General features: G+C 65.9%; 95 protein-coding genes and 1 pseudogene (2 of these 96 running past the window's edge). 24 read left to right on the top strand and 72 right to left on the bottom strand.

Translation table 11 applies throughout. From position 1 onward, the window contains the following. The 6 genes from SR870_RS02010 to SR870_RS01985 all read right to left on the bottom strand — a co-directional run. Positions 1-275, bottom strand: partial view of an endonuclease domain-containing protein gene (locus SR870_RS02010; protein WP_322516383.1) — the 5' portion only. Its footprint begins 733 nt before the window's first position; 275 of the gene's 1,008 nt are visible here — the first part of the coding sequence; the start codon lies at positions 273-275; its stop codon lies off the left edge, out of view. Positions 276-490: 215 nt separating this feature from the next. Continuing rightward, entirely contained in the window at positions 491-2,560 is a 2,070-nt protein-coding gene (locus SR870_RS02005) for a methyl-accepting chemotaxis protein (RefSeq protein ID WP_322516382.1), read from the bottom strand. Positions 2,561-3,227: 667 nt separating this feature from the next. Further along, positions 3,228-3,773 carry a TIGR03809 family protein gene (locus SR870_RS02000; RefSeq protein WP_322516381.1) on the bottom strand — a complete coding sequence of 182 codons (546 nt, stop codon included), beginning with the start codon at positions 3,771-3,773 and terminating at the stop codon, positions 3,228-3,230. A 412-nt stretch (positions 3,774-4,185) separates the two neighbouring features. Beyond that, positions 4,186-5,868, bottom strand: a complete 1,683-nt coding sequence (locus SR870_RS01995) for a S8 family serine peptidase (protein WP_322516380.1) — start codon at positions 5,866-5,868, stop codon at positions 4,186-4,188. Between the two features lie 24 nt (positions 5,869-5,892). Further along, positions 5,893-6,693, bottom strand: a complete 801-nt coding sequence (locus SR870_RS01990) for a hypothetical protein (protein WP_322516379.1) — start codon at positions 6,691-6,693, stop codon at positions 5,893-5,895. After that, complete coding sequence (locus tag SR870_RS01985; RefSeq protein WP_322516378.1) at positions 6,690-7,259, bottom strand: sigma-70 family RNA polymerase sigma factor; 570 nt, start codon at positions 7,257-7,259, stop codon at positions 6,690-6,692. The genes SR870_RS01990 and SR870_RS01985 overlap by 4 nt, the downstream gene beginning before the upstream one ends. A 364-nt stretch (positions 7,260-7,623) precedes the next feature. Between SR870_RS01985 and SR870_RS01980 the strand changes: the two genes are divergently transcribed. Next, on the top strand, positions 7,624-8,769 hold the full coding sequence (locus tag SR870_RS01980; RefSeq protein ID WP_416221116.1) for a GGDEF domain-containing protein: 1,146 nt from the start codon (positions 7,624-7,626) through the stop codon (positions 8,767-8,769). Between the two features lie 37 nt (positions 8,770-8,806). Continuing rightward, positions 8,807-9,922 (top strand): DUF2336 domain-containing protein, encoded by a 1,116-nt coding sequence (locus SR870_RS01975; RefSeq protein WP_322516376.1) that lies wholly within the window; start codon positions 8,807-8,809, stop codon positions 9,920-9,922. A 166-nt stretch (positions 9,923-10,088) separates the two neighbouring features. Here the strand turns inward: SR870_RS01975 and SR870_RS01970 are convergent, their stop codons facing one another. From SR870_RS01970 to SR870_RS01950, 5 genes are all read right to left on the bottom strand, one after another. Next, a complete protein-coding gene (locus SR870_RS01970; RefSeq protein WP_322516375.1) occupies positions 10,089-12,302 on the bottom strand; it encodes a TonB-dependent receptor in 2,214 nt (737 codons plus the stop codon). Positions 12,303-12,340: 38 nt separating this feature from the next. After that, positions 12,341-14,560 carry a TonB-dependent receptor family protein gene (locus SR870_RS01965; protein WP_322516374.1) on the bottom strand — a complete coding sequence of 740 codons (2,220 nt, stop codon included), beginning with the start codon at positions 14,558-14,560 and terminating at the stop codon, positions 12,341-12,343. 58 nt (positions 14,561-14,618) lie between these two features. Next, entirely contained in the window at positions 14,619-14,999 is a 381-nt protein-coding gene (locus tag SR870_RS01960) for a DUF2946 family protein (protein ID WP_322516373.1), read from the bottom strand. An 89-nt stretch (positions 15,000-15,088) separates the two neighbouring features. Then, complete coding sequence (locus tag SR870_RS01955; RefSeq protein WP_322516372.1) at positions 15,089-15,727, bottom strand: DUF1109 domain-containing protein; 639 nt, start codon at positions 15,725-15,727, stop codon at positions 15,089-15,091. 2 nt (positions 15,728-15,729) lie between these two features. Next, complete coding sequence (locus tag SR870_RS01950) at positions 15,730-16,275, bottom strand: sigma-70 family RNA polymerase sigma factor (RefSeq protein ID WP_322516371.1); 546 nt, start codon at positions 16,273-16,275, stop codon at positions 15,730-15,732. Here SR870_RS01950 and SR870_RS01945 point away from each other — a divergent pair. The 3 genes from SR870_RS01945 (at position 16,229) to SR870_RS01935 (ending at position 19,755) form a co-directional block, all read left to right on the top strand. Further along, complete coding sequence (locus tag SR870_RS01945) at positions 16,229-17,272, top strand: hypothetical protein (protein WP_322518399.1); 1,044 nt, start codon at positions 16,229-16,231, stop codon at positions 17,270-17,272. The two genes, SR870_RS01950 and SR870_RS01945, sit on opposite strands and share 47 nt — an antisense overlap. A gap of 84 nt (positions 17,273-17,356) precedes the next feature. Continuing rightward, positions 17,357-18,136: an enoyl-CoA hydratase gene (locus SR870_RS01940; protein ID WP_322516370.1), complete on the top strand. Its 780-nt coding sequence runs from the start codon at positions 17,357-17,359 to the stop codon at positions 18,134-18,136. Positions 18,137-18,336: 200 nt separating this feature from the next. Further along, positions 18,337-19,755 carry a TolC family outer membrane protein gene (locus SR870_RS01935; protein ID WP_322516369.1) on the top strand — a complete coding sequence of 473 codons (1,419 nt, stop codon included), beginning with the start codon at positions 18,337-18,339 and terminating at the stop codon, positions 19,753-19,755. Between the two features lie 97 nt (positions 19,756-19,852). Here SR870_RS01935 and SR870_RS01930 read toward each other — a convergent pair whose 3' ends face one another. The 7 genes from SR870_RS01930 to SR870_RS01900 all read right to left on the bottom strand — a co-directional run bounded on the left by SR870_RS01930 (position 19,853) and on the right by SR870_RS01900 (position 32,837). Beyond that, positions 19,853-20,128, bottom strand: a complete 276-nt coding sequence (locus tag SR870_RS01930; RefSeq protein ID WP_322516368.1) for a hypothetical protein — start codon at positions 20,126-20,128, stop codon at positions 19,853-19,855. A 221-nt stretch (positions 20,129-20,349) separates the two neighbouring features. Further along, positions 20,350-23,472, bottom strand: a complete 3,123-nt coding sequence (locus SR870_RS01925; RefSeq protein WP_322516367.1) for a CusA/CzcA family heavy metal efflux RND transporter — start codon at positions 23,470-23,472, stop codon at positions 20,350-20,352. A gap of 216 nt (positions 23,473-23,688) precedes the next feature. Beyond that, positions 23,689-24,930: an efflux RND transporter periplasmic adaptor subunit gene (locus SR870_RS01920; RefSeq protein ID WP_322516366.1), complete on the bottom strand. Its 1,242-nt coding sequence runs from the start codon at positions 24,928-24,930 to the stop codon at positions 23,689-23,691. A 285-nt stretch (positions 24,931-25,215) separates the two neighbouring features. Further along, positions 25,216-26,613, bottom strand: a complete 1,398-nt coding sequence (locus SR870_RS01915) for a CoA transferase (protein WP_322516365.1) — start codon at positions 26,611-26,613, stop codon at positions 25,216-25,218. A 295-nt stretch (positions 26,614-26,908) separates the two neighbouring features. Beyond that, complete coding sequence (locus SR870_RS01910; protein ID WP_322516364.1) at positions 26,909-30,415, bottom strand: error-prone DNA polymerase; 3,507 nt, start codon at positions 30,413-30,415, stop codon at positions 26,909-26,911. Between the two features lie 153 nt (positions 30,416-30,568). Beyond that, entirely contained in the window at positions 30,569-32,164 is a 1,596-nt protein-coding gene (locus SR870_RS01905; RefSeq protein WP_322516363.1) for a DNA polymerase Y family protein, read from the bottom strand. Continuing rightward, entirely contained in the window at positions 32,055-32,837 is a 783-nt protein-coding gene (locus SR870_RS01900) for a DNA repair protein (protein WP_322516362.1), read from the bottom strand. The genes SR870_RS01905 and SR870_RS01900 overlap by 110 nt, the downstream gene beginning before the upstream one ends. A 166-nt stretch (positions 32,838-33,003) precedes the next feature. On the opposite strand from SR870_RS01900, the gene SR870_RS01895 reads away from it, so the two are divergent. From SR870_RS01895 to SR870_RS01880, 4 genes are all read left to right on the top strand, one after another. Next, positions 33,004-34,254 carry a putative DNA modification/repair radical SAM protein gene (locus SR870_RS01895; RefSeq protein WP_322516361.1) on the top strand — a complete coding sequence of 417 codons (1,251 nt, stop codon included), beginning with the start codon at positions 33,004-33,006 and terminating at the stop codon, positions 34,252-34,254. Between the two features lie 169 nt (positions 34,255-34,423). After that, complete coding sequence (locus SR870_RS01890) at positions 34,424-35,896, top strand: UdgX family uracil-DNA binding protein (RefSeq protein WP_322516360.1); 1,473 nt, start codon at positions 34,424-34,426, stop codon at positions 35,894-35,896. Positions 35,897-36,166: 270 nt separating this feature from the next. Then, a complete protein-coding gene (locus SR870_RS01885; protein WP_322516359.1) occupies positions 36,167-37,402 on the top strand; it encodes an ABC transporter substrate-binding protein in 1,236 nt (411 codons plus the stop codon). 171 nt (positions 37,403-37,573) lie between these two features. Beyond that, complete coding sequence (locus SR870_RS01880) at positions 37,574-38,854, top strand: glycerate kinase type-2 family protein (protein WP_322516358.1); 1,281 nt, start codon at positions 37,574-37,576, stop codon at positions 38,852-38,854. A 129-nt stretch (positions 38,855-38,983) separates the two neighbouring features. Here SR870_RS01880 and SR870_RS01875 read toward each other — a convergent pair whose 3' ends face one another. Next, positions 38,984-40,570: an adenylate/guanylate cyclase domain-containing protein gene (locus SR870_RS01875; protein WP_322516357.1), complete on the bottom strand. Its 1,587-nt coding sequence runs from the start codon at positions 40,568-40,570 to the stop codon at positions 38,984-38,986. 135 nt (positions 40,571-40,705) lie between these two features. Then, positions 40,706-41,284, bottom strand: a complete 579-nt coding sequence (locus SR870_RS01870; protein ID WP_322516356.1) for a DUF3124 domain-containing protein — start codon at positions 41,282-41,284, stop codon at positions 40,706-40,708. 48 nt (positions 41,285-41,332) lie between these two features. Here SR870_RS01870 and SR870_RS01865 point away from each other — a divergent pair, with 48 nt between their 5' ends. After that, entirely contained in the window at positions 41,333-43,057 is a 1,725-nt protein-coding gene (locus SR870_RS01865; protein ID WP_322516355.1) for a cation:proton antiporter, read from the top strand. A gap of 10 nt (positions 43,058-43,067) precedes the next feature. Here the strand turns inward: SR870_RS01865 and SR870_RS01860 are convergent. Further along, positions 43,068-43,582 (bottom strand): annotated as a pseudogene (locus SR870_RS01860) (MarR family winged helix-turn-helix transcriptional regulator). A gap of 165 nt (positions 43,583-43,747) precedes the next feature. Here SR870_RS01860 and SR870_RS01855 point away from each other — a divergent pair. Genes SR870_RS01855 through SR870_RS01845 form a run of 3 tightly spaced genes read left to right on the top strand, consistent with a single transcriptional unit; the run spans position 43,748 to position 47,279 of the window. Then, positions 43,748-44,788, top strand: a complete 1,041-nt coding sequence (locus SR870_RS01855) for a branched-chain amino acid ABC transporter permease (RefSeq protein WP_322516354.1) — start codon at positions 43,748-43,750, stop codon at positions 44,786-44,788. Positions 44,789-44,793: 5 nt separating this feature from the next. After that, the gene (locus tag SR870_RS01850) at positions 44,794-46,563 is read left to right on the top strand and encodes a branched-chain amino acid ABC transporter ATP-binding protein/permease (RefSeq protein WP_322516353.1); all 1,770 of its coding nucleotides are present in this window, start codon (positions 44,794-44,796) and stop codon (positions 46,561-46,563) included. Beyond that, a complete protein-coding gene (locus SR870_RS01845; protein ID WP_322516352.1) occupies positions 46,560-47,279 on the top strand; it encodes an ABC transporter ATP-binding protein in 720 nt (239 codons plus the stop codon). Before SR870_RS01850 ends, SR870_RS01845 begins: the two co-directional genes overlap by 4 nt. 16 nt (positions 47,280-47,295) lie before the next feature. Here SR870_RS01845 and SR870_RS01840 read toward each other — a convergent pair whose 3' ends face one another. The 9 genes from SR870_RS01840 to SR870_RS01800 form a co-directional block, all read right to left on the bottom strand. Then, positions 47,296-48,081 (bottom strand): GGDEF domain-containing protein, encoded by a 786-nt coding sequence (locus SR870_RS01840; RefSeq protein WP_322516351.1) that lies wholly within the window; start codon positions 48,079-48,081, stop codon positions 47,296-47,298. Positions 48,082-48,395: 314 nt separating this feature from the next. Beyond that, positions 48,396-49,553, bottom strand: coding sequence for an ABC transporter substrate-binding protein (locus SR870_RS01835; RefSeq protein WP_322516350.1), 1,158 nt, complete (start codon positions 49,551-49,553; stop codon positions 48,396-48,398). An 82-nt stretch (positions 49,554-49,635) separates the two neighbouring features. Then, positions 49,636-50,055 (bottom strand): thioesterase family protein, encoded by a 420-nt coding sequence (locus tag SR870_RS01830; protein ID WP_322516349.1) that lies wholly within the window; start codon positions 50,053-50,055, stop codon positions 49,636-49,638. Positions 50,056-50,213: 158 nt separating this feature from the next. Next, entirely contained in the window at positions 50,214-52,097 is a 1,884-nt protein-coding gene (locus tag SR870_RS01825; RefSeq protein ID WP_322516348.1) for a feruloyl-CoA synthase, read from the bottom strand. Positions 52,098-52,122: 25 nt separating this feature from the next. Beyond that, positions 52,123-52,929 carry a crotonase/enoyl-CoA hydratase family protein gene (locus SR870_RS01820; RefSeq protein ID WP_322516347.1) on the bottom strand — a complete coding sequence of 269 codons (807 nt, stop codon included), beginning with the start codon at positions 52,927-52,929 and terminating at the stop codon, positions 52,123-52,125. A gap of 382 nt (positions 52,930-53,311) precedes the next feature. Then, positions 53,312-53,773 (bottom strand): DUF3237 domain-containing protein, encoded by a 462-nt coding sequence (locus SR870_RS01815; protein WP_322516346.1) that lies wholly within the window; start codon positions 53,771-53,773, stop codon positions 53,312-53,314. A gap of 4 nt (positions 53,774-53,777) precedes the next feature. Further along, on the bottom strand, positions 53,778-55,082 hold the full coding sequence (locus SR870_RS01810) for a TRAP transporter permease (RefSeq protein ID WP_322516345.1): 1,305 nt from the start codon (positions 55,080-55,082) through the stop codon (positions 53,778-53,780). Positions 55,083-55,084: 2 nt separating this feature from the next. Then, positions 55,085-55,579 (bottom strand): TRAP transporter small permease, encoded by a 495-nt coding sequence (locus SR870_RS01805; RefSeq protein ID WP_322518382.1) that lies wholly within the window; start codon positions 55,577-55,579, stop codon positions 55,085-55,087. A 227-nt stretch (positions 55,580-55,806) separates the two neighbouring features. After that, complete coding sequence (locus tag SR870_RS01800; RefSeq protein ID WP_322516344.1) at positions 55,807-56,832, bottom strand: TRAP transporter substrate-binding protein; 1,026 nt, start codon at positions 56,830-56,832, stop codon at positions 55,807-55,809. Between the two features lie 168 nt (positions 56,833-57,000). On the opposite strand from SR870_RS01800, the gene pobA reads away from it, so the two are divergent. Next, positions 57,001-58,170, top strand: a complete 1,170-nt coding sequence (gene pobA, locus SR870_RS01795; RefSeq protein WP_322516343.1) for a 4-hydroxybenzoate 3-monooxygenase — start codon at positions 57,001-57,003, stop codon at positions 58,168-58,170. A gap of 258 nt (positions 58,171-58,428) precedes the next feature. Continuing rightward, positions 58,429-58,866: a PaaI family thioesterase gene (locus tag SR870_RS01790; RefSeq protein WP_322516342.1), complete on the top strand. Its 438-nt coding sequence runs from the start codon at positions 58,429-58,431 to the stop codon at positions 58,864-58,866. Positions 58,867-59,028: 162 nt separating this feature from the next. Here the strand turns inward: SR870_RS01790 and SR870_RS01785 are convergent, their stop codons facing one another. Together SR870_RS01785 and SR870_RS01780 are read right to left on the bottom strand one after the other, a co-directional pair. Then, positions 59,029-59,715 carry a DUF2848 domain-containing protein gene (locus SR870_RS01785; protein WP_322516341.1) on the bottom strand — a complete coding sequence of 229 codons (687 nt, stop codon included), beginning with the start codon at positions 59,713-59,715 and terminating at the stop codon, positions 59,029-59,031. Beyond that, positions 59,708-61,057 (bottom strand): amidase, encoded by a 1,350-nt coding sequence (locus tag SR870_RS01780; protein WP_322516340.1) that lies wholly within the window; start codon positions 61,055-61,057, stop codon positions 59,708-59,710. Before SR870_RS01780 ends, SR870_RS01785 begins: the two co-directional genes overlap by 8 nt. Before the next feature lie 263 nt (positions 61,058-61,320). On the opposite strand from SR870_RS01780, the gene SR870_RS01775 reads away from it, so the two are divergent. From SR870_RS01775 to SR870_RS01765, 3 genes are all read left to right on the top strand, one after another. Next, complete coding sequence (locus tag SR870_RS01775) at positions 61,321-61,734, top strand: Zn-ribbon domain-containing OB-fold protein (RefSeq protein ID WP_322516339.1); 414 nt, start codon at positions 61,321-61,323, stop codon at positions 61,732-61,734. Positions 61,735-61,739: 5 nt separating this feature from the next. Then, positions 61,740-62,879, top strand: a complete 1,140-nt coding sequence (locus SR870_RS01770; protein WP_322516338.1) for a thiolase C-terminal domain-containing protein — start codon at positions 61,740-61,742, stop codon at positions 62,877-62,879. Positions 62,880-63,133: 254 nt separating this feature from the next. Next, on the top strand, positions 63,134-64,048 hold the full coding sequence (locus tag SR870_RS01765) for an SDR family NAD(P)-dependent oxidoreductase (protein ID WP_322516337.1): 915 nt from the start codon (positions 63,134-63,136) through the stop codon (positions 64,046-64,048). Positions 64,049-64,395: 347 nt separating this feature from the next. Here SR870_RS01765 and SR870_RS01760 read toward each other — a convergent pair whose 3' ends face one another. The 4 genes from SR870_RS01760 to SR870_RS01745 form a co-directional block, all read right to left on the bottom strand. Continuing rightward, positions 64,396-65,718, bottom strand: a complete 1,323-nt coding sequence (locus tag SR870_RS01760; RefSeq protein ID WP_322516336.1) for an OmpA family protein — start codon at positions 65,716-65,718, stop codon at positions 64,396-64,398. Positions 65,719-66,240: 522 nt separating this feature from the next. Beyond that, a complete protein-coding gene (locus SR870_RS01755) occupies positions 66,241-67,107 on the bottom strand; it encodes a hypothetical protein (RefSeq protein ID WP_322516335.1) in 867 nt (288 codons plus the stop codon). A gap of 115 nt (positions 67,108-67,222) precedes the next feature. Further along, positions 67,223-70,024 (bottom strand): phosphoenolpyruvate carboxylase, encoded by a 2,802-nt coding sequence (gene ppc / locus SR870_RS01750; protein WP_322516334.1) that lies wholly within the window; start codon positions 70,022-70,024, stop codon positions 67,223-67,225. A 113-nt stretch (positions 70,025-70,137) separates the two neighbouring features. After that, entirely contained in the window at positions 70,138-71,001 is an 864-nt protein-coding gene (locus tag SR870_RS01745; protein ID WP_322516333.1) for a hypothetical protein, read from the bottom strand. Between the two features lie 226 nt (positions 71,002-71,227). On the opposite strand from SR870_RS01745, the gene SR870_RS01740 reads away from it, so the two are divergent. From SR870_RS01740 to SR870_RS01730, 3 genes are read left to right on the top strand one after another with little or no spacing between them, the layout of a single operon-like run. Further along, positions 71,228-72,304 carry a YeiH family protein gene (locus tag SR870_RS01740; protein ID WP_416221115.1) on the top strand — a complete coding sequence of 359 codons (1,077 nt, stop codon included), beginning with the start codon at positions 71,228-71,230 and terminating at the stop codon, positions 72,302-72,304. Further along, positions 72,301-73,176, top strand: a complete 876-nt coding sequence (locus SR870_RS01735; protein WP_322516332.1) for a LysR family transcriptional regulator — start codon at positions 72,301-72,303, stop codon at positions 73,174-73,176. Before SR870_RS01740 ends, SR870_RS01735 begins: the two co-directional genes overlap by 4 nt. Before the next feature lie 49 nt (positions 73,177-73,225). Further along, positions 73,226-76,126 carry an ATP-binding protein gene (locus SR870_RS01730; protein WP_322516331.1) on the top strand — a complete coding sequence of 967 codons (2,901 nt, stop codon included), beginning with the start codon at positions 73,226-73,228 and terminating at the stop codon, positions 76,124-76,126. Here the strand turns inward: SR870_RS01730 and SR870_RS01725 are convergent. Both SR870_RS01725 and SR870_RS01720 read right to left on the bottom strand, forming a co-directional pair. Next, complete coding sequence (locus tag SR870_RS01725; protein ID WP_322516330.1) at positions 76,123-77,667, bottom strand: acyl-CoA synthetase; 1,545 nt, start codon at positions 77,665-77,667, stop codon at positions 76,123-76,125. The genes SR870_RS01730 and SR870_RS01725 overlap by 4 nt on opposite strands. Positions 77,668-77,845: 178 nt before the next feature. Continuing rightward, positions 77,846-78,658: a crotonase/enoyl-CoA hydratase family protein gene (locus tag SR870_RS01720; RefSeq protein ID WP_322516329.1), complete on the bottom strand. Its 813-nt coding sequence runs from the start codon at positions 78,656-78,658 to the stop codon at positions 77,846-77,848. A gap of 116 nt (positions 78,659-78,774) precedes the next feature. Between SR870_RS01720 and SR870_RS01715 the strand changes: the two genes are divergently transcribed. After that, entirely contained in the window at positions 78,775-79,647 is an 873-nt protein-coding gene (locus SR870_RS01715; RefSeq protein WP_322516328.1) for an SDR family oxidoreductase, read from the top strand. 417 nt (positions 79,648-80,064) lie between these two features. Beyond that, entirely contained in the window at positions 80,065-81,642 is a 1,578-nt protein-coding gene (locus tag SR870_RS01710) for a fatty acid--CoA ligase (protein WP_322516327.1), read from the top strand. Between the two features lie 256 nt (positions 81,643-81,898). On the opposite strand, the gene SR870_RS01705 is transcribed toward SR870_RS01710, so the two are convergent. After that, the gene (locus tag SR870_RS01705; RefSeq protein WP_322516326.1) at positions 81,899-82,828 is read right to left on the bottom strand and encodes a TorF family putative porin; all 930 of its coding nucleotides are present in this window, start codon (positions 82,826-82,828) and stop codon (positions 81,899-81,901) included. Positions 82,829-83,108: 280 nt separating this feature from the next. On the opposite strand from SR870_RS01705, the gene SR870_RS01700 reads away from it, so the two are divergent. Further along, positions 83,109-83,282 (top strand): hypothetical protein, encoded by a 174-nt coding sequence (locus SR870_RS01700; protein ID WP_322516325.1) that lies wholly within the window; start codon positions 83,109-83,111, stop codon positions 83,280-83,282. On the opposite strand, the gene SR870_RS01695 is transcribed toward SR870_RS01700, so the two are convergent. The 33 genes from SR870_RS01695 to urtD all read right to left on the bottom strand — a co-directional run. Further along, positions 83,258-84,196: a hypothetical protein gene (locus SR870_RS01695; protein WP_322516324.1), complete on the bottom strand. Its 939-nt coding sequence runs from the start codon at positions 84,194-84,196 to the stop codon at positions 83,258-83,260. The two genes, SR870_RS01700 and SR870_RS01695, sit on opposite strands and share 25 nt — an antisense overlap. Positions 84,197-84,268: 72 nt before the next feature. Further along, a complete protein-coding gene (gene glcF, locus SR870_RS01690) occupies positions 84,269-85,582 on the bottom strand; it encodes a glycolate oxidase subunit GlcF (RefSeq protein WP_322516323.1) in 1,314 nt (437 codons plus the stop codon). Continuing rightward, entirely contained in the window at positions 85,579-86,820 is a 1,242-nt protein-coding gene (locus tag SR870_RS01685) for an FAD-binding protein (protein ID WP_322516322.1), read from the bottom strand. Before SR870_RS01685 ends, glcF begins: the two co-directional genes overlap by 4 nt. Before the next feature lie 172 nt (positions 86,821-86,992). Continuing rightward, positions 86,993-88,486: an FAD-linked oxidase C-terminal domain-containing protein gene (locus SR870_RS01680; RefSeq protein WP_322516321.1), complete on the bottom strand. Its 1,494-nt coding sequence runs from the start codon at positions 88,484-88,486 to the stop codon at positions 86,993-86,995. Positions 88,487-88,635: 149 nt separating this feature from the next. Then, positions 88,636-89,310 carry a helix-turn-helix domain-containing protein gene (locus SR870_RS01675; RefSeq protein ID WP_322518380.1) on the bottom strand — a complete coding sequence of 225 codons (675 nt, stop codon included), beginning with the start codon at positions 89,308-89,310 and terminating at the stop codon, positions 88,636-88,638. Positions 89,311-89,505: 195 nt separating this feature from the next. Beyond that, positions 89,506-89,823, bottom strand: a complete 318-nt coding sequence (locus SR870_RS01670) for an AzlD domain-containing protein (RefSeq protein WP_322516320.1) — start codon at positions 89,821-89,823, stop codon at positions 89,506-89,508. Beyond that, on the bottom strand, positions 89,820-90,560 hold the full coding sequence (locus SR870_RS01665) for an AzlC family ABC transporter permease (RefSeq protein WP_322516319.1): 741 nt from the start codon (positions 90,558-90,560) through the stop codon (positions 89,820-89,822). Before SR870_RS01665 ends, SR870_RS01670 begins: the two co-directional genes overlap by 4 nt. A gap of 107 nt (positions 90,561-90,667) precedes the next feature. Beyond that, entirely contained in the window at positions 90,668-91,765 is a 1,098-nt protein-coding gene (locus SR870_RS01660) for an Acg family FMN-binding oxidoreductase (protein WP_322516318.1), read from the bottom strand. 127 nt (positions 91,766-91,892) lie between these two features. Next, a complete protein-coding gene (ftsH, locus tag SR870_RS01655; protein WP_322516317.1) occupies positions 91,893-93,809 on the bottom strand; it encodes an ATP-dependent zinc metalloprotease FtsH in 1,917 nt (638 codons plus the stop codon). A 210-nt stretch (positions 93,810-94,019) separates the two neighbouring features. Next, on the bottom strand, positions 94,020-95,060 hold the full coding sequence (gene tilS, locus SR870_RS01650; RefSeq protein ID WP_322516316.1) for a tRNA lysidine(34) synthetase TilS: 1,041 nt from the start codon (positions 95,058-95,060) through the stop codon (positions 94,020-94,022). Positions 95,061-95,113: 53 nt separating this feature from the next. Beyond that, on the bottom strand, positions 95,114-96,106 hold the full coding sequence (gene ybgF, locus SR870_RS01645; RefSeq protein WP_322516315.1) for a tol-pal system protein YbgF: 993 nt from the start codon (positions 96,104-96,106) through the stop codon (positions 95,114-95,116). A gap of 168 nt (positions 96,107-96,274) precedes the next feature. Next, positions 96,275-96,772 (bottom strand): peptidoglycan-associated lipoprotein Pal, encoded by a 498-nt coding sequence (pal, locus tag SR870_RS01640; RefSeq protein WP_322516314.1) that lies wholly within the window; start codon positions 96,770-96,772, stop codon positions 96,275-96,277. 518 nt (positions 96,773-97,290) lie between these two features. Beyond that, positions 97,291-98,031 carry an N-acyl amino acid synthase FeeM domain-containing protein gene (locus tag SR870_RS01635; RefSeq protein ID WP_322516313.1) on the bottom strand — a complete coding sequence of 247 codons (741 nt, stop codon included), beginning with the start codon at positions 98,029-98,031 and terminating at the stop codon, positions 97,291-97,293. Positions 98,032-98,181: 150 nt separating this feature from the next. Beyond that, positions 98,182-100,515: a putative bifunctional diguanylate cyclase/phosphodiesterase gene (locus tag SR870_RS01630; RefSeq protein ID WP_322516312.1), complete on the bottom strand. Its 2,334-nt coding sequence runs from the start codon at positions 100,513-100,515 to the stop codon at positions 98,182-98,184. Between the two features lie 187 nt (positions 100,516-100,702). Next, positions 100,703-102,052 (bottom strand): Tol-Pal system beta propeller repeat protein TolB, encoded by a 1,350-nt coding sequence (tolB, locus tag SR870_RS01625; protein WP_322516311.1) that lies wholly within the window; start codon positions 102,050-102,052, stop codon positions 100,703-100,705. A 56-nt stretch (positions 102,053-102,108) separates the two neighbouring features. Beyond that, positions 102,109-103,086 (bottom strand): protein TolA, encoded by a 978-nt coding sequence (locus SR870_RS01620; RefSeq protein WP_322516310.1) that lies wholly within the window; start codon positions 103,084-103,086, stop codon positions 102,109-102,111. Positions 103,087-103,135: 49 nt separating this feature from the next. Further along, a complete protein-coding gene (locus SR870_RS01615; protein WP_322516309.1) occupies positions 103,136-103,609 on the bottom strand; it encodes an ExbD/TolR family protein in 474 nt (157 codons plus the stop codon). Positions 103,610-103,645: 36 nt separating this feature from the next. After that, entirely contained in the window at positions 103,646-104,359 is a 714-nt protein-coding gene (tolQ, locus tag SR870_RS01610; protein WP_322516308.1) for a protein TolQ, read from the bottom strand. Between the two features lie 300 nt (positions 104,360-104,659). Further along, a complete protein-coding gene (locus SR870_RS01605; protein WP_322516307.1) occupies positions 104,660-105,565 on the bottom strand; it encodes a sigma-70 family RNA polymerase sigma factor in 906 nt (301 codons plus the stop codon). Continuing rightward, positions 105,549-106,016 carry a carboxymuconolactone decarboxylase family protein gene (locus SR870_RS01600; protein WP_322516306.1) on the bottom strand — a complete coding sequence of 156 codons (468 nt, stop codon included), beginning with the start codon at positions 106,014-106,016 and terminating at the stop codon, positions 105,549-105,551. Before SR870_RS01600 ends, SR870_RS01605 begins: the two co-directional genes overlap by 17 nt. 153 nt (positions 106,017-106,169) lie before the next feature. Next, the gene (locus tag SR870_RS01595; protein WP_322516305.1) at positions 106,170-106,640 is read right to left on the bottom strand and encodes a DUF2852 domain-containing protein; all 471 of its coding nucleotides are present in this window, start codon (positions 106,638-106,640) and stop codon (positions 106,170-106,172) included. Positions 106,641-106,785: 145 nt separating this feature from the next. Further along, a complete protein-coding gene (locus SR870_RS01590; protein WP_322516304.1) occupies positions 106,786-107,490 on the bottom strand; it encodes a TetR/AcrR family transcriptional regulator in 705 nt (234 codons plus the stop codon). A 291-nt stretch (positions 107,491-107,781) separates the two neighbouring features. Next, positions 107,782-108,192 carry a YciI family protein gene (locus SR870_RS01585; RefSeq protein ID WP_322516303.1) on the bottom strand — a complete coding sequence of 137 codons (411 nt, stop codon included), beginning with the start codon at positions 108,190-108,192 and terminating at the stop codon, positions 107,782-107,784. Between the two features lie 133 nt (positions 108,193-108,325). Beyond that, positions 108,326-110,038 carry an urease subunit alpha gene (gene ureC / locus SR870_RS01580; RefSeq protein ID WP_322516302.1) on the bottom strand — a complete coding sequence of 571 codons (1,713 nt, stop codon included), beginning with the start codon at positions 110,036-110,038 and terminating at the stop codon, positions 108,326-108,328. Further along, on the bottom strand, positions 110,035-110,571 hold the full coding sequence (locus tag SR870_RS01575) for an HD domain-containing protein (RefSeq protein WP_322516301.1): 537 nt from the start codon (positions 110,569-110,571) through the stop codon (positions 110,035-110,037). Before SR870_RS01575 ends, ureC begins: the two co-directional genes overlap by 4 nt. A gap of 57 nt (positions 110,572-110,628) precedes the next feature. Next, positions 110,629-111,021, bottom strand: coding sequence for a type II toxin-antitoxin system VapC family toxin (locus tag SR870_RS01570; RefSeq protein ID WP_322516300.1), 393 nt, complete (start codon positions 111,019-111,021; stop codon positions 110,629-110,631). Continuing rightward, the gene (locus SR870_RS01565; protein ID WP_322516299.1) at positions 111,018-111,302 is read right to left on the bottom strand and encodes an AbrB/MazE/SpoVT family DNA-binding domain-containing protein; all 285 of its coding nucleotides are present in this window, start codon (positions 111,300-111,302) and stop codon (positions 111,018-111,020) included. The genes SR870_RS01570 and SR870_RS01565 overlap by 4 nt, the downstream gene beginning before the upstream one ends. 45 nt (positions 111,303-111,347) lie before the next feature. After that, entirely contained in the window at positions 111,348-111,662 is a 315-nt protein-coding gene (locus SR870_RS01560) for an urease subunit beta (RefSeq protein WP_322516298.1), read from the bottom strand. After that, positions 111,649-112,134: a DMP19 family protein gene (locus SR870_RS01555; protein ID WP_322516297.1), complete on the bottom strand. Its 486-nt coding sequence runs from the start codon at positions 112,132-112,134 to the stop codon at positions 111,649-111,651. Before SR870_RS01555 ends, SR870_RS01560 begins: the two co-directional genes overlap by 14 nt. A gap of 6 nt (positions 112,135-112,140) precedes the next feature. After that, complete coding sequence (locus SR870_RS01550) at positions 112,141-112,443, bottom strand: urease subunit gamma (RefSeq protein ID WP_322516296.1); 303 nt, start codon at positions 112,441-112,443, stop codon at positions 112,141-112,143. 48 nt (positions 112,444-112,491) lie between these two features. Beyond that, positions 112,492-113,331: an urease accessory protein UreD gene (locus tag SR870_RS01545; RefSeq protein ID WP_322516295.1), complete on the bottom strand. Its 840-nt coding sequence runs from the start codon at positions 113,329-113,331 to the stop codon at positions 112,492-112,494. A gap of 453 nt (positions 113,332-113,784) precedes the next feature. Beyond that, positions 113,785-114,480: an urea ABC transporter ATP-binding subunit UrtE gene (gene urtE / locus SR870_RS01540; RefSeq protein WP_322516294.1), complete on the bottom strand. Its 696-nt coding sequence runs from the start codon at positions 114,478-114,480 to the stop codon at positions 113,785-113,787. A gap of 145 nt (positions 114,481-114,625) precedes the next feature. Next, on the bottom strand, positions 114,626-115,343 hold the 3' portion of the coding sequence (urtD, locus tag SR870_RS01535; RefSeq protein WP_322516293.1) for an urea ABC transporter ATP-binding protein UrtD. 47 nt of this gene lie beyond the right edge of the window; 718 of the gene's 765 nt are visible here — the last part of the coding sequence; its start codon lies beyond the right edge, outside the window; it ends in the stop codon at positions 114,626-114,628.

Here is a 115,343-nt window from a genome sequence, read left to right as displayed (position 1 = left end):
GCGCAGTCGCCGCCATACCAGCGCGGCCAACAGGCGAGAGCCAGTTCGGCCAGATCGTCGATAATTTGCTGCAGGATGGATTCGGTGGTGAGGCCACCAGGGGGCAGAATCAGCGCCGGGCGTTCCGCTTCGGCCGTCGTGAGCGCTTGTCGAACCTCGTCGATACCGATGCCCGTGACGGTCAGCCGCTCTCCGCGAGCGAGCCGGACCACTCGCTCGCCCAGCTCCTTCACACCAGTGAGGGTCGATGACCGCGATTGCACCCCTGTCTTCATGCAACTGCGAGAATGCCAAAGTCTCCCGCGGCGCGCAACAGAGACCTGCCGTAAGCGTTTCCAATTCCGGCGTTCGAGGGCGCTGCCGCGCGAGGGGCGGAAGCAACTCTCAAACGACAAGAAACGAACGGCCGGGCTTGCTCAGTTAGTCTAGCAAAACGCCAGGGCAGAGGCAGCTCGCCCTGGCGCTTCTTCACTCCTGCCCGATGCAGATACTACGCCGCCCGCACGGTTTCGACGAAGCGGCTGACTTCCTCGCGCAGGCGATTGCTGTCGCGCGACAGCGATCGCGCGGCGGCCAGCACCTCCGACGATGCCGAGCCGGTTTCGGTGGCGCCGCGCTGCACGTCGGTGATGTTGGCCGAGACCTGCTGCGTGCCCTGCGCCGCCTGCTGCACGTTGCGAGCGATCTCCTGGGTCGCAGCACCCTGCTCTTCCACCGCGGAGGCGATGGTCGAAGCGATTTCCGACATCCGCTCGATGGTGCCACCGATCTCGCGGATGGCGCCCACCGACTCCTGCGTCGCCGTCTGCATGCCGCTGATCTGCTGGCTGATCTCGCCGGTCGCCTTCGAGGTCTGTTCAGCCAGCGCCTTGACCTCCTGCGCCACCACGGCGAAGCCGCGGCCGGCGTCGCCGGCCCGGGCCGCCTCGATGGTCGCGTTCAGCGCCAGCAGATTGGTCTGCCCGGCGATGGTGTTGATCAGATCGACGACGGCGCCGATCCGGCTCGCCGCATCCGCGAGCTCGCCGATCCGGCCGTTGGTCTTGCGCGCCTGATCGACGGCATCGCCAGCGATCCGCGCCGACTGCTGCACCTGACGGCTGATTTCGGAGATCGACGACGACATCTGTTCGGTCGCGGACGCCACCGATTGCACATTCGCCGAAGCCTGTTCGGACGCAGCCGCGACCGAGGTCGCAAGCTCTTGCGAGCGATCGGCGGTCGAAGTCAGCGAGCCGGCGGAAGCTTCGAGTTCGGTCGAGGCCGAGGTCACGGTCTGGATGATCTGGCCGACCGCGCCTTCGAAATCGTCGGCCAGCCGCCGCATCTCGGCCTTGTGCTCCTCGGCCACGCGGCGCTCGGCTTCCTCCTGCTCCTGCTGCAGCCGCTGCACGTCGATCGCATGCGACCTGAACACTTCGACGGTGCAAGCCATCAGACCGATCTCGTCCATGCGGCCCGAGCCGGCTACGGCCACGTCCAGATTGCCGGAGGCGAGTTCCCGCATCGTCTCGGAGATCGCGATGATCGGGCGCGACACCGCGCGGCCGATCAGCCAGGCCAGCACGACGCCGATCAGTTGCGCCGTGATGGTGATGATCAGGGTCTGGCTCCTGGTATCGGAAACCAGTGCCTGGGTCTCCTGGCCGATCTGCTTCTGCTCTGCGGCGCCGATCTGATTGATCCGCGCGGCCGCTGCAGCCAGAGCATCCGCCACCTTGGCCATCTCGCCGATCTTGGTCTCGACCGCATTGACGTCGGCTGACGCCCTGCGGAAGGCCTCGGTGTAGCTGGCGAGGTCGGCGTCGATCGCGACGAGCTGGCTCTTCTCGCCGGCTGTGTCGAGCGAAATCTTCAGGGCCGACAACGTGGTCTTGAGTTCAGCAATCGCCTTTTCGGCCGCCACCGAGGCTTCACGCTCCAGGCGCATCCCCAAAACCTTGCTGGCCGCGAGCCGCAGCGTCAGAAGTTGCTTCACGGCCTGTCCGACCAGCAGCGCGTCGCCGCTACGGCCGTCGCCGGTCATCGCCGAGTTCTGCAACTGCTCCAGTCGGCTCATCATGCGCTGCCCGATCGGGCCGAGCACCTCGAGCGTCAGTCGATTCTGCTCCTGACGCAGCTTGACGACATCCGCAAACCCCTTGCCGTAGACGGTAACCTGGCGGTCGATGTCGGCCATCACGTCCCTTGTCTCGGGATTCTGGAGCTGCCGCGAGCCCTGCGCGATGTTGTCCGCGAGTTTCTGCCTGCGCTGATCCGCTTCGCCGAGCAACGCGTCTTCGCCGGTCATGCCGTATTCGCGCACGACGCCGCGAAAGGCGGTGAAGCTGCTGTCGATCTCCTGTGCGATTCCGACCACCTCGACGCGTTGACCGAACGAGGTGAATGCCGAGCCGATCGTACCAAAGCTGGAGTAATTCATCACAGCGAGCACGGCCATCAGAACCTGGATAGCGGCGAAGCCGATGACTATCTTGGTACCTATCTTTCGATTGGTGAAGACTGCGAAAAGACCGGAGGATTTCGATGCGGCAGCATTCGACGGAGCGGTGCGGGTCATGATCTGACTTTCGTTTCGAGCGCGAAGTCGGCAGCTCGGCTGCAACCTATTCGGGGCCACATCAGGCTTGGATCCGCGGCAACGCTACGCCAGGCGTAGCGGCGGATCTCCCTGGCGTGATTATGGTTTGAAGCGGACGACGGCGTCCGCATGCGAGCAGTGCGCCGAAATCATTTGAAAAGTATAAAGAGGAAAATTGCACAGCCGCTCAAATACAACGATCAGTTAGCTGCGCTTTGAAACAAACGCACCGGTCGACGGATTGATCGAAATCAAAAGGACGGCGCAAAGCCCTATTACTAATATGAAGAATGCACGACACGCTTGCCCCTCATCGGTGCGATTCTGTTGTTCGACTCCGTTGCCGGGGATGTTCCTTTCACCGAAGGTCTAGAGAGAATTCCGGTTCGACAGAATCGGAGGCGGAGCGCTCTGGGGTCCTGATCTGCCCGTTGTCTTCGAGCGGCCGGTATCCACGTCGCTCGAAAACAATCGAGCGACGGTAAAGCACTCGCAACCGAATGGGCCGTGGCGCAGTGCCCGCAAGCCGAATGTCTCGCGGGCATATGCGGATGATTCCCGGACGCCGGCGATCTGGTGTTTTCGAGGCGCCCGCGCACAGCAAACGAACAGGTGCTGGATTTACCCGCGGACCGAGCCGCCTCGCTTAGCCAGCTTTTCGCAGCAGCGGGTAGCGCTGCGCAAGTTGGCCGAGATCGAGCGCATGCTGCCAGGCGGGGCGCTCCGCACTCCCGATCGGTTCGAACACGTCAGGCTCGGCGGCTTCTTCCGGCTCGACGGACGGCACGATGCTCAGTCTCGGGACGCTCGACAGTTCATCATCGATCGCGGCCGGCGCGTATTCGTGAGCCGGCGAGACCGACGTCGATGCGAAGTGGAGCGTCTGGACCGAATCAGTCGCCGTCTCGTCGCTGAGATAGAAGATCTGACGCGGCGGCAGACTCTTGTTGTGCCCCAGCCAGGACAGATCGATCGGCTGGTTATCGATGGTGGCTTCGCGGTAAAGCAGATCGCGCCAGGTTTCGACCGCCGCCTTGGCTTCCTGAATATTTTCGAGAAACGCGGTTTCGCTGAAGAAACGCCGCCAGCGGCCGCTTTCGAACAGTTCCGTGAGATATTCCAGCCGCTGTTCAGCGACCACACACCAGCGCTCGATGACTGCGCGGCCACGCGCTGCGTCGGTTAGTTCCATGATCAATCCGCCGGAATTGGGGAAAACGGACGCGACGCAACTTACGAATCAACGCAAGCATAAGAGTCAGTTTGTTAACAAAAATTTACCATGTCCAGCCGCAGTGGTGCCCCCGTAATGACACGAAGTCCAAAATGGCCCCGCGGGGACCCCTCAGCAAACGGCCGGTGTCGATGATGAGGTCCCTGGGGCGTGAGGGCTCAACGCCAGGACGAGGTGGGGCCGAAACGAAATGACCCGCCCGGGGGGACAACCGGGCGGGTCAAGCCATATTGGCGCTGGGGTGGATGGGCGCTCGCGCCGAATACAGCCTTTTGGGGAGGGGCTTTCCGCTCCCACAAAGATTGGTCATCGAGACACCGCCGAACGTTCAAAGCGGCTGCCGCTTTTTTTCGAACGTGAGCCGGCCGATCTATCGGCCCGGCAGCTCGGCCTGCGCCGGAGCGACGACCTTCTCGTCGACTTTGGAGGGCATCTCGATCGCATCGCCGGGTACGGCCGGCTGCGCTGTCGCGACGGCGGGCGGCTCTCCTGCAGGTTCGGCCACGGGCGGAACAGCAAGGCGCTCCACCCGCGACACGGCAGCGAACGCATCCGCCTCGCCGGCTCCGAACAGATCGTCGCGGCCAGGCGGACCGCGATCATGCGCGGTCTGCGTCAGAATGGCGCGCACCTGATCGGGCGCAAGCGTGGGGTTTCGCTCCATCATCAAAGCGGCGATGCCACTGACGAACGCCGCAGAGAACGATGTCCCCGTCATCATCTCGTATTTGCCGCCCGGCGCCGGCAGCAGGATGTCTACGCCCGGTGCAGCCAAGGCGATCTGCGGGCCGCGGTTCGAAGCCGCAAACAGCGTATCGCCCGGGCTCGTCGCGCTGACGGCGATCACTCCCGGCAACGCCGCAGGATAGAGCGGCGGCGACTTCGGCCCGGCGTTGCCGGCGGCCGCAATCATCACAATTCCCCGCGCTGCAGCAGACGCAACGCCGCGGGCGATCAGCGGGTCCCGCGGCCCGGCAAAGCTCATATTGACGATTCGCGCGCCGTGGCCGGCCGCGTAATCAAGGCTCTTGAGGATCAGATATGACGTACTGCTCTGGCTTCCGGCCTTGCTCTCACTGAACGCCCGGATCGCCAGGATTTGCGCCGCCGGGGCGCCGCCAGTGAGTTTGGCGCGCGCAACGATCGCCCCGGCGATACCGGTGCCGTGCTGATGCGGCGTTTCCTTGCGGCCGAGCGGGTCGAACGAATCCGCGATTGCACCTGAAAGCTCGGGGTGGCCGATATCGATACCGGAATCGATCACCGCGACGACGATGCCGCGACCGCGCGCCAGCGCGTGCGCTTCGGGCAACCGAAGCCGGGCTTGCGGATACAGCATCGCATTGTCTGCGGCAGCCGGCGCAGCATCGTTCTGCAGCGTGTAGATGAAATTGGCCTGCGCCGCGCGCACGCGGTTGTCGGTTGCGACCGCGCGCGCGACCGCTTGCGGCGAGCGGCGGTCGTTGATCCGGAACAGGCCGATGCGAGTGCCGACCAGCGAGATGTTGTCGATACTGATGCGGGTGAGCCGGTGCCGGCGCGCCAGCGCACGGAGCTGTGAATCGGACAGCCCGCCGCCGAATTCGATCAGCACTTCGTCCGGAACATGATCACGATCGGCGATCGCGAGGCGCGGATTGCGCTGGACGGCAGCGCGCGCCGGCACGCGGCGGAGCGACTCCCGCTGCGCCTTGCCGCGCTTGTGCCGGCTTACGGTCCGCCAATCGTCGATCACCCATAGCTTGGCGCAGGTCCGGCCATTGCCGAGATAATTGCAGTTCGACGGCGGCAGCCGGGCATCGCGCAGGCGCCGGTATTCGCGCTCGACCGACGGCAGCACATCCGGCGCCGGGGGGCGCATCGCAGGAATGGTCGCGCCGACCGAAGGCACGACGAGCGGCGGCGCATTCACCGGGGCCGTGACGACCGGCGGAAGGTTGGTCAATGGCGGAGGAGCCAGCGATTGCGCGGATGCTGCCCCGGCCAGCGCCGCCAGCGCCGCAACCGTCCCGATCGCGGTACATAACCGTCGATGCAACGTTGCGGCGCTCATCTCAGCCTCACATCTTGAAATCCGCTATGGCGCGGGGAGCACCATCGCGACGATCGCCTCGTTCTGCAGGCGCGCGACCAGCCTGTCCTGATCCTGTTTCGACATTGCACTAGCCCCGACTTTCAGCCGAAACACGCCGCCCTTGCTGCTGTCGATCACCGAGGCTTGATACGCGTCGAGCAGCGCCGTGATCTCGGACGCGCGGGCGTCCGGCGCGAAACGCACAAACAGGCGTAGGCCGCTGTCGGCACCCAGGCTGCGGGTCAGCGGCGCCGCGCGTTGCGCGGTCGCGGCAGGCGGCGCAGCAGGCGCGGCCGGACGCGCCATCTCGGCACGCGGCGCGGGAGCAATATCGGCCTGAGGCTGGTAGGACGCCGTCTCGAACACACCCTCCGGGGTCCACGCCACCATCGCTCCGATCAGCCCGGCCTGCAGCACCAGCGCGATACCCGCGACCGATGCCGACCAGGCCAGCGCCTTCGGCGACAGGCTGGCGATGTATCCGGCGAAACGCGCGCCGAGTCCCTGCCCGGTCTGCGGCGATGCGCTGGCAGCCGAACGCGCCGGCTCGGCGGCGATCGCAGCGAACAATTTCTGCATCGCCTTGGCTGACGGAGCACCGAGACTTTCGTTCAGTTCGATGGTCGAAGCATATTCCTCGAGCACCGCAGCATATTGCTTCGCAAGCTCGGGATCGCGCTCCAGCGCTTCGGCGACGCGCCGGCTGTCGTGGGCATTCAGCGTCCCCGCGGCATACCACGGCAGCAACGCCTCGATGTCGCCCGGCTCCTGATGCTCCAGCATCGATTTGCTCATCGCCATCATGGCCAGCCTCGCTGCACGCCGGCTGCCTGCAGCAGATCGGCAAGTTTCTTGCGCGCATAAAACAGCCGGGTCTTCACGGTATTCTCCGGAATTCCGACAATATGAGCGACCTCTTCCACCGATTTCTCATGGTAGTAGACGAGATCGACGATTTCCCGATGGTCCGACGAAAGCCCTTCGAGGCACTTTCGCAGCACATCGCTGGTGTCCTTTTTCTGGACCGCCATTTCCGGATCGTCGGACGGATCCTCGATCGCCGCGGCAGCCTCGTCGTCCAGTTCGGCATCCTTGCGGCGTCGCAGCGCGGACAGCGCCTTGAACCGCGTGATCGCCAACAGCCAAGTGGAAACAGATGATCGACCTTCGAACTTCCCCGCTTGGCGCCAGACGTCGAGAAAGACCTCGCTGATAAGATCCTCGGCGACCTGCTCGTTCCGCACCAGCCTCAACCCGAAGCGAAACACCCGCACATGATGCCTGCCATACAGGACCTGCATCGCAGAACGGTCGCCTTGAGCAATCCGGGCGATCAAAATCTCGTCCGCAGTCGCCTGCTTGTCACTCACTGGCCGTCTCGCACAATAGGTCGGCTGAAACCCGTGGAAGGTTCGACAGTCAAAGGCAAATTTATCACCGTAGCTAGGTGCCACACCACGTCTGTGAGGTCGAGCACAGAAGTATGAGGCCTGCGCCATCCTGCCGGACCGACCAATCCGGCTCGTTCTGGTCTCGATCCGGCGGGCCGAAACCCGCCCGAAACGCGTCACCGAGCCGCCGGCCGAATTTGCGCGGCTGGCGCGCCCGATTCCATCCTAAAGAATAACTGTACCTCAAACACTTAATCGGATCGATCGGCGAGTTCCCCGCAGATACGAAACCTAAAGGCTTTGCCCGTAGATTCCAGAAATTCACACGCGTTGAAGCAGGCGAATGGGATCAACTGCCGTCATTTCGGGCATGCCAGCGGGCATTGCGGACGGGGCCGAACGGGCCCGGACGGTCGCTGTCCGTGCGCGGCGAATGAAGCAACGCCGGCAGATGCTCGATCTGATTGCGGCGAGCTATCTCACCGACGCCACCCTGCTGCTGATCTACAGCTTCACCGGAACAATCCCCGACATCGTCGTTCCGGCCTATATCGCCTGCGGCTTCGGCATCATCGTCGGCAGCATCGCATTGTCGGAATCCGGCTTCCACGATCGCTTCAAGGACCACTATCTCGTTCTGCCGACCGCTGCGCTGAATGTCGCGCTGGCGATGGGCTTCTGCTTCTGGGTGCCGCAAGTCGCATTCCTGTTTCTGTGCTCGCTGTTCATCATCTTCAGCTTCACGTCGCTGCGCGCAAACACCAGTCAGAGCCTGATTTGCTGGGCGGGGATGACGGGTGCGCTGATCGTCCTGTTCGTGTTCACCGACACGCCGGTCGCGATGCCGAACGGGACGCTGCTCGAGCGGACCGCGACCATGCTGGTGCTGGTGCTGACCATCGGCCGCTGCATGTTTGTCGGGATGTACTCCAGCGCAATGCGGCAGTCGCTCTACAAGCGCGGCGTCCAGTTGCGCGAGGCGTATCGACGGATCGAGGAACTCGCGGAGCTCGACGAACTCACCGGCGCGTTCAATCGCCGCTGCATCATGCGAATGCTCGACGACGAGATCGCCCGGGCCGAACGCAGCGGAGCGCCGCTGTCGCTCGCTTTGATCGACCTCGACTGGTTCAAGCGCATCAACGACAGCTTCGGCCATCCCACCGGGGACGAGGTGCTGCGGACCTTCGCGATCACCATCTTCGCCAACATCCGAAGCTTCGACCGGTTCGGCCGCTACGGCGGCGAGGAATTTCTGTTGCTGTTGCCGAACACTCCGCGGGAGGAAGCCCACGCCCTGCTGGACCGCCTGCGTGAAATCGTCGGTGAACTGGACTGGTCGGCATTCTCCTCCGGGATGCGGGTGACGCTGTCCGCCGGCGTCACGACGATGTCCGCGGACGAAACCGCCGAAGCCGTGCTGGCCCGCGCCGACAGTGCGCTCTATGCCGCCAAGGAAGAGGGACGCGACAGAATTGCCACGACCTGAGGAACTCAGGTTCTTCCCGTGACTCCAGGACAGAGTAATGAGCTCGAAAACGGCCCTTTCCGCCGCCACCCTTCTCGATGAACTGCAATCCACGCTGGCGCACGGCACTGTTGCGCGCCGCGTCGAGACGTTGCGTCGCGTCACCGACCTCTATCTCGACAGCGAGGTCGACTACAACGACAACCAGATTGCGGTGTTCGACGACGTCTTCAACTGTCTGGTCAAGAGCATCGAGACCAATGCCAAGGTGCTGCTGGCCAAGCGCCTGGCGCCCGTCAAAGCGCCACCGCGGATCATTCATCATCTCGCCTTCGAGGACATGATCGAAGTCGCGGCGCCGGTGCTGTCCCAGTCCGACCAGCTCGACGACGCCACGCTGATCGCCAATGCCCGCACCAAAGGGCAGAGTCACATGATGGCGATCTCGACCCGCAGATCGCTCAGCGGTGCGGTGACCGACGTCCTGGTCGAACTCGGCAACCAGCAAGTGGTGCAGAGCACCGTCAAAAACCCCGGCGCCGAATTCTCGGACAACGGCTATTCGGTGCTGGCCAAGCGCGCCGAGCTGGACGACGACCTCGCCACCGAACTCGGCCGGCGGGCGATGCCGCGCGCGCAATTTCTGAAGCTGACCGCGATCGCGTCGGCATCGGTGCGGGCGAAGCTCAAGGCCGCAAATCCGAACGCAGCCTCCGAGGTCGCGACCGCCGTGAAGCAGGCGACGCGGCTGGCGCGCTCCGCACCGGCGGCCATCAGCCTCCAGACCAGCATCGCCCACGGGCTGGTGAGGTCTCTGTTCGAAGACGGCCGCATCACCGAAGAGCAGGTCCTAACTTTCGCGAACGAGCGCAAGTTCGACGAGATCAACCAGGCCCTCGCCTGCCTCGCCGGCACATCGGTCGAAACCGCCGAGGCGATGATGATCGAATCCCGTGACGAGGGTCTTCTGATCCTCGCCAAGGTCTGCAAATTGTCGTGGTCGACGGTCAAGGCGATCATCACGATGCGCGACGAGGCGACGGGCACCATGTCCACCGACCTCGACGAATGCCGTTTCACCTACGAGCGGCTGCGCATCGCGACCGCACAGCAGGTGCTCCGCTTCCACCGCATGCAGCAGTCCAGCGCCGCAACGAAGTCGCCGGCCGCCTGAGCGAGCGCTTCCAAGCCCGTCATTGCGCCGGCGATCGCATGCCCGCCGGAGACGACCACCGGCGCGACCTCGAGGGTCACGCCGGGCCTATCGAACATCGCATGCAGCCTCGCGGCGATCGGCAGCAGCGCTGCCGCAACCAGCGACCATCGCAGCCGGCGGCGCATCACCACCGCGTCCTCATGCCGACATAGACCGCGCGGCCAATGCCGGGATTGAACAGCGCCGAAGCCGCCGTCGCCGTCTCGACGGCGATCGCGGTCGAGACGTAGCGTTTGTCGAGCAGGTTGCGCCCTTCGATATAGCCGGACCAACCGGTTCCGCGGTCGTAGCCGAGCTTGAAGTTCAGCAGCGCGTAAGAGTCGACCGTCAGCGTGTTGGCGTTGTCGGCGAAGAACGCCTGCGGCATCCATTCGACGTTCGGTCCAGCATAGAACCCGCTGAGATGTTTGTAGAGCACTTCGGCGCGAAGATAGTGCGCCGGCACCGCCGGCAGGCGATTGTTGCCCCAGGTCGGGTCGCCGTCGAAGCGAAAGTCACTGTAGGTGTAGGCGACGTTGAACCAGAAACGATCGTCCTGCGCGAAACTCGACGTCAGGAACGCGACGCCGAGCCCGGCCTCGACGCCCTGATGCACGGTGCGGTCGGCGTTGCGGATCGTGCAGGCGCCGGGGGTCGCAGGACTTGTCAAGCATTGCAGCTCGTTGCGGATGTCGGCGCGGTACAGCGCGACGTCCCAGGTGAGATCGGGCCGACGGCCGCGGGTGCCGATCTCGTAGGTGGTCGCGGTCTGGGCATTGATGTTGGTGCTCGCCGGCGACGCGAACGTCGTGACGTCGTAGGTCGGCACCTCGGCGCTACGCGAGATGTTGCCGAACACCTGCCAGGTCGAATCGACGTCCCACAGCAGCCCGATCTTCGGGCTGAACGGATCGTAGCTGCGGCGGCCCGATTGGTCCCCATTGGCGAAATAGCGGTCCTGCTGGTCGCGGACCGCGTGCAGGAAGGTCGCGCCCGTCACCAGCGCGACGTTCGGCAGGACGAACAACGAGTTCTCGCCATAGGCGGAGACGTTCTGCGACTTCCACAGATACGACGCGGCCAGTGGTCCCTTCACGGCCGCGCCGACGTTCCAGTACTGATTGATGTCGATGGTGCCGCTCTGGATGTTGACGCCGGTGACCAGGCGGTTGCGGAAACCGCCGATGAGCCGGTCGTCGGTGGCGCGGGCGAAGCCACCGTAGTCGTGGACGTGGAAATCGAGCCACTGATAGATCGGATGCATGACGTGGCGTTCGAGCACGAAGGCGCCGAAATCCACCGTCGTCTCGCCGAACCGCAACGTCGTCTTGTTGGCGACGCGAACGGAATCGATATTGCGCTGCTGGTCCTGCTGCACCCAGACCGGGTTCGCGGCGCGCGGCGAAGTCAGCGCCGCGTCCTTGGTGACCTCGCCGGGAATTTCCGAGCGCCATCGGCCGACATTGAGGTAGAACCGCGTCTCGGCATCGGGCGAGAACTGATAGCCGAAATTGGCGTTGAGGCGTTCAGATTCCGTCTTGCTGTGCTCGCGATAGCCGTCCTCGCGCTGCGCCGACATCGTCATGTACCAGTCGAACGGGCCGACGGCGCCGCCGGTGCTGGTCGCAGATTTCAGATAGCGGAAGCTGCCGCCATCGACGCGTGCCTCGAATTCGGGCGAATCGCGCCCGGTCGGCATCACGAAGTTGATCGCGCCGCCGAGCGAATTGGCGCCGAAGCGTAGCGCGTTGGCACCTTTGTAGACTTCAATATAGCGATATGCGGTCGGGTCGATCTCGAACAGATCGAACAGGCCGTCCGCGGTATTGATCGGGATGCCGTCCATATACGGATTGATGCCGCGATTGCCGTAGGCGCGCGACAGTCCGGAGCCGCGGATCGATACCCGGCCGTCCGGGCCCCAACGCGTCTGGATCAACACGCCCGGCACCCAGCCGAGCGCGTCCTTGATGGTGTTCGCCGGCGAGTTCTTGAACTCGGTATCGGGAACGAGTGCGACGGCGCCGGGCGTGCGCTGGATCTCCTGCCGCGCCTGCGCGGTGGTCGGCACGGTGAGGCTCGGAGGACCACTCGCCCCTTGGGGCGTCGCCGGCCCGCCGGCGACCGACGTTGCCGCCGCAACGCCGCGCATTGATGCGCGAACCACGCGGGTCCCGCTCCCCGCGCGCCGCGGCCTGGGCCGCGCCGCGGAACGCGCCGCCTGATCGGGCGCCTGCACCGTCACCGGAGGCAACGGTGCGTCGGGGCCGCGCTGAGCGATCGCGGGCGGCGTGGACAAAACCAGCGCGGCGGCGGACGCCATCAGGATGCTCCGCGACCCCGGGAACACCCGAGACATCACGTACTCGATCGAACAAGAGCATGAAGGACCGCGCATCACCAGCGCGCCTTGAAGCCGGCATAGACGGCGCGACCGGCGCCCGGCTCGAACAGCGGCGAATTGGCGTTGGCCTTGTCGATGATGCTGGCCGAGGCGATGTAGGCCTTGTTGGTGAGGTTGCGGCCCTCGATGTAGATCGAGTACGGCCCGCCATTGTCGATGCCCGCTTTCAAGCCGAGCAGCGCATAGGGCTCGGTCATCAGCGTGTTGGCGCTGTCGACGTAATAGGCCTGCGGCACCCACTCGACATTCGGCCCGAGATAGAAGCCGTTCGGGTTCTTGTAGAGCAGCTCGGCGCGAAGATAGTGCCGCGGCGCGCCGGGCAGCAGATTGCTCCCGAACCTGGCGTCGTTGTCGAAACGGAAGTCGTTCAGCGTGTAGGCCATGTTCAGCCACAGCCGGTCGGGCGCCGGCCCCCGCTCGAACAGATTCTTGAACAGCGCGACGCCGAGTCCGGCCTCGATGCCTTGATGCACGCTGCGATCGGCGTTGGTGACGTTGCAATTACCGAAGGCGCTGTAGATGCAGAGCAGCTCGTCCTTGATCTCGGCGCGATAGCCAGTCAGTTCCCAGACCAGATCAGGCCGGCGGCCGCGGGTGCCGATCTCGTAGGTCGTTGCGCGCTGCGGCCGGATGCTGGTGAACGGGATAGTCGGAATCCCCATGCCCGACGCGCTTTCGCCAAAGCTCGGCACCTCGGCGCTGCGCGAGATGTTGCCGAACGCCTGCCAGGTCGGATCGATGTCCCACAACAGCCCCGCCTTCGGACTCCACAGATCGAACTTGGTCGATCCGGAGCCGTCGCCGTCGCTCAGAAATCGATCTTTCCGGTCGCGGGTCGCATGCAAAAACTGCGTGCCGGCGACCAGCGCGACGTTGCGCAGGAAGTAGAACGAATTCTCGATGTAGAACGTGGTGTTGGTGGACTTGTCGAGCGAGGACGACGCCAACGCGCCCTTCTGCCCGCCGAGGTTGACGTACTGCTTGTTGTCGAGCCGGCCGTTGAGCAGATTGACGCCGGCGACCAGACGGTTGCGATAGCCACCGATGAAGCGATCGTCGGTGACCTTGGCGAAGCCGCCGTAGTCCTGGTAGCGATAGTCGAGCCACTGGAAGATCGGATGCATCAGGTGGCGATCGACGCCGAAGGCGCCGAAATCGACCACCGTGTTCTCGAACCGGATCGTGGTCTTGTTGGCGAGCCGCACCGTGTCGATGTTGCGCTGCTGATCGAGCGCGACGTTGTTGGCTGCGGCTGTTTCCGGCGAGGTCAGCGCCGAGGTCTTGGTGACGCTGCCGGGGATCCGCTGCCGGACGTGATTGGCGTTGAGATAGAACCGGGTCTCGATGTCCGGCGTGATCTGGTAGCCGATATTGGCGCTGAGCCGGTGCGCCTCGCCGTCGCTGTGGTTGCGGAAGCCTTCCGCCGCCTGCGTCGAGGCGGTGACATAGCCGTCCCAAGGGCCGTTGACGCCGCCGGCATTGGCCTGCAGCCGGCGATAGCCGAACGCCCCGGCATCGACGCTGACGCCGTTCGGGAACGGATCACGGCCGGTCGCGGTGACGAAATTGATCGCGCCGCCGAGCGAATTGGCGCCGAATTGCAGCGCATTGGCGCCCTTGTAGACCGCGACGTATTTGTACGCGGTCGGATCGATCTCCTGAAAGTCGCCGTAGCCATCGGCGGTGTTGATCGGAATACCGTCCATATAGAGCTGCACGCCGCGCAGGTGGAAATTGCGCGACAGGCCGGAGCCGCGGATCGACAGCCTGGTGTCGTCGCCCCATTTCGGCTGCGCGAACACGCCGGGCACGTAGTCGAGAATGTCCTTGATAGTGTTGGACACGGTCGAATTGCGATAGGCGTTGGCCGGCACCAAAGCGACGCCGCCGGGCGTCTGCTGGATATCCTTCAAAGCCTGCTGGACGGTGAGCACGGTCAGCGCCGGTCCCCGCGCCGCCCGAGCGCTGCCGACCGGCTCGACGGCCGGCAGCGGCGCCGGGGTGTTGCTACGCACCGCACGCGTCGCACGCGATGCGCTGCGCTGCGGTCTGCGGGACGCGGTCGGACGCGCCTGATCGGGCGCCTGCACGGTCACCGGCGGCAATGTGCCGTCGCGAGGGCTTTGCGCCGTCGCCGGCAATGAAACGAGACAAGTGAAGACGAGCGCGGTGGCCGGCATGAGGCGGCGCGACCGCAGACGAGCGGACGACATGGAATGAACTCCGGAACCTGAGATGACGAGACAAGAGCGCGCCGAAAGGCGCAGGTCGTCAGGTCAGGGCCGGGGGGCCGCGCGGCTGGTGATCGCGGCTCTGCGTCAGCGCGACGAATGGCGTGACGCGCGGCGGGTCATAGGCAATGCCGAATGCCAGCCGAATGGCGAGCGCCGGCGCAGTCGGCGGCGGCGCGGCGCTGACATGCTGGCCGACACATAGCGGACAATGGATGGCGGCGGGCTTCGCCTTGCCGGGCTCGACCGGCAACGCGTCCGCATCAGCGCTGGCGAGACAGAACTGATGCCCGGCCAGTAGCTGGAGCGGCGATTGCGCCGCCAGCAGTGTGCTGGCCAGGATGACGTTGAGCACGAGCGCGTAAACGGCGGCCAAACTGGCCGCCAACGCAATTGCTCGTACTTTCGAAAGTTTGCCCAACAGCCGCTCCCCGGCTGTTTGCTAGCACACCCGAAAAGCGAGTCACACTCGCTCGCAACTAGAAACTTCCGCAGTGTGGCTGATTTACCTCAGTACCGCAGCACTCGGCTGCCCGCGACCGCGCCGATCGCGGCGACGATCGCTGTCGCCAGCGTGTACCAGGTCGCCACGAACAGCGGCGAATCGTCGACGCAATGCGCCGCGTACAAGGTCGCGGCGAGGCCCGCCGCGATCATGCCGGCCAGCGCACCGGCCAGCGTCGGATTGGAAGGCGCACCGCGGCGCAAGCCGATCAGCGCCGCGATCAGCAATGGCAGCGACACCAAGGGAATAGCGGTCAGGCACTGCATCGAATTGTGGCCGACCAGCCGCGTCATCATCGACGTGCGGTGCGGCAACATCGCCTCTCCGCCGATCGCAAGACCGAGGATCGCGAGCGGCGCCAGCAGCAACAAACGCCAGCGTCGTGCCGTTGCCTCCGGCCGCGACAGATGCAACGCAACCGTGATCGCCGACAGCACCAGCGCCAGCGTCACCACGAATTTCAGATTGAAGAACGGACTGCCGAACGCGGTCGCGATATCCGAGCGCAGGCCGAGCGTCGACAGCAACATCGCGGCCGACACCGGCAGCGCCACCAGCAGCGCGGCGGCGAGTACCTGTCCCACCGGCCGCTCGCGCCGGGCGGAATCGGCGGCGAGCGTGTTGATGAAATGATCCGTATCCATCGTCAGACCGATCTCATTTTGGCGGCGAGCGCCGACAAACCCCGGTGCAGCGCGACCCGCACCGCGCCCTCGCTCATCGACAACTTCTTCGCGGTGTCCTTGATCGAGGCGCTGTCGACCGCGATCGACTGCAGCACCTCGCGCTGGCGCTGCGGCAGCGCCTCGAGATGACGCGCCACCTCGCCGGCCGGCAGCGTCTCCGGCGCCGCTTCGCTGGGGATCGTCTCGGCGAAATCGTCGATATTGACGAAGACCCTCCGGCCGCGGCGGCGCAGGGTGTCGATCAGCTTGTTGCGCGCAATCGCGAACAACCAAGGGGCGAACGGCGCGTCCGGGTCCCAGGTGTGTCGCTTCAGATGCACGGCCAACAGAATATCCTGCACAATGTCCTCGGATTGATCGATCGGCTGCCCTGCCCGTGCCAGACCCCGGCGCGCGCCGGCCCGCAACACCGGCGCGACGGCCTTGAGCAGCCGCTGATACGCGACGCTATCGCCGGCATTGGCCGACCGCATCAGGTCGGTCCATTCGTCGTCACGTCCGCGCACACGCGCTCCCAACAGACAATTCGATTCCAAACTCAGTTTGTTACGGGCGAGGACACATTTTTACGACGGCGAGGACACCCGGCAGATTCCGCATCTGGATCGCGAGCCTTCCTTATCACTGTTGTCAGGGATGATGCCATTGAGGCGGGCCGCCATAAATATTGCCAAATTATTGCCGCGGGTCCGCACCGATTTCCCATGGTTTGGCCCCGGTGACGCCATTGCCGCAGGGTCATTGTGCCGCTCGGGGCTGGCAACTGGGGAGATTGCCGTGAAAAGCAAGGCCATCGGGCGTTTGGGATTGATCATCGCAGCCGGCTTGTGTGCGTGTCTTTGGGGACCACTACAACCCCTGTCTGCCGCCGCGGCGCCGGCCGCCGCGCAAGATGGTGCGACGCAACAAAGTGCGCCGGCCGCCACGAAGAAATCCACCCGCCCTTCCAGCCGACGCGTTAACAAGAAGTCCGCCCCCACCAAGGCCGCGAAGCCTATCGCCGAAAAGGCTCTGGACAAGGACGGCCCCGCCAGCGCCGTCGCGTCGAGCGACGCGAAGCCGGCAGGCGCCGCGCAGACCGGCGCGCTGGTCGGAGACGGACCACCGTCGGCCGCGTTGCCTCCTTCGGTCGCCAATGCCAACGCACAGTTCCCAACCATCGCAGGCGCCGCCGGCGAGACGCCGGGCCCCGCCGCCGCGCAGCCGACGACGGCGCCCGATGGCTCGACGGACTCTCAGGTCGTTCCCCCCGACGAGGTCAACGAGCTCGACCGTGCCGCCGCGGACGCCCCACCGGCCGTGATGGCGGCGACGATTCCGGCTTCGACTGCCACGACTCCGGCAGCGACCAGCTCGGATCCAGCGACGGTTGGCACGGCGCAGATGTCTTCGGCGACCAGCAACGACGGCGCCTGGGACAAGGCGTCGCTGATCGGCAAGATTTTCATCGCTGCAGGTGGTCTCCTGACGCTCGCCTCGGCCGCACGGATGTTCATGGCCTGAACGATCCGCCCCTCCCCTTGAAGCCGGACCCGCCAGCGGGCAGATTGCCCGCGGCCGCGACCGGCCCTCGAGCGGGAATGCATCATGAGCACTTTTGAATTCATCATCGTCGAACGCCAGAATGCCGTCGGCATCATCAAGCTCAACCGTCCCAAGCTTTTGAACGCGCTGTCGTTCGGCGTGTTCGGCGAGATCGGTGCGGCGGTCGAGGACCTCGAAGCCGATGACGCGATCGGGTGCATCCTGGTCACCGGCAGCGAGAAGGCGTTCGCCGCCGGCGCCGACATCAAGGAGATGCAGCCGAAGGGCTTCATCGACATGTTCAACGAGGACTTCACCTCGATCGGCGGCGACCGCCTCGCGCGCTGCCGCAAGCCGACCATTGCGGCGGTCGCCGGATACGCGCTCGGCGGCGGGTGCGAGTTGGCGATGATGTGCGATATCATCATCGCCGCCGATAATGCGAAGTTCGGCCAGCCGGAGATCACCCTGGGCACGATTCCGGGCATTGGCGGTACGCAGCGTCTCACACGCGCCATCGGCAAATCGAAGGCAATGGATCTGTGCCTTACCGGACGGATGATGGACGCGCAGGAAGCGGAACGCGCCGGCCTCGTCAGCCGCCTCGTGCCTGCCGACAAGCTGATGGAAGAAGCTCTCGCGGCCGCCGAGAAAATCGCGTCGATGTCCCGCCCTGCCGCCGCGATGGCGAAAAGCGCAGTGAATCGTGCGCTGGAAACCACACTGGCCGAAGGACTCGCCGTCGAGCGCGATCTGTTCCGCTCGAGTTTCGCGCTGGAGGACCGTTCCGAGGGAATGGCCGCCTTCATCGAAAAGCGCAAACCGAACAACAGGAATCGCTGACAGCGAGCTGACGGGCGCGCGCCGGAGCGGCTGGACGCCGCATCATGCCGCGCGCCCGATCGCCGCAGCGTTGCCCCATGACCACAGTGGCGGCGGCAACCGCCGTCCGTGCGCCCCGATGATTTGCGTCACGCTGCAGCGCGTTCTAAACATGCAGTGGCGTCGGCGGGGGCGGATGTCGCAGAGTTGCTGCGGGACAGATGGTTTGGTGGACAGGATTGATTAGCAGCGTCGCAAAGACTGCACGTCGTTCTCTCGCGGGCGCTTGCGCGGCTGCGATCAGTATCGCGCTGACCTTTCCGGCATCCGCCGAGGGACTGCCCGAAGCGCTCGCGAAAGCCTATCAGACTAATCCGCAGTTGAACGCCGAACGCGCCCGGCAACGCGCGACCGACGAGAATGTGCCGGCGGCGCTGGCCGGTTATCGTCCGCAGATCATCGCCAGTCTCGGCGTCGGCATGCAGGCGGTCCGGAACCTGCTGCCCGACAACACCATCCAGACCGCAACGCTGAAGCCTTGGACGATCGGCGTCACCGTCACGCAGAACCTGTTCAACGGTTTCAGGACCGCCAACAGTGTGCGCGTCGCCGAGTTTCAGGTGAAGTCCGGCCGCGAAGCGTTGCGCAATGTCGGACAGGGCGTGCTGCTCGACGCCGTCACCGCCTACACCAACGTGCTCGCCAATCAGGCGCTGGTCGCAGCCCAGAGGACCAACGTCGACTTTCTCAGCCAGACGCTGGACATCACCAACAAACGCTTGAACGCCGGCGACGTGACGCCGACGGATACCGCGCAGGCGGAAGCGCGGCTCAGCCGAGGCCGCGCCGACCTCAACGCCGCCGAAGTCAACCTTGCCGTCAGCGAAGCGACCTACGCGCAGGTGATCGGCAATCCGCCGTCGCGACTGAGCCCCGCCGCGCCGGTCGACCGGCTGCTGCCACGCAGCCGCGAGGATGCGATTTCGCTGGCGCTGCAAGGCAACCCGGCGGTGCTCGCCGCGAGCTACGACGTCGACGTCGCCACCACGACGATCAAGGTGGCCGAAGGCGGCCTGCTGCCGAGCGTGACGCTGCAGGGCAACGCCAGTCGCAGCCGCGACACCGATTCGACCCTCGGCACCAAAGGCACCGACCAGGCCTCGATCCTCGGCCAGATCTCCGCGCCGATCTACGACGGCGGGCTCGCCGCCGCGGAGACCCGGCAGTCCAAGGAAATCGCCGCGCAGAGCCGGCTGGTGCTCGATCAGATCCGCAATCAGTCGCGCACTGCGGCGATCGGCGCCTGGGTCAGCAACGAGGGCGCCAAGATCGCGGTCAGCGCGTCGGAAGCCGAAGTGCGGGCCGCCGAGATCGCGCTGAAAGGCGTCGGCCGCGAAGCGCAAGGCGGCCAGCGCACTACGGTGGACGTGCTGAATTCGCAGCAAGATCTCACGCTCGCCCGCGCGCGCCTGATCGGCGCGCAACGCGATCGGGTGATCGCGTCCTACACGCTGCTCAGCGCCATCGGCCGGCTCGACGTCAAGACGCTGAAGCTCAACACACCGGACTATCTGCCGGACGTTCACTATCATCAGGTGCGCGACGCCTGGCACGGCCTGCGCACGCCGTCCGGTCAGTAATCTCGTATTTGATCGTTGCAAATGGTCGGAGTCGCCGAATGGCAGCACTCCCCGCTGTTCGCTGCCACCTCGTTCAGATATCGCTCAATGCACTTTCTCAGTGCGCCTTGGCGTGGTTGGCTGCCTGCGCGACGACGGGCCGCGGGCTGAAACCATCGAGGGTTTCACGCTGGCTGCCGACGGCACGTGCGTTGATCTGATCTGGCGGGAACGTCGGGCTGTGGGTCGCGGTCACCGCCTCGACACGGTCGCCGAGCGCCCGGCCGGTCTCGACGCAGATGAAATGCTGCTGCGAGCAGGCGAGACAAAAGACCGGCTCGTAGGTCAGCCGCTCTCTGCCCGCCACTTCATCGGCGAGCCAGGTCTGAGTCATCAGACCGTTTTGCGGACATCGGTATACCAATAATCGAGCCATGGTTGCATCGTGCCACGACCTTCACGCGACCGGCTTGACGCAAGTCAATCGGCGGATGCGTTCAAATGACGCGACAGGCGCGTCATCGCAATGCAACAAAGCAGTTCCCTCTGATTTTGCTGCTGTTCCGAAAACAGGGAACCGCGGCCGCTCGCGCAACTACGAGGCCGGCTAAGTAATCATCCGAGCCGGCGACGCGAGAAATAGGAGATCAGCACCGGCAATGTGACGAGAATCACGACGGGGGCGAGCACCATCCCGGTGACGACCACGACCGCCAGCGGCTTCTGGACCTGCGAGCCGATGCCGCTCGACACCGCGGCCGGCAACAACCCGACACCCGCCACGACACAAGTCATCAACACCGGCCGCATCTGCAATTCACCGGTTCGGAGGATCGCACGGACCCGGTCGAGGCCCTGATCAATCAGTTGGTTGTACTGGGACAGAATGATGATGCCGTCCATCACGGCGATGCCGAACAACGCAATGAAGCCGATCGCGGCCGACACGCTGAACGGGATCCCGGTCACCAGCAGGCCGAGCACGCCGCCGAAGATCGCCATCGGAATCACGCTCATCGCCAGCAGCGTGTCGGTGAACGATCCGAAATTGAAGAACAGCAGCACGCCGATCAAAACCAGACTGATCGGCACCACGATCGACAGCCGCTTGATCGCATCCTGCAGATTGCCGAACTCGCCGACCCATTCGGCACGCGCCCCCGGGGGCAACTGGACCTGCGCCGCGACCTTGTCCTGCGCCTCCTTGATGGCGCTGCCGAGATCGCGCTCGCGCACCGAGAACTTGATCGGCAGATAGCGCTCCTGGTTCTCGCGATAGATGTAGGCAGCGCCCGAGACGAGCTGGATCGAGGCGACTTCGCTGAGCGGAATCTGCGTGATACCGTTCGGCCCCTGCACGCCGATCCGCAGATTGTGGATCGCCTCGGCGCTCTTGCGATATTCCGGCGCGAGACGAACGATGATCGGAAAATGCCGGTCGCTGCCGGGTTCGTAGAGATCGCCAGCACTGTCGCCGCCGATCGCGACCCGGATGGTGGCGTTGATGTCGCCGGGCGTCAGCCCGTAGCGCGCGGCGCGGGCGCGGTCGACGTCGATCTGGATGGTCGGCTGGCCGAGCGAGGTGAACACCGCCAGATCGGTCACGCCTTGCACCGTCGACAGCACCGCCTTGATCTTGTTGGCGGTGTCGGTCAGCGCCTGAAGATCGTTGCCGTACAGCTTGATCGAGTTTTCGCCCTTCACGCCGGACACCGCTTCCGAGACGTTGTCCTGCAGATATTGCGAGAAGTTGAACTCGACGCCGGGGAATCTGTCCTGGAGCTGCTTCAGCATCCGCGCGGTGAGATCGTCCTTGTCCTTCGACCCCGGCCATTGCGACACCGGCTTCAGCGGCGCGAAGAACTCGGCGTTGAACAGGCCGGCGGCGTCGGTACCGTCATCGGGCCTGCCATGCTGCGACACCACCGACTCGACTTCAGGAAAGGTCGCGATCAGCTTGCGCATCTGGTTGACGTAGCCGTTGCCCTCGGCGAGCGAGATCGTCGGCGGCAGCGTCGCCCGCACCCACAGATTGCCCTCCTCCAGCTTGGGCAGGAATTCGAGGCCGAGAAAGCGCGTCGCGATCACCGTCATCACCACCAGCCCGACCGCGCCGGCCATCACCAGCCGCCGGTTCGCCACCGCCCAGGCGAGCAGAGGCGTGTAGACGCGATGCAGCCAGCGCATCAGCAACGTCTCGGTCTCCTTCACATGCGCCGGCAGGATGATCGCAGACAGCGCCGGCGTCACGGTGAAGGTGGCGAGCAGGCCGCCGGCCAGCGCGTAGGCATAGGTCTTCGCCATCGGGCTGAAGATGTTGCCCTCGACGCCGGACAGCGTGAACAGCGGCAGGAACGCCGCAATGATGATGGCGGCGGCGAAGAAGATCGAACGCGACACGTCAGCGGCGGCCGACAGGATGGCGTGGCTCTTCATCCCCATGACGGTCTCGGCCGAGATCTGGCTGAGTTCCTCCGTCGACAATTCGGTCGTATGCGACAGTCGGCGGAAGATCGCCTCGACCATGATCACCGTCGCGTCGACGATCAGGCCGAAATCGATCGCGCCGACCGACAGCAGATTGGCCGACTCGCCGCGCAGCACCAGGATGATCACCGCGAAGAACAGCGCGAACGGAATCGTCGCGCCGACGATCAGCGCGCTGCGCAGGTCGCCGAGAAACACCCATTGCAGGAACACGATCAGCAGGATGCCGACCACCATGTTGTGCAGCACCGTGTGGGTCGTTGTGTCGATCAGGTCCTTGCGGTCGTAGATCCGTTCGATTCGCACGCCCGGCGGCAGCACGCCGGAGGCGTTGATCGCCTTCACCGTCTGCTCGACACGCGCGATCGTCGGCGAACTCTTTTCGCCACGCCGCATCAGCACGATGCCCTGGACGATGTCGTCGTCCTGGTTCATGCCGGCGATGCCGAGCCGCGGCTTCTCGCCGACGCTGACCTTGGCGATGTCCCGGATCAGCACCGGATTGCCGCCGCTCGACGCCACCATGGTGCTGCCGAGATCGTCGATCGAGCGGATCAGCCCGACGCCGCGCACCACCGCGGACTGCGCGCCGATATCGACGGTGTTGCCGCCGACATTGATGTTGGAATTGGACACCGCCTGCAGCACCTGCGGCAGCGTCAGGCCGTTGGCGACCAGCTTGTTGAAATCGACCTGGACCTCATAGGTCTTGGTCTTGCCGCCCCAGCCGGTGACGTCGATCACCCCGGGCACCGCACGGAAGCGGCGCTGCAGCACCCAGTCTTGCAGCGTCTTGAGATCGAGCACGCTGTAACCGGGCGGGCCGACCAGCCGGTAGCGGAAAATCTCGCCGATCGGGCTGAGCGGCGAGATTCCCGGCTGCGCGTTGCCAGGCAGCGGCGCCAGTTGCGACAGCCGGTTCAGCACCTGCTGCAGCGCCTCGTCATAGGTGTAGTCGAACGAGAATTGCAGTTTGACGTCGGACAGGCCGTACAGCGAGATGGTGCGGATCGTCTTGAGGTTCTTGATGCCGGCGACCTGGGCCTCGATCGGAATGGTGATGTAGCGCTCGACCTCCTCGGCCGACAGCCCGGCGCTCTGCGTGACGATGTCGACCATCGGCGGGGTCGGATCGGGATAGGCCTCGATGTTCAGCTGCTTGAAGGCTACCGTCCCGCCGGCGATCACCAGCAGGAACATCGCGACCATCAGAAAACGGCGGTTGACGGCGAGGGCAACGAGGCGACCCATCCGGATCGGACCTTTCAGGCAGGCAGGCGGGCGCGAAGCGCGGCGGGTGGTGCGACCTTCCTCTCCCCCATCGCCACGCGCCGTTCAAATGAACTCTGCGACAGGCGACCAAGAAATTGCATTCTTCTCGGCTGAGAAGACGAAGGATCGGTCCAGGAAGGGAAGGGAAACGAAGAGAAGCAGTCGTCGTATCTTCGCGGGCAGCGCCCGCAAACCTCAACCGGTCGCAGCGCGGTCGATGAACAAGGCGCCCTTGGTCACGATCTTATCGCCCGGCTGCAGATTGCCGATCACTTCGACCAGATTGCCCGCGGTGAGTCCCGGCTTGATGGTGCGCAGTTCGATCGAGCGGTCGTCGCGCGCGACCCAGACCCTGACCTGATCGCCTTCGTAGATCAGCGCGGTGCGCGGCACGCCGACCGCGGGATGGTCGGAGGCCGAATAGATCGTGACGTTGGCGAACATTTCCGGCTTCAGCGCGCCGTCCGGGTTGTCGATGGTGGCGCGGACCATCAGCCGGCGGGTGGCGGGGTCGATCGCGGCGGCGACGTAGTTGACACGCCCGGTAAGGGTGCGGCCCGGCAAAGCCAGCACCTGGAAGCTGACGTCCTGACCGACCTCGACGTCTGCGGCCTCGGATTCGCGGACGAAAGCGGTGAGCCACACCGTCGACAGGTCGCCGATCACGAACACCGGGTCGCTGGCGCCGGCGTTGACGTATTGTCCGGGTCCGATCTTGCGTTGCACCACGGTGCCGGCGATCGGCGCGTAGATCGTGGTCTCCGGATTGATCTTGCCCTTGTCCTGAAACGCCGTGATCGCGCTCTCAGTGAGGCCGAGGATCCGCAGCCGGTTGCGAGCGGCCTCGAGCGCCGTGGTCGCCGACTGCATGTCGTTCTGCGTACTGGTCAGCGTCGCCTGCGCCTGCTGATAATCCTTCAGCGGCACCGCCTTGCCGTCGAACAAGTCGCGCGCGCGCTTGTCCTGAAACTGCGCCAGTTCGAGCTGCGACTTCGCCTTGTTCAGCGCGGTGGCGGCGACGATGAAATCGTTCTGCGCCTGCACCGTGTCCGGCGCCTCGATCGTGAACAACGGCTGGCCCTGCGCGACATGGTCGCCGGGGCGCGCCAGCAGCTTCGTCACGCGGCCGGCATAGGGCGAGAATACCGGGGTCGAGCGATCCTCGTCGATTGCGATCTTGCCTTCGGTGACATGCTCGGCGCGAAAGCTGAAATCGCTCACCTTTTCGATGGTGAGGCTCGCCCATTCCGCCGCGCTCGGCGTGTAGCGATCGGCGCTGCGACGCGACTGGCTGGAGATCTCCGAATGAACCTCGGTAGCCGCGAAGCGATCCGCGACGATGGAACCGGCCACAGCGACACCGACGGCCAAGCAGCCTGACAGCACCAGCCACTTCCGCGACACACGTCCCAGTCTTCGCGCTACGTGTTTCAACATGGGCCTGATCACCGCGTTGCCTCCCGGCGACTGGTAGTGCCGAACTATGACACGCTAACCACAAAAGCGGACCGACGTCAGCCCAGATGAATTCTGCGGCGCAACATCCCGTTCGCGACGGACGGCCAGGATATCGTTTCGTAGAGGCCGGAATCTGAACGCAGCATTAATGCTCGCTTTGTCTGCTGACAATCTCCGTCATTAGTGAACAGCAGCCGAGGGTCGGTTGATCGATTACTCCTGCGCAACCCTCGAGACGCACACCTCGACCGCTCACCCTCGTCGTCAGCCCCGGGCGGGCCAGCCTGGTGGATCGGTGCCGAGCGGCACCGCGGGTCGCGCCCAATGCGCCGGCGTCCCGGACAGGATCGCGGCGTGACGCACAGCCGTCAGCGTCCCGAATCCGGAGGGCACATCGTCGAGAAAGCCGGCCGCCAGATCGGGCGTAATGTCCGGTGCAGCGAGGCCTTGCACCAGTCGCCCCATCTCCCACAGCCATTTGCCGGTGCGGGCGAGCGACACCTGGACGTGCCAGCTCCCGCCTTCGCGGGCCTGCCGGGCCTTGGCGATCATCGCGCCGAGCGCCATCAGATAGCCGGTGGCGTGATCGAGAATCTGCATCGGCAATTCCTTCGGCCCCTCGACCCCGGCCGCCTGCCCTTCGGCATGGTTGAAGCCGGTCGTGCATTGCACCAGCGAGTCGAAGCCGCGCCGCGTCGCCCAGGGTCCGTTGCGACCATAGGCAGAGAGCGAGACGTAGACGATGCCCGGATTGATCGCAGCGGCGTCCTCCGGCGAGAAGCCGAGCGCCGCCAGCGATTGCGGGCGATAGCCCTGAGAGAAGACGTCCGCTTCGGCGAGCAGATCGCGCAACGCAGCGTGGCCCTGCTGGGTCGTCAGGTCGGCGCAGCTCGACAGCTTGCCGCGGCCGGTGTCGATCACCAGCCAGGGGATCGACGGCAGCTCGGGACTCGACACCAGCATCACGTCTGCGCCATGCGCCGCCAGTGTGCGGCCGGCGACCGGGCCGGCGATCACCCGCGACAGATCGAGCACGCGCAGGCCCGCGAGCGGCCGCTCGCCCGCCGGCCATGGTTTTGGCGCGGCGTCCCCGATCCTGGTGATTTCCACGAGCGGCAACGCATCCAGCGCGGCGGCCTGCGGCAGCGCCTGCCATTCGTCGCGCGAACGCATCAGCGCCACGACGCCGCCGGCCTGGTAGGACGCAGTCTCGAACGCCTCTCCGTCCCATTCCGACAGCGCCGCCTGCACCGCGGCGCGCTCCGGCGCGCAGGCGAGCACCTTGCAGACGGCATCGCGATGATGCGGAAAATTGGTGTGCAGCCGGACGAAACGGCCGTTCTTCACCTGGTACACGCCGGCGATCGGATCCCACATCGGCGGCGGCGGTTCGCCGTCGCGGCGCAGATAGCGTTCGGAGCGGCACTCGATCGCGGCGTGGCGCATATCGACGCTGACGCTCTGTGATTGTCCGCTGCGCATCCGCCAGATCTCCGCCGCAGCGAGCCCGCTCGCGGCGATCGACACTTGCGCCGCCGCATCGACCCGAAACGACGACGGCAATTGCGGCTCGTCGCCGGTGAGCGTGACGGCATCGAGCGCGGCAGCATCGCCGCCGACGGAGGTCCACAGTTCAGCGAGCAGATCGCGGGGAGATGGCATCGTGTGATTTCCTCCGGCTGACTGAGGGCGACGCTGAGACGATCGCTCTCCACACTGTCAGCGTCATACGCGGGCTTGACCCGCGTATCCATCGTCTTCGGAATGATGGATTGCCGGGTCAAGCCCGGCAATGACGAAGGACAGCCAAGCAACACATAGCCCCGTCTCGCAGCGTCATCCTGAGGCGCCGCCGCGCAGCGGCGGCCTCGAAGGATGGGTCGCTTGGTGGTCGTCAGCATCCTTCGAGGCTCGCTGCGCTCGCACCTCGGGATGACGATCGTTGCGTTGCGAGTCCTCAATGGAAATCCCGCGACGGCGGCAGGATGCGGACGTCGCGGGGGTGGCGCAGGCGCTGGGCGGGCGCGTCGGGGTTGTCGCGGCGGTCGCCGTTCAGCGGCTCATACAACTCGGCGGCGGGCGACAGCGGCGGCCGCGCCGCGAGATCGTCCGATAGCCGCGCCATGTCGTGAGAGCGGTCGATCAGTCGCTCGGCGACCAGATGCACCACGCCTTCGGGGCTCGCCTGAATCTTGCCTTCGACCAGGATCAGCCGCGCGCCCATCACTTCCTTGCGGAATTTCTCCATCACCGCCGGCCACACCACGATGTTGGCGATGCCGGTCTCGTCCTCGATCGTCATGAAGATCACGCCGTTGGCGCTGCCCGGCCGCTGCCGCACCAGCACCACGCCGGCGCAGCGCAGCCGCCGGCCGCTGCTGCGCATTCCCGAGACATTGCGGCAGGTGACGACGCGCTCCGCCGCGAACAAGGCTCGCAAAAATTCCATCGGATGGCCCTTCAGCGACAGCCGCACGGTCTGATAGTCGGCGACCACGTGCTCGGCCATCGGCATCTGCGGCAACGGCGCAGTATGTTCATCCTGCTGTTCCTGCGCGCGCGCGGCTTCGAACAGCGGCAACGGCACGTCGTCGGGCAGCCGCCGCACCGCCCATAGCGCCGCGCGCCGATCGAGCCCGAGCGAGCGGAACGCGTCGGCATCCGCCAGCAGGATCAGCGCCCGCTTCGACAGCGCGGTCGATCGCGCGAACTGTTCGAGCGAACCGAACGGCGCCCTCGCCCGCGCCGCGACGATCCGCGCCGCCCAGTCGTCGCTCGGCGCCTCGCCGGCTTCGCGCCGCACCCGCTCCTCGTCCGGATCGGCCCAGCGGAAGCCGTCGATCATCCGGAAGCCGAGCCGCACCGCGTGATGTTCGCCGCAGCGCTCCTCCAGCGTGCACTGGCCGTCGCTGAACGAGACGTCGACCGGCCGCACCTCGACTTTGTTGGCACGCGCATCGCCGACGATCTGCGCCGGCGCGTAGAAACCCATCGGCTGCGAATTCAGCAGCGCACAACAGAACGCGTCTGGATGCTCGCATTTCATCCACGCCGAGACATAGACCAGCTTGGCGAAGCTGGCGGCATGGCTTTCCGGAAAGCCGTAAGAGCCGAAGCCCTTGATCTGTTCGAAGCAGTTCTTGGCGAAGGTGGCGTCGTAGCCGCGCGCCATCAGATTGCCGACCATCTTGGCCTCGAACTTGCCGATGGTGCCGACATTGCGAAACGTCGCCATCGCGCGGCGGAGCTGATTGGCCTCGTCCGGCGTGAAATGCGCGGCCTCGATCGCGATCCGCATTGCCTGCTCCTGGAACAGCGGCACGCCGAGCGTCTTGCCGAGGATCTGCCGCAGCTCGTTCTTGTCGCCGGCCTCGCCCGACGGCGACGGATACACCACCGGCTCCTGGCCGTTCCGCCGCCGCAAATACGGATGCACCATGTCTCCCTGGATCGGGCCGGGCCGCACGATCGCGACTTCGATGACGAGGTCGTAGAAGCAGCGCGGCTTCAGCCGCGGCAGCATGTTCATCTGCGCCCGGCTCTCGACCTGGAACACGCCGATCGATTCGCCGCGCTGGAGCATCCGGTAGACGTTATTGTCGTCCACAGACTTGATATCGGAGAGTTGGAAGCGCACGCCCTTGTGCTGCGCGATCAGATCAAAACCCTTGCGGATGCAGGTCAGCATGCCGAGCGCCAGCACGTCGACCTTCATCATTTTCACCGCGTCGATGTCGTCCTTGTCCCATTCGATGAAGGTGCGATCCTCCATCGCGGCGTTGCCGATCGGCACGTAGCTGTCGAGCCGATCCTGGGTCAGCACATAGCCGCCGACATGCTGCGACAGATGCCGCGGAAAGCCGATCAGCTCGGTGGCGAGCTCGACCGCGCGCACGATCATCGGATTGGCGGGATCGAGCCCGGCCTGGCGCACCTGCATCTCGTTGAGGCCCTTGCCCCAGCTTCCCCACACCGTGTCGGCGAGCGCCGCGGTGACGTCTTCGGACAGCCCCAGCGCCTTGCCGACGTCGCGGATCGCCGAGCGTGGCCGATAATGGATCACGGTGGAGACGATCGCGGCGCGGTGGCGGCCGTAGCGGCGATAGATGTACTGCATCACCTCTTCGCGGCGCGAATGTTCGAAATCGACGTCGATGTCCGGCGGCTCGTCGCGCTCCTCGGAGACGAAGCGCTCGAACAGCAGGTCGATCTCGGTCGGATCGACGCAAGTGATGCCGAGCACGTAGCACACCGCGGAATTCGCCGCCGAGCCGCGGCCCTGGCACAGGATGTTCTGCGACCGCGCATAGCGGACGATGTCGTGCACGGTAAGGAAGTAATGCGCGTAGTCGCGCCGCGCGATGAGGGTCAATTCCTTGTCGATGGTGGCGCGCAGTCTGTCGCTGATGCCGTTCGGAAAATATTCGGCGATGCCCTGCTCGGTCAGGTCGCGCAGATGCTGTTGCGCGGTCTTGCCGGGCGGCACCGGCTCGTCGGGATAGTGATATTGGAGTTCGTCCAGCGTGAACGAGATGCGGTCCGCGAAGCGCAGCGTCTCGGCGATCGCATCGGGATCGGTGCGAAACAGCCGCATCATCTCGGCGGCGGGCTTGAGATGCCGCTCGGCATTGCCTTCCAGGCGCCGGCCGACCTTGTCGATCGTGGTTTTCTCGCGCACGCAGGTCAGCACGTCCTGCAACGCGCGCCGCGACGGATGGTGATACAGCACGTCGTTGGTGGCGATGCCCGGCACTTTGGCCGCCGCCGCGATCCGCCGTAGCCGGGCGAGCCGCCGCCTGTCGTCACCGCGATAATACGGCGCGAGGCCGAGCCAGACGCTGCCGCTGCCGCTGCCGCTGTTCAGCGCCGTCAACCGCTCCAACGCTTCGGCAATTCTTTTTGATTGAAACCGATATGACGGCATCAGGACTAACAGGATCTGCGATGGATCACTCTTGCGCCTCCCCTCGTCATGCCCGGGCTTGACCCGGGCATCCACGGACACCAGCACGGCCTCGCTTGAGGACGTGGATGGCCGGGACGAGCCCGGCCATGACGAAAGCGATGGCTGATGGATAGCGATCGGAGGTTGGTGGATAAAAGCCTCCAGATCCGCAACCGTCAGATGGCACTCGCCCTTCCCGGCGCGCAGCTTGCCGGTGCTGAGCAGGCGACAGAGACGGCCATAGGCGGCGCGGTCGGTCGGATAGGCCAGCAGGTCGGGGGTGCCGTCGGTGAAGCACAGCCGTGCGCCGATCAGCAGTTTCGGCTTATAAGCGAGGTCCTCATTGTCGAGTTCGCTGTAGGCGCGGACCACGCCGGCCAGGGTGTTGCGATCGGCGATGCCGATCGCGTACAGCCCGAGCCGGCTCGCTTCATGGACATAGTCCTGCGGATGCGAGCCGCCCTCGAGGAACGAGAAATTGGTGGTGACGCCGATCTCGGCGTAGCGCGGCGCGCTCATTGGCGTCTCGTCTCAGAAATTAAGTGACAACTCCGTCATTGCGAGCGAAGCGAAGCAATCCAGAAGCCCCGTACACGGAGCTTCTGGATTGCTTCGTCGGCTTCGCCTCCTCGCAATGACGGGGAGAGGCTGTGCAACACATTCGCCTGTCCCTCATGCGAACAGGCCGTGCATGTACCAGCGCGGCTGGCCGCTGCCGTCCGGCTGCGGCAGTACTTCGACGCCGTAGAGGCCGTCGCGATACAGCCAGAATCGTGACCCGGCCTCGTCCTCGATCCGGAAGTAATCGCGGGTGAGCCCAGGCTGCGCCGCGCGCCACCACTCCATCGCGATCCGCTCCGGCCCCTCGGCGCGCGCGACGCGATGGGTGACGCGCCGCCAGGTGAATTGCGCCGGCGGGCCGTCCGGCACGCCCGCCAGCACCTCGATCGGCTCCGGCGGCTGCAGCAGGCGCAGCGGCCGCAGCGGCGGCTCGTCGGAACGCGCCGGCCACGGCGCATCGCCAGCGTCCGGCGGGCAATGCTGCACCGGCACGGCGAGCGCCGCGCGCTCCGGAATATGGGTGTCCCGCGGCAGATAACGCACCACCCGCTTTGCTCCGAGCCGCGCCGACAAGGTATCGGCCAGCGCAACCACGTCCTCGGCCTGATGCGCATGGGTGTCGAAACCACGCTGCGCCTCGGCGATGGCAACGCACTGGTTCGCGGCGAGGCGGATCAGGTCGAAGCCGAAGCCGGGATCCAGCGGGTCCGCCAGCACGTCGAGCCGTTCCGCAAACAGCCGCTGGACGACCTCGACCCGCGTCACCGGCTGTCCGGCCTCGACCACAATGCTGCGCACGGCGCCATCGCTGCGGAAGAACGAGGCGGTGAGCTGCCGCGCGCCCTTGCCGCCACGCTCCATCGCCGCGATCAGCAGCCGCGCCAGCGCCAGCAGTGTCGGCAGGATCACGTCGGTGGTCGCGACCGGCTCGGGGAAGCGCTTGTCGACCACGTAGTCCGGCGCCGGCTTGCGCGGCGAAATCGGCGCGTCGTCGTCGCCGGTGGCCTGTCGCAGCACCGCGACGAAGGCTTCGCCGAACCGCGCCGCGAGTTCGGACGGCTGCCGCGCCAGCACATCGCCGATCGTCGTCAGCCCGGCGCGGCGCAGCCCGCGGACGATCGCCTCGCTGACGCCCAGCGCCGCCACCGGCAGCGGCGCGACCGCGGCGGCTTCCTCGCCCGGCGCCACGATCCTGCCCGGCGCGCCGCGGGTCAGCGCCCGCGCCGCCACGGCCGTGCCGGCGATCGCTGCGCTGACCGCAAAGCCCTGCCGTGTCAGCGCAATGGTCAGCAGGCGCATCAGTTCGGCCTCGTCGCCGAACAGATGCGCGCAGCCGGTGATGTCGAGCAGCAAGCCATCGGCGCCGTCGAACGCCACCAGCGGCGTGAAGCGGTCGCACCAGTCGGCGACGGCCGCGAGCAGCGCGGCGTCGGCATGCGGATCGTGATCGATCACGTCGAGCAAGGGATGCATCGCCCGTGCGGTGGCGAGCGGCATCCCCGGCATCAGCCCGCCCTGCGTCGCGCACGCATCGCAGGCGATCACCGCCATCGCATTGTCGCGCTTGGCGGCGACCACCCGCGGCGCGCGCGACGCTTCACCCGGCGAGCCGCCGCCCGGCGGCGATTTCCGTTCGATACGATCGGTCGGCAACCGCGGCAACCAGAGGCCGAGGATGCGTCTGCGGTTCACGGAAGCGGCACGCATCACAATTCCATTCCATGATCCAGCGGCCGGTCTGGCCGTGACGATTGCGAATGAGCGAGGTCTCGAGCACCGGCGCGCCCCACCCCTCGATCTGCGGCGAATGCGCCGCGCGCACCACCCAGCGCGTCTCCGCAGTGGAGGCTTGCGGCGTCGCAGCGATCCGCAGCATCAGCGCGGTGACGCCGGACTGCTGCGCCGCCAGCGTCAGCTTGCGCGAGGCGACCAAATCGAAGGCGCGGGTCTCGCCCCACAGTTCGGTCACCACCGCACCGAGCCCGTTGCAGGCGAGCGCATCGGCCGACGCGCGCAGCGCGCTCTCGGCGTCGTGCGCGCGCACCATCACGATGCGGCGCGGATCGAGCCCGAGTTCGGCGAAGCCCTCCATCGCCAGTTCGCCGTTTTCACGCGCGGAAAAATCCGATCGGATCCACAGCAGGAAACGCTGCTCGGCCAGCCGCCGCGCCAGCCCCGCGACGAATCCCGTCGCCGCCGCGCCGTGGCGGCCTTCCGCGAACACTTCGTGCAGCACGCCGAGCGCGAGACCGCCTTGCAGGGCGGCGTCGGCATCCGCGTGGCCAAGCGGGCCGCGCCGGACGATCTCGGCCGTCCCGCTTTCGAGCCGGTCGATGGCGCCCTGCAGGCGCGCAAGCGTGTCGAGGCGCGCGCTGGTCATGCGCCGCTCCTTCTTGGTTGCCGTTTCGAGATTCAGTGAACCCGTTGCCGGCTCATTTGTTCATGATATGTTCTAATAAAGCCCTAGCGTGGCAGGGAGTCAATCGGGATCGCTCCGAGGTCCCGCGCCAAATTTTTTCGCGAATTGAATCAAGGAGATTCGAAGTATGGACGTGCAGCGCAAGCTGGCCATTCTGGCGGATGCGGCGAAATACGACGCCTCCTGCGCCTCGAGCGGGACGGAGCAACGCGACAGCCGCGACGGCCGTGGGCTGGGCTCGACCGCGCCCGGCATGGGGATCTGCCACTCTTATGCGCCGGACGGCCGCTGCATCTCGCTCTTGAAGGTGCTGCTCACCAATGCCTGCGCCTACGACTGCCTGTACTGTGTCAACCGCGCCTCGTCGAACGTGCCGCGTGCCCGCTTCACCGTCGACGAGGTGGTGCAGCTCACGCTCGATTTCTATCGCCGCAACTACATCGAGGGGTTGTTCCTGTCGTCCGGCATCATCCGCAGCGCCGACTACACGATGGAGCAGATCGTGCACGTGGCGCAGACGCTGCGCGAACAGCATCACTTCCGCGGCTATATCCACCTCAAGACCATCCCCGAGGCCGACGACGCGCTGATCGCCAAGGCCGGCCGCTATGCCGACCGGCTCAGCATCAACATCGAGGTGCCGGAGGAGACAAGCCTCGCGGCGCTGGCGCCGGAGAAGAACGTCCGCGCCATCCGCCGTACTATGGGCCGGCTGCGGCTGAAGCTCGACGAAGCGACCGAGGCCAAGGTGGAGGCGCGTAAGGCACCCAGTCGTGCCAAGCCGCCGCGCTTCGCGCCGGCCGGCCAGAGCACGCAGATGATCGTCGGCGCGGATGCTGCGACCGATCAGACTATCCTGAACACCAGCGCCAATCTCTACGGTTCCTACAATCTCAAGCGGGTGTACTACTCGGCGTTCAGCCCGATCCCGGATTCCAGCCGCGCGCTGCCGCTGGCAGCGCCGCCGCTGATCCGCGAGCATCGGCTGTATCAGGCCGATTGGCTGATGCGGTTCTACGGCTTCGATGCGCAGGAGATCATCGATCCCGCCGCCGGCATGCTGTCGCTTGAGATGGATCCGAAGCTCGCTTGGGCGCTCCGCAACCGCGAGCGCTTCCCGCTCGACGTCAACCGCGCCAGCCGCGAAGACCTGCTGCGGGTGCCGGGCTTCGGCCGCAAGGCGGTCGACCGCATCATCGACACCCGCCGACACAGCGCGATCCGCGCCGCCGACCTGGCAAAGCTGCACATCCCAAGGAACAAGGCGTTGCCATTCATCGTTCTCCCCGACCACCGTCCGCCGCCGCATTTGCTCGACGGCGCGCAGCTGGTGGAACGGTTTCGACCGAAGGCGCAGCAACTGGGATTTGGGTTTTGAGTTCAGCAACGAAATAACAGCTTCCGTCATGCCCGGCCTTGTGCCGGGCATCCACGTTCTCGAGCGCGCCCCGCGAGGAAGACGTGGATGGCCGGGACGAGCCCGGCCATGATGCGTTGAGAGGCTATCGCCGAACTAATCAATTCAAGGGGACGAAGCCATCACCACCATGCACCGCATCCGGCTCGACAGCGACACCGACTTCGACGGCTGGCGCAAGGCGGCGCGGGAGCTGGTGCTGGCGGACGTCGCGCCGGCGGACGTGACGTGGACGGTGGCCGGCGACGAGCCGGAGCTGTTCGATGCGGCCGAGTTCGCGCCATCGGCGCCCACGCCCGCTGCGCCCGACCGCGAGAGTCCGACCTCCCCGTTCCCCACCTTCAACGTCCCCGCCCGCTTCGTCGAACTGGCGCAGACCGCGATCCTGCACCGCGATCCGCAGCGCTTCGCGTACTTGTATCAACTGCTGTGGCGGCTGCGCGCCAATCCCGAGCTGATGCAGGTGGCGACCGATCCGGATGTCGCGCGGCTGCAGACGATGGCGAAAGCGGTGCGGCGCGACGAGCACAAGATGCACGCCTTCGTCCGCTTCAGGGAGATAGGCCGCGAACCGAAGTCGCGCTACGTCGCCTGGTTCGAGCCGGAGCATCACATCGTCGCGGCCGCCGCGCCGTTCTTCGCCCGTCGTTTCGCCGACATGGAATGGTCGATTCTCACGCCCGACGCTTGCGCGCATTGGGACGGCCACAAGATCGCGATCACGCCCGGCGTGGCGAAAGCGATGGCGCCGTCGGAGGACCGGCTGGAGGAAACCTGGCTGACTTACTACGCCAGCATCTTCAATCCGGCGCGGCTGAAGACCAAAGCGATGCGGGCCGAGATGCCGAAGAAATACTGGCGCAACCTGCCCGAAGCGGCGCTGATCAGGCCGCTGATCGAACACGCCGAACGCAAGGCGCACGCGATGGTCGCGGCCGAAGCCACCGCACCGAAGAAACCGCAGCGACAGGAGCTGCCGATGATCCGAACCGAGCACACCGGCGATACGCTTGAAGCCTTGCGCGACGAGGCGCGCGACTGCCGCGCCTGCGATCTGTGGAAAGACGCCACCCAGACCGTGTTCGGCGAAGGCCCGCAGCGTGCGCGGGTAATGCTGGTCGGCGAGCAGCCCGGCGACAAGGAAGACCTCGCCGGCCACCCGTTCGTCGGCCCCGCCGGGCAGATGCTCGATCGCGCGCTGGCGGAAGCCGGGATCGATCGCGCCGAGACCTACGTCACCAACGCGGTGAAGCATTTCAAATTCGTGCCGCGCGGCAAGATTCGGCTGCATCAGAAACCGAGCACGTCGGAGATCAAGGCCTGCCGCCCTTGGTACGAGCGCGAACTCGCGACGATCAAACCGCTGCTGGTGGTGGCGATGGGCGCCACGGCGGCGCAGAGCGTGCTCGGCAAGATCACCCCGATCAACAAGAACCGCGGCCATCTGATCGACCGCGACGACGGCCCACCGGTGCTGGTGACGGTGCATCCCTCCTACCTGCTCCGCCTCCCGGACGCCGACGCCAGGCAACGCGAATACGCCCGCTTCGTCGACGATATCAAGCTGGTCGCAACGCATCTGAAGAAGGCGCATGCGGCATAGCTGCACGGCGCGCTCCCTCGCCCAGCGCTCGCGGGGAGAGGTGAACGCCACTGCACCGTCGCGCCCGCCGCGCATATCCTGCTCAATTGCTCAGGACGTATGCAACACGCCGGTGACACTTTCCATTCGACGGAACGGGCGAGAATTTCGGTAACCGTCGCAACCTCTGCGGGTTGAGCAACGCTCGCGAACCGGCTAACCCATTCCCGCACTGCTGCACTGCAGAGCAGCGCCTGCAGCAAGACCAACAACAACCAACGAGGAATCCAGATGTCGGCCCTCTCCCGTTCGATCGCCACCCTGGCGGCCGCCGCCCTGCTGTCCGCCGCGAGCGGCCAGGCCATGGCGCAGAAGAAATACGGCCCCGGCGCCAGCGACACCGAAGTCAAGATCGGCAACATCGTGCCTTACTCGGGCCCGGCGTCGGCCTATGGCAGCGTCGGCAAGGCGCAAGAAGCCTATTTCAAGATGATCAACGACAAGGGCGGCATCAACGGCCGCAAGATCGTCTACATCTCCTATGACGACGCCTATTCGCCGCCGAAATCGGTCGAGCAGACCCGCAAGCTGGTCGAGAGCGACGAGGTGCTGTTCATGTTCAGCCCGCTGGGTACGCCGTCCAACACCGCGATCCAGAAATATCTCAACGCCAAGAAGACACCGCATCTGTTCCTGGCGTCGGGCGCGACCAAGTGGAACGATCCGAAGCACTTCCCGTGGACGATGGGCTGGCTGCCGAGCTACCAGAGCGAGGGCCGGATCTACGCCAAGTATCTCCTGAAGGAGAAGCCGGACGCCAAGATCGCCGTGCTTTATCAGGGCGACGATTTCGGCAAGGACTATCTCAAGGGCCTCAAGGACGGCCTCGGCGACAAGGCCTCGCAGGTCGTGATCGAGGACAGCTACGAGCTGACCGAGCCGACCGTCGATTCCCACATCGTCAACATCAAGGCCAAGGCGCCCGACGTGCTGGTGATCTTCGCCACGCCGAAATTCGCGGCGCAGACCATCAAGAAGGTCGCCGAACTGGCGTGGAAGCCGATGATGATCGTGCCGAACGTCTCGGCCTCGACCGGGAGCGTGATGAAGCCCGCCGGCTTCGAAAACGCCCAGGGCATCATCTCGGCCTCCTACGCCAAGGACGCCACCGACAAGCAGTGGGAAAACGACCCCGGCATGAAGGCGTATTACGAGTTCATGGCGAAATACGCGCCGCAGGCCAGCCGCGCCGACAGCTCCTTCACCACCGGCTACAACATCGCCGAGACGGTCGCGGTGCTGATCAAGCAATGCGGCGACGACCTCACCCGCGCCAACGTCATGAAGCAGGCGGCCAACCTCAAGGACGTCCAGCTCGGCGTGCTGCTTCCCGGCATCAAGCTCAACACCAGCGCGACCGATTTCGCGCCGATCGAGCAATTGCAGCTGATGAAGTTCGAAGGCGAGAACTGGAAGCTGTTCGGCGACGTGATCGAAGGCGAAGTCGCCGCGCCCGCCGGCGGCTAGTTGCTCCTCCCTCGTCATTCCGGGGCACGCGCGCAAGCGCGTGAACCCGGAATCTCGAGCTGATCTGCGACAGAGATTCCGGGGTGCGCCCCTCGCGGGGCGCACCCCGGAATGACTGCCTCCGGCGCCCAGCCACTTGCCGCCCCGAGGCACGCCTGCCACAACGGGCGCATGAGCGACAAACGCGCACTCCTCCGCGCCATCTTCGACGCCGCCGTCGCGGCCGCGCATCCGGACAGCATTCTCGCCGCGCATCTGCCGTCGCTGCCGCGCGGCCGGATCATCTGCCTCGCCGCCGGCAAGGGCGCTGCCGCGATGGCCGCCGCCGCCGAACGGCACTATCTCGACACGTTGGGCCTCGCACCCTCACGCCTGACCGGCATCGCCACCACCCGCCATGGTCATCGCGTGCCGACCCGCGCCATTGACGTGATCGAGGCCGGCCATCCGATGCCCGACGCCGAAGGCCTGCGCGGCGCCGAAGCCAGCCTGAAGCGGGCGGCGACTGCCACCGCCGACGACCTGCTGCTGGTGCTGCTGTCGGGCGGCGGCTCGGCGAACTGGATCCTGCCGGCCGAGGGCGTCACGCTCGCGCAGAAGCAGCGGACCACGCGCGCGCTGCTGCGCTCCGGCGCGCCGATCGGCGAGGTCAACACCGTCCGCAAGCATCTATCGCGGATCAAGGGTGGCCGCCTCGCTGGCGCCGGCAGCAACGCCGCCGAGATCGTGACGCTGGCGATCTCCGACGTCCCCCGCGACGAGCCGTCCGCGATTGCTTCCGGGCCGACGGTGCCCGATCCGACCACGCTGGCCGACGCCCGCGCCTTGGTCGCGCGCTATCAACTCGACATCGACGACGCCGTGCGCACGGCGCTCGACGATCCGCACAACGAAAGCTGCAAGCCTGGCGACACGGCGTTCACGCGCGCGCGCTTCGCGATCATCGCACGGCCGCGGCAGTCGCTCGACGCGGCGATCAAGGTCGCGCGGGATGCCGGCTACGCAATTGCCGATCTCGGCGCCGATCTCGAAGGCGAAGCCCGCGACGTCGCCGCCGCCCACGCTCGGCTCGCGCGCGAGGCGCGCGCGGCCGGCAAGCGGCTGGCGATCCTGTCCGGCGGCGAACTCACCGTCACCGTACGCGGCAACGGCCGCGGCGGCCCCAATCAGGAATACGCGCTGGCGCTGGCGCAGCACCTGCGCGATCTGCCGGACATCGCAGCACTCGCCGCCGATACCGACGGCGCCGACGGCGGCGCCGGCAACGCCGACGATCCGGCCGGCGCGCTGATCGACGCGACCACATTCGCGAAGATCGCCCCGCTGCAACTCGACCCCGCCGCCGCTCTGGCCAACAACGACGCCACCACATTCTTCGAAAAGACCGGCGACCTGCTCGTCACCGGCCCGACGCTGACCAACGTCAACGATATTCGGGTGATTCTGGTGTGAGGCGTGCGTCGACGTCTCGACATATCCAGCCGTCATGCGCGGGCCTGACCCGCGCATCCATCCTTTTCAAAGAAGATGGATCGCCGGATCAAGTCCGGCGATGACGGCCTTTGTTGTGGATCCATCCTGCTACTCCGCCGCCTTCTCCTCCCGCCGCTCCAGCGACGACAGCGCCTGCAGCAGCACCGCGCGGACCTTGTCGCTGTCGGCGGGCGTCACCGCCGCGGCGTCGAGATAGAACTCCAGGCCCGGCATCTTCTCGATCACCACGTTCGACGCCTCGCTGCCGTCGCGCAGATGGTCGACCGCGTAGGGCACGACCTCGCGGCTGATGCCCTTCATGGTAATCGACGGCAGCGTATGTGCGGCGATGATGTCGCTGACCAGCGCGTAGGTCTCGTAGCTGATGACGATGCCGCCCGGTTCGGCGATCGCCTGCAACCGCGCGGCGAGGTTCGCTTCCGCGCCGATGATGGTGTAGTCCATCCGGTCCGCGCTGCCGAAATTGCCGACATTGCAATAGCCGGAATTGATCCCGATCCGCGCCCGGAACGGCTGCTCGATTCCGGCGGCGCGCCATTTGGCGTTGAGCTCGGCCAGGCGCCGCTGCATCGCCCAGGCCATCCGCAGACAGGCCTGCGCGTCGGCGCGGTCGCCTTTGCTCTCCGGATCGCCGAAGAAGATCAGCATCGCGTCGCCGATGAACTTGTCGATCGTGCCGCCGTGGCGATGCGCGATCTCCGACATCTCGGTGAAGTACTCGTTGAGCAATTGCGTGATCAGCTCGGGCTGCAGCCGCTCGGTGGTCGCCGTGAAGTTCTGGATGTCCGAGAAGAAGATCGTCAGCTTCTTGCGCTCGGTGTGGATCACGACGTCCTTCTGGCCGGAGAAGATGCTCTTGTAGATCTGCGGCGGGATGTAGCGCGAGATCTTCATCGACAGCGTGGCGAGGAAGTCGTTGTTGGTCTCCAGCTCCTTGTTCATCGCCACGATCTTCAGCGCCTGCCGGCGCTGCATCGCGACGAACGACACGCCCGAAACCGCGGCGAGCACCAGATAGGCCAGCAGGAACTTGAACGAGAACAGGTTGGCGGCGATCGGCTGGGTGATCGAGACTTCCTGAATGCCGCGGACGTCGCCGACCTTCCAGTCGCGCTTCGGACTCTCGGGATGCACGTTGTGGCAGGCGACGCAGGCCGGCGCCATCACCACCGGCGACACCAGCCGGACGCTGTCGTTGAACAGGTCGGCCTTGCCGGAGACGATGTTGTTGCTGGCGTCGTTGCGCAGCGCTTCGAGCGCATCCTGTTCGAAGGCATCGAGCTGATGCGGCGCACGGTTCTTGAAGGGGTAGTCGGAGACGAACCGATAGGTGATGTTGCTCTGCTGCTCGCCGATCACCTTGCCGAGTTCGAGCGACAGCGTCGCCGGAATCGGGATCGCACCCGGCACATTCTCATAATCGTGGATGACCTGAACCTGGCCGGGATGCGCCAGAATGCGGCCGACGACATTGGCCGAATAATAGTGCCGGACGCTCTTGATCACCGAATTGAGATCGGACGCCTGCCGCCGCAGTGCCGCATCGGACAGGCTGGTGAGATCGAGCCACACCGCAACCGGCAGCGCCGCCAGCAAGAGCGCAATCAGGCAGCCGGTCAGCAAGGCGCGCGACCGCAAATTCTCGTTGTCGTTCTGGTCCTTTTGCACGCTCATCCCACCCTCGCACCAGCCGGCGCAAACTAGAGGGCGCGGCGGCGGATGAGAAGCATCAACGGTGCAACGCTACCAGTATTTCTTCGCCCCTGCATGCGCAGCGGATAGGCAGCCGCAGGCGGCCTGCGCCACGAATCAATCTTTGCCGATGACCCGGATCGGCCGTCCCTGGGAAATGAAAGCATAGTGCCCGCTGGCAAAGCTCCCGAGCATCAGCGCTTCGGTCACCGGCTCGGCGATCTCGCCGACCGCCGCCCAGTCGACGACGAAATTGGCCCCGGTGCCGGCGCGGACATCGATATTGGGAACGAACGCCTCGATCGTGGCGAACGGCTTCAGCGCCACCGGCGTCTTGAGATAACTCTCCACCATCTTGCCCGAGCCGTCGAAATAGGCGACCCGGCGGATCACCAGCGGCCTGCTCTCGGACGCGTTGTGGATGCTGAGCGTGACCGAGAAATCGGCGCGCACCTTGCCCCGGCTCATCGACACGCTCGAATAGGCCGGCACATAGATCGATCCGCTGGCATTCCAGGGCTCCGGCGGCACTGCCGTCAGCGACGCCGCAAAGGTCTGTTCGATGCCCGGCCCGGCCACCTGCCCCAGTCCAGGATCGGCCCACAGCAGAATCGTGACAAAGGCCACCGCGACCCGTCGCCCGGCCCAAACCCGGTCGATCAGCCGGAGGTTCGGACTTATGTCTTTCGGACACATGACATTACCTTTAGAATGCGGCCCTGCAATTCAACGGCGGCCGAGGGTATGCACGAACTGATTCGCGACATCACGCTGTGCATCCTGTTCGCCTGGATGCTCGGACTTTCGGCGCATTTCTTCCGTCAGCCGCTGATCCTCGCCTACCTTATCGCCGGCTTCGCGATCGGTCCATTCGGCCTCGGTCTGGTGCAGTCGCAGGACTCGATCTCGGTGATTTCCGAGCTCGGCCTGATCTTCATGCTGTTCATGATCGGGCTGGAGATCGACCTGAAGAAGGTGGTGCGTGCCGGCAGTGTGATTCTGGTTGCGGCCGGTGGGCAGTTGATCGGCGGCTGTCTGCTCGGCTTCGCCTTCTTCGTCGGCATCGGCCTGTCGTTCGGCGGCGGCCAGTTCGACGCGGTGTATCTCACCGTCGCCTGCGCGCTGTCCTCCACCGTCATCATCGTCAAGGTGCTCTACGAAAAGCGCGAACTCGACACCCTGCCCGGCCGCCTCACGCTCGGCGTGCTGGTGCTGCAGGACATCTTCGCGATCCTGTTCCTCGCGGTGCAGCCCAGTCTCGCCGATCTGCAGATCGGCGTGCTGCTGCTGTCGATCGGCCGCGTCGGCGCCCTGGTCGCGACCGCCCTGGTGCTCAGCCGCTACGTGCTGCCATGGCTGTTCCACCGCATCGCGCGCACGCCGGAGCTGGTGCTGCTCGGCGCCCTGGCGTGGTGCTTCCTGATCGGCGAGATCGCCGAGCGGCTGCATCTGTCGCGCGAGATGGGTTCGCTGGTCGCCGGCGTGTCGCTGTCGACCTTCCCCTATGCGCTCGACGTCACCGCCAAGGTGACGACGCTGCGGGACTTCTTCATCACGCTGTTCTTCGTCGCCGTCGGCATGACGATCCCGATCCCGAACGGCTCGGTGATCATGCTGGCGCTGGCGATCGCCGCCTTCACCGTGGTCAGCCGTATCGTCACCACCTTCGTGCCGCTGTATCTGATGCGGCAGGGCCTGCGGGCCAGCCTGCTGCCGGCGCTGAATCTGGCGCAGATCAGCGAGTTCTCGCTGGTTGTGATCCAGACCGGCATCGTCGCCGGCCATATCCGCACCGAAACCGCGAGCGCCGCGTCGTTCGCCTTCGTGCTGCTCGCGGTGCTGTCGACCTTCGTGATGGTGCGCAGCGATCCGATCACACGCCGCGCCATTCGTTTGCTCAAAGGCCTCGGCCTGCGCGATCTCGACCATCAGGCCGAAGAGGCCGATGACGGTGCCGGCCACGGCGCGGCGCGGCGCATCGTGATCCTCGGCTTCTTCCGCGCCGCCAGCGCGCTGATCAGCGAGATCGAGCGGCAGACCCCGGAGCTGCTGAAGCAGATCAGCGTGATCGACTTCAACCCGATGGTGTATCGCACCCTCTCCGATCGCGGCATGCACGTGGTCTACGGCGATATCAGCAATGTCGACACGCTGCTGCATGCCGGCGTCGGCAAGGCCGAGATGATCATCCTCAGCGTGCCGGACTCGCTGCTGAAAGGCGCCAACAACGAGCGCCTGGTGCGCCACGTGCGCGCGCTCAATCCGACGGCGAAGATCGTCGCCACTGCGGATCTGCTGGCTGATGTTCAGGCACTGTACGCGGCCGGCGCCGACTACGTCACGGTGACGCGGATCAGCGACGCCCAGGAGCTGTTCGGCGTGATCGAGGCGGTCGAATGCGGCCTGCTGGATGACAAGCGCACCGAACTCGACGCCCGGCTCGCCGAGCGTCGCGAGGTGCTGCCGTAATCGCGCCCAGTCAGAACTCGTGCGCGATCTTGCCGAGCATCGCCAGCAGCGCGACGCGATTGTCCTCGCCGAGCAGTTCGCTGAGCCGCGCCTCGTGGCGGGTCGCGACCAGCTTCTTGGCACGCGCCAGCGTGGCGCGCCCCTTGTCGGTCAGGATCAGAATGTGCGAGCGGCGATCGCTCGGCGACCGCGTCCGCTGGCACAGCCCGCGCCCCTCCAGCGCGTCCAGCATCGCCACGAAATTCGGCCGCAGAATGCCGAGCGTGTTGGCGATCTCGGTCTGGTTGCGGCCGGGATTGTTGTCGAGCAGCAGCAGCACCGAGAACTGCGCCGGGGTGAGCTGCACCGGGGCGACGCAACGCAGGAAGTCCTCGAACACCTGAGCTGGGCCCGCTTCAGCGCGTAGCCGAGCAGCTCCGACAGTTCGCCCATCATCAGTTCGCCGGGATCGGCAGCCGGCACAGCGGGCGCTTCCTTGCGCGCGGCGCGGGGCGGCTTGGCGACGGCGGATTTCGGAGCGGTCATCGCCTGGCTCGCGGTTCTTTCGATTTCACGGCACCCGCTCAGCCGCGGGCCTTGAGCTTATAATCGATAATTGTTATGAACTATATCAAATAGCCCGTGCAGAATTCAACTGCCGGCTGGCGAGCGCGGCGGAGACCGCCGCTCGCACGTGAGGGGAGCGTCCGCTTGAACACTACAATACTGCTGTTCCTGCTGCAGGACGGCATCACCAACGGTGCGATCTACGCGTTGCTAGGGCTGGCGCTGGTGCTGGTCTTCGCGGTGACGCGGGTGATCCTGATCCCGCAGGGCGAGTTCATCACCTTCGGCGCGCTGACCTACGCGACGCTGTCGACGGGCGGCGTGCCGGGCACCGCCGGCCTTGCGATGGTGATGGGCATCGTCGCCTTCGGCTTCGAACTGTTCAGCACGCGGAAGTCACTCCGCGCCGCCAGAGTGCTGCGCGCCGCGCTGATCTATCTGGTGTTTCCGGCGATCGTGCTCGCTCTGGCGGCGCTGCTGCCCGGCTATAGGCCCGGCGTCGCAGTCAATATCGCGCTGTCGCTGGCGATCGTCGCCGCGATCGGCCTGTTCCTGTATCGCATCGCGTTCCAGCCGCTGGCCCACACCTCCGTGCTGGTACTGCTGATCGCCTCGGTCGGCGCCCACCTTGCCTTGCAGGGCTTCGGCCTGGTGTTCTTCGGCGCCGAGGGCCTGCGCGGTCCGCCTCTGTCCGACGCCGCGGTGACGATCGGACCGCTGCGCTTCACCGGCCAGAGCATCGCCGTCTACGTCATCACCATCGCACTGATGGTGGCGCTGTGGCTGTTCTTCGGCTTCACCCGTTATGGCAAAGCCCTGCGCGCCACCGCGGTGAACCGGCTCGGCGCACGCCTGGTCGGCATCCGCACCTCCCTGTCCGGCCAGCTCGCCTTCCTGCTCGCTTCGGTGATCGGCGCGATCTCCGGCATCCTGATCGTGCCGATCACCACGCTCTATTACGACACCGGGTTCCTGATCGGCCTCAAAGGCTTCGTCGCCGCGATCATCGGCGGCCTGATCAGCTATCCGCTCACCGCCTTCGCGGCGATCGTGGTCGGCGTGGTCGAGGCATTCTCCTCGTTCTACGCCTCGAACTACAAGGAGGTCATCGTCTTCACGCTGATCCTGCCGGTGTTGGTGCTGCGCTCGCTCGCGGCCCCCGCGGTCGAAGAAGAGAAGGATTGAGCGCGATGCCGAGATGGCTTCCGATTCTCCTGTTCGCCGCAGTGATGGCGGCGCTGCCGCTGATCCCGGGCATGCCGCCGTTCTGGATCGTGCTGCTCGACAATATCGGCCTCGCCGCGCTGGTGGCGATGGGCCTCGTGTTGCTCACCGGCGTCGGCGGCCTCACCTCGTTCGGCCAGGCCGCGTTCTGCGGCTTCGGCGCCTACACCACCGCCTATCTCACCACGGTCTACGGCGTGTCGCCATGGTTGACGCTGCCGCTGTCGCTGCTTGTCGCCGGCGCGGCCGCGGTGCTGCTCGGCCTGATGACGGTGCGGCTCAGCGGGCACTATCTGCCGCTCGGGACCATCGCCTGGGGCATCTCGCTGTTCTATCTGTTCAGCAAGCTGGACTTCCTCGGCCGCAATGACGGCATCTCGCAGGTGCCGCCGCTGTCGATCGGATCGTTGCAGATGTTCGATCCGGAGACGATCTACTTCGTGATCTGGGGCATGGTGCTGATCAGCGCATTGCTGACGATGAACCTGCTCGACAGCCGCACCGGCCGCGCCATCCGGGCCCTGCGGCGCGGCCATATCGCCGCCGAAGCGTTCGGCGTGCAGACCGCGCGGGCGAAGCTGCTGGTGTTCATCTACGCCGCGGTGCTGGCGGGCCTGTCCGGCTGGCTCTACGCGCACTTCCAGCGCAACGTGAATCCGACCCCGTTCGGCCCGCAGGCCGGCATCGAATATCTGTTCATCGCCGTGGTTGGCGGCGCCGGCTATGTCTGGGGCGGCGTGCTGGGTGCGGCGATCGTGATCGTGCTCAAGGAAGTGCTGCAGAGCTATCTGCCGATGCTGTTCGGCGGCCAGGGCCAGCTCGAGATCATCGTGTTCGGCATCCTGCTGGTGCTACTGCTGCAGCTCGCGCCCGGCGGCGTGTGGCCGTGGCTGCGCAATCTGGTTCCGATCAAAATCCGCCGTCCGCGCGTCGACACGAGCGCCGCGCTCGCGCCGCGCGAGCGGACGACCGGCACAGCCGGCCCTCTACTGAAAGTCGAGCGCGCGCGAAAACAGTTCGGCGGCGTGGTCGCGGTCAACGACGTGTCGTTCGAGGTGGGTGCCCGCGAGATCGTCGCGCTGATCGGGCCGAACGGCGCCGGCAAGTCGACCACCTTCAACCTGATCACCGGCATCCTCACCACGACCGGCGGCAGGATCGAGCTCCACGGCAAGCCGATCGACAACGCGCCGCCGCAGGACGTGGTGCAGCTCGGGATCGCCCGCACCTTCCAGCACGTCAAGCTGGTGCCGGACATGACCGTGCTGGAGAACGTCGCGATCGGCGCTCATCTGCGCGGCAATGCCGGCGCACTGACCAGCATGCTGCGGCTCGATCGCGCCGACGAGGCGAAGCTGCTCGCCGAAGCGACCCGGCAGATCGAGCGCGTCGGCCTCGGCGCCGAGATCGATCAGCTCGCAGGCAGTCTGTCGCTCGGCCAGCAGCGCATCGTCGAAATCGCGCGTGCGCTGTGCGCCGATCCGATGCTGCTGCTGCTCGACGAGCCCGCCGCCGGCCTCCGCCACATGGAGAAGCAGCGCCTCGCCGCCCTCCTTCGACAATTGCGCGACGGCGGCATGTCGGTGTTGCTGGTCGAGCACGACATGGGCTTCGTGATGGATCTCGCCGACCGTATCGTCGTGCTGGATTTCGGCACGCGGATCGCCGAGGGCACGCCCGACGCGATCAAGACCAATCCCGAAGTCATCAAGGCCTATCTCGGAGCCCTGGCATGAGCGCGTTGCTGCAGGTGTCCGACGTCTCCGTGTCTTATGGCAAAGTCGAGGCAGTGCGGTCGGTGACGCTCGAGGTGCGGGCCCGCGAGATCGTCACCGTGATCGGGGCCAACGGCGCCGGCAAGACCACGCTGCTCAACGCCACCATGGGGATTTTTCCGCTGAAGGGCGGCGTCTCCTTCGACGGCGTCGACATCGCCCGCCTCGACATCGAGGACCGCGTCGCCGCCGGCCTGTCGCTGGTGCCGGAGCATCGCGAGCTGTTCGCCACCATGACGGTCGAGGACAATCTCGAACTCGGCGCCTTCCGCATCGACAAGGCGACCGCCGCCCGATCGCAGGAGCGCGTCTACGGCCTGTTTCCGCGGCTGAAGGAGCGGCGCAAGCAGCTCGCCGGCACGCTCTCCGGCGGTGAGCAGCAGATGCTGGCGATGGGCCGCGCGCTGATGGGCGCGCCGAAGCTCTTGATGCTCGACGAGCCGAGCCTCGGCCTCGCCCCGATCATCGTCGCCGACATCTTCCGCATCGTCGGCGAATTGCGCGAGGCCGGCGTCTCGGTGCTGCTGGTCGAACAGAACGCCAAGGCGGCGCTGCGGATCGCCGATCGCGCCTATGTCATGGAGCTCGGCGAGTTCGTGCTCGATGGCCCGGCGTCGGAGATCGCGCAGAACGAGCAGGTGGTCGCGAGCTATCTGGGCTTTTCGCATTCCGCCTGAGCGGTCGGCGCCGAATTCAGCAGGCCGCCACCGCTTCCATCCGGTCGATCTGGACGACGCAATTGCGCCCGAGATCCTTGGCGCGGTACAATGCCTGGTCCGCCCGGCGCATCAGCGCGGCGAGATCGCCGCCCGGCAGATGCGCGGCGAGGCCGAAGCTCATCGTCACCGGCACCGCGACGTCGGCTCCCGCCACCTCGGTGGAACACAGCTTGCACAGGGCCAATGCACAGCGCGTCGCCTCCTCGTCGCTGACGCCGATCATCAGGCCGGCGAATTCCTCGCCGCCGTGGCGGGCGATCAGCATGTCGTTGGCCTCGGCAAAATCGCGCAGGATGTCGCCGATCCGGGAGAGCACGCGGTCGCCGGTGTCGTGACCGTAGCGGTCGTTGATCGCCTTGAACCGATCGATGTCGCACATCAGCGCGACCACGCGCTGGCCGGCCGCCGCGGCCTGCGCCAGCAGCGGCGCTGCCGCGTCGTCGAAGCCGCGCCGGTTGAGCAGCCCGGTCAGCGGATCGGTGCGCGAGATCCGCGCCAGTTCGGCGCGCGTCAGCGTCAACTGCCGCATCAGGATCGCCGAACGATAGCTCAGCGCACCCGACACCAGGGTCGATACGCCGACCGCAATCAGCAGCGATGAATGCGCCACCGTGCCGACCGGCACCAATGCGTTCGGGTCGGTGCCGAGATCGGAGAGAAGGAAGAGCAGCGTCACGAACGCGGTCAGCCCACCTGCGAGCGTCATTCGCCCAACGGTGTAGCTGATCGCATCCCGGTGCGTGACGATCTGCTTCGGCATGTCTTCACCGCAACCGGGGACGCCGCAGACCGCACGATGCGCGCCGGTCCGCGTCCCCGCCCTGTCAAACGGCGCGGTCTTTTCCGCGCGCACTCTGTCGTGCCCCGTAAACTTACCAGACCCGCGTTGCGGCTCGGGTTAAATTCCGGCAATTCGAACTGTCAGGCTTAACGCACCGCTAACGTATTCTCGCAGCGGCGCGCACCCGAGCACCGCCCGCCCCATTGCATCGCGCATTCATCCACGAAAAAGCCGGCCTCTGCGGGAGGCCGGCTCTGCTTCAGGGCATGGCGGCAGCGCCGCCTGCCTGCTGCTTACTTGACGATGACGTACTTGCCGTTCTTAACCGTCAGCAGGATGCGCGAACGGTCGTCGAGACCATAGCGATCCGTTTCGGTGAAGTTGTAGACGCCCTGGCTCGCCGCGATGTCCTTCTCGGTGATCAGCGCCTTGCGGATCGCCTCGCGGAATTCCTGCGTGCCGGGCTTGGCGGTCTTCAGCGCCACCGGGATCACACGCTCGAGCACCTTGAAGGCGTCGAAGGAATGGCCGGCGAACTGGCTGCGGCTGCTCGGGCCGTATTTGCCTTCATAGGCCGTGTTGAGCTCGACGCCGGGCTTCTTGGTCAGCGCGCTGTCGTCCTGGCCTTCCGGATCCATCACCGGACCCGACGCCATCAGCACGCCCTCGGCGGATTTGCCGGCGATGCGGATGAAGTCCATCGAGGCGGCGCCGTGGGTCTGATAGATCAGCCCGTTGTAGCCGCGCTCGCGCAGCGCCGTCTGCGGCAGCGCCGCGGCGGTGCCCGACGCGCCGACCAGGATGGCGTCGGGATTGGCGGCGACGAGCTTCAGCACCTGGCCCGCGACCGACGTATCAGGTCGTGCGAAGCGCTCCTCGGCTACGACCTTGAGGCCCATCGCCTCGCCCTGCTTCTTCAGGTCGTTGAACCACAGATCGCCGTAGCTGTCGGAATAGCCGATGTAGCCGACGGTCTTGATGTTGTTCTTCTTCATGTGCTCATAGAGCACCTTGCCCATGATCGGGATCGGCTGCGGCATCACCACCGACCACTTCGCCCGCTCCGGCGTGACCGGCAGCGGCGCGAGCGCGATATGCGGCACCTGCGCCTCGTTGGCGACGTTCGACACCGCCACCGTCGGCGGCGTCACCGACGAGCCCATGATCACGTCGGCCTTCGATTCCGTGACGAAACGCCGCGCGTTGGTGGTCGCCGCGGTCGGATCGCCGCCGTCGTCGAGCACGATCATCTTGATCGGGTGGCCGCCGATTTCCTTCGCCACGAATTCCAGCGCGTTGCGCTCCGGAATGCCGAGCGCGGCGGCGGGGCCTGTCGTGGTGACGGTGATGCCCACGGTGATTTCATTGGTCTCGGCGAGCGCGGCGCCGGACATCGCCGGCAGAGCGATCACCACGGCGAACGCAGCAGCGGATAGCTTGAACCTGTTCATGTGCTTCTCCTCCCTCTTGTTGTGTAGCCGGCCTTTCGGCCTGATCTTATCGCGTCTTCTTTACGGCATACCGGGCCGCGAGTCAGCCCCGCGTGAATTTCTCGATGATCTCCGCCGGCACCGCCACGGACTGCAGCCTGGCCGGATCGGCCGGATCGCGGCCGACCAGCACCCGCGTTTCGAACGCCTCGATCGCCAGTGCCTCGCCCTTGAAAACCTTGTGTGTCACCTCGAAGCTCGAGCGATTGAACTTCTCGATCCGGCTCTGGATCGTGATCCAGTCGCCATGGGTCGACGGGATGTAGAATTTGGCGCCGGTGTCGACCATCGGAATGCCGACCAACCCGTAGACGCCGACGAGATCCTGCTTGGAACAGCCTGCGGCTTCGAACAGGATCGACGTCGAATCGTCGAACATCGCGAAGTAGCGCGGATAGTAAACGATGTTCGCCGGGTCGCAATCGCCCCACTGGATCTGCACGTCGCGGCGGTTGGTGAACATCGGGTCGCCTTCGCAGTCAATTCGAAACGCTAATTCAATTCGTCATTCCGGGGCGCCGCGCAGCGGCGAACCCGGAATCTCGCGCGGAACAGCTCGGGATTCCGGGTTCGCGGACTGCGTCCGCGCCCCGGAATGACGGCCGTTGGTGTCGCATGCCCCTACGCCACCGCGATCACATGCGCCGGCGGCGGCTCGGTGTAGAGGTCGGCGATCAGCGCGGCGCGATGCTCCAGCACCGCGCGCTGGTTGACCGAGCCCTTGTCGGTGACTTCACCCTTGTCGATCGACAGCGGCTCGCCGAGCAGCACGGCGCGCGTGATCCGGGTCGAAGAGCCGGTCGCCTGCGTCAGCAACCGGGCGAACCGCTCGCGAAACGCATCGCGGATCAGCGGGTCCGCCGCCATGCCGGCGAGGTCGTCGAGCGCGAGCGTCGGGTTGATCAGCTTGCAGCCGTCGGCATCGAGGATCACCACTGCCGACACCGTGTCATGGTCGAGTCCGGCGATCACCACGTCGCGCACCAGCGGCGCGCAGGCAGCGATGAACTTCGCGCGCAGCGGACCGACGCTGACCCAGGTGCCCGAGGCGAGCTTGAAATCCTCGGAGATCCGGCCGTCGAAATCGAAGCCTGCGGTGAGATCGTTCGGATCCACCGGCTTCAGCGCGTCGTTGAGCTTGTAGAAGCCTTCCTCGTCGAACGCCTTGGCGGTCAGTTCGGGCGCGCGCCAGTAGCCCGGCGTGATGTTCGGCCCGCGGGCGCGGACTTCCAGCTTGCCGTTGTTCGGCACCAGCTTGGCCTCGTTGCCGGGCACCGGCAGCCCGACGTGACCCGAACGAGAGGTCTGCGGCGTCACCGACATGAAGAACGGCGCGGTCTCGGTGGCGCCGAGGCCGGTCAGCATTGGCACGCGCGCGCCGGTCTCCTGCGCCCCCACCTCGTCGAGCCCCTTCCAGACATGGGCGGCCAGACTCGCGCCGGAGAAGAACATCGCGTGCAGCCGGCTGAAGAACATCTTCCGCAGCTGCGCGTCCTCGCGTAGCACCGGCAGCAGCGACTCGTAGCCTTTGGGGACGTTGAAATACACCGTCGGGGCGATCTCGCGCAGGTTGCGGATCGTCGCTGCGATGCCGGCCGGCGTCGGCTTGCCGTCGTCGATATACATCGAGCCGCCGTTGAACAGCGTCAGCCCGATATTGTGATTACCGCCGAAGGTGTGATTCCACGGCAGCCAGTCGACGATCACCGGCGGTTCGTCTTTCAGAAACGCCATCGCCTCGCGGATCATCACCTGGTTGGCGCAGATCATCCGCTGGGTGTTGATCACCGCCTTGGGATTGCCGGTCGAGCCCGAGGTGAGCAGGAATTTAGCGATGGTGTCGTGGCCGATCGCCTCGTGCGCGGCGGCAAGCCCCGGATGTTCGGGCGTACTCAGCAATTCGTCGAGCGACGTGACCTTGCGCCCCGCGACCTCGCCGCGCGTCGCGGCGATCTCGACATCGTCGGGCACGGTCGCGAGGATCGCCGGCGCGAACGGCGTGACGTCGTCGGCGAAGATCAGACCGGGCGTGAGCAATCCCACGATGTAGCGCAGCTTGCCGAAGTCCTTCGACACCAGCGAATAAGGCGGCGACACCGGGCACACAGCGACGCCGGCATATAGCGCGCCGAACATGATCTGGGCGTGGTCGATCGAATTGCCCGACAGAATCATCACCGGCCGCTCGGCCGACAGCCCGCGCGCCAGCAACGCCGAGGCGATGGTCTGCGCCGCGCTCAGCATGCCGGCGTAAGTGATCTTGCGCCAGCCACCGTTGCCGTCGCGCTCGGCCATGAAAACCCGATCCGGCGCCGTTTCGGCGAAATGATGCAGCCGGTCGGTGATCCGCACCGGATAGTCCGACAGCGTCGTCGTCGAGCGGACGTAGATGGTGCCGTCGGGACGGCGTTCGGTGGCGATCCCGATGTCGCCGAACGAAATGTCGCGCAGCGGATGGGACTCGAGGTGCCCCACCTCGCCGGCGCCGGCAGTCGGGTTTGTCATGGCCGAATTGTTCATGGCGCCCATCTCAGGTCGGTTTAACCTTTGCGGTCTTGTGATCGAGAAAGTCGCGAATCCGGTTCTTCGCTTCCTGGTCGCTCTGCGCCACCGTCGCCATCAGCGATTCCATCAGCAGGCCGGTCTGCGGATTGGCCTCGGCGATCATCGGCAGCGCCTGCAGCACCGCGAAATTGGTCAGCGGCGCGTTCTTTGCGACGCGGTTGCCGAGCTCCATCGCCTTGTCGAAGGCGGAGCCGCCATCGGTGAGATATTGCGAGAAGCCGTGCACGACGCCTTCGGCGGCGGAATACACCCGGCCGGTCAGCATCATGTCGGCCATCCGCGCCACGCCGATCAGCCGCGGCAGCCGCACCGAGCCGCCGCCGCCGACGAAGATGCCACGGCTGCCTTCCGGCAGCGCGTAGTAGGCCGACGGCTCGGCGACGCGGATATGCGCAGCGCAGGCCAGTTCGAGCCCGCCACCAATCACCGCGCCCTTCAGCGCCGCGATCACCGGCACGCGGCAATACTGGATCCTGTCGAATACCCGGTGCCAGGTCTGCGAATGCACCAGCCCCTCGGTGGCGTCGCGCTCGCGCAGTTCGGACAGATCGAGGCCCGCGGAGAAGTGATCGCCGATGCCGTGGATCACCACCGCGCGGATGTCGGCCGGCAGATCGTCGAAGCAATCCTTCAGCGCGGCCATCAAGCCGTCGTTCAGCGCATTGCGTTTCTTGGCACGGTTGAGGCCGACCGTCAGCACCGAGCCGACGGTATCGACGACAAGCGTCGAGGAGTCCGCAAGCGTCGCGGCAGAGGCGTTTCCTGTGAGCACTTATTACGTCCTGTGCAGAATAGTTATAGACTATAACGAATTCGGCGGGAGTCAATGCGGTCGGACGCAATCGCAAATGAAACTTGCAGCGACCGAGCTGATCGCCCTCCCCTGGAGGGGGAGGGTCGGAGAACGCAGTTCGCCGGGGTGGAGTGCGGCCACAGGCGCGGCGTCTTCCTTCTCCCCTCGTGGGAGACGGTTGGTTGGCGCAACGAGTGGCCGCGATCGTCCTCTACCTTCTCCCCTCGTGGGAGAAGGTGGCGCGGACGCAGTCCGCGCCGGATGAGGGGGCGCCGCGAACGCTGTGCCCGCGGCCCCCTCACCCGGCTTCGCTGCGCGAAGCCACCCTCTCCCACGAGGGGAGAGGGTTATTTGTAGAATTTCACAGCACCTGATGCACGTCGACCACGACGCGGTCGGCGTGGCGGGCGGCGGAGCCGATGAACAGATGCGTGGTCAGCCACTGATAGTTCGGATGCCCGGTCTCGAATCGCGGCCGGGTCCGGAAATAGATCAGCTTCGGGTCGACCGGCTCGCCGCGCTTCAGCTTCTGCAAGAGCTGGATCGGCCCGAACCGGATCCCGACATTCTCGACATAGACCACCGCGCCGTCGTCGGTTTCGAACGCGTATTTGGCCTCGAGCTCGATCAGTTCGTTCGGCCGGATGATCTGGAAGTCCGCGCCGGAGGCGAGCACGCGGCCGCTGATGCCCTCGCCTTTGACCTCGCCGCCGATCACCGGAATGATACGGCGCACGCCGGCGCCGGTGTCGCCGGCCGAGATCACCCCGCCGATCCGCGCCGTGATGGTGAAGACGTAACGGGTCTCGAGCACGGGTTTCATCGGGTCATCCTACCATGCGTTGCGGCAGCCAGGTGGCCAGCAGCGGAAACATGATCAGAATGATCAGCCGGATCACGTCGGTGACCACGAACGGCGCCACGCCCTTGAACACGGTGCCCATGCTGACGTCCTTGATCACGCTCTTGATCACGAACACATTCATCCCGACCGGCGGCGAGATCAGTCCGAGCTCGACCGTCACCACCACGATCACGCCGAACCAGATCGGATCAAAGCCGAGCGCGGTGATCACCGGAAACACGATCGGCACGGTCAGGATCACCATCGCCATCGCGTCCATCACGCAGCCGAGCACCAGATACATCACCAGGATCAGCGCCAGCACGCCGTAGGGCCCCAGCCCGAGCCCGGTGAGGAATTCGGTGATCGCCTGCGGGGTCTGGGTGATGGTGAGGAAATAGCCGAAGCACAGCGCGCCGATCAGCACGGTGAACACCGCGGCCGCGGTCCGCGTCGCCTGCAGCAGCGATTGCAGGATGCCGTCGCGGGTCAGCTTGCCGCGCGCGATGCCGATCAGGAAGGCGCCCACCGCCCCGACCGCGCCCGCTTCTGTCGGGATGAAGAACCCGCCATACAGCCCGCCGATCACGAAGATGAACAGCAGCAGCGGCGACCAGACGTCGCGGAACGCCAGCATCCGGTCGCGCCACGAGCTGCGCGGGGCGGTCGGCAGATAGCCCGGCCGCGCCACGCCGATCACCGCGATGGTGATCATGTGCATCATGATCGCCAGCAGGCCGGGGACGATGCCGGCCATGAACAATTTGCCGATGTCCTGCTGGGTGATGATTCCGTAGACCGCGAGCACCGTCGAGGGCGGCAGCATCGCGCCGAGCGTGCCGCCGACCGCGATCACCCCGGTGGAGAACGATTGCGGATAGTTGTAGCGGCGCATCTCCGGATAGGCCACCGAGGAGAACGTCGCCGCCGTCGCCACCGACGAGCCGGAGATCGCCGCGAAGCCGCCGCAGGCGGCGATGGTGGCGATGCCGAGCCCGCCGCGCCAATGGCCGACGAAGGTGTAGCCGGCGCGGAACAGCTCGCGGCTGATGCCGGACACCGAGACGAAGGCCCCCATCAGCAGGAACATCGGGATCACGCCGAAGGAATAATCCGTGACCGTGCGCATCGTGGTCTGGCCGATCAGCTTCAGCGCCGGCTCGAAGCCGGTGAGATAGCCGAAGCCGGTGATGCCGACGAGCCCCATCGCCATGCCGATCGGCACGCGCAGCAGCATCAGGGCGAACAGGCTGACGAAACCGATCAGCGTCACCGCGTCGTTGTCCATGGTCATTCCACCGGCTTGAATTTGGGATCGTGCAGTTCGTCCGGATGGAAGATCAGTCGCCAGGTGCGGATCGCGATCAGTACCACCGCCGCGACGTCGCCGAGCCAGGCGACGAGGAAGAACGGCCAGATCGGCAATTGCAGGTCCATGGTGACGATGCCGTCGGCCCTGGTCGTCACCACCTTGTCGAACAGCGTGTAGGTCTGCACCGTGACCACGAACAGCAGCACCAGCGTCGCGAACACGTCGATCCAGCGCTGCGCCCGGGCGCCGACATTGCTCCACAGCAGGTCCACGGTGATGTGGGTGCCGCGATAGCTGGTGGCCGCGATGCCCCAGAAGATCAGAATGCCGAGCAGGAACTGGCCGACATTGTAGTAATCCGGGATCGTCACCGAGAAGAATTTGCGCATGAACACCGCGAGGAAGGTGTTCAAGGCGACGACGCCGACGAAGAACGCCGCGATCCATTCGATCACGTCGATGAAGCGATCCATCCCGTTCTTCGGAAACCGCCGCGTCGGCAGCGCGCCGGGCAGACGATTGGTCAGTCTGTCGAAATCGGAGGTCATGGGGCGTTCATGGCCAGCTTGGTAGTCACAGAGGAGACGTCATTCCGGGGCGCGCCGTCGGGCGCGAACCCGGAATCTCGATGTGCTCTGAACGTCTGGATTCCGGGTTCGCGAGCTGCGCCCGCGCCCCGGAATGACGACAGTTCGGCGTATCACAGCCCGGCGTCGTATTTCTTCAGCGCCGCCTTGAGCTCTCCGTCGATCGCGGCTGCGTCGCCGCCGGCCTTCTTCACCGCCTCGGCCCAACTCGCGTGCAAGGGCTCGGTCGCCTTCTTCCATTCGGCCAGTTGCTCGGGCGTCAGCGGATAGACCTCGTGGCCCTCGAGCGCCTTCATCTTGGTGCGGCCATTGGCCTCGAAGTCGACCCAGGGGTCGGTGACCTTGGACGCCCATTCGGGCGTGCAATGATCGTCGATGATCTTCTTCTGGTTGGGCGACAGCGCGTTATAGGCCTTCAGGCCGATGTTGTAGGTGAACACCGTCGAGTACAGCGGCACGTCCATGTGATACTTGACGACTTTGTCGATACCGAACAGGAACACCGAGCCCCACGGGAAGGTGATCTCGTCGGCGACGCCGCGCTCCAGCGCGTCGCGCGATTCCGGCGCCGAGGCCTGGACGTTGGTGCCGCCGAACAGCTTCACCATTTCGCCGATGGTCGACTGCGCCGGGCGCACCTTGAGGCCCTTCATGTCGGCCGGCAGCACCACCTTCTTCTTGCCGTGCAGCGCGCCCGGATCGTGAATGAAGGCGAAGCACAGCTTGGTGTCCTTCATCTCGGTCGGCGCGTACTTCTTGTACCATTCGTTGAACGCTAGCGTGCCCTTCTTGCCGTCCTTGAACACGAACGGAAGCTGGCCCGCGGAGACGATCGGAAAACGGCCGGGCTGATAGCCGGGATTGACGTAGGTGACGTCGGCGATGCCGTCACGCGCCATGTCGTAATGGTCGAACGCCTTGCCGAGCTGCTCGGACGGAAAGACCGCCATCTTGATGGTGCCACCGGAAGCCTTCTCGATGTCCTCGGCCCAGAGCTTGGTCGCCGGAACCAGCGGATGCGCCGGCGGCACCCACAACGAGACCTTCCAATTCACGGTCTTGTCCTGCGCCGAGGCGGGCTGGGCGACGACAGGCGTCACACCCGCCGCGAGCAGCAGCGCGAGCAGAGTCTTTCTCATCGGTTCTCTCCCTTGGACGGCTCTATTGGCCACTTCCTTGCATTGTTATCGGTTACAACCCCCAATGCAAGTGACGGCCTTGTAATAGCTGGTAGACACAGGACGACAACTGGACGCGGCCCCCCCGGTCCCGTAACGAGGCGGCAAACCAACCTGCGGGGAACGCGCATGCGCACGCAAGTCGCCATCATCGGCGCCGGACCATCGGGTCTGCTGCTCGGCCAGTTGCTGCACACCTACGGCATCGACGCCGTCATTCTCGAACGCAAGGACCCCGACTACGTGCTGTCGCGGATCCGCGCCGGGGTGCTGGAACAGGGCCTGGTCGGCCTTCTCGACGAAGCCGGCGTCGGCGCGCGGCTGCATCAGGAAGGGCTGGTGCACGACGGTTTCGAGATCGCATTCTCCGGCCAGCGCCACCGCATCGATCTCGCCGGCACCACCGGTGGCAAGCACGTCACCGTCTACGGCCAGACCGAGGTGACGCGCGACCTGATGGAGGCGCGCACGGCCGCAGGCCTCACCAACATCTACGACGCCGCCGACGTCAGCCTACACGATTTCGACGGCGACACGCCGAAGGTGCGCTGGACCAAGGACGGCGTCAGCCACGAACTCGCCTGCGATTTCATCGCCGGCTGCGACGGCTTCCACGGCGTGTCGCGGCAGAGCGCGGCGGGCGCGGTGCAGACCTTCGAGCGGGTGTATCCGTTCGGCTGGCTCGGCGTGCTGTCGGACACGCCGCCGGTGTCGCACGAACTGATCTACGTCAACCACGACCGCGGCTTCGCGCTGTGCTCGATGCGCTCGGCGCAGCGCAGTCGCTATTACGTGCAGTGCCCGCTGTCCGACGACGTCGCGCAGTGGAGCGACGAGCGGTTCTGGGACGAGCTGAAGCGCCGGCTCGATCCGGAAGCCGCCGGCAAGCTGGTCACCGGGGCGTCGATCGAGAAGAGCATTGCGCCGCTGCGCTCCTTCGTCGCCGAGCCGATGCGGTTCGGCCGGCTGTTCCTCGCCGGCGACGCCGCCCACATCGTGCCGCCGACCGGCGCCAAGGGCCTCAACCTCGCGGCCAGCGATGTGTACTATCTGTCGCGCGCCTTCCGCGAATTTTATGGAGACAAGTCCAGGGCCGGCATCGACGCATACTCCGTCAACGCATTGCGCCGGGTATGGAAGGCGGAACGGTTCTCGTGGTGGATGACCTCGATGTTGCATCGCTTCCCCGACAGCGACGCCTTCTCCCAGCGCATCCAGACCGCCGAGCTCGACTATCTGATCAGCTCGCAGGCCGCGATCACATCACTTGCGGAGAACTACGTCGGGCTGCCGTACTGATCAGGTATCACGTAAGCACACACCCACACCCACGTCATTCCGGGGCGCTCACGAAGTGAGCGAACCCGGAATCCCGAGGTGCCCTGAATCTCTGGATTCCGGGTTCACGCGCCGAGGCGCGTGCCCCGGAATGACGTGGCGGATGTTTGCCAGCGCTCGCCGTTTCAAACACCCTTTCAAAGCACGCTTCAAACTTTGTCGGCGTTGCGGCGACAATGCGCCTGCGGTCAAATGCACATGTTCAACGCGAGCGCTTGCATGACTGAAACCGACCAAACCAAAACGCCCGACATTCCCGCGGGCTTCATCCGCCACACCCGGCCGAGTCCCCTCACCGCGCCGTGGGAGCCGCTTTATGCGAGGACCACGGCGGACGCGGTTATGCTCGGCCTGCGCATCCGCGACGCCCACACCAATTCGCGCGGGCTCGCCCATGGCGGACTGATCGCCGCGCTGGCCGATGCCGCGATGGGCTACAGTTGCGCGCTCAAGCTCGGCGGCGGCGAGCGGCTGTTGACCGCGTCGCTGGCGATCGACTTCCTCGGTTCGGCGCGGATCGGCCAATGGCTGCAATTCGAGCCCGAAGTGGTCAAGCTCGGCGCGTCGCTGTGCGTGGTGCAGTGTTTCGTCACCGCCGACGGCGCCCGCTGCGCCCGCGCCAACGCGACGTTCAGCGTGGCGAAGGCGAAGGCATAGTTCGCACGTCGACGAACATAAGGTTCGTCATTCCGGGGCGCTCACGAAGTGAGCGAGCCCGGAATCCCGAGGTGCCCTGAACGTCTGGATTCCGGGTTCACGCGCTGCGCGCGTGCCCCGGAATGACGTGCGAGGCGGCGAGGACGCGCGATAGCGCCTCTCTCACCCCAAGATCGGCAGCTCGATCACATCGTAGCCGTGACGAATGACACGCCCCAGTACCGGATCGTCGATCTCGAAATCGAACCGGCTCGCCGGGCGGATGCCGCCTTTGGCCGCGAAAGTGCCGCCGAACAGCGCGCAGCCGTCAGGCAAGCCCGCTTCGCCGAAGCCGCGCGAAACCAGGTCGCGCGCCGGCAGCATGTGGTCGAGCGTGCCTTCCTGATAGAGCACGCGCGCGCCGCCGATGGTCGCGAAGGCGCGCAGCACGATCCGGTCCCAGTGCGCTTCGACGTCGGCGAAGTCCCAGAGTTCGGCGGCGACCGGCTTGTCGCACATCTGTTTCGACACCGTCACGCCATAGGCCTCGACCTTGCGGTCGGTGTGGTCGGAGCCGACGCCGACCAGAATGCAGGAGTTGTACCCGATCAGCACGAACTCGACTTCACCGGACGAGTCTCCGCCAGAGACTTCGATCGCGCCCGCTGTGGTGAGGCGCGCCGCAGCCACGCGATAATAGATCGGCGTCGAAGCCGGCCGCGCGATGCCCAGCGCTTCGAGTTCGACGATGTGCTTGTCGCGCGCCACCGGATCGCGGCCGGTCCAGCCGGCGATCACCGCCTGCCGGATCGGCATCGTCAGCGGCGTTCGCGTCCCGGCAGCGTCGAGGGTGAACGCAAGTTCAGCCACGGACCGCCGCCTCGACCCCCGCGGCGACTTCGAACACGTCGCGATCGGCGCCGTTGACACCGGCGAGCATCAGCCCGACCGGCGCCTCGCCGTCGTGGTGGCACGGCAGCGAGATCGCGCAGCCATCGATCATGTTGATCAGCGTGCAGTTGCGCAACGCCAGCAGATTGGCCTTGGTGAACGCCTTGTCGTCGGCGAGCTCGGCGATGCTCGGCGCGAGATTGGCCGTGGTCGGCATCACCACCGCGTCGTAAGGCGCGAGCCGCGCGGTCGCGCGAGCGATCAGCGATTTGCGCGCGAGGATCGTGTCGACGTACTCCGCCGCCGACTGCGTTTCGCCGCGCAAAATGCGTTCGCGCACCCGCGGGTCGTAGACGTCGCCTTGCGCGACGATCAGATAGCGATGCCAGGCGTAGCTCTCCGCCGCGGTGAGGCCGCCCTTGGCGCTGAGCGGCGCCACGTCGTTGAATTCCGGCACCTCGACCTTCTCGATGATCGCGCCGTGGCCACCGAGCGTCTTCAGCGCGCGCTCGAACGCGGTACGCACCGCATCGTCGAGTTCGTCCAGCGCCACCGTGGTCGGCACCGCGAGCCGCAGGCCCTTCAGCGGCCGCGGCACCAGCGGCACCACCGGCTCGTCGGCGAGCACGGCGTCGAGCACCGCGCAGCAGGCGACGCTGCGCGCCAGCGGCCCGATACTATCCAGCGAGAACGACAGCGGCACCGCGCCGTCGCGCGGCACGCGGCTCTGCGACGGCTTGTAGCCGACGATGCCGTTGAACGCCGCCGGGATCCGGCACGAGCCGCCGGTGTCGGTGCCGAGGCCCGCATGCGCCATGCCGTCGGCGACCGAGACCGCCGCGCCCGACGACGAGCCGCCGGGCACATAGCCGACATCGCGGCCATAGGCGGCTTTCGGCGTGCCGTAATGCGGATTGATGCCGATGCCGGAATAGGCGAACTCGGTCATGTTGGTGCGGCCGATCACAACGAAGCCGGCGCGCCGCAGCCGCGCCACCGCGGGGGCGTCGGCCTCCGCCGGCGGGTTGTCGTCGAGCGCGCGCGAGCCGGCGCGGGTGACCTGGCCCCTGATATCGAACAGATCCTTGATCGAGATCGGAATGCCGGCATAGGGCGACGGCGCGGCCTTGATCGCGCGCAGCTTGTCCATCGCCTCGGCGGCCTCGCGCGCCGCAGCGCGATCGACATGGATGAAGGCGCGCGCGCCCTCCCCGGTTTCGTCGGCGATGCGAGCGAGACAATCGTCGACCAGCTTGCGCGCGGTGGTGCGCCCGGCGTCGAGATCGGCCGCGAGCGCGGCGAGCGTGGGGTGTTTCGTCATGGCATCTGTTCCGCTGGAAGGTCGACCGACCGTGCCTGTCGGCACGCGCCGGCTTTCGCCGAATTGAGGGTGGATTTCCATCTCCTGTAGCGCGGAGTGCGGCGTTTGGCCATGCGCAACCGAGCTGATTGTTCGCCTGCCGGAATACGTTTTGCGCACGCTGACCCGCGCCGGGCGCGTGTTGACGCTGGCCGGTCGATGTCGCATCAAGGCCCGGAACCAATGGGCCCACAACCCCAATGCTCAGGGAGCAAACAACGACGATGGCCGAACCAGCGCGCGCACGCCCGAAGATCACCCCGGAAACCCAGCATTATTGGGACGGCGCCAAAGCGGGCGAGTTGCGGCTGCAGCGCTGCGATTCTTGTTCGCACGCGTATTTCCCGCCGCGGCCGTTCTGCCCGAAATGCGGCTCGCGCGGCGTCAGCGTGTTCAAGGCCTCCGGCAAGGGCACGCTGTACAGCTACGTCATCAATCACCGCCCGCTCGCGCCCGGCTTCACCGCGCCCTACGCGATCGCCGTGGTCGAGCTGGAAGAAGGCCCGCGGATGATGAGCAACATCCTCGACTGTCCGCAGACCCCGGAGGCGCTCGAGCTCGACATGAAGCTCGAAGTCGCGTTCGAAAAGATCGACGACAATCTCACCCTTCCGCAATTCCGTCCGGCGAAGGGGTGAGCACCATGCGTCGCAATCAGGTCGCCGTCGTCGGCGCCGCCGAGACCACCAAGCTCGGCGTCATTCCCGACATGTCGCAGATCCAGCTCCACGCCGACGCCGCGCTCAACGCGATGGCTGATTGCGGGCTGAAGCCGTCCGACATCGACGGCATCGCCACCGCGGTCGAGAGCCCGCAGCAGATCGCGCACTACCTCGGCATCACGCCCAGTTGGGTCGACGGCACTTCGGTCGGCGGCTGCTCCTTCATGCTGCACGTCCGCCACGCGGCGGCGGCGATCGAGGCCGGGCTGTGCAAGACCGTGCTGATCACCCACGCCGAGAGCGGCAAGTCGATGATCGGCAAATTGCCGCGCTCGATTCCCGCCGACAGCCTGCAGGGCCAGTTCGAAGCGCCCTACGGCATCTACGGGCCGCCGAGCCAGTTTCCGATTCCGGTGCTGCGCTTCATGAAGACCCATGGCATCACCCACGAGCAGATCGCGATGGTCGCCGTGGTGCAGCGCGAATGGGCCGCGAAGAATCCGCGCGCGACGATGAAGGACCCGATCACCGTCGCCGACGTGCTCAACTCGCGGATGATCGCCTACCCGTTCCGGCTGCTGCAATGCTGCCTCGTCACCGACGGCGGCGGCGCGCTGATCATGACCTCGGCCGACCGCGCCAAGGATTTTCCGCACAAGCCGGTCTATGTGCTCGGCACCGGCGAGAGCGTCGAGACGCCGATGGTCAGCCAGATGGAGAGCTTCAACTCCTCGCGCGCCTTCAAGGTGGCGGGCCCGACCGCGTTCCGCGAGGCGGGTATCAGCCACAGCGACGTCGATCATCTGATGATCTACGACGCCTTCGCGCACCTGCCGCTGTTCGGCCTCGGCGACCTCGGCTTGATGCCGTATGAGGAGACCGGAAAGTTCATCGCCGACGGCAACACCCGCCCCGGCGGCAAGCTGCCGCTCAACACCAATGGCGGCGGGCTGAGCTACATGCACTCCGGCATGTACGGCATGTACGCGCTGCAGGAAAGCGTCCGCCAGATGCGCGGCATCGCGCCGGCGCAGGTGCCGAACGCGAAGATCTCGGTCTGCCACGGCGTCGGCGGCATGTTCGCTGCGTCGGGGACGATCATCTTTACGAACGAGAAGTAGTTCGGCGCAAACCGCACCAAACCACGTCATCGCCGGGCTCGACCCGGCGATCCATCTCACGAAGAAGATGGATGCGCGGGTCAAGCCCGCGCATGACGACGGAACTAAAATAACGAACCGTCATTCCGGGGCGCTCACGCAGTGAGCGAACCCGGAATTTCTTCCGCAGAACATCTCGGGATTCCGGGTTCGCGCTGCGCGCGCCCCGGAATGACCGGCAAGTCGCAACCAACAAACAAAAAGGAGACACACACATGGCCAAGGCACTCGACGGCAAAGTCATCATCGTCACCGGCGCAGGGCGCGGCATTGGGCGCGAGATTGCGCTGCTCGCGGCGCGCGAAGGCGCCAAGGTCGTGGTCAACGATCCCGGCGTCGCCTCCGACGGCTCGGGCACCGACGCCGCTCCGGCCGAGCAGGTGGTCGAGGAGATCAAGAAGGAAGGCGGCATCGCGGTCGCGAATTTCGAGAGCGTCGCGGAAGCCGTGCCGGCCAGCAAGATCGTCAAGCAGGCGGTCGACACCTGGGGCAAGCTCGACGGCGTCGTCAACAACGCCGGCATCCTGCGCGACGCGATCTTCCACCGCATGAGCATCGACGCCTTCGAGCAGGTCATCAAGGTGCATCTGATGGGCTCGTTCTACGTGTCGCACGCAGCCGCCCGGCTGTTCCGCGAGCAGGAGAGCGGCTCGTTCGTGCACTTCACCTCGACCTCGGGGTTGATCGGCAATTTCGGCCAGGCCAACTACGCGGCCGCCAAGCTCGGCATCGTCGGCCTGTCGAAGTCGATCGCGCTCGACATGCAGCGCTTCAACGTCCGCTCCAATTGCGTCTCGCCGTTCGCCTGGTCGCGGCTGATCGGCACGATCCCGACCGAGACCGAGGCCGAGAAGGCCCGCGTCGCGCGGATGCAGCAGATGGGCCCGGAGAAGATCGCGCCGCTGTCGGTGTTCCTGCTCGGCGACGCCGCCAAGGACGTCACCGGCCAGATCTTCGCGGTGCGGATGAACGAGATCTTCCTGATGGGCCAGTCGCGCCCGATCCGCTCGGTGCACCGCGACGGCGGCTGGACCTGCGAGACGCTGGCCGAGCACGGCATGCCGGCGCTGAAAGGCTCGTTCTACAAGCTCGACCGCTCCGCCGACATCTTCAACTGGGACGCGATCTGAGCGAAGCGCCCCCGCACGCCTCTGCCTTAGTCCCTCATGGTGAGGAGCCCGGCGCCGCCGACAGGCGACGTCGGGCGTCTCGAACCACGAGGCCGAGGCCGTGCCACCTCATCCTTCGAGACGCCCGGCTACGCTCTTCGAGCTACGCCGGGCTCCTCAGGATGAGGCAACTAAGCACGCTGGGGTGCTGACAACCCGCGGCATACTCGGGCGCCGCCCGTATATCTTCGCCCTCTCCGCCGTCATGCCCGGGCTCTTCCCGGGCATCCACGTTTCAGCCTCGCGCGTGGCGAGACGTGGATGGCCGGGACGAGCCCGGCCATGACGTGGGAATATGCAGTGCGGGCTTACTTCACCACGAACTCGATCCGCCGATTGGTCGCGCGGCCCTCTGCGGAGTCGTTGCCGGCGAGCGGCTTCGACGCGCCGTAGCCGACTGCGGTGAGCTTGGCCGAGCCGATCCCGGCCTTGGCGAGATTGTCGGCGACCGCTTCGGCGCGACGCTTCGACAGCGCGTCGTTGGCCGCCTTCTTGCCGGCGGAATCGGTGTGGCCGGCGACCTCGATCGTCGCCGCCGGGCACTGCGCGATCACCGCCGCGAGCTGCTTCAGCACCGGCAGCGAGGCCCGCGCGATCTCGGCGCTGCCGCGCTCGAAGTTGATCTTCTGCGCCGCGGCCAGCGTCGACAATTGACTCTGGCAGGCTTCCAGCGACGGCATCGATGCGGTGCCGGCGGCATCGGCGGTCTTGATCGGCGCCGGTGCCGCAGCAGCGGCCGGCGGCGCAGCGGCGGCCGGCTTGGTGGACTCCTCGACCGCAGCCTTGGCGGCTGCTTCCTTCGCCGCAGCTTCCTTCGCAGCGACCTCTGCGGCGGCCTTCGCCGCGGCTTCCTTCGCGTCGGCCTCGGCCTTCGCCTCGGCGTCTGCCTTGGCCTTGGCGGCAGCCTGTTTCGCCGTGGCATCCCGGGCGGCGATCGCCTTGGCGGCGGCCTCCCGCGCGGCCCCCTCGGCGGCCGCCTTCTCCACCGCCTCGCGCGCCTCGGCTTCCGCCCTGGCCTTGGCTTCAGCCTGCGCGGCGGCTTCGATCTGCAGCTTCGCCACCGTTTTTGCGGCCAGCGCCGCGCCGCTCAGTTCCTCGATCTCGGACACCAACCGCACGCCCTTGACCTGCCCGATCTGTTCGCTCAGCACCGCGCGCTTCGCGCCGAGATCGTCCGGCAGCAACACGTCGCGGCCGCTGACGTCGAAATTCAGCGGATCGGCGCCCGCGCTCTTCACCACCTCGGCGACGCGCTCGCGCAGATCCGGCTCGATCTTCGACATCGTGGTGATGCCGAACAGCAGCAGAATCAGCCCGGTCGCGAACAGCCCGACCCACCAGCCCTCGAACCGCGCCGGCAGCAGGCCCGGCGCAATGCCGCCGGCAATGCCACCGACGATATAGGCCGCGACCAGACCGACGCCCGCCTCCAGCATCAATTCGGGCCTGCCCGATACCAGCCGCGCCACGATCAGCACCACGGCGATCACGAACACCACACCGATCCGCTGCAGCCAGTAGTTTTCCAGATCGGCCGACCAGCCGAGTTTCTCGGCCAGCAGCGGCGTGACGACGCCGACCGCGAATGCGGCTGCAAGCCAGATCCAGTAATGAGTCAGGAGATACAACATCGGGGCGCATCCTTCTCCGCCGCGATCGACGCCACCTCGGTGCCCCACTGATCGGCAGGGTCGCTCCGGCAACTGCCGGGCGAGCGCGCGCGCTTGAATTGAAGCCGCTGCTGCGACCGCTCGCACGGTCGCCAGGATCGGCACTCGTTCAATAGCGCCGTCGGCGCGCTCGCCACCATCCTGACTAAAGTTTGATCGCCCCCAGGACTTGATTAGTTAGTAGCCACCCGGCTGAAACTCACAGCAAATGCCAACTACCCACCTACCAATTCGCAGCAATAATTGTGTTCACGGTATCTGAGTGTAAGTCGGCCGGGCTGCAGGCGGAGTGGCAATCGCTGCATCGCTGAAACGACCGGCCGTTGCGAACCTGCTTGGACGGCGTGGGTCCAGCGCACGAAAAAGGGCGGCCCGAAGGCCGCCCAGTTCCCGTTCCCCATTCTCAGGTCAACAGAATGATGAGGATGATCAGCGGAATCGGAATTCCGACGAGCCACAAGAGAATTGGCATGATTACACTCCTTAGGTTGCAGTCGAACGACGACGAAACAAAGGCTGTTTGCCCCACGTGCCGTCGCGTGTTCCGCCGCCTTCCATCGCGGCGAGGCAGGCGCTCAACGCGCCGATGAAGAGAGACAATGTCAGCCAGATCGAGATCTGCTGGCCGGCCTGGCGTGCGGACTCGAGGCTCGATTTCAGACTGGCGACCACCTGATCGACGCGCTGCTCGGCGTCGGCCTGGCTGAGGCCGGTTCTGTTTGCGATCAATTTCGCGACATAGCTGCGATCGCCGGCGGACAGCCCGTCGCCGTTCTCGACCGACGAGGTCAGCAGTCGCGCCAGTTCGGAACGCGAATCTGCAGGATTGACCTGCGCCTGGCCCGAAGACTCGGTCCGCAGCAACTGATCGACATAACCGTCCATCGCTCCGGAAGATTGCGCGGCCGAAGCGACGCTCGATGTCGCCGCCGATGTCGCAGCGCCGACCCCGCCGATCAGCGCGCTGGCTGGAGCGGCGAGAAGCGCCGCGCCCACCACGGTCGCCAGCGCCCACGCCAGCAGCCCATGAGCGGTGTCGCGGAAGGTGATCTCGGTCGAAGCGACCCCGACCCATGTCGCACGCAACCGGCCCGCCAGATAGCCGCCAACCGCCGAAGAGATCATCGCGATCACGATGAAATACAGGCCGGTGCCGATCTTGAAAGTCGTCGCGGACACGCCGGACGAGCCCCACGGTGAAACCACCGAGAACCCCACGCCGGCACCAAATGCCAGCAGCACCAGCGTCAGCGCGCAGGACACGACTGCCCCTGCGATCACCGCGCCCCACGACACACCGGGCGTTACTGACACGTCGCCGCGCGCGCCGGTCGCCAAAGTTTGTTCCATCGAATTCTCCACGTGCCAAAAAGCGATCGTCGGGAGAATGTGGAAGCGTAGTGTTGGTTCCTGGAAGAAGCAGATGATGATCTCGAAAGCGCAGCCGACCGTGATCGCCCGCGCCTCACCCGCTGTTCCGCAGCCCCGCCGAGATCCCGTTGATCGTCAGTTGAATCCCGCGCAGAATTTGCTCGTCGGGATCATGCGTGCGGTGCTCGCGCAGGAGCTGCACCTGGACGTGATTCAGCGGGTCGAGATAGGGGAAGCGATGGCGGATCGAGCGGTCGAGCAGCGGGTTGCCTTGCAGCAGCTTGTCGTGGCCCATGATCGCCAGCAGGCTGTCGACCGAGGCGTGCCATTCGGCGCGGATCCGGCCGAAGATCTCGTGGCGCAGCTTTTCATCCGGCACCAGTTCGGCGTAGCGCGAGGCGATGCCGAGCGAACTCTTCGACAGCACCATGTCCATGTTCGACAATAGCGTGCGGAAGAACGGCCACTCCTGATACATCGTGCGCAGGAACGCGATGCCCTTGTCGGGATGCTGCGCGACCCAGGCCTCGACCGCACTGCCGAAGCCGTACCAGCCGGGCAGCATCAGCCGGCACTGCGCCCATGAGAACACCCAGGGGATCGCGCGCAGATCCTCGATCGCGCGGGTCTTCTTGCGCGACGCCGGGCGGCTGCCGATGTTCAGCGTCGAGATCTCGGTGATCACCGTCGAGGCCCAGAAGTACTCGACGAAGCCGTCGGTCTCGTAGACCAGGCCGCGATACGCCTTGAAGGCGAGCGCCGAGAGGTGCTCCATCGCCTCGAGATAGTCGTGATGCGGCGCAACGCGCTTGGGCTGCAGCAGGCTCGCCTCCAGCGTCGCCGCGGTGAGGATCTCCAGATTGTTGCGGCCGACCTCGCGGTTGGAATATTTGCTGGTGATGATCTCGCCCTGCTCGGTGATCCGGATCTGGCCGTTCACCGCGCCGCCGGGCTGCGCCACGATCGCGTCGTAGCTCGGCCCGCCGCCGCGGCCGACCGAGCCGCCGCGGCCGTGAAACAGCCGCAGCCTTATGCCGTGATGTTCGAAGATTTCGATCAGCCCGATCTCGGCCTTGTACAGCTCCCATCCCGAGGTGACGAAGCCGCCGTCCTTGTTGCTGTCGGAATAGCCGAGCATCACCTCCTGGACGCCACCGCGGCTGTCGACCAGCCGGCGATATTCCGGGATCGCCAGCAGCCGGTCCATGATCGCGGAGGAAGCCTGCAGATCCTCGATGGTCTCGAACAGCGGCACGATGTTGATTGCGCTGCGGCCCGCCGGATCGATCAGTCCGACCTCCTTCAGCAGCACCGCAACTTCGAGCAGGTCGGAGACGCCCTTGGTCATCGAGATGATGCATTGCGGGATCGCGGCTGCGCCATAAGTCGCGTGGGCGCGCGCCGCCTCGTGCAGCACCGCGAGTTCGCCGACGGTCTCGTCGCTGTATTTGACGAAGATCGAGGTCAGCGGCCGGGCGCTGCGCAGCTCGGCGGTCAGCAGCGCGATCCGCGCGTCCTCGCCGATCTCCAGATACGCGCTGGCCGGCCGCGCCGCGTTCATCAGCTCGGCGATGGTGCGCTCGTGCACCGCCGAATTCTGCCGCATGTCGAGGCTGGCGAGATGGAAGCCGAAGCAATCGGCGGCGCGGCGCAACTGCCGCAGCCGGCCGCGCGCGATCACGCCGGCATTGTGCGCAGCGAGTGAGCGATGGATGGCGTCGAGATCGGCCTTGAAATCCTGCACGCTCGCGTAAGCCTCGGCCTCGCCGACCGGGGCGCGGACGCTGTCGATCTTCAGCTTCGCCGCGGTCGCGGCCAGCCGCGCATAGATCCCCGACACCGCCAGCCGATACGGCTCGTGGCGGCGATGCGGCGAGTGATCGGGAGAGCGTTCGGCCAGCGCCCGCACCTCGTCACTGATCGACACCAGATGCGAGGCCAGCGACAATTCGGAGCCGAGCTCGTGCAGTTCGTCGAGATAGAACCGCAGCACCCGCGCGCTCTGCAATTGCAGCGTGCCGTGCAGCACCTCCGCGGTCACGAACGGATTGCCGTCGCGGTCGCCGCCGATCCAGCTTCCCATCCGCAGGAAGCTCGCCAGTTCGTCCTCCGGCCCGCCGCTCTCGCCGCCGCCGAGTTGATCCTCCACCGAGCAATGCAGCCGTGGCACCTCGCGCAGAAACGAATAGTCGTAGAACGACAGCCCGTTGGTGACTTCGTCGAGCACCGTCAGCTTGGTCCGGCGCAGCAGATTGGTCTTCCACAGCGTCACCACTGCGCGGCGCAACTGCTCCTCGTTCTGCTCCCATTCCTCGGGCGTGAGCTGGACGCGCTCGCGCTGATCGAGCAGCGCCGCGATCTGCATTTCGCGGTCCATCGTGCTCTTGCGGCGCACCTCGGTCGGATGCGCGGTCAGCACCGGGCTCACCAGAGCGGTCCTGAAGAAGTCGCGCAGCTCGGCCGCGCCGATCCCCTCCTCGCGCGCATGCGCCAGCGTCTTGGCCAGCATGCCGGCGCGCGGCGCCGAGCCCGCGGTCGAGCCGGCGCGCATCTGGCGGATGTTGTTCTGGTCTTCGGCGATGTTGGCGAGATGCGAAAAATAGCTGAAGGCGCGAACGATCTTCACGGTATCGGACGCCGACATGCCATCGAGAATGGCCTCGAGCTCGCGCCGCGCGGTGGTGTCGTCGTCGCGGTGAAACCGGATCGAGGTCTGGCGGATGCCCTCGACCAGATCGAACACCGCGGCGCCTTCCTGGTCGCGCACGGTGTCGCCGAGGATCCGGCCGAGCAATCGGATATCGTTGCGAAGCCTCGCCTCTGCCTCCAGCGCAGCGCTGTCGTCAGCGCGGTTCGGCAGAGTCTCGGGCTCGGTTGGCATGATCATGGACGACATCGCGATGCTGCTCCAGGATGTTGCCGGCATCCTGAGACGTCGCAATTTTTTGCGCTGCACGCAAGATCAAGAAACGGGCGACGCCTGAACGCCGCCGCCGTCGCCCGCCTCGATCAGCGTCCGGCGAACATATTGCGGACGTTGTCGGGGCGCGGCTCGCCGTCGTCGGGCGGTGTCGCGTCGGGCCCGGCGCGGTCGGGCTGGCCCGGCTCGATCTTCATCGGTGCGTTGCTCGGGTCGCATTCGTCGGCGGCAGAGGCCGGCGGCGGCACGCGGGGCGGCGGCGGCACCGGCTCGAACAGCGGCGGCTGCGGGAACGGCGTGGTCGCAGCCGGCGGCTCGAACAGCGGGGTCTGCGACACCGGCGCGGCCGGCGGCGCCGAGACCGGCTCGGATTTCGTCGCGGGAGCTTGGTGAAGCGGATGCGATGCGGCGGCCAGCTCACGCATGCGCGCCCAGAAGAACGGCACCGCGATCGCGACCAGCACCGCGACGATCAGCAGAATCAGCAGCGCTGACTGTTGCAGCAAGGCGACCGCCGGGACGCTGATGCCGAGGATGGCGCCGACCGCGCAGACTTTCCACGACCGGATGTGCAGACCGGCGGTGAAGGTGCCGAGCGCCAGCAGCGTCAGCACGCTGAGCGGCGCGGCGATACCGGTCACCTGGCGCAGCACCTGAAGCGACATCAGCTCCATCGCGGCCAGCACCGCGACCCAATGCAGCGCCTGCGACACGATCAGATGGATGCGCTCTTCGCGGCCCTCGACGTGCGACCAGCGCGTGATCACGCACACCAGACCGAACAGCGGCGTCAGCAGCACCCAGTACAATTCGGTTTGCGTGAAGCTGGTGTAGGCGATGCCGCCGAGCGACAGCAGCAGCATCAGCACATAGGGCCAGTCCCGCAGCAGGAAGCCGCCGAATCCGGAAAGCCATTTGCGCGGCTGAACCGTGTCGTCATCCAGCATGGTCATGAGCGTGCTCCGCTTGGATCTCGCATGCGCGTGCAGAGACAGCGCGGCAGCACGCCATGCAGGAGGGCAACGAACCCCGGCCAAGCCGGTTCCCGCGATTTTGCACCTCCCGAGGCGGCACAACAACTGCCATGTCAATCGACAAAATCGATTGATATCAGCCAAATAATCCGTTTGAATGATTGATCGCCGAAGCGTGAGATGGGCCGGAAACAGGAGCCTGCCCATGAGTCCGACCTCGCACAGCCTGACCTCGACCCCCGAAGCGCATCACCCGCGCGCCCGCCCCTCACGGATGGGCCCGCATCTGGCGGCGGTCGCGCCGGGCGTGTTGCTGACGGCCGCGATCGCCGCAGCGGCGCTGGCGCTGCGCGCGATTCCGACAATCAGCGGCGCCAGTCCGATGCTGCTGGCAATCCTGATCGGCATCTTGGCGCACAATGTCGTCGGCACGCCGCAATGGGCGGTGCCAGGGGTCAAGTTCAGCCTGCGCAGGGTGCTGCGCTTCGCCATCATCCTGCTTGGCCTGCAGCTCACCACCGCGCAACTGATCGAGGTCGGCGGCGAAGGGCTGGCGATCATCGCCGCGACGCTGCTCGCCACCTTCAGCTTCACGGTGTGGTTCGGGCGCCTGCTCGGGGTCGACCGCAAGCTCGCCGAGCTGATCGCCGCCGGCACGTCGATCTGCGGCGCCTCGGCGATCATCGCCACCAACACCGTCACCCGCGCCGACGACGAGGACGTCGCCTACGGGGTCGCCTGCGTCACCGTGTTCGGCTCGCTGGCGATGGTGATCTATCCGCTGCTGCAGGGCGTGCTCGGCCTCGACGCCCACGGCTTCGGGCTGTGGACCGGCGCCTCGATCCACGAGATCGCGCAGGTCGTCGCCGCCAGTTTCCAGGGCGGCCAGAGCGCCGGCGAGTTCGGCACCATCGCAAAGTTATCGCGGGTGATGATGCTGGCACCACTGGTAATCGGCCTCGGCCTGCTGGCCCGCGTCCGCACCCGGCACCAGCCGTCCGCGCCGGGTAAGGCCGCGCCGCCTATGCCGTGGTTCGTACTCGGCTTCGTGGCGATGATCGGCCTCAACGAGGTGATCGCGATCCCGCACGAGACCAAGGCGTGGATCGTCGCCGCGACCGGCTTTCTGCTGTCGATGGCGCTGGCGGCGATGGGGCTCGAAACCGATCTGCGCAAGCTGGCCGCGCGCGGCCTGCGCCCCGCTTTGCTCGGCCTCACCGCCGCGCTGTTCATCGCCGGCTTCTCGCTGGCGCTGATCAAACTCACAGGATGGCATGGATGACATTGGAGCAGCTCCGCATCTTCATCGCGGTCGCCGAACAGCAGCACATGACCCGCGCCGCGAGCGGACTGAACCTCACCCAATCGGCCACCAGCGCGGCGATCGCCGCGCTGGAAGCGCGTTACGACGTCAAGCTGTTCGACCGCGTCGGCCGCGGCATCGTGCTGACGCAGGCCGGCCGCGATTTCCTCGGCGAAGCCCGCGCCGTGGTTACCCGCGCAAGGGCGGCGGCGCAGGCGCTCGACGATATCGCCGGACTGAAGCGAGGTGCACTCAACCTCGCCGCGAGTCAGACCATCGGCAACTACTGGCTGCCGCCGCGGCTGCTCGCGTTCCAGCGCAGCTATCCGGGGATTGCGCTGCAGGTCACGATCGCCAATACCGAACAGGTTGCGCTGGCGGTGCGCGAAGGCCGCGCCGATCTCGGCCTGGTCGAAGGCGAGGTCGACGATCCGCTGCTGACCGGCGACCGAGTCGACGGCGACAGCCTCGCGATCGTGGTCGGCAAACAGCATCAATGGGCGAGCGCAAAGCGGATTTCGGCGAACCGGCTGACGAGCACCGGCTGGGTGTTACGCGAACGCGGCTCCGGGACGCGATCGATGTTCGAGGCCTCGCTGCGCGGCGCCGGCGTCGATCCGTCGAGCCTCGACGTGAAACTCGAACTTCCCTCCAACGAGGCGATCCGAGCCGCCGTCGAGGGCTCGAACTACGCCGCTGCGATCTCCGATCTGGTGGTTGCGCCGTCGCTTGCGGCGGGGGCCCTGCACCGGGTGCAGTTCGAATTGCCGAGTCGGTCGTTTTGTGTGCTTCGTCACAGAGAACACAGCGGCGGACAGGCCGAAACGGCAATGCTCGCGGCGTTACGCTGAATGAACTAATACTCGCAGAAGTACCGCGTTAGGGTGCCAAATTCCACAATTGTTGATTTCAGATTGTTCATACGCAACTCTACACAAGCTAATCTACGCATGGCAGCTCCGGAATATTGCGACGCAGCCGGGTATCGGCTTAGAATCGCCGTCGTTGAAGGAGCCGATATTGCGACAACGACTGAATTTATCGACCCGGCTCACCCTTGCCATCGTGCCTCTCGTGGTGCTGACCGCCGCGACGGTGGGCTATCTGGGTTACCGGAACCTCGCGGCCCTTGCGATCGAACGCACGCTGGCCGGCTTGGACGCGACTGCGCGTTCGCGTGCTGTGGAACTCGCCAGCCAGGTGGGGACCGTCAGCGCCGACGTGATGGCCTTCCGCAGCATGATCGGCCTCGACGAACTGATCGCGCTCAGCAGCGACGCTTCGCGACTGACCGCCGGCGGCCGAACGGCGGCGGAATGGCGCGCGCGGATCGAACAACGGCTCGCCGGCGAATTCGAAGCGAAGCGCTATCTCGTCCGATACCGCCTGATCGGATCGAGCAATGGCGGCCGCGAGATCGTTCGGGTCGAGCGGCGGCAGAACGATGACGTTCGCGTTGTTCCGGATGACGAACTGCATGGTCAGAGCGAATACGCCTTCTTCGAACAGGCGATCCGCGGCACCGCAGGTGGGGTGGTCGTCTCGCCCGTGGAACTCGCTCGGGACAGCGGCGAGATCTCGACGCCTCATCTGCCAGTGATCCGCATCTCGGCACCGGTCGTCGCAGCGGACGGCACGCCATTCGGGCTGATCGTCGCCGACATCGGTCTGCGCTCCGCATTCGAGCGAGCGAGCGAGAAGCCGCGGAAAGGCCGCACCGTCTTTGTCATCAACGACCACGGCGACTACCTCCTGCATCCCGACAGGACACGCGAGTTCGGTTTCGAGTTCGGCCGGCCCGCCCGCATCCAGGACGACTTTCCCGGCCTCGCCGCCGCCATCGCGGAGGGCAAGGATCAGACCGCGATCGTCGAAGACCGCGACGGCGTCCCCTACGGCGTTGCTATCGATCGGGCCGAAGGGGCGCCATTGTCCATCGTGGAGACCGTGCCGCAGCAGGTCATTCTCGACGCCATCATGACCGCATGGCTTGGTTCGACCGCGATCGGCGGATCTTTTGCCGTATTGACCGCAATTCTGGTCGGGTTCGTTCTGGCCCGGACCATGATCAAACCGCTGTCGCAGATGACCGAGGCGGTGGCCGGATTTGCCGAGGACGCTCCGCTGAAGATGCCGGTGGCGGCCAGCGGCGAGATCGGCGTACTCGCGCGGGCGTTCGACACGATGGTACAGGACGTGCGCGCAAAAACCGACGCGATCCGGCATGAGAAAGAGCTTTTCGACAGCATCATGACCACGATGGCCGAGTGCGTCGTGCTGATCGACCGCAGCGGCGAGGCCATCTATCAGAACCGTGCCAACCGGGAACTTCTCGCCGCGCTCGATATGCGGGTGGATCAGTGGCAGGATCTCTACGACATCTACACGCCGGACGGCTCGACCCAGCTTTCCCGCGACCAATGGCCCTCAGCGCGCGTCCTGCGTGGCGAGACGATCGACAACTACGAAATTCTCTGCCGAAGGCGCGATTCCGGCAAGACGGTTCATCTGATGGGGAGCGCGCGGCCGTTGTGGGAAGCCGCGGGCACGCAAACCGGAGCGGTCGTGGTGTTCCGCGACGTCACCGAGATGCGGGCGACCGAGCACCGGCTGCATCAGTCACAGAAGCTGGAAGCGATCGGCCAGCTCACCGGCGGCGTCGCGCACGACTTCAACAACATGCTGACGGTGATCAACGGCACCGCCGAGATCCTGCTCGACGAACTCGCCGACCGGCCGGACCTCTGCAGTATCGCCAGGATGATCGAGCAGGCGGCCGGGCGCGGGGCCGACCTGACGCGGCAGTTGCTCGCCTTCGCCCGCAGGCAGCCGCTGCAGCCCCGCAATATCGACGTCAACGCCATCGTGCTGAACACCCAGCAATTGCTGAAGGCGACGATCGGCGAACACATCGACGTCGAAGTCAGGCTGGCGCACGACGTCGATGCGGCGCGGGTCGATCCGTCGCTACTCTCCTCGGCGCTGCTCAACCTCGCGGTGAATGCGCGCGACGCGATGCCGAACGGCGGCAAGCTGCTGCTCGAAACCACCGACGTGGTGCTCGACCACGCCTACGGACAGCAGAACCCGGACGTCCAGCCCGGCCGCTATGTCATGATCGCGGTGAGCGACACCGGCACCGGCATCTCCGCCGAACTGCGCGACAAGGTGTTCGAGCCGTTCTTCACCACCAAGAGCGCCGGCAACGGTACCGGCCTCGGCCTCAGCATGGTCTACGGCTTCGTCAAGCAATCGGGCGGGCACATCAATATCTACAGTGAGGAAGGCCACGGCACCACCATCAAGCTGTATCTGCCGCGGGCCGACGCCGAACCGGCCGCCGACAGCGCGGCCGACGCCGGGCCGTCCGAGGGCGGCAGCGAAACCATTCTGCTGGTGGAGGACGACGAGCTGGTGCGCAAATTCGCGATCGCCCAGCTCGCGGGTCTCGGCTATCGCACCATCGCGATGTGCGACGGCCAGGCGGCGCTGAAGGAAGCGGAGCGCGGCACCGCGTTCGATCTGCTGTTCACCGACGTGATCATGCCGGGCGGCCTGAACGGGCCGCAACTTGCAGATGCGATCGCGCGGATCCGGCCGGTGCGGGTGCTGTACACCTCCGGCTACACCGAGAATGCGATCGTGCATCACGACCGTCTCGATGGCGAGGTTCTTCTCCTGACCAAGCCGTATCGCCGGTCGGATCTCGCCCGAATGGTCCGCGCCGCGCTCGGCCAGAACGTCCACGTCCCGACCGGGATCGCGGCCGCATCCTCGCCGCGCGCCAGCGCCGCCCGCTAGATCACCCGCCCCGCTTTGGCCCAATACGGATCGCGCAGCCGGCGCTTGAAGATCTTGCCGGAATCTTCGCGCGGCAGTTGCGCCATGATCTCGATGTGCTTCGGCACCTTGTAACCGGCCAGCGACTGCTTCAACCGATCGCGAAGATATCCCTCGTCGAGCGTCACGCCGGGCTGCGGCTCGAGCATCGCCATCAGCGCCTCGCCGAATTCGGCGTCCGGAATGCCGAACACCGCGCAATCGTGCACGCCGGGGATCGCGTGCAGCGCCGCCTCGATCTCGGCCGGATAGATGTTGACGCCGCCGGAGATCACCATGTCGCGCTTGCGGTCGCAGATGAAGACGTAGCCGTCGGCGTCGAGATAGCCCATGTCGCCCGAGGTGATGAAGCCGCGCCGGTCGATCTCGGCGCGCTTCTCCGGCTTGTTGTGATAGGTGAAATCCGGATTGCCGGCGATCCGCGAGAAGATCTCGCCGATCTCGCCCTGCGGCACTTCGTTGTTGTCGTCGTCGACGAACACCAGCTCCGCGCCGGGCGCGATCCGGCCGACGGTGCCGGGCTTGTTCAGCGCGTCCTGCGAGGTCGCGAAGGTCACGGCGCCAGATTCGGTCGAGCCGTAGAATTCGTAGATCACCGGGCCCCACCAGGCGATCATCGCGCGCTTGATGTCGGCGGGGCACGGCGCCGCCGCGTGGATAACATGGCGCAGCGACGACACGTCATACTTCTTCCGCACCTCCTCCGGGAGCTTCATCAACCGGATGAACATCGTCGGCACCATGAACACGGTGTCGATCTTGTGCCGCTCGATCAGTTGCAGCAGCGCCTCCGGCTCGAACCGCGGCATCAGCACCAGCACGCCGCCGAGCCGGCCCGCGCGGATGCCGAACGAATTCGGCGCGGAGTGATACAAGGGGCCCGGGCACAGCACGCGAGCGCCCGGCTTCAGCCCATAGATCAGCGCGCGCATCGCTTCGGCGCTCTTGGCCTGCTCCGGCGTCGGCGCAAACCGCTTGACGCCCTTCGGATGGCCGGTGGTGCCGGACGTGTAGATCATGTTCTGCGGCTGCGGCAGCGAGGGACCGTCATACGCTTTCTGCTGCGCCAGCCAGCCGTCGAGATCGATCGCGCCTTGCGGCGCGACGCGATGGTCGGGATCGATCTTGTAGTTTGCGAGAACTTCCGGCGGCGTCGGCACGCTCAGCATCGTCACGCTCGCCGGCACCACGCCGGCCGATTGATGCAGCAGATCGGCGTGGCCGATCAGCACCCGGGTGCCGGAATCACCCAGCACATACGCCACCTCCTCCGGCTTGAAGTGCCAGTTCACCGGCACCATGTAGGCGCCGAGCATCATCACCGCATAGGCGCATTCCAGAAACGCGATGTCGTTGCGCATCAGCACGCAGACGCAGTCGCCGGGCGCGACGCCGAGCTTCTGCAGCCCGCCCGCGATCAGCGCCACGCGCGCATCGACCTCGTCGAAGCTGCGATGCCGGTCACCGGAGATAATGCCGTGGAGGAGTTGGTGGTCAGTCATTGTTGAGTGTCCGATTCTTGGTGTCGGGTAACGGCCCCTCATGGTGAGGAGCATCGCGTAGCGATGCGTCTCGAACCATGAGGCTGGTGTGGTCGAAGCCTTGCTGCGCGGCCATCCTTCGAGACGCCCGGCTGCGCCGGGCTCCTCAGGATGAGGTCTTTCGAGTTGCGACGCCGTCCTACCCGTCGACGAAATTCGGCGCGCGCTTTTCCATGTTGGCGCGGACCGCTTCGGTCTGGTTGGGCGAGCCGATCAGCTTCTGCTGCTCGACGCTTTCGGCGAGCAGCGCAGGACCCGGGTCGACCGAGAGGTTGTTGAGCATCCGCTTGGCGGCGCGGATCGCGTCCGGGCTCTTGCCGGCGATCTCGCGCGCCATCTCCAGCGCCGCGGCGCGCGGGTCGTCGACGATCCTGGTCGCGAGACCGTAGCCCAGCGCCTCCTGCGCCGAGAAGATCCGGCCGGTGTAGGTGAGTTCGCGCAGGACGTCGTCGCGCATCAGCGAGGCCAGCACCGGCGTGCCGGCCATGTCGGGCACCAGGCCCCATTTGATTTCCATGATCGACATCCGCGCATCCGGCGCCATCAGCCGGATATCGGCGCCGAGCGCGAGCTGGAAGCCACCGCCAAAGGCGACGCCGTGGATCGCGGCGATCACCGGCACCGGCAGCATCCGCCAGCCCCACACAGCCTGCTGCGCCGCATTGGCCTGGCCGTGGGTGCGCTTGGTGAGATCGCGAAATTCGCCGCCCGGAATGCCGTTGCCGCCGCTCTCCTTCATCGCGGCAAAACGCCCCATGTCCAGGCCGGCGCAGAACGCCTTCCCCTCGCCGGACAGCACCACGACGCGCACGCCCTTCTCGGTCGCGAGCCGTTCGGTGGTCGCGACCAACGCCTCGAACATCGCGGCATCGAGCGCATTCATCTTGTCCGCCCGCACCAGCCGGACGTCGGCGACGCCGTCCGACACCGATACCGAAACGCGATCATTCATCAGGCTGTTTCCCCTGCACGTGTTGTGGCTTGTGTTTCGGCGCTACAGAAAAGCGTTGTCGGAATTTAGTCAATCGCTTAATCAACGACGATCATCCACTTTTCCGGGCACCTGACATGTTCTCCGATCAGCTCCTCGCAGGCCGTCGCATCCTCGTCACCGGTGGCGGCACCGGGCTCGGCAAATCGATGGCCGCGCGCTTCCTGCAACTCGGCGCCGAGGTCCATATCTGCGGCCGCCGCAAGGGCGTCTGCGACGAGACCGCGACCGAACTGATGGACCAGTTCGGCGGCAAGGTGATGACTTACGGCGTCGACATCCGCGACTCGGCCGCGGTCGACCACATGGTCGAGACGATCTTCGCCGATGGCCCGCTCACCGATCTGATCAACAACGCGGCGGGAAATTTCATCTCGCGGACGGAAGAGCTGTCGCCGCGCGGCTTCGACGCCGTCGCCAACATCGTGATGCACGGCACGTTCTACGTGACGCACGCGGTCGGCAGGCGCTGGATCGCCGGCGGCCATCGCGGCAATGTGGTGTCGATCACCACCACCTGGGTGCGCAACGGCAGCCCCTATGTGGTGCCCTCGGCGATGAGCAAATCGGCGATCCACGCGATGACGATGTCACTCGCCACCGAATGGGGCCGCTACGGCATCCGCCTCAACACCATTGCGCCCGGCGAAATTCCGACCGAGGGCATGAGCAAGCGGATCAAGCCCGGCGACGAGGCCGGCGCCCGCACCGTGAAAATGAATCCGATGGGCCGGGTCGGCACCATGGAGGAACTGCAGAACGTCGCCGTGTTCCTGATCTCCGGCGGCTGCGACTGGATCAACGGCGAAACCATCGCGATGGACGGCGCCCAGGGCCTGGCGATGGGTGGCAATTTCTACCAGCTCCGCGACTGGAGCAATTCCGACTGGGACCAGGCCAAGGCCTCGATCAAGGCCCAGAACGAAAAGGACCGCGCGCAGCGGGGGTGAACCGCAGTTAGTTCGTCATGGCCGGGCTCGACCCGGCCATGCACGAACAGGTGCACGGCTTCACGTTTTGATGGATGCCCGGGTCGAGCCCGGGCATGACGACTTTTGTAGATTTGATCGGCTCTTTCGGCCATCCAACGCCCTCTCCCGTCATCCTCCGCGAATGCGGAGGATCCAGTATCCCAGAGCGCCTCTGGGCTACTCACCAGCGCTCAGGAGTTCTGGGTCGCCCGGACAAGCCGGCGATGACGGCCTTTTGTTCGACCGCCCTCGTGCAACGCCGGAGCTGCGCCGCCTCGTGCTCCGCGAGCGCCCTTCCCCTCCCGCGACAATCACTCCCGCTTGTGTTCGCGCCCAAAGCGCGGCAGACTTTCTGCAACCACAAGTAACTAACAAAAATCGTCCCAGGGAGCGACAATGTCCGAGCAGTCCGAGCCGACCAATTTGGCCGACGTGATCCGTGCGCAGGCCAAGACGCGCGGCGACGAAATTCTCTACGAATTCGAGGACCGCATCACCAGCTTCGCGCAGTTCGACGCGAACACCAACCGGATCGCCCGCGCGCTCGCCGCGAGCGGCGTCAGGCCGCAAGAGCGCATCGCTTATCTCGGCAAGAACAGCGACATCTATTTCGAACTTTGGGCCGGCGCCATGAAGGCCAATGTGGTGATCGCGCCGGTGAACTGGCGGCTCGCCGGGCCGGAGATCGCCTATATCGTCGAGGACTGCAAGGCGGCGATCCTGTTCGTCGGCCCTGAATTCGTCGATCAGGTCCGCGGCCTGAAGGATCAGATCCCCAGCGTTCGCGCCATCATCACCACCGAAGGCGGCGCGCCGGAGTGGCAGGATTTTGCCCAATGGCGCGACGCGCAGCCGAGCGACGATCCGCAGATCGCGGTGGCGCCGAGCGACATCGCGATCCAGCTCTACACGTCCGGCACCACCGGCAAGCCGAAGGGCGCGATGCTGAGCCACGCCAACTTCCTGTCGCTGGTCCGCGCCGGCCGCGACAACACGCCGGAGTGGAACATCTGGTCGAGCGACGATGTCTCGCTGATCGCCATGCCGGTGTTCCACATCGGCGGCTCCGGCTGGGGCATGATGAGCATCTATCACGGCGCCAAGGGCGTGATCGCGCGCGAATTCGATCCGACCAAGGTGCTCGACTTCTTCGAGCAGGCCAAGATCACCAAGCTGTTCATGGTGCCCGCCGCGATGCAATTCGTGGTGCGGCAGCCGCGCGCCCGCGAGGTGGATTTCTCGCGGCTGAAATACATGCTGTACGGCGCCTCGCCAATTCCGGCGGCGCTGCTGAAGGAATGCATCGACGTGTTCAAATGCGGCTTCGTGCAGATGTACGGCATGACCGAGACCACCGGCACCATCGTGGCGCTGCCGCCGGAGGATCACGTCGAGGGGCTGGAGCGGATGCGCTCCGCCGGCAAGGCGCTGCCCGGGGTCGAGATCGCGATCCTCGATCCCGACGGCAAGCCGCTGCCGCCGCGGCAGGTCGGCGAGATCGCCACCCGCTCCGGCTCCAACATGGCCGGTTACTGGAATCTGCCGGAAGCGACGAAGAAGACGATCGATAGCGATAACTGGCTGCGCACCGGTGACGCCGGCTACATGGACGAGGACGGCTACGTCTACATCCACGACCGCATCAAGGACATGATCATCTCCGGCGGCGAGAACATCTATCCGGCCGAAGTCGAGAGCGCGATCTGCGATCATCCCGACGTCGCCGAAGTCGCCGTGGTCGGCGTGCCCGACGATCAGTGGGGCGAAGCAGTGAAGGCCGTGGTGGTGATGAAACCCGGCAAGGAAGCCACCGCGCAGGACATCATCGGCTTCACCCGCACCCGCATCGCCGGCTTCAAGACGCCGAAGTCGATCGACTTCATCCCGGCCTTGCCCCGCAATGCCTCGGGCAAGATCCTCCGCCGCCATCTGCGCGACCCGTATTGGGCGGGGAAGGACCGGCAGGTGAACTGAGCTAAAGGCGGCGCAGCGCCCGTCCCCTTCGCCTTCCATCGTTCGTCATCCCGGGGGGCGCAGCAGCGCTGCTGCGAACCCGGAATACGACCTCCTGTGCCCACGTCTATCGGATCTTCGAGCGCAGTGGACACCGGTTCGTGGGAAGAAGCGCGTCAAAATCAGGGACGCTGCCAGCAGGGGCGCCCCTCAACACGGTCGCAAAATAAAAGGGCGGCAGATTTCTCTGCCGCCCTTTTGAGCCCCGAAGGGATCTTTACTTGACGCTGGCCAGCGACAGGTCGGCCGAGAGCTTCGCCACGAAGCGCGAACCGCACCAGTTCGAGGTCAGGCCGTTCGACGTGAAGTCGGAGGTGATCGCCTGGCAGCCGGCCGAGGAGAGGTCGGTGTCGGTGTAGCGCAGATCGAGCGTGAACACCTTGTAGCTGAAGCCGATGCCGACGTTCCAGGTGTTGTAGTCCGGCAGCTTGGTGAACGCGTAGAACGCGTCGGTGGTGCCGAGCCACTGACGGCCGTATTCACCCGAGATGTAGGAGCCGATGCCGCTGGCGCCGAAGAAGGTGCTCGGCATGGTGATCTTGGCGGTCGCCGCGGCGTAGGTGCCCTCGGTGCCGAAGTTCAGGAAGTTCGGCGAATAGTTCACGCTGGCGCCGGCCGTGAACACGTCGTTGAACGTGTAGTTCATCTTGCCGTAGAACTCGTAGAAGGACACGTCCTTCTTCATGACGTTGAGATTGGCAATCGAGCTCGAGCCCAGCGGGCAGAAGGCGCCGCCGCCCTGAACGGTGTCGATGCACTGACCGCCCGGATAGCCGTAGTACCAGAAGCCGAAGTCGAACGCGACCGGACCGAAGGTCGGGCGGATACCGGCATAACCGTCGATCTCGACCGCAGCGCGGTTCGTGAACGAGATGCTCGCGGCGGCCACGCCGGCGTAGAGCTGCAGGTTCGGATTGATGTTGTAGCGCGGCTCGATGTAGCCGGCGACCGACGGCTGGTGGTTCGACTGGGTGATGCCGCGGAACACGTATTCGCTGGCGATCGAGGTGCCGAACGCGACATCCCAGGGATCGAACGCCACGATCGGCGGAGCCTTGGTATAGACCTTCGCGGGCAGATCGGCGGCGGAGGCCGAGGTGACGCCGACAGCGAGCACAGCCGCGACCGACAGAATTGTTTTCTTCATGATGTTCCCCATCGCTTTGAAACCAGCCCGACCCGAAGTCCAGAGACGCGATATCGACCTGCTAGTTAACTCCCGCACAATCTGCGGCTGAGACGAGGAACCGTGAAGCAAAAAACACATGCAGGTGCCGCATTTTTGAGCAAATGTGCACTTCCAGTTACGAGTAGTTCGAGAGTGTGGCAATTTAAGCACTATTTTGAGATTCACTCCGAATACCAATCCCGAAATCTGGCTCTCGCTGCAACACTTTCGGCTAATTCGACCGCGAGGTGACGGGATCATGACCGCGACGGACGCGGCCGATTCGCTGCCGCTTCGAAGCGAGTCGGGATCCCCCGATGATCGGCTCCTCGCCGCAAAAACAAAGGCCGCGGCAGTCGCCGCGGCCTTTGCCGGATCGTCCCGACCTGAACCCGGAGCGATCGCTGATCACATCGAATCGGGCGTCCTGTGATGCGGATGGGGGTGGTCGCGATCGCCCTCGATGTCGGCATCGTCCCCGTCGGACGGCGGCACGGATTCGACCGGCGTATTGTCCTCATGGCTCGATACTGCCGGCGCCGGAAACGGCTCCGCGGGAGGGTCGTCGACGACCTCCTCGAAGGACGGATCGGGCGGCGGAGACCGGGGCGGCTCGGCTTCAGGCGTGTCAGCTTCGGCGGGTTCAGCCTCGCTCGCCGCGGACGACGACGACGCGGAAGTCGTCTCCTCCGTCTCCGGCGCAGGGGGTGCGGCGGGCCGCTTGGCGCGCGGCTTGCGAGGCTTGGCGGGCTTCGGCGGAGCAGCGGCCTCGATGGGTGCCACGGCGTCGGCCGGCGCTGCCGCATCGATCTGGCCGAGCATCTCGATCGAAGGGCTCGCCTTGGGTGCGGCCCGGCTGGGTGAGGCCTTCTTCGGTGAGGCTTTCTTCGGTGAGGCTTTCTTGGGTGCGGCGTTCGCCGGCGGCGACTTGTTTGCAGACGCCTGCGGCGCTGCCTTCCTTGGCGCGGCAGCCTTGCCGGCCTTCTTCGCTGGCGCCTTCTTGGTGAGCGGCTTATTCGCGACAGCCTTCTTCGAGGTCTTGGCCGAGGATTTCTTCGCGGGTGACCTGGCCGCCTTCGGGGCCTTGCCGGGCTTCTTGGGAGCCTTCTTGCTGGGAGCCTTCTTGCTAAGAGCCTTCTTGGCCGAAGCCTTCTTCGAACCGGCCTTCACCGCCTTCTTGGCAGACGTCTTTGCGGATTTCGTCTTTGCGGATTTGGTCGAAGCCGACTTGGCGCCCTTCTTTGACTTCTTCGCTATCAACGGAAGCTTGGCCTTTTTCGACTTGGCCTTTTTCGAGTTGACCTTCTTGTCCGCCTTGGTTTTCTTGGACTTCGTGCTTTTCGCCATTGTCGTCCTCCTGTTGTGCGGATCGCCTGTGGTTCGGCAATCACGCTCTCCGCCAGCAGGCCTGCAGCGCAGTCAGGTACTCGCAGGCCGGGGACCGCCTGTCGCCCAATCGAGAAGTTCAATCGTGTGCACTACAGGGACTTCCGTTCCGCTGGCGATCTGCACCATGCAGCCGATGTTGCCCGCGGCAATCATGTCCGGCTTGACGGAAGCGATGTTGGCGACCTTGCGGTCACGCAATCTGGTCGCGATGTCAGGCTGGAGAATGTTGTACGTGCCCGCCGAACCACAACACAAATGACTCTCGGGGATATCTTTCACCACGAATCCGCTCTTGGAAAGCAATTCTTTGGGCAGCCGTGTGATTTTCTGACCGTGCTGCAGCGAACATGCGGAGTGATAAGCGACGACGATATCGCTGTGCGATTGCGGCGCCGACAGCTCCAGCTCGCCGACATACTCGCTGATATCCTTCGCGAGCGCCGAGACCTTCGCGGCCGATGCCGCGAATTGCGGATCCTCGCGGAGCATGAAACCGTAGTCCTTGATCACCGTGCCGCAGCCCGACGTCGTCACCAAAATCGCGTCGAGCCCCCCGCGGTCGATCTCGGCGAGCCAGGCCTTGATGTTGGTGCGGGCGTATTCCAGCGTGCGCGTATCGCGGCCGAGGTGATGGATCAGGGCACCGCAGCAGGCCTCATCAGCCGCCAGCACGACTTCGATGCCGTGGCGGGTCAAGAGATTGATCGCGGCGCGGTTGATGCGCGGCGCCAGCACCTGCTGGGCGCAGCCGTGCAGCAGCGCGACCCGGCCGCGCTTCGGTCCAACCGCGGGGAACGTGGTCCCGGAGTCCGGCCCGGGCGCCGGCAGGTGTTTTGGCGCCAGCGCCAGCATCGCCTTGACCCGGCTCAAGAACGTCGGGTGGGCAAGATCGTGCGAGCCCGGCAGCAGCTTGGCGAACGGGCGCACGATCCGCGCCGCCCGCATGCCGAGCCGGAACATGCCGGGGTGCGGCATCATCCACGACAGCGCCTCCCGGACGATCCGGTCCCAGAACGGCCTAGTGTAATCCTTCTCGATCCGAGCCCGTGCCTGGTCAACCAGATGCATGTAGTTCACGCCGGACGGACAGGTGGTCATGCAGGCGAGGCACGACAGGCAGCGGTCGATATGCTTGACCACGTCCGCCGTCGGCGGCGCGTTGCTTTCCAGCATCTCCTTGATCAGGTAGATGCGGCCGCGCGGGCTGTCGAGTTCGTCGCCGAGCAGCACATAGGTCGGGCACGTCGCCGTGCAGAAGCCGCAATGCACGCAGGCACGCAGGATTTTGTCGGCCTCGGCGATGTCCGGATCGGCGAGCTGGGCGAGACTGAATTCGGTTTTCATGCTGCGGGTCCTCGCGACAACCGGCCGCGATTGAGAACGTTCCGGGGATCGAAGCTGCTCTTGACCCGCTGCCCGAGCGCGGCCAATCCGCCGGGCTGCGGATGGAACACGTCGATACTCGCGCGAACCTCGTCGCTGCCGCGGATCAATGAGGCGTGGCCGTCGATCTTGTCGACGCGCTGGCGCAGCGCCCTCGCCTGCGCATCTGCGGCCGGCGGCAGCGCCGCCCAGATCAATCCGCCGCCCCAGTCGTAGATCACCTCGCCGCCGCTCTCGCGCTGCAGCGCCTGCCCGAACGCGCCGCCCGACGCCGGCGGACAGACGATCCGCCAAACCGGCCACAATGCTCGCGGCCCCGAGGCCGCGAACGGCTCGACGTCGCGCACCGCGCGCCACAGCGCGGCCGAGTCTTCGTCCTCGATCAACTCGGTCGCGCCAAAACTCTTCAGCGCCTCGCGCAACGATTGGGCGCGATGACTTGCCGACGAGGTGATGCCCTCCAGCCGCAGCAGCGTCAGCGCCTGATCCGGCTGCGCGAGTTCGGCCAGCGCGCCGCCGGTGGTGCGCAGCGCCGAGCCGGGCAGATGCGCCGCGCCGCTGACGTCGTAGGGCGAGCCGACCGCCTGCGTCATCGCTCTGTTGGCGGTGACGTCATCCAGCCCGCGCAGCACCAGCGTGCGTTCGCTCTCCGGCCGCGGCGTAACCTTCAGCGTCACTTCGGTCATCACCGCCAGCGTGCCCCAGGAGCCAGCCAGGAGCTTGCAGAGATCGTAGCCGGTGACGTTCTTCACCACCTTGCCGCCGGCCTTGAAGCTCTCGCCGAAGCCGGACACCGCGTGCGCGCCGAGCAAATGGTCGCGTGCGCCGCCGGACTTGATCCGGCGGGGACCTGCGAGGCCGGCGGCGATCATGCCGCCGATCGTGCCTTCGGTCTCGACCGTGCCGAGTAGCAGCGATGTGTTCATCGGCTCGAAGGCGAATTGCTGATTCTTCGAATCGATCAGCGACAGCACATCGGCGACCGGCGCACCGGCCTGCACGGTGATGATCAGTTCGTTCGGCTCGTAAGCGACGACCGCATTGAGCGCCGACAGGTCCAGCACGGCGTTGGTCGCCATCGGCTGGCCGACCCGCCGCTTGGTGCCGTGCCCGATGATCTCGAGCGGCTGCTCGTTGGCGATCGCGGCGCGCACGGCGTCCTCGACCTCCTGCGCGTCGCGTACTTTCAGCGTATCCACGGGCGGATCTCGTCCTTCAGTCGGTGTTCAACGATCCGGCCCCGAACCGTCATTGCGAGGAGCGAAGCGACGAAGCAATCCAGGAGCGCCGCGCACTGCGTTGCTGGATTGCTTCGCTTCGCTCGCAATGACGTCGGGGTGATGCGCAACATATCGAAAGCAACTACCAGGTTCAAAACCGCGGAATATCCGGGAACGGCAATTTGCCGCCGTGCACATGCATGCGGCCGAGTTCGGCGCAGCGATGTAGCGTCGGAAACACTTTGCCGGGGTTGAGCAGGCCTTCGGAATCGAACGCGCATTTCAGCCGCTGCTGCTGATTGAGATCGATGTCGGAGAACATCTCCGGCATCAGGTCGCGCTTCTCGATGCCGACGCCGTGCTCGCCGGTCAGCACCCCGCCGACCTCGACGCACAGCCGCAGGATGTCGGCGCCGAACGCCTCCGCCCGGTCCTGCTCCCCGGGCTTGTTGGCATCGTACAGGATCAGCGGATGCAGATTGCCGTCGCCGGCGTGGAACACGTTGGCGACGCGCAGCCCGTACTTCTCCGACATCTGCGTCATCCGCCGCAGCACCAGCGGCAGTTGCGCGCGCGGGATGGTGCCGTCCATGCACAGATAGTCCGGCGAGATCCGGCCGACTGCCGGGAACGCCGCCTTGCGGCCGGACCAGAACAGCAGACGCTCCTGCTCCGACGTCGAGATCTGGCAGGTGGTCGAGCCGCAGCCGAGCGCGATCGCCTCGACGCGCTGGATCAGTTCGTCGACCTCGACCTGCGGGCCGTCGAGTTCGATGATCAGCAGGGCTTCGACGTCGAGAGGATAGCCGGCATGGACGAAAGCCTCGGCGGCGTGGATCGCGGGCCGGTCCATCATCTCCATGCCGCCCGGAATGATGCCGGCGCTGATGACGTCGGCAACGCATTTGCCGGCGGCCTCGACGTCGGTGAAGCCGACCATCAGCGCCCGCGCCGTCTCCGGCTTGCGCAGGATGCGCACGGTGACCTCGGTGATCACGCCGAGCAGCCCCTCGGAGCCCGTGATCACGCCCATCAGATCGTAGCCGGCGTTTTCCGCGCATTTGCCGCCGATCCGCAGGATCTCGCCGGTCATCAGCACGATCTCGCAGCCGAGCACGTTGTTGGTGGTCATGCCGTATTTCAGGCAATGCACGCCGCCGGAATTCTCGGCGATGTTGCCGCCGATCGAGCAGGCGATCTGCGACGACGGATCGGGCGCGTAGTAGAAACCCATGTGATCGACCGCCTGGCTGATCGCCAGATTGGTGACGCCGGGCTCGACCACGACGGCGCGGTTGTCGAAATCGATCTCGCGAATGCGCTTGAACTTGCCGAGCCCGAGCAGAACCGCATCCGCAAGCGGCAGCGCGCCGCCCGAAAGCGACGTGCCGGAACCGCGCGGCACCACCTTGATGCCGTGCTGATAGCAATAGCGCAGCACCTCGGAAACTTGTTTGGTCGTGCTCGGCAACACCACCACCATCGGCGGCTGGCGATATGCCATCAGCCCGTCGGACTCATAGGGCTTCATCTCGGCTGCGCTGGAGATCACGCCCTCGCCCGGCACGATCCTGCGCAGGCTCGCGACGATCTCGTCGCGGCGCGCCAGCACGGCCTGGTCCGGCTCCGGCATCAGAATCGTCATGGCGAGATACTCCTGCGCGGCCCGCCGAGATCGGGCGTGGCTGGCGCGTATCCCGCAACTGCGGAACAACGGTTCTGGGTTCGGGATACGCTCTCAACCCTTACTGAGAGCAATTCCATTCGGCAAACGGATTCGGGCGTCGGAAAGTCTCAGGCGCCGACCAGCGTGCGCGACGGCACCACCGCCTGCACCACGAGTCCGCGGGCTCGGGCATCCATCACACCGACGGCGCGGAGCGCCAGCAGCGTCACGGTTTGCACCGCATCGCGCAATTTGGCCGGGTCATCGAGATTGTCGGGCGCCAGCGGCCCGACCAGCGATTCATGCACCGCACCAAGCAGAGCAGTCGCGGCGAGCGCCGTGTCCTGCGCCGGCAGATGGCCCGCGCGCACCGCGGCGCTGATCCGGGATTCGATCTCGCCCGCGATCTCTTGCCGACTGGCGAGCCGCGACGCAGAGACGTCGACATCGACCGGCTCGGCGAGAATCCCCCAGGCGAGCTTGCGATGCGACAGCACATGCACCGCGACCGTCGTCACCGCGGCGGCAAGCGCCGAGGACGGACCGGGTGCAGCGTCTGCGGCGCGGCGGATCGCTGCGAGTTCGTCGCGGGACACGTCCGCGATCAGTTCGGAAATCAAATCGGCCTTGGAGGGGAAGTACCGGTAAACGGTTCCAGCCGCGACGCTGGCGCGGTTCGCGACAGGCGCGATCTGAACCGCCGCCATCCCGCCTTCGACTGCGGTCTCGCGCGCGGCAGCAAGAATGGCGCTGCGACGTGCAGCCAGCCGCTTCACGACCTGATTGGTCCGCCGATAAACCATGGCGCTCTCGTCTCGGGATCGAGCGTTCCGATTCCGGACGGGATCGGAAAGTGGTCGCTCATCAAGATCTTGGGGCAAAGGCACGGCGAAACCGCCGGCCCCAAATCAGTGAAAAAAGTGAACACCTATTCAGAGACGAAGGCAAGCCCTTACAGCCGAGCGCTTTGCGCAATGAAGTGAACAGCGAGACCGCAACTACCCGCCGAAGCCGAGCGCTCTTGCCAGTGCCGCTACGGTCATACCGGTAATCACCGCGATGAAGTCGTTGCGGCGGATGATGCTGACCGCCATCGCCGCGGCGAGTGCAAACATCACGATGGGTCCGCCATTGACCGCGACCGGCAGCGCCGCGGCGACGATGATCGACCCGGGCAGCGCGTCGAGCATCCGCCTCACCCGCGGCGTGACGTCGACATAGCGCATCAGCCAGAAGCCGCCGAGCCGCGAAGCGACCGTGACCGCAGTCATCACGGCGAACGCCATCATCACGTCGCTGCGCAAGAACTCGCTCATGCCGCCCGCTCGGGCCGTGGCGGCGGCTCGTCCATCAGACCGGCGCTCAGCGCACCGCAGAGCGCGCCGGCGATGATGAACCAGTAGCCCGGAATCAGCCAGTGCACGGTCAGCGCGACCACACCGGAGACCGCCCAAGGGATCGCTCGTCGAGGTCCCTTCCAGGCCGGCACCAGCATCGCGGCGAAGAACGCCGGCATCGCCAGATCGACCCCGAACTTCTTCGGATCGGACAATTGTTCGGCGAGCAGATAGCCGGGTATCGCGGAGACCAGCCAGACGAAATACAGAACGATGCCGCCGGCGACGTAGAACCAGGCGTTCGCGCCGCCGTGCTCGCGATAGCGCATCGCGGCGAGCCAGCCGCCGTCGGTCACCAGCAGCATCGCCGGATAGGCCTGCCACGCCGGCAGCGTACCGAACCACGGCCGCATCGATGCGGTCATCAGGAAGAAGCGGATGTTGACGGTCGTGGTCAGCAGCGCCAGCGTCGCGATGGTCGACGGCGTCAGCGTCGCCGGCCAGGACTGCACGGCGACGAACTGCGACAGCCCTCCATAGACCGTCGCCATCATCACTTCGACTTCGGCCAGCGTGAAGTTCTTCTGCGCGCACAGCGCGCCGAACGCCATGCCGAATGCCAGCGTGCCCGGCAGCATCGGCCCGATCGCGACGATGCCGGGCCAGATCGCGTCACGCGACCAATAGGCCGGCGCCTTGGGAAGATGAGTCGTCATGATGGGGTCCGCCTTGCGAGCCCTGCCTGATGGCTGCGCGCGTCCACGTCAAGTCATCGGCCCTCATGGGGCTATGCGGTTGCGCGACGGTCGGCAAGCGCTACACGCTACGCAATTACCTCGGCAACGGGTCGCCGCAGCGACCAGGGCATATCGGCTCCGTAGCCGAAGCGCACGACGAAATCCGGACGTCGCGCGCCGAGACCGAGAAGTTCGGCCAGGTGCCGGCGCTGCGGCAGCACTTCGACAGCCTGGTTCAGGAACGCCTGCTTGATACCAAGCGCAGTGGCGCGCAGCGCGAAGCGCTGGTAGGCGCGTCCGGCCGAGAGCCAATGCCGGCGATCGTCGCGCTCCGAGACAAACACCGCAAGGCCTGCCGAACTGGCGATCTGAGCGCGACATTTGGCGTTCTCGGATGCCGCCGAAACGATATAGTCGAACAGCGCGCGACCGACCGGCGCAGGCAACGCCGGATTGCCTGACGTCAGGGAAAACAGCCCGTCGCCGGTCGCGACCGCGTCGGCATAGCCGAAGCGAAGCCAGTGCTTCAGTTCGGCAAGGAACGTCGGATCGGCGAATTGTGCCGTGTTGCCGGCAATTATCAGCGAAGCAACGGCATTGATCGCCGGACGCTCGGTCAACAGCACGATATCGACGCCGTCGCCACGCCCGGCCGCGGCGAGCAAATCCAGATCGGCCGGGGCGATATTACGCCCGTCGTACAGGCCGCGGCTGCATTGGCGTCCGACGATCGCTGCCGCCAATACTGAGGGCGCGGAGGCACCCCGCGGGAGATCGATCCTCACCCGTCCGTCTTCGTCGACAGGCCGCACGGTCGCGGACAGACCGAACACCGGCGCTGCCTGCACGATGTTCTCGGTGGCGGCGCCGAGGCTGGCGAACAGATGATGGTCGTCCGGATCAACCACCGGACAGCGACGGGAAAAATCCGGAACGATGGCGAGCGCGGAGTCGCCGAGTACGAAGCGCCACGGCTGGGTGTTGTGGCTGCTCGCCGCGAGCGTGGCGCAGCGCACCAGTTCGGAAAGCGCAGCCGAGCCGGAGAGGTCCACGTTCAGCGGCCGCCGAATCCCGGCTGCGGCCTCGCGCCATTGACCGACGCCCTGCCTCGACCACAGCACGGCGCCAGTGGCAGCGGCTGCAACAGTTGCAGCGCCCCCTATCACGATCGACCGGCGGTTCATCGCGTGCTCCGCGCTGGGTCTGCACAACAGCACAGCCCTATCCGGGCGGAATTGTCCTTTGTCAACACGTCGATACGAAAACGCGGCCCGTCAGGGCCGCGTTTCAACTCGACCAGTCGCCCGGCGATTACGCCTGCGGCTGCGGCTCCAGGCCCGGATCGGGCCGCGGACGCGGCTTGCCGGCGGGCGGCACCGCGGAGGTGCGCGGGCCCGAGGGCTCCAGCACCGACTCGCGGTTCGGCTTCTTGCCGTTGATGAGATCGGTGATCTCGTCGCCGGTCAGCGTTTCGAACTCCAACAGGCCCTTGGCGAGCGCTTCGAGGTCGGCGCGCTTCTCGGTGAGAATGCGGGTCGCCTCGTTGTAGCCCTCTTCCACCAGCCGCTTGATCTCGGCGTCGATCTTCTGGACCGTCGCTTCCGACGCATTCTGAGTGCGCGACACCGACATGCCGAGGAACACCTCGTCCTGGTTCTCGCCGTAGGACACGGTCCCGAGTTCTTCCGACAGGCCCCAGCGCGTGACCATCATCCGGGCCAGGCGGGTCGCCTGCTCGATGTCGGACGACGCGCCGGAGGTCACCTTCTGACGGCCAAACACCAGCTCTTCGGCGACACGGCCGCCCATCATGATGGCGAGGCGCGAGGTCATCTGCTCCAGCGACATCGACAGCTTGTCGCGTTCCGGAAGCTGCATCACCATGCCGAGCGCACGGCCGCGCGGAATGATGGTGGCCTTGTGGATCGGGTCGGTGGCGATGACGTTGAGGCCGACGATGGCGTGACCGCCCTCGTGATAGGCCGTCAGCATCTTCTCTTCCTCGGTCATCACCAGCGACTTGCGCTCGGCGCCCATCATCACCTTGTCCTTGGCGTCCTCGAACTCGGCTTGCGTCACCATGCGCTTGTTGCGCCGGGCCGCCATCAAGGCCGCTTCGTTGACGAGGTTCATCAGGTCGGCGCCGGAGAAACCCGGGGTGCCGCGCGCGATGGTCTTGAGGTTGATATCCGGCGCCAGCGGCACCTTGCGGACATGCACCTTGAGGATCTGCTCGCGGCCGACCACGTCCGGATTGGGCACCACGACCTGACGGTCGAAGCGGCCGGGACGCAGCAGCGCGGGATCGAGCACGTCGGGCCGGTTGGTGGCCGCGATCAGGATCACGCCTTCGTTGGCCTCAAAGCCGTCCATCTCGACCAGCAACTGGTTCAGGGTCTGCTCGCGCTCGTCATTGCCGCCGCCGAGGCCGGCGCCACGATGACGGCCGACGGCGTCGATTTCGTCGATGAAGATGATGCAGGGCGCGTTCTTCTTGGCCTGCTCGAACATGTCACGGACGCGGGAGGCGCCGACGCCGACGAACATTTCGACGAAGTCCGAACCCGAGATCGTGAAGAACGGCACGTTGGCTTCGCCGGCGACCGCACGCGCGATCAGCGTCTTACCCGTACCGGGCGGACCGACCAGCAGCACGCCGCGCGGGATTCGTCCGCCGAGGCGCTGGAATTTTCCGGGATCGCGCAGAAACTCGACGATCTCCTGTAGGTCCTGCTTGGCTTCGTCGACGCCGGCGACGTCTTCGAACGTCACGCGGCCGTGGGCCTCCGTGAGCATTTTCGCGCGCGACTTGCCGAAGCCCATCGCCTTGCCGGCGCCGCCCTGCATCTGCCGCGACAGGAAGATCCACACGCCGATCAGCGCGATGAACGGCAGCCAGGAGACGAGCAGCGACACGAACCACGGCACGTTGTCGCCCGGCGGCTTCGCGGTGATCGCGACCTTGCCGTTGTACAGGCGCGTGACGAGCGACGGATCGTTCGGCGCGTAGGTCTGGAAGCTCGAGCCGTTGGTGAAGGTGCCGTGAATTTCCTGGCCCTGGATCACCACGTCGCGAACGTGATTCTGATCGACCTCGCTGAGTAGCTGCGAGAACGAGATATCCTGCGATGCAGTGCGCTGGCCGGGATTCTGGAAGAGCGTAAACAGCGCCAAAAGCAGCAAGACGATAATGACCCAGAGGGCGAAATTCCGCAGATTGGCGTTCATCGATCTTCCTTATCGGTCGCGCGGATCGCGATCCTTTAGCCCGGGTGCCGCGAGACTGTCCTCGGACCGGCCAATCCACAATCTAGGTGTCACACGGCCGCCTGCCAAGAGAACCGTTCAGGACTATTTAGCGCATTTCGGCCTTCCGAAGGCTCAAATCACGGAGAGTTCGGCCGCTGTCGGAGCCGTCGGAACGCGGATGCGAGCGGGTCAGCCCGTCTTCCGCCGCCGCATCGGCGCTGCGGCAAACTTCAGGCAAACTGGTGTCAAAGTGATTACGGCCCCGGCAAGCGTTTGTTTCAGCTTGATTTGCCCCGGTTTCGGGGCCGGCCTGGCGGCGGCCGATTGAAGCGCAGCGGCCAATGCCTCGACCTTGCCGAGTTCAGGCCGGCCTTCCCGGCCGGCGCGGCCGATCGCACGTAGCAACAACCGAATCCGGATTTCCGCGGCGAGTGCGTAAAATACCGAGGCGTCGAAGCTCTGCGGCGGGTGATCCGCGCTGCGCATCGCCAGGAACCGCTCCGCGCCATCGACCAGCAGCTCCAGCGCGGCCTCGGCGCGGGCGGCGCGGGCGGCCAGCCGCGCCAGATTGCGCGAATCGCATCCCTCGGCGGCCAGCAGCGGCATCAGTTCGCGCAGACGGGGGCGGGTGAACCGGGGATCGGCATTGCTCGGGTCGATCGCAAATCCGATCTTCGCCCTGTCGAGCGTCGCAACGAGGCGCCGTTTCGGCACGTCCAGCAACGGACGGACCAGCACCGCACCGTCGCGCACCGTCTCGCGCGGCATCGCGGCCAGGCCGGCGATGCCGCTGCCGCGGGACAGCCGCATCAGCACGGTCTCGGCCTGATCGTCGCGGGTGTGCGCGGTCATGATATGCGCGGCGCCGACCGCCTTCGCCACCTTGGCCAGCAGCCGATAGCGCGCCGCGCGCGCGGCCGCCGGCAATCCCGTGTTCGGCTTGTCGCCGGTCCAGCGCAGCGTCCGGTGCGGCAGATCGAGCTTGCGGGCGAGCTGCTTGACCGACCGCGCCTCGCGGGCCGCTTCCGGCCGCAGGCCGTGGTCGATGGTGACGACGAACAGCGCGGGCCCGCGCTTACGCGCCTTGCGCCAGCGCGCGGCGAGCCACATCAGCGCCAGCGAATCCGGACCGCCGGACACCGCGAGCACGATCGCGGGGACCGCCTTCCAGTCGGCGAACAGATCAGAAGCCTCGCGCGCCGAAATCGGCGCTTCGTCATTGCCGGACATCAGCGGCTCGATCCCTGGCGATTGGCACCGGCTCGGCCGGGGCTCTCGTCAGCCTAGCACTTGAGCTTCTTCTGCTCGGCGTCGACTGCCTTCTTCACGCCGGCCGACGCCTTCGGATATTTGCGGCCGATCTCGCCCAGCGCGGCGCAGGCGGCTTCCTTTTCCTTCAGCGCCGACAGCGACTGGCCGAGCCGCAGCAGCGCATCGGGCGCCTTCGCCGACTTCTCGTATTTGCTGGTGACCGCAAGGAAGGCTTCCGCCGCGTCGCGATACATCTGGCGCTGGAAGAAGCTCTCGCCCAGCCAGTATTGCGAATCCGGCGTCAGCGCGTCGTTGGGATATTTGCTCGCGAAGTTGCGCATCGTCTCCTCGGCGAGCGCGTAGTCGCGGCGCTGCATGTAGCCGATGCCGAGATCGAACTCGTCGCGTGGGCTGGCCGACGGCGGCAGCGTGGTCAATCCCGCCCCGCCCGTCGCGCGCGGCGCCTGCTGCGGCGGCGCGCCGGCGTCGGGATAGCGACCGCCGGGATTGTTCGACAGGTCGAGCGGCGCGCCCGCCACCCCACCCTGCTCGGCCGGGATCGGCAATTGTCCGCCACCGAGCGCACGCGGGACGCCGGGCGCCGCCGGATTCTGGCTCGGATCGAACGCATCGCCACGGCGGCGGCCTGTCGCCGGAGGCGCCACCGCCTGGTCCTGCACGATCGGCGCCTGCGGCTGCTGACCATAGACCGGCGCCTGCTGCGGCGGCTGGCCGTAGACCGGCGGTTGCTGCGCGGCGGCCGCCGGAGGGGCGACGTTGCCCGGCCCGCCCGGCTGCGCGCCGGCGTTGCCCTGCAATTGCCGGACCTGCTCTTCGAGCCGACGGTTGCGGTATTGCAGTTCCTCGTTCTGCCCGGTCAGCGTTCGCAGCCGCTCCTCGAGCTGCTGGACGCGGATTTCCGGGTCGACCTCGCCGCCATATTGCTGGGCCAGCGCGGGAGCGGCGAAAGCGAGCATCGCGACGATCGCGAGGCTGCGCGCAGAGAGGGCAGGAATGCTCGACATGGGGGCCCGACGGTTGGGGATGGCGCGCCAGATTAGTAGCGCCGGATTGATCGCCGGACTACGCCAAAAATGTGACTGGAGCGATGGCCGACGGTCGCAGCCGGCCAAGGGATCCAAACAGCAACGGCGCCCGAAGGCGCCGCTCCCTCACATCGAACCGGAGCGCGTTCAGGCGCCGGCGTTCAGCACGGTGACCGCGCGGCGATTCTGCGACCAGCACGAGATGTCGTTGCAGACCGCGACCGGACGTTCCTTGCCGTAGGAGATGGTCCGCATGCGCGACGGATCGATCCCCCGCGAGGCGAGATAGTTGCGGACCGACTGCGCACGGCGCGCGCCCAGCGCGATGTTGTATTCGCGGGTGCCACGCTCGTCGGCATGGCCCTCGATGGTGAACGAGTAACGGTTGTAGCTCTGCAGCCACTGCGCCTGCTTTTCGAGCGTTGCCACCGCCTGCGGCGACAGTTCGGTCTGATCGCTTTCGAAGAACACGCGATCGCCGACATTGACCACGAAATCCTGCTGGCTGCCCGGGGTCGCCGCGTTGGCCATCGCGCCGTCGGCACCGAGACCGGTCTTGTTATTGGCGCAAGCCCCCATCGACAGGGCCACCGCGAGCACCGCGGCCAGCTTCAATCCCTGGAGGATTCGCTTCTGATGTTTCATTCCGGAGCCTCCACGCTCGCGATATTCGGACTGTCATCCGGTCTACAGGGCGATGGTTAAGCGAACGTTCCGTCAACCTTGACGAGACCTTGCCGGCTCCGATCAAAAGCCCCCGATCGGCGAAAAGCAATCGCAATGGTTAATGGGGTGTAAATGTGGCGTGACGGTGAAGGGCGGCGTCCGCAGATCGGGAGCGCGCGACAGCTCGGCGCATCACTGGACCGACTTACATCCCGCACCGGCCGGCCCCTTCCGCGCCGGACCGGCAGAACGAGCTCCGGGCGACCGAAACAGGTTCTAGAGCACTTCATCGATTGTTGAAGCGATATGGCCGTTGCCAGATGCACGGACTCCTCATCCTGAGGAGCCCGGCGAAGCCGGGCGTCTCGAAGGATGCGGCGACGCAGGGCCCGTGGCGCATGGTTCGAGACGGCGCTTCGCGCCTCCTCACCATGAGGTTGTGCCTGTGGTGAGTGCCCCGGAACGCCAGTGCGGATTCCATCAGGGACAGAACGGTTCTAGATGTGCTCGTGGTCGCTGGTTGCGAGCGAAGGCTCTGCGAGCCGGAGCGACGCCGGTCGGGCCGTCGTCCGCGTGAACAGCTTGTGCCGTTCGAACGCTGTCGAGCGCAAAAAAGGATAGCGCGCGAACACTTTCATATGCTTGGCGGGGAAATCGATCTCCATCAGCCCGATCGGCTTCTTCAGGCCCGGATACACCCGCGGCGGGCAGACCGCGTTCATGAAGACACGGCGATAGAACGCCTGATGCTCGGCGCGCACCGATGCCAGACCGATGTCGGCATGAAAGTGCTCGCAGGCCACGTAGGCCAGACGCAACGTCAGATAAGCGAGTTCAGGCACACGATTGGTTCGGTCAGGATCCGACACGAACCGGGTCGGATCGACGATCACCTTGCCACTCGCCAGCCACGGCTCGAGCAGATCCGGAAACACGTCCATCGACGGGCAATCCTGATTCTCCAGCGAAGCCACGGTGATTCTCAGAGAACTGGTCAGTTCTCCCTCGAAGAAAATCCCGAATATCCACGAGTTCGGCAAGTTGTCGTAACGGTCGGAGACGATGCCGAGGGGATTGGGCTCGATCGCCCCCTCTTTCAGATAGGCGCGGTAACGCAGCCGGTAGATCGCGGCTCGCTCGGCTTCCGTCTCGGCGAGCCGGTACTCGACCTTGTCGAGCAGTTCACGTCGGCGGACGGCAACGCGGCCCTCCTGCTGTTCCTGCCGGGCGGCATCCATGTCTGTTCCCCTACCCCAAAACCGCACGCAAGATCGTATAAGCGAACGTTAACGAACCCTTAACGATGAAGCAAAGCATTTGAAACGTTAGGGTTAATCATCTCTGCGAAATCTGAGGTTGTATTGAGGCAGAGCGCGCCGCGGCTGTGGTCAGGCGATGGAGCGGAGAGGAATTGAGAGGACCTTGCCGTCCTTCTGACGCTGGCCATGCGAGGCCGTCAGAAGTTTCCGGACGCGCGCTGCAGGAACCGGCCGGCTGAACAAATAGCCCTGCGCTTCGGTGACCGTCCCGTCGGCGCTGATCAGTTCGAGTTGTTCGTTGGTCTCGATGCCCTCGACGACCACGGACATTCCGAGGTCGGCGCTCAGCCGCGCCACGCCACGCAGCAGCGTGAGCGGCCGGTCGCTATCGATTCCCTCGAGGAAGGATCGGTCGATCTTGACCTTCTGCAATGGGAACGTGTGCAGATAGCTCAGGCTCGAATAGCCCGTGCCGAAGTCGTCGAGCGCGATCCGCACGCCCTCGGCATGCAACTGCGCGAGCGCGTCGTGGGTGAACTGCGTATTGCGCAGCAACGACGATTCGGTGATCTCGATTTCGAGTCGGCTGGCCGGCAGGCCGGACACCTCGAGCGCGTAGCGCACCTCGTTGAGAATGTCGCGCTGATGGAATTGCTGCGACGAGAAGTTGACGGCCACGCTGACCTGCTGCGGCCACATCATGCACTCCATGCAGGCCTTGCGCAGGATCCAGCGGCCGAGATCGACGATCAGGCCCATATCTTCCGCCACCGGAATGATGTCGATCGGCGACACGGTGCCGCGCACCGGATGATTCCAGCGCAGCAGCGCTTCGCACGTCGTGATCCGGCCGGTCTTCAGATTGACCAGCGGCTGGTAGTAGAGCTCGAATTCCTCGTTGGCGAGCGCCTTGCGCAGATCGAGCTCGAGGATACGGCGCGCCTCGACGGTGTGCGCCATCTCTTCGCGGAAGAAGCAGAAGGTGCCGCGGCCGTCGGCCTTGGCGCGATACAGCGCCATGTCGGCGTTCTTCAGCAGGATGTCGGCGCGAATGCCCGGCGACGTCGTCGCGATGCCGATCGAGGCGCCGATCTCGACGACGTGATGGTCGATCAGATAGCGGTCGCTGAGACGATCGACGATCCGCCGCGCCAGCACCGCGGCGTCCTCGTTGGACCGGATGTTCTGCTGGAACACCACGAACTCGTCGCCGCCGAACCGCGCCACGAAATCTTCGGGACGAAGCATGTCGCGCAGCCGGTCGGCGACCGCGCACAGCAGCCGGTCTCCGAGCGGGTGGCCGAGGGTGTCGTTGACCTGCTTGAACTGATCGAGGTCGATGAACAACAGAGCCGACAGCCGGGTCTTGCCGTGGCCGTGCTCGATCGAGAGAATCCGTTCGATTTCGTCGCGGAACTGCACCCTGTTCGGCAAAGTGGTGAGTTCGTCGTAGCGCGCCAGATGCACGATGCGCGCTTCGGCGTTGCGGCGTTCGGTGATGTCCTCGACCAGCACCACGGTGCCGCCGCCGGGCATCGGCTGGAACGTCCAGGACAACGAGCGCGGCGCGGGCTCGTCGCCGACGGTGACGATCTCGCCGGCCAGCGAGTTGTCGATCTCGGACAGGATCAGGCGGCCGCTCGAGGCCGAGATGGCGCCCACCGTCACGCAGGACGCGACGATCTCGGTCGCGCTCGGCGAGCCGTCGGCGAGCGCCTTGCCGAGTCTCATCATCTCGGCGAAGCGGTTGTTCATGACGGCGAGCCGCCCGTCCGCCTGGAACATGCACAGGCCGTGCGGCATGTTGTTCAGCGCCGTATCGAACTGGTGAGCCAGCGCCGCCTCGCGCTCCCGCCCGATCCAGGCGTCGAGATAGATCCGCTGCAGGCTCGACGTCACATGCCTGATGGCGATGAAGAACACCGTGCTGAGCAGAGCCAGCGCCAGATAATAGATGCCGCCCACCGTGATCATCGCCAGGATCAACGGTCCGCAGCTCAACAAGACCTGCAGATGAAATATCTTGGGCCGTCCGAAGGTACGGCCGACGCCCGCCGACGTGTAGGCCACGACGGTGGTGATGCAGAGCATGTGCGCGCCGGTGTCGTGGATGTCCAACAGGACGACCAACGACCACAGGCCGAGCGCAATGCCGTGGCTGATCGCGCCCAGGCGATATCGCTGCTCCCAGACATCGGCATCGTGCTGAGAAAGGGGTGCGTTCCGCTTTCGGTAGCGGTGCATCTGCCATGCGCGCGCGATGCCGACCAGAACGAACAGGGGAACGAAGAGCCAGTTCCAGATATTGCCGGTGACGAAGCCGATCACGGAGGCCGCGATTCCGGGCCCGAACGCGCCGATGATCATCGGCGCCGGATTCATGAACAGCGAGTCGACCAGCCCGGCGTGAATCGCCGGCGACATCTCGTGATCGGCGTCTCGTTTTTGATTGGCGAGCTGCATCAGGCGCAAGCGGTCCTTTCAGCCCCGTTATATCCCGAGCAGATGAACTCTTTCTGAGTGAAGATGATTAGCGAGTCGTTACCGGACTCGTCGAGACCGGAAATATCTTCGGCTTCTTAGCGCGTTACGCGCAGGCTGCCTGCGACCGAAACGGCCGCCGGCAGATCGCCAAGAGAAACTTAACGATTTACGACAACAGCGGCGACCAGGCGGGGTCGGAGGCGTAGCCGGGCGTCGGGACCCGCAATTCGTTGCGGCCGGAGACGTCGACGGTGAACAGCGACGGACCGGCATTGCCGCCGGGATCGCGGAAGAACATCAGCACCCGGCCGTTCGGCGCGAAGGTCGGCCCCTCGTTGTGGAAGCCCGAGGTCAGAATCCGCTCGCCGGAGCCGTCCGGCTTCATGATGCCGATCGCGAACTGGCCGCCGCCCTGCTTGGTGAAGGCGATGTAGTCGCCGCGCGGCGACCACACAGGCGTCGAGTAGCTGCCCTCGCCGAACGAGATCCGCTGCGCCTGGCCGCCGCTGGCCGGCATCACGTAGATCTGCGGCTTGCCGCCACGATCGGATTCGAAGCAGATCCGGGCGGCGTCCGGCGAATAGGACGGCGAGGTGTCGATCGCCGGAGTGTCGGTCAGCCGCGTCGTCGACTTGGAGCGCAGGTCCATGACGAACAGGTTCGAATTGCCGCCCTGCTGCAGGCTCATGATGATGCGCTGGCCGTCCGGCGAGAATCTCGGGGCAAACGACATGCCGGGGAAGTTGCCGACGGTCTCGCGCTGCCCGGTCTCGATGTTGAACAGGTACACCTTCGGATCGCCCTGCCCGAACTCCATATAGGTGATTTCCTGGGTCGACGGCGAGAACCGCGGCGTCAGCACCAGATCGCTGCCGCGCGTCAGATAGCGGACATTGGCGCCGTCCTGGTCCATCAGCGCCAGCCGCTTGATGCGGCGGTCCGCCGGACCGCTCTCGTCGATGAACACGACGCGGCTGTCGAAGTAACCCTTCTCGCCGGTGAGCCGTTCGTAGATCTGGTCGGAGATGATGTGGGCGATCCGGCGCCAATATTCCGGCGAGGTGAAGTATTGCTGGCCGGCGAGCTGCTGGCCGGTGGCGACGTCCCACAGCCGGAATTCGGCCTTGAGCCGCCCGTCGGGCTGGCGCGTCATCCGGCCGGTGACCAGCGCCTGGGCGTTGATGCTGGTCCAGCTCTTGAACTGCGGCGGCACGTCGATGTTGGTGATCTTCTCGACATAGGCGGCCTGGTCGATCGGCGCGAACAGGCCGCTGCGCTTGAGGTTGTTGGTGATCACCTGGCTGACGCCGCTGCCGACCTCGTTGTCCGACGGCGTGCCGGCGACGAAATTCGGAATCGCGATCGGCAGCGGGGCGACGTTGCCCTCGGTGATCTGCACCCGGGCCTGGCCGAACGCGTCGCGCGCCGGTCCGAGCGCCAGCGCGCCCGCGGCAGTCGCGGCTGAGAGGAGGATCTGTCTGCGGTTCAAGTTGAGCGGCATGTTCGGGCAATCCATCGGTCAGTCGGATGTCGCGCGTGGCGGAACGCCGGCGATCGTCAGCAAGCTTCGCATCAGGTCCGCCGGTCGGTGAACACGGGCGCGAAGTATTTCCATTCCTCGAAGAACGCCGGCGGCAGCTTGTAGGGCTGGCACTCGATGATCGCCCGCAGCGCGCTCTCCTGATACACGCGCAAATAGGGCGTCGCCGGATGGCCCTCCGGCTGCGGCATCGACTCCAGCGTGCCGTCGCGCTTCAGCCGGATCACGAAGGCGGCTTCGGCGCGCTGCGCCTCGATGCCGCCATAGGGCTTTTTCCAGCAGCGCTCGACCTGCGACTGGAACATCGCGCCCCAGGTGGCGGAATTGTTCGCCGCGCTGCCCTTCGACAACCCCAGCGCCGCGTTCGAGTTCAGCGCGTCGCCGGCGACCGCCTGCCGGGTCGGATCGCGCTTGTCGAGCAGGGCGGCGATCTTCGACTGGTCGAACACCCGCTCGGCCTTGGGCTTGACCGGCTCCGGTGGCTTGGCGGCGGCCTCGGCCGGCTTCGGCGGCGGCTTTTTCTTCTCTTCCTTCTTCAGCGCCTCGGCGATCGGATCGACCTTCGGCTCCGGCTTCTTCTCGGCTTCCTTGGCTTCTTCCTTCGCCGGCTCCGGCTTCTTCTCGGCCTTCTTCGGCTCTTCTTTCTTCGGCTCTTCCTTCACCACCGGCTTCGGCGGATCGGGCTTCTTCTCGACCGGTTTTTCCTCGGTCTTCGGCTGCGGCGGCGGCGAGGTGTCGGTGATCACCGGCGCCTTCTCGCTGATCTTGCCGACGGTGTCCTCGACCGGCTTGGCCTCGGCGACCTTCTCGACCAGCGGCTTGGGATTTTCCTTCTTGCCGGAGCGCATGCCGGCCATCACCTTGGCGAGCTGATCCTCCGAGATGGTGTCGACCGCGACCGTATCTTGCGGCTCGAGCTCGAAGGCCTTCGACGAGAACGACAGCATGGCCCAGCCGAGCACGAGAACGTGCAACGCCACGGACGCCGCCAATGTCTTGTCGATCTTCACCTTCAGAAATCCTGCTCCATCCTCACGACGGCGCCCGCTGCTTCCCCGCTCAGGAGCCCTGCTCCGGCACGATCACGATATTCGCCTTGAAGCCGGCGGTGCGGATCTGGCCGAGCAGCTTCATCATGTCCGTATAGCAGACGTCCTTGTCGCCCCGAAGATAGACCACGTTGTCGGTGTCCGACCGCGTCGTCCGGATCGCCTTGATCTTGGCTTCCATCTCGGCCGGGGCGACCGGGCTGTCGCCGACATAGAGCTCGACCTGCGAGTTGCAGCCGCCGCCGGTCCGTTTCACCGACAGCGTCAGCGGCGGCGTATTGGACTGGATCTGCGCGCCGCCGCGGGCGACCGGCAGGTCGATGTCGATCGACGTGGTGAGCAGCGGCGCCGCCACCATGAAGATGATCAGCAGCACCAGCATCACGTCGACCATCGGCGTGACGTTGATCTCCGCCATCACCGGGCGCTTGCCCCGGCGACGTCTGCCGCCGCCTCCGCCGCCTGCCGCCATGTTCATCGACATGATCTGGTGCTCACCTTGCGCTCGCCTTCATCCGACTCATGCGCGCTCGTCGATCTGCCGCGACAGGATGGCCGAGAACTCGTCCGCGAAACCCTCCAGCCGCTGGGTCTGCCGGTTCACCTCCGACGTGAATTTATTATAGAAAATTGTCGCCGGAATTGCGGCGATCAGGCCGACCGCGGTGGCGAACAGCGCCTCGGCGATGCCGGGGGCGACCACCGCCAGCGAGGTGTTCTTGGACGCGGCGATCGATTGGAAGCTCGACATGATGCCCCAGACGGTGCCGAACAGGCCGACGAACGGACCGGCGGAGCCGACCGTCGCCAGCACCAGCAGCCGCCGCTCCAGCCGCTCGACCTCGCGGGCGATCGAGACGTTCATCACCTTCTCGATCCGCATCTGCAGGCCGGCGAAGGAGCGCGAATGGCTTTCGAACGAGCGCTTCCACTCGCGCATCGCCGCGACGAAGCAGGCCGCCATCGAATGCGTCGGCTTGGCCGACAGCGTGCGGTACAGGTCGTCGATCGATTCCCCCGACCAGAACGCCTGCTCGAAGCGGTCCATCGCGCGCTTGGTGCGGGAATAGAGGATCAGCTTGTCGATCGCGATCGCCCAGACCCAGACCGAACAGCCGATCAGCCCGAGCATCACCGATTTGACGATCCAGTGGGCCTGCCAGAACAGTGCGATCAGCGACACGTCGGCGGACACCAGCGGCATCGCTGATTGGGCAACCTCGGCCGGGTTCATGATCGCATATCCTCTCGCGCAAGGGGTTCGGCCGCAGCAGGCCTGGCGCGCGCCCCGGTTCCCGCAGCCACGCGCCGCATTCTGGCCAGAAGCGCCACCGCCAAGATTTGCGTTGTCAGTTGGGGACGGCCCGTCCGAAGCCGGGCCCTCAATCCCCTGCCAACGTGTCAAAACGAGGGCTGAAGGCGCATCTTGACGGCCCTAACCAAACGCTAATCAGGGTTAAGAAGGGGTTACGATGGCCGGGAAAATACCCGTGATCGCCCGAGCGGACGGCCCGCGCGCGCGCCCCGTCGCGGCTCAGGGCCGCGCAGCACCGGCCGAGAGCGCCAGAAGATGGCGCAGCTTGTCGGGATTGCGGACGACGTAGATCGCAACGATGCGGTCGTTTTCGACGGCGAGCGCCGTGGTCTGGATCAGCCCGTCGGGCTCGGTGGTGACGAAGCCGGGCAGCCCGTCGATCCGCCCGGCCGAGATCACGGCCGAGGCGCCGGGCGCATGCTTGCGCGCGAGGCCTTCGAACAGCCGGGCCACCTTGGCGAGGCCGAAGATCGGGTTCAACGTCGCCGGCCGCTTGCCGCCGCCGTCGCCGTAGAACACCACGTCGTCGGCGAGCAGCGCGGTGAGCGCCTTCAGATCGCCGCTGCGCGACGCCTCGAAGAACGCCCCGGCGATCGCCTGGCCGCGCTCCTCCGACACCGGAAAGCGCGGCCGCTCGGCGCGGACATGGCCGCGGGCGCGGGCGGCGAGCTGGCGGCAGGCGGCGGCGTCGCGGTCGAGCGTGCGGGCGATCTCGTCGAAGCCGAGGCCGAACACATCGTGCAGCAGGAACGCCGCGCGCTCCAGCGGCGACAGCCGCTCCAGCGCCAGCATCAAGGTGAGCGTGATGTCGTCGCCCTCGTCCTCGCACGGATCGGCGATCAGCGGCTCGGGCAGCCACGGTCCGATATAGGTCTCTCGCCTGAGCCGCGCCGATTTCAGCACGTCGAGGCACAGCCGAGTGACGACGCGCGTGAGAAACCCCGCGGGATCGCGCACCTCGGCGCGATCGGTCCGGTGCCAGCGCAAGTAAGCGTCCTGCACCACGTCTTCGGCCTCGGCGACCGAGCCGAGCATGCGATAGGCGACCCGGATCAGCCGCGCGCGCAGCGGCGCGAAGCTCGCTGCGGCGTCGTCGCTGATCGTGGGCTCAGGAGGCCCTGGCATGGACGGCGGCCGCGACCGGATGGATCAGGCGGAAGCCGATCGCGATCCGATTCCAGGTGTTGATCGCGCCGATCAGCATGGTGAGATTGGCCTGTTCGGCCGCGTTGAAGTGCTGCGTCAGCAGCGCGTAGTCCGCGTCCGGCGCGTGGGTCTGCGCGACCAGTGTCAGCGCCTCGGTCCACGCCAGCGCGGCGCGTTCGCGATCGCTGTAGACCGGCGATTCCCGCCAGGCGTCGAGCAGATACAGCCGCTGCTCGGTCTCGCCATGGGCGCGGGCGTCCTTGCTGTGCATGTCGAGACAGAACGCGCAGCCGTTGATCTGCGAGGCGCGCATCTTCACCAGTTCGATCAGGCTCGGTTCGAGGCCGCTGGCCTTGATGGTGGTCTCGAGCGCGACCATCGCCTTGTAGGCGTCGGGCGCGGCGGCGGCGGGGTTCAAACGGGGCTTCATCGTCGTCTCCTGCGGTTCACTGAGGATAGGACGAGACGGCGCGGCCGGGTGTGACATTGCCGCGAGCGAAAAATCAGCTCCCGAAACAAAACCGCCCGCCTGGGTCACAGGCGGGCGGCGATGACGATGGAAGTCACTGATTCGACGGGACGATCAGCCCTGCTGCGGCGCGTCGGGGGACGGCGCCGGCTTGGTGCGGTGCTGCGCCATGAAGGCGTCGAACTCTTCCTTGTCCTTGGCGTGGCGCAGACGATCGAGGAAGTCCTTGAACTGGACCTGCTCTTCCTCGAGCCGGCGCAGCGTCTCGCTGCGATACTCGTCGAAGGCGCGGTTGCCGCTCGACGGCGGGCCGAAGCCGAAACCGCTGCGGTCCATGCGCTCGCGCATCCGCTCCATCTTGTACTGCATCCGCTCCATCTTGTTGGAGAAGCGATCACCGCGATCCCAGCAACCCATGTTTCTGCTCCAGAGTGTGTAGAAGAGAAGTGCCAATCCGATCGGCCACCAGACGATGAAGCCGGCCACCGTCAGCAGGATCCAGCCCGGGCTCCAGGACGACCGCGGCGCGGGCTGATAGCGCTGTTGGGTCGGGCCCCATCGATTGTAGTCAGCGGCGTTCGCCATATGCCTCTCCATGACCGGCAACCGCCGGTGTGAATGTAAATAACATTTACATACGTAAGCCAATCCCTGGTTTTGTCAAGCGAGACCGGATTCTGGACGGGGCGACAATTTCGCGCGGCGCTCACATCGTGGTGAGCGACATCGCCTATGGGACGCTGCCCCACGGACCGGAACGCTTTGGTTCTGCAGGCTTTTCCGGCGGAGCGCGAAGGTCGGCCGAGAACCCGAGACCGCGCAGATAGATCAGCACGCCGGCTTCCAGCAGCTCTTCCGAGGCCATCGGCAATTTGCGCCGGGCCGCGTCGCCGCGGCCGAACAGCGACGCAATGCCGTGCGACATCGACCAGATGTGCAGCGCCATCATCAGCGCCGGCGGCCTTGCGACTCCCGGCGGCGTCAGCGCGGCGAGCCGTTCGGCGGCGGCGCGGATGACGTTGAAGGCGCGTTCCGACGCCGTCATCAGCAGCGGATTGGCGTCGACCGGCACGCCGGATTCGAACATCGCCGAGTAGTAGGCCGGCTCGTTGCGGGCAAAGGCCAGATAGGCCGGCCCGACCCGCATGAAGGCGGTGAGCGTGTCGGGACGGCCGTCGTCCCAGGCCTTGGCGAGCACCTGTTCGAACAGCTCGAAGCCGCGCTGGGCGATGTTCGACAGCAACTCCTCACGGTCGCGGAAGTGCCGATACGGCGCGGCCGGGCTGACGCCGGCCATCCGCGCGGCGTCGGCGAAGGTGAAGCCGGCCGGCCCCTTCTCCGCGATCAGCCCGAGCGCCGCCTGCAGCAGCGCCTCCTTCAGATTGCCGTGATGATAGCCGCGCTCGGCGCGGCGCTCTTCCTTGCGCCAACTCATGTGAAGGGCTTTTACATGAGGGAGATGCAAAGGTCACGGATTTCGACGGCGGGCCGGCGCCGGCTCCGACGCGCGCCAAGCACCGGAACTGCTTGCGGCGCACTTCAGGCAAAGATGAAAGTGGACAACCCTGTCCCGGGCGCGGTGCGGCACACAGGCCGCTCCGCTGAACCGGAACCCCGGTCCGGCGCCGACGTCACCGGGGCCCCGGATCAGCAGCGCACCACGCCGCAAAGCGGCGGCGCGCTGCGCTGCATCCGGGGCACGAAGCCGTCGAACTTCGGCAGATGCTCAGGCGCGGCCCTGCATGGCCTCGAATCCTCTCGCCGCCGCCTGCACGTCGGCCGAGAAATCCTCCATCTCCTGCACCTGCCGGATCTCGATGATCTCGTTCGGGCCGGCCGGGCAGCGGCTGGCCCAGGCGATCACCTCGTCGCGCGAGGCGACGTCGATCATCCAGTAGCCGCCGAGCACTTCCTTGACCTCGGCGAACGGCCCGTCGGTGACCAGCGGCTTACCGCCGGCGAAGCTGACGCGGGCGCCCATCGACGGCGGGTGCAGGCCTTCGCAGGTGATCAGCACGCCGGCCTGCTGCAGCGCCTCGTTGTATTTCATCATCGCCGCGACCGCATCGGCCTCGGGCATCTCGCCCGGCGCCGCGCTCTCGTAGCCCTTCGGGATCATCAGCATCATGAATCGCATGGTCGGCTCCCCTGTGGATCGTATGATCCTTGGACGAACCGCAGCGTGCCGCGCCGACAATCGTTGTGAAATTACTTGCCGGGTCATCGCGCCGGCGGGCGGCGACGCCTCGGAACCGGGTTGCGGCTGCGCGTCAGTACATGAAGTAGCGCTGCGCCATCGGCAACACTTCGGCGGGGGCGCAGGTCAGGAGTTCGCCGTCGGCGCGGACCTCGTAGGTCTCGGGATCGACCTCGATGTTGGGCGTCGCGTCGTTGTGAATCATGCTCTTCTTCGAGATGCCCTTGCGGACATTGGCGACCGGATAGAGCTTCTTCTGAATGCCGAGTTTGCGCGCGAGGCCGCCGGCGGCGGCGGCTTTCGAGGTGAACACCACCGACGACGCGGTCAGCGCGCGGCCATAGGCGCCGAACATCGGCTGGTAGTGCACCGGCTGCGGCGTCGGGATCGAGGCGTTGGGGTCGCCCATCGGCGCTGCGACGATGGTGCCGCCCTTGATGATGCAATCCGGCTTGACGCCGAAGAACGCCGGCGACCACAGCACCAGATCGGCCATCTTGCCGGTCTCCACCGAGCCGATCAGCTTCGACACGCCGTGCGCGATCGACGGGTTGATGGTGTACTTGGCGATGTAGCGCTTGACCCGGAAATTGTCGTTGCGCGAAGAGTCCTGCGGCAGCGCGCCGCGCTGCTTCTTCATCTTGTCGGCGGTCTGCCAGGTGCGGATGATCACTTCGCCGAGCCGGCCCATCGCCTGGCTGTCCGACGACATCATCGACAGCGCGCCGAGATCGTGAAGAATATCCTCCGCCGCGATGGTCTCCTTGCGGATGCGGCTTTCGGCAAACGCCAGATCTTCGGCGATCGACGGATCGAGATGGTGGCACACCATCAGCATGTCGAGATGCTCGTCGATGGTGTTGCGGGTGAACGGCCGCGTCGGATTGGTCGACGACGGCAGCACGTTCTTCAGCCCGGCGACCTTGATGATGTCCGGCGCGTGGCCGCCGCCGGCGCCTTCGGTGTGGAAGGCATGGATGGTGCGGCCCTTGAAGGCCTTGATGGTGTCCTCGACGAAGCCACTCTCGTTCAGCGTGTCGGAATGGATCATCACCTGAACGTCGTAGTCGTCGGCGACGGTCAGGCAATTGTCGATCGCCGCCGGCGTCGTGCCCCAGTCCTCGTGCAGCTTCAGCGCGCAGGCGCCGCCCTCGACCATCTCCTTCAGCGCCGCCGGGCGCGAGGCGTTGCCCTTCCCTGAAATACCAAGATTGACCGGGAAGGCATCGAACGACTGAATCATCCGACCGATGTGCCACGGCCCCGGCGTGCAGGTCGTCGCGAAGGTGCCGTGCGACGGCCCGGTGCCGCCGCCCAGCATCGTCGTGACGCCGCTCATCAAGGCATGTTCGATCTGCTGCGGGCAGATGAAATGGATGTGGCTGTCGAAGCCGCCGGCGGTGAGGATCTTGCCCTCGCCGGCGATGATATCGGTGCCCGGGCCGATGATGATGTCGACGTTCGGCTGGATGTCCGGATTGCCGGCCTTGCCGATCGCGGCGATCATGCCGGCCTTGATGGCGACGTCGGCCTTGACGATGCCCCAATGGTCGACGATCAGCGCGTTGGTGATCACGGTGTCGGCGGCGCCCTGGCGGTTGGTGACCTGCGATTGTCCCATGCCGTCGCGGATCACCTTGCCGCCGCCGAACTTCACCTCCTCGCCATAGGTGGTGAAGTCCTTCTCGACCTCGATGATCAGATCGGTGTCGGCGAGCCGGACGCGGTCGCCGGTGGTCGGGCCGAACATGTCGGCATAGACGGAACGCGAAATTCTGGTGCTCACAGCACGGCCCTCCCGGACGAGGCGGTTTCGTCATAGATGCGTTCGAGCCAGACATTGACGCCGCGGCAGCCGGCGACCACCTGGTCGGCCCAATCGAGATAGTCGACCAGCCGCTCGCGCTCCCAATCGTCGGGCGGCGAAAAGATCAGCGAGCGCAGATTGCTGATCTTGTCGGCGACCTTGACCATCCGGGCGCGACCACTCAGATGCGGCGCGTGCTCGACCTGCAGCCGCTTGCGCTCGGCCTTCGGCAGCGTCTTGTCGTCGGTGCATTCGATCACCAGCGCGGCGACGTCGTCGCCGAACTGCTCGATCAGTTCGTCGCGCGTCGTGCCGGAATCCTCGATGGTGTCGTGCAGCCAGCCGGCCGCGACCAGCGCCGCGTCGGAGCCGTCGGTCGCCACCGCCAGCAGCTCGGCGACTTCGGCGAGGTGATTGACATAGGGCTCCTTCGCCGCCCCCTTGCGCCGCTGTCCGGCATGGCACCGCGCGGCGAAATCCGCGGCGCGGGAGACGAGCACGAGGTCGGTCATCTACAACATCCCATCACTTCACTTCGAGCGACTGTCCCGGACATGGCTCGCCCCGTGCTAAATCTTCAAAGACCGGAACGAGAGGGTTCTGGCGGCCTTCTTGTCGAACGTCATGGTCGCATCGCAGCCGAAGGCGAGGTTGAGTTCACCGATCATGCAGTCGGCGAAATCGGCCAGCCCCATGCCATATTGCTCCACCGCGCGCTCGATCGATGCTGCGAACGGCAGCACGAATTCAGGAGCCGCGACGATGCGCTGCAATCGGGCATGGATCGCCTTGCGATCCAGCCCGAACGAGGCGCGCAACGCCCAGACGAACTCCACCAGCACCACCGGATTGATGAAGACGCTGCCCTGAGACCGCACCATGTCCCGCGCCGCCGCGGTCTGGGCGGCGTTGTCGTCCGCCTCGAAGAACCGCAGCAGCACGTTGGTGTCGACCGCGATCATCCCCGCCGCCTGCCCGGTCGGGGAAATTTCTCGACGATGGTCGCGGCGATCGCCTCGTCGATGTCCTTCCGCGTGCGCGCGCGGCCGCGCGGCGGCAGCCGCACCTCGTCGAAATTCTCGAAAATGCTGCGCCGCTTCACCGCCGTGACGGTGAGCTTGCCGGACGCCGACAGGTCGAAGTCGAGCCGATCGCCGGCCGTGACCCCGAGCCGCTCGCGGATCGGGGCCGGCAAGGTCACCTGCCCTTTCGAGGTGAGGGTCGCGGACGCTTTGTAGGACATCGCTCGAACTCCTTACATTCAAGGTAGTCCTTACATAGCGGGCCATCAAGCCTTGTCCAGTCTGCCCATCACGTCGCCGCGGAAGCCGTAAACGACGCGCTTGCCGGCGAGCGCCACGAGCTGCACGTCGCGGGTCTGGCCGGGCTCGAAACGCACCGCGGTGCCGGCGGCGATGTCGAGCCGCATGCCGCGGGCTTTGTCGCGGTCGAAGCGCAGCGCCGGGTTGGTTTCGAAGAAATGATAATGCGAGCCGACCTGGATCGGCCGGTCGCCGGTGTTGGCGACGCTGAGCGTCACCGTGGCGCGGCCGGCATTGAGCTCGATCTCGCCGTCTTCGATCAACAGTTCACCGGGGATCATTGCGACTTCCCTTTTCCCAGAATTGCTCGTTGACATCGAACTGATCGCGATGCCGGTCGACGTACTCGTAGAGCTTCACCGAGAGTTCATCGAGGTTCGGATTCAGCGGATCGTCGAAGGCGTAAACCTGATCGCGCACCTCGGCCGGCGCACGGCTCAAAATCCCGGATTGCGTCGCCGCAGAATGCCACGCCGTGCCCGGACGTGATGCAGCGATTGCGTCATCCATGGTCTCGGCCAACTCGATCGCGCCGACCTCTCTCAATGCGTCGCAAATGTAGGGCGTATATTCGCCGGTCGAGTTGGTGAAGAACTGCCAGACACCACCATTGTAGAGCTCTGCCTGAAATCGCCACAGCATGACGAAGATGCGCTGGGCGCCCTGAAGGTCAGGCTCCAGCCCCGAGTCGTACAGATACTCTCCATGCAGCTCGGCGAGGCAATGTCCGGCCGATGATGCGTCGATCGCCACGGCCCGTCACCGGATCGGCTGGTGCACGGTGACGAGCTTGGTGCCGTCGGGGAAGGTCGCCTCGACCTGGATGTCGTGGATCATCTCGGCGATGCCGTCCATGCACTGCTCGCGGGTCAGCACCTCGGCGCCCGCCTTCATCAGCTCGGCGACGGTGCGGCCGTCGCGGGCGCCCTCGACGATGAAATCAGAAATCAGCGCGATCGCCTCGGGGTGGTTGAGCTTGACGCCGCGCTCCAGCCGTCGGCGCGCCACCATCGCCGCCATCGAGACCAGCAGCTTGTCCTTTTCGCGGGGGGAGAGATTCATGCAGGCACTCGATCGATTGCGGAGGTCTTCAGAGCGAAGCGAACGATACTAACTCAGCCACAGCCGCGGCAGCGCGCGGCCGGCGGCGCGGCGCAGCACGGCCATCATGTCGGCGCGCAGCCTGGCCGCATCTTGAGCACAGAACCGCGCCATTGCAATTCCATTCCATGCGGTGATGCCGACCTCCGCACCGAAGGAGTCCGCGTCCTCGCGCAATCGTTCGACCAGCGCGGCATCGCCGGGCGCGATCAGCGCGGTGCCGATGGCGACGCCGCCTTTCGCCACCGCCGGCCGCGCCAGCAGCGCGCCGATGTCGCCGTCGAGCCGCACGGTTTCGGCGTAGACGAGCTTGCCGCCGACGCGCAGCCGCCAGCGGTCGGTGAAGCGGCCGGTCTGCATCGTCTCGCCCATCGCCGCGCGGCCGAAGATCACGGATTCGCACAGCAGCAGCGAGGCGCCGGCGGCGAGATCGATGTCGATCCGGCGCTCGACCCGGGCCTGATCGAACAGGATGGTTTCCTGCGGCAGCCAGGCGAGATGACCGCCGCTGGCGACTTGCAATGCGATGTCGAGCTGCGCCGCCGGGCCGTGCGAGCGATAGACCTTCTCGGCGGCGGCGGTGGTCAGCGTCAGCCGCGCCCCCTCGCCCACCGCGATGTCGACGCCGAAGCGATCGCCGCCGGCGACGCCGCCGGCGGTGTTGACCAGCACGGCCGAGAGCCCCTGCTGCTCGGGCGACGGAAAGCGCACGCGCAGCGAGCCGGCTTCGTGCAATCGCCCGCGCCGCGTCGCGCCGTCGACGGCGCGGACGTCGAACGCCACCTCGCCCTGGGCGCGGTTGGCAGCGAACACCGCCGACTGAACCGCGTTGGTGTCGGTTGCGATCATGCTTGTTGGCCGCAGAATAGCGCCAACGGCAGCGCGCTCCCTCTCCCGCTCTTGCGGGGGAGGGTTGGGGTGGGGGCGACGCGAGTCGCTGACTCTCGGCCGCATGGCCTGCGGACGAAGCAGATCACCAAAGCTCGGCTTCGGCGAAACGCCCCCTCACCCGGATCATCGCTGCGCGACGATCCGACCTCTCCCCGCGCGCGGGGAGAGGTGAACGCGGCGCTTCCGATCGATCGATGAGTTCGCCCCACGCACGGCGCGCTCCCTCGCCCCGCTCTTGCGGGGAGAGGGGTGGGGTGAGGGGCGACGCGCGTCACGGACTCTCGGCTATGCGGAGACGCCCCCTCACCCGATCGGCATCGCTGCGCGACGCCGATCGACCTCTCCCCGCGCGCGGGGAGAGGTGAAGAGGGGCGCGCGTGGTTATGCCGGAGCTGATGAGTCAAAGCCGTCCTACAGCGCCATCTGCCGGCTGATCTCGGCGGGGTCCAGCGTGGCGCGGTCGCAGGTGTATTTCACTGCGCCGCGGTCCATCACCGCAAAGCTGTCGCCGAGCTCGCAGGCGAAATCGAGATATTGCTCGACCAGCACAATGGCGATGTTGCCGAGGCTGCGCAAATAGGAAATCGCACGGCCGATGTCCTTGATGATCGAGGGCTGGATGCCTTCGGTCGGCTCGTCGAGCAGCAGCAGTTTCGGCCGCATCACCAGCGCGCGGCCGATCGCGAGCTGCTGCTGCTGGCCGCCGGAGAGGTCGCCGCCGCGCCGGCCGAGCATCGAGTTCAGCACCGGAAACAGCGAGAACACGTCGTCGGGGATCGACTTGTCGGCGCGCTTCAGCGGCGCGTAGCCGGTCTTGAGATTTTCCTCGACGGTGAGCAGCGGAAAGATCTCGCGGCCCTGCGGCACCAGCGAGATGCCGCGCCGCGCCCGCTCATAGGGCTTCAGATGCGAGATGTCGGCGCCGTCGAAGGTGATCGACCCGGACGCGATCGGCTGCTGGCCGACCATGGCGCGCAAGAGACTCGTCTTGCCGACGCCGTTGCGGCCGAGCACGCAGGTGACCTTGCCGGGTTCGGCCGCGATCGACACCCCGCGGAGTGCCTGCGCCGCGCCGTAGTAGAGGCTGATGTTGTCGACGTTCAGCATTGGCAAGTCCCAGGCAATCGAATTTCTGTTTCGTCATGGCCGGGCTTGTCCCGGCCATCCACGTCTTGACAGCGCGGCAAGACGTGGATGCCCGGCACAAGGCCGGGCATGACGGCGGAGAGTACCGAGAGAACGGCCGCCATCTTCACCGCCCCAGATACACTTCGACCACGCGCTCGTTCGCCGAGACGTCGTCGATGCTTCCTTCCGCCAGCACGGTGCCTTCGTGCAGGCACGTCACCTTGACGCCGAGTTCGCGGACGAAGGTCATGTCGTGCTCGACCACCACGACGGTCTTGTCGTGGCTGTTGATCTCTTTCAGCAGTTCGGCGGTCTGATGGGTTTCGACGTCGGTCATGCCGGCGACCGGCTCGTCAACCAACAAGAGCTTGGGGTCCTGCGCCAGCAGCATGCCGATTTCGAGCCATTGCTTCTGGCCGTGCGATAGGCTGCCGGCGAGGCGGTCACGCGCGTCGCCGAGCCGGATGATCTCCAGCACGCGGTCGATCCGCTTGCTCTCCGGCTCGCTGCGCCGCCAGAACAGCGTGCCGCGGACGCGGTGATCGACGTTCAGCGCCAGCAAGAGATTGTCCTCGATAGTCTGGCTCTCGAACACCGTCGGCTTTTGGAATTTGCGGCCGATGCCGAGCGTCGCGATTTCCGTCTCGTCGAGCCTGGTGAGGTCGGTGGTGCCGTCGAACACCACCTCGCCTTTGTCCGGCTTGGTCTTGCCGGTGATGATGTCCATCATCGTGGTCTTGCCGGCGCCGTTCGGGCCGATGATGGCGCGCATCTCGCCGGGCTCGAGCGTCAGCGACAGATTGTTGATGGCGTGGAAGCCGTCGAACGAGACGTGGACGCCG

The sequence above is a fragment of the Rhodopseudomonas palustris genome, assembly GCF_034479375.1.
Lineage (GTDB): Bacteria > Pseudomonadota > Alphaproteobacteria > Rhizobiales > Xanthobacteraceae > Rhodopseudomonas > Rhodopseudomonas palustris_M.
Note: the sequence above shows the minus strand (reverse complement) of the source record. Positions and strands in the feature narration are given on the sequence as shown.

Excerpts from the sequence above, each read along its gene's own strand:
- SR870_RS02005 (WP_322516382.1), bottom strand. The coding sequence starts at position 2,560 with ATGACCCGCACCGCTCCGTCGAATGCTGCCGCATCGAAATCCTCCGGT.
- SR870_RS02000 (WP_322516381.1), bottom strand. The coding sequence starts at position 3,773 with ATGGAACTAACCGACGCAGCGCGTGGCCGCGCAGTCATCGAGCGCTGG.
- SR870_RS01995 (WP_322516380.1), bottom strand. The coding sequence starts at position 5,868 with ATGAGCGCCGCAACGTTGCATCGACGGTTATGTACCGCGATCGGGACG.
- SR870_RS01990 (WP_322516379.1), bottom strand. The coding sequence starts at position 6,693 with ATGATGGCGATGAGCAAATCGATGCTGGAGCATCAGGAGCCGGGCGAC.
- SR870_RS01980 (WP_416221116.1), top strand. The coding sequence starts at position 7,624 with ATGGGATCAACTGCCGTCATTTCGGGCATGCCAGCGGGCATTGCGGAC.
- SR870_RS01975 (WP_322516376.1), top strand. The coding sequence starts at position 8,807 with ATGAGCTCGAAAACGGCCCTTTCCGCCGCCACCCTTCTCGATGAACTG.
- SR870_RS01970 (WP_322516375.1), bottom strand. The coding sequence starts at position 12,302 with ATGTCTCGGGTGTTCCCGGGGTCGCGGAGCATCCTGATGGCGTCCGCC.
- SR870_RS01965 (WP_322516374.1), bottom strand. The coding sequence starts at position 14,560 with ATGTCGTCCGCTCGTCTGCGGTCGCGCCGCCTCATGCCGGCCACCGCG.
- SR870_RS01955 (WP_322516372.1), bottom strand. The coding sequence starts at position 15,727 with ATGGATACGGATCATTTCATCAACACGCTCGCCGCCGATTCCGCCCGG.
- SR870_RS01940 (WP_322516370.1), top strand. The coding sequence starts at position 17,357 with ATGAGCACTTTTGAATTCATCATCGTCGAACGCCAGAATGCCGTCGGC.
- SR870_RS01935 (WP_322516369.1), top strand. The coding sequence starts at position 18,337 with ATGGTTTGGTGGACAGGATTGATTAGCAGCGTCGCAAAGACTGCACGT.
- SR870_RS01930 (WP_322516368.1), bottom strand. The coding sequence starts at position 20,128 with ATGACTCAGACCTGGCTCGCCGATGAAGTGGCGGGCAGAGAGCGGCTG.
- SR870_RS01925 (WP_322516367.1), bottom strand. The coding sequence starts at position 23,472 with ATGGGTCGCCTCGTTGCCCTCGCCGTCAACCGCCGTTTTCTGATGGTC.
- SR870_RS01920 (WP_322516366.1), bottom strand. The coding sequence starts at position 24,930 with ATGTTGAAACACGTAGCGCGAAGACTGGGACGTGTGTCGCGGAAGTGG.
- SR870_RS01915 (WP_322516365.1), bottom strand. The coding sequence starts at position 26,613 with ATGCCATCTCCCCGCGATCTGCTCGCTGAACTGTGGACCTCCGTCGGC.
- SR870_RS01910 (WP_322516364.1), bottom strand. The coding sequence starts at position 30,415 with ATGAGCGCGCCGCGCTACGCCGAGATCGGCGTCACCACCAATTTCTCG.
- SR870_RS01905 (WP_322516363.1), bottom strand. The coding sequence starts at position 32,164 with ATGCGTGCCGCTTCCGTGAACCGCAGACGCATCCTCGGCCTCTGGTTG.
- SR870_RS01900 (WP_322516362.1), bottom strand. The coding sequence starts at position 32,837 with ATGACCAGCGCGCGCCTCGACACGCTTGCGCGCCTGCAGGGCGCCATC.
- SR870_RS01895 (WP_322516361.1), top strand. The coding sequence starts at position 33,004 with ATGGACGTGCAGCGCAAGCTGGCCATTCTGGCGGATGCGGCGAAATAC.
- SR870_RS01890 (WP_322516360.1), top strand. The coding sequence starts at position 34,424 with ATGCACCGCATCCGGCTCGACAGCGACACCGACTTCGACGGCTGGCGC.
- SR870_RS01885 (WP_322516359.1), top strand. The coding sequence starts at position 36,167 with ATGTCGGCCCTCTCCCGTTCGATCGCCACCCTGGCGGCCGCCGCCCTG.
- SR870_RS01880 (WP_322516358.1), top strand. The coding sequence starts at position 37,574 with ATGAGCGACAAACGCGCACTCCTCCGCGCCATCTTCGACGCCGCCGTC.
- SR870_RS01875 (WP_322516357.1), bottom strand. The coding sequence starts at position 40,570 with ATGAGCGTGCAAAAGGACCAGAACGACAACGAGAATTTGCGGTCGCGC.
- SR870_RS01870 (WP_322516356.1), bottom strand. The coding sequence starts at position 41,284 with ATGTGTCCGAAAGACATAAGTCCGAACCTCCGGCTGATCGACCGGGTT.
- SR870_RS01865 (WP_322516355.1), top strand. The coding sequence starts at position 41,333 with ATGCACGAACTGATTCGCGACATCACGCTGTGCATCCTGTTCGCCTGG.
- SR870_RS01850 (WP_322516353.1), top strand. The coding sequence starts at position 44,794 with ATGCCGAGATGGCTTCCGATTCTCCTGTTCGCCGCAGTGATGGCGGCG.
- SR870_RS01845 (WP_322516352.1), top strand. The coding sequence starts at position 46,560 with ATGAGCGCGTTGCTGCAGGTGTCCGACGTCTCCGTGTCTTATGGCAAA.
- SR870_RS01840 (WP_322516351.1), bottom strand. The coding sequence starts at position 48,081 with ATGCCGAAGCAGATCGTCACGCACCGGGATGCGATCAGCTACACCGTT.
- SR870_RS01835 (WP_322516350.1), bottom strand. The coding sequence starts at position 49,553 with ATGAACAGGTTCAAGCTATCCGCTGCTGCGTTCGCCGTGGTGATCGCT.
- SR870_RS01830 (WP_322516349.1), bottom strand. The coding sequence starts at position 50,055 with ATGTTCACCAACCGCCGCGACGTGCAGATCCAGTGGGGCGATTGCGAC.
- SR870_RS01825 (WP_322516348.1), bottom strand. The coding sequence starts at position 52,097 with ATGACAAACCCGACTGCCGGCGCCGGCGAGGTGGGGCACCTCGAGTCC.
- SR870_RS01815 (WP_322516346.1), bottom strand. The coding sequence starts at position 53,773 with ATGAAACCCGTGCTCGAGACCCGTTACGTCTTCACCATCACGGCGCGG.
- SR870_RS01810 (WP_322516345.1), bottom strand. The coding sequence starts at position 55,082 with ATGGACAACGACGCGGTGACGCTGATCGGTTTCGTCAGCCTGTTCGCC.
- SR870_RS01805 (WP_322518382.1), bottom strand. The coding sequence starts at position 55,579 with ATGGATCGCTTCATCGACGTGATCGAATGGATCGCGGCGTTCTTCGTC.
- SR870_RS01800 (WP_322516344.1), bottom strand. The coding sequence starts at position 56,832 with ATGAGAAAGACTCTGCTCGCGCTGCTGCTCGCGGCGGGTGTGACGCCT.
- pobA (WP_322516343.1), top strand. The coding sequence starts at position 57,001 with ATGCGCACGCAAGTCGCCATCATCGGCGCCGGACCATCGGGTCTGCTG.
- SR870_RS01790 (WP_322516342.1), top strand. The coding sequence starts at position 58,429 with ATGACTGAAACCGACCAAACCAAAACGCCCGACATTCCCGCGGGCTTC.
- SR870_RS01780 (WP_322516340.1), bottom strand. The coding sequence starts at position 61,057 with ATGACGAAACACCCCACGCTCGCCGCGCTCGCGGCCGATCTCGACGCC.
- SR870_RS01775 (WP_322516339.1), top strand. The coding sequence starts at position 61,321 with ATGGCCGAACCAGCGCGCGCACGCCCGAAGATCACCCCGGAAACCCAG.
- SR870_RS01770 (WP_322516338.1), top strand. The coding sequence starts at position 61,740 with ATGCGTCGCAATCAGGTCGCCGTCGTCGGCGCCGCCGAGACCACCAAG.
- SR870_RS01765 (WP_322516337.1), top strand. The coding sequence starts at position 63,134 with ATGGCCAAGGCACTCGACGGCAAAGTCATCATCGTCACCGGCGCAGGG.
- SR870_RS01760 (WP_322516336.1), bottom strand. The coding sequence starts at position 65,718 with ATGTTGTATCTCCTGACTCATTACTGGATCTGGCTTGCAGCCGCATTC.
- SR870_RS01755 (WP_322516335.1), bottom strand. The coding sequence starts at position 67,107 with ATGGAACAAACTTTGGCGACCGGCGCGCGCGGCGACGTGTCAGTAACG.
- ppc (WP_322516334.1), bottom strand. The coding sequence starts at position 70,024 with ATGTCGTCCATGATCATGCCAACCGAGCCCGAGACTCTGCCGAACCGC.
- SR870_RS01745 (WP_322516333.1), bottom strand. The coding sequence starts at position 71,001 with ATGACCATGCTGGATGACGACACGGTTCAGCCGCGCAAATGGCTTTCC.
- SR870_RS01740 (WP_416221115.1), top strand. The coding sequence starts at position 71,228 with ATGAGTCCGACCTCGCACAGCCTGACCTCGACCCCCGAAGCGCATCAC.
- SR870_RS01735 (WP_322516332.1), top strand. The coding sequence starts at position 72,301 with ATGACATTGGAGCAGCTCCGCATCTTCATCGCGGTCGCCGAACAGCAG.
- SR870_RS01725 (WP_322516330.1), bottom strand. The coding sequence starts at position 77,667 with ATGACTGACCACCAACTCCTCCACGGCATTATCTCCGGTGACCGGCAT.
- SR870_RS01720 (WP_322516329.1), bottom strand. The coding sequence starts at position 78,658 with ATGAATGATCGCGTTTCGGTATCGGTGTCGGACGGCGTCGCCGACGTC.
- SR870_RS01715 (WP_322516328.1), top strand. The coding sequence starts at position 78,775 with ATGTTCTCCGATCAGCTCCTCGCAGGCCGTCGCATCCTCGTCACCGGT.
- SR870_RS01710 (WP_322516327.1), top strand. The coding sequence starts at position 80,065 with ATGTCCGAGCAGTCCGAGCCGACCAATTTGGCCGACGTGATCCGTGCG.
- SR870_RS01705 (WP_322516326.1), bottom strand. The coding sequence starts at position 82,828 with ATGAAGAAAACAATTCTGTCGGTCGCGGCTGTGCTCGCTGTCGGCGTC.
- SR870_RS01700 (WP_322516325.1), top strand. The coding sequence starts at position 83,109 with ATGACCGCGACGGACGCGGCCGATTCGCTGCCGCTTCGAAGCGAGTCG.
- SR870_RS01695 (WP_322516324.1), bottom strand. The coding sequence starts at position 84,196 with ATGGCGAAAAGCACGAAGTCCAAGAAAACCAAGGCGGACAAGAAGGTC.
- glcF (WP_322516323.1), bottom strand. The coding sequence starts at position 85,582 with ATGAAAACCGAATTCAGTCTCGCCCAGCTCGCCGATCCGGACATCGCC.
- SR870_RS01680 (WP_322516321.1), bottom strand. The coding sequence starts at position 88,486 with ATGACGATTCTGATGCCGGAGCCGGACCAGGCCGTGCTGGCGCGCCGC.
- SR870_RS01675 (WP_322518380.1), bottom strand. The coding sequence starts at position 89,310 with ATGGTTTATCGGCGGACCAATCAGGTCGTGAAGCGGCTGGCTGCACGT.
- SR870_RS01670 (WP_322516320.1), bottom strand. The coding sequence starts at position 89,823 with ATGAGCGAGTTCTTGCGCAGCGACGTGATGATGGCGTTCGCCGTGATG.
- SR870_RS01665 (WP_322516319.1), bottom strand. The coding sequence starts at position 90,560 with ATGACGACTCATCTTCCCAAGGCGCCGGCCTATTGGTCGCGTGACGCG.
- SR870_RS01660 (WP_322516318.1), bottom strand. The coding sequence starts at position 91,765 with ATGAACCGCCGGTCGATCGTGATAGGGGGCGCTGCAACTGTTGCAGCC.
- ftsH (WP_322516317.1), bottom strand. The coding sequence starts at position 93,809 with ATGAACGCCAATCTGCGGAATTTCGCCCTCTGGGTCATTATCGTCTTG.
- tilS (WP_322516316.1), bottom strand. The coding sequence starts at position 95,060 with ATGTCCGGCAATGACGAAGCGCCGATTTCGGCGCGCGAGGCTTCTGAT.
- ybgF (WP_322516315.1), bottom strand. The coding sequence starts at position 96,106 with ATGTCGAGCATTCCTGCCCTCTCTGCGCGCAGCCTCGCGATCGTCGCG.
- pal (WP_322516314.1), bottom strand. The coding sequence starts at position 96,772 with ATGAAACATCAGAAGCGAATCCTCCAGGGATTGAAGCTGGCCGCGGTG.
- SR870_RS01635 (WP_322516313.1), bottom strand. The coding sequence starts at position 98,031 with ATGGATGCCGCCCGGCAGGAACAGCAGGAGGGCCGCGTTGCCGTCCGC.
- SR870_RS01630 (WP_322516312.1), bottom strand. The coding sequence starts at position 100,515 with ATGCAGCTCGCCAATCAAAAACGAGACGCCGATCACGAGATGTCGCCG.
- tolB (WP_322516311.1), bottom strand. The coding sequence starts at position 102,052 with ATGGATTGCCCGAACATGCCGCTCAACTTGAACCGCAGACAGATCCTC.
- SR870_RS01615 (WP_322516309.1), bottom strand. The coding sequence starts at position 103,609 with ATGTCGATGAACATGGCGGCAGGCGGCGGAGGCGGCGGCAGACGTCGC.
- tolQ (WP_322516308.1), bottom strand. The coding sequence starts at position 104,359 with ATGAACCCGGCCGAGGTTGCCCAATCAGCGATGCCGCTGGTGTCCGCC.
- SR870_RS01605 (WP_322516307.1), bottom strand. The coding sequence starts at position 105,565 with ATGCCAGGGCCTCCTGAGCCCACGATCAGCGACGACGCCGCAGCGAGC.
- SR870_RS01600 (WP_322516306.1), bottom strand. The coding sequence starts at position 106,016 with ATGAAGCCCCGTTTGAACCCCGCCGCCGCCGCGCCCGACGCCTACAAG.
- SR870_RS01595 (WP_322516305.1), bottom strand. The coding sequence starts at position 106,640 with ATGGCGAACGCCGCTGACTACAATCGATGGGGCCCGACCCAACAGCGC.
- SR870_RS01590 (WP_322516304.1), bottom strand. The coding sequence starts at position 107,490 with ATGAGTTGGCGCAAGGAAGAGCGCCGCGCCGAGCGCGGCTATCATCAC.
- SR870_RS01585 (WP_322516303.1), bottom strand. The coding sequence starts at position 108,192 with ATGCGATTCATGATGCTGATGATCCCGAAGGGCTACGAGAGCGCGGCG.
- SR870_RS01575 (WP_322516301.1), bottom strand. The coding sequence starts at position 110,571 with ATGACCGACCTCGTGCTCGTCTCCCGCGCCGCGGATTTCGCCGCGCGG.
- SR870_RS01570 (WP_322516300.1), bottom strand. The coding sequence starts at position 111,021 with ATGATCGCGGTCGACACCAACGTGCTGCTGCGGTTCTTCGAGGCGGAC.
- SR870_RS01565 (WP_322516299.1), bottom strand. The coding sequence starts at position 111,302 with ATGTCCTACAAAGCGTCCGCGACCCTCACCTCGAAAGGGCAGGTGACC.
- SR870_RS01560 (WP_322516298.1), bottom strand. The coding sequence starts at position 111,662 with ATGATCCCCGGTGAACTGTTGATCGAAGACGGCGAGATCGAGCTCAAT.
- SR870_RS01550 (WP_322516296.1), bottom strand. The coding sequence starts at position 112,443 with ATGAATCTCTCCCCCCGCGAAAAGGACAAGCTGCTGGTCTCGATGGCG.
- SR870_RS01545 (WP_322516295.1), bottom strand. The coding sequence starts at position 113,331 with ATGATCGCAACCGACACCAACGCGGTTCAGTCGGCGGTGTTCGCTGCC.
- urtE (WP_322516294.1), bottom strand. The coding sequence starts at position 114,480 with ATGCTGAACGTCGACAACATCAGCCTCTACTACGGCGCGGCGCAGGCA.